Consider the following 115,343-nt stretch of genomic DNA (forward strand, 5'->3'; position numbering starts at 1 on the left):
CGGCCCGCCTTCGTTCTGACTCCAGGTCAGCATCAACAGGAAGGGGCCCGCGTGGGCCCCTTAATTGTTGACGGATTCGCTCAAGCTCCTGTCGTCATTTATGCGCGCTTTTAGACCGCCAACAACAGCGGGTAGTGTCACGTGCGTATTGATGATATCCGCAGTACAAAACCTGCTGAACAAGGTTGGCGATGCTAAACGGCGTTTGAGGGGGATATTCAAAAGATCCTGATTCCGACGTTGACTGTAGGCCGCGGTTTATTTGATGGCACAAATCACTGCTGTCGGCGGTGAAGTGATGGGCTTCAGCGGCTACCGGCGCAGCAACCAGGTCAAGATGCTGGATTCGCGGCTGAATCTGCGTAAGGCGCTTGGTGACGCCCACAACTCCCTTCCAACGTTGCGTGCCGTGATGAACGCCGCTGCTGGGTCTCGCAGAGCTGCCTTAGCTGCAAAAAGACATGGCGGGTAGGCGCGATGGTCGCGTGGAATCAGATGACAGATGGCGACGTGGCAGAAATAGACAAGATCGTTGCATCCATTAGGAGCAATCCTTCCGATCCCGAACTGGTATTCGTCGAGATGATCGATAAAGGCATCATCACACCAGTGCCACCGGCTCACGATCAACCTCGTTCATGGTCTAACCCCGGCCGACCTATATTGAAGCGCGAACGACGGTTAAATCTTAACCGGGGTCGTCAGATTCATGTTGCTCGGAGGGCCGAGAAGGGTCGTGTTATGCCTTTTGTATCGAACGCACGGCCGAGGCGATCGTCGCGCTCGATCGTCGGACTCTGGTCGGCCAGAAGCGGACGTCCAAGTGGCTACCGGTATTCTGCTCCCAACCAAGCCAACCTAGCCGGAGCATAAACCGTTTCGCGGAGAGTGTAATCTGTGCCGTTAGCCGGTGGTCGTAGAGGGTGATCGGAAAGGGTGGTGCAAGACGTTCCCGGCTGCGATGAAAGGCAGTCGTGCGACCGCCGCAACATGCGTCACGGTATCGATAGACGGGAACTAGTCGGAAGTCCAAATCGTCGGGGCGGGCGGGGGCGGAAAGCTAACGTCTTTCAAACAGATGCAGACGAAGATGAATTGCACCGCTAGAGACAAAGAATTAAACACAATCATCGCATGACATTTTAAAGTGACGGTACATGGTTAATTTCAAGAAACACCTCGCCGGCAAGGTCGCGACCAAGCCAGTCGATCCTGTGGCCCTTTATGGCACGCTCGATCGTGCGCATGATAAGGGTCCTTTGCGGCCCGCCCAGGAAGCGATCCTCACGGCCTGGCATCAGACTCAGGCCAAGACGCGCGACGTCATTGTCAAGCTCCACACCGGGCAGGGCAAGACTCTGGTCGGCCTGCTCATGCTGCAGTCGCGTCTGAACGCCGAGAAATCCCCGGTCGTCTATCTCTGCCCAGATCATTTTCTGATCAACCAAACCTGTGAACAGGCCAAACAGTTTGGCATCCGGACCTGCACCAGCGACGGCGATCTGCCCGAAGAATTCCTCAATGGCGATCGCATCCTGGTCACGTCTGCGAGCAAACTTTTCAATGGCATGACGAAATTCGGTTTGCATCGTCAGTCCATCCCGCTTGACACCGTCCTCATGGACGACGCACATGCCTGTGCCGACCGAATCCGCGAACAGTGTCGCATTCGCATCCCGAGGGACGAGCCCGCCTATGCGGGGCTTCTGGCGCTGTTCGGTACCGAACTTGAGCAGCAAGGGACCGGTACCTTTGCCGAGATCGAAAATGAAAAAAGGGACGCCTTTCTTCCGGTGCCCTATTGGAGCTGGCTCGCGCACGAGAGCGAGATCGCCTCCATCCTGGCCCAGAATTCTGATCGCCAGTCGATCAAATTCTCGTGGCCGCTGCTGAAGGACATGCTCAAGCATTGCCAGTGCATCGTCTCCGGTGCGGCGATCGAAATAGAGCCCTATGTCGCGCCGCTCGACGCCTTTGGCTCCTACGCCAAGGCAGCGCACCGCATCTTCATGTCCGCGACGGTGACCGACGATGCTTTTCTGGTGAAGGGTCTTCAGCTATCGCCCGAGACGATTTCGAACCCGCTGACGTATGCCAAGGAAACATGGTCCGGCGAGAAGATGATTCTTCTCCCCTCAGTTATCCATGAAGATCTCGACCGCGACCGCCTAGTTAAGTGGCTGGCGACGCCCGGGGACAAGCGGAAATTTGGCCGGGTCGGGCTGACACCTAGCGTGGCGCGCTCAAAAGACTGGGAATCTTATGGCGCGATCATCACCGACAAGACCAATGTCGGCGAGACTATCGACGGCCTCCGCAAGGGAGATTACGAGAAGACTGTCGTGCTCGTGAACCGTTATGACGGCATTGACCTGCCCGACTCGACCTGCCGCATCCTTATGTTCGATTCCAAGCCTTTCTCAGAAAGCCTGATCGATCTTTATGCTGAGCGAGTACGGCCCAACTCCAAGGCGACGCTCACTAAGGCGATGCGCACGATCGAACAGGGCATGGGACGCAGCGTCCGCGGTGAAAAGGACTACTCCGTCATCATCGTCGTAGGATCGGAGCTTGTGCGCACCCTTCGCGATGCGACCTCCCGCCAATATCTCTCGCCCCAGTTCGCTAAGCAGGTCGAGATTGGGATTGAGCTTGGGAAAATGGCGAAGCAGGAAATTTCCGATGGCGAGGCCCCGCTCGACGCGTTCAACGGACTAATCAGGCAGTGCCTGACCCGCGACGATGACTGGAAGACTTATTATGGCGAACAGATGGCGGATGTCGCACCGGCTGGTGCCAACAATGCCATCCTCAACATCTACGCGGCAGAACTCAAGGCCGAGAAGGCCTATATGGCGGGCGACTACGGCGCGGCGGCTGCAATCCTGCAGAGCCTGCTCGACAGTGGCAGCGTGGATGCCGATGACAAGGGCTGGTATCTGCAGGAGCGAGCCCGCTACTTCCACAGCTCGGCGCGGCTTGACTCCCAAGATCAGCAGAAAGCCGCGCACAAGAGCAACATGCTGCTCCTTAAGCCGCCAACCGGCGTGAAGGTTACCAAGCTGACGGTCCGCAGCCAAGGGCGGGTTGAGAGGGTCCAGAAATGGATCCGTAGCTTCGACAACTATGGCAATCTCGATGTCGCTGTCTCGGATATTTTGGGGCGGCTCGTGTTCGGCGTGAAGGCCGACAAGTTCGAGCATGCGCTCAACGAACTGGCCTTTGCACTCGGATTTGCCGGCGAGCGTCCCGATGCGGAATGGAAGGAGGGTCCCGACAACCTCTGGGCGCTTGATGACGACCATTACCTCCTCATCGAATGCAAAAGCGAAGTCGATGTCACCCGTGCCGAGGTCAACAAGCGCGAAGCTGAGCAGATGAACCGGTCCTGCGCCTGGTTCGACAAGCATTATCCTGGGTTCGACGCCAAGCGGATCATCATTCATCCGTCGGGCAAGATCCAGAGTGCTGCGGCGTTCACCCATGAGGTCGAGGGCATGCGCGAGAACGATCTCAAAAAGCTCGTGAAATCGTGCCGCGCTTTCTTCAAGTCCTTTGAGGGACTGAATTTCAAGGATCTTTCCGACGAGCATACGCAGAAATTGATCGATCTTCACAATCTGTCCGTGTCTGCGATTTTGTCCTCTTACTCGCAAAAGCTAAAGAATCTGAAATAGGAAAGCTAAACGGTTCCCCACCGATTCCAGGGACGATTGCCGAAATCGGTGGGACGCTACCGCGGTTTTTACACAATACAGGACGTTCTCAATCGTGAACGTCTCGCGTGTGTGTTTCGTTGGCACGATCAGAGAATCGGTCGCGCGGAACCAGTCAGATCGCCGCGACGCCGCTTCGATACCCCGGTACACGTCGAGCGCTGGTATTGCGAGACACAAAAGAAGCGAAAGGCAGAGCAGCGCGTAGCGACTTTGCGGGCTGTCGCTACGCGCTAGCCGCAACGACAGTGCCGTTGCCACGCCGATCAAGGCGCCCTTCCACGCGAAGTGAATGAGCGCCCATCCTAATGCCTGAACAGTAAGCGCTCGATTGAGCACACCACTATGGAATGGGCCGTTAAGTGCCAACGTTAACTGCTTGTCAAAAGTTCGCTAGGAATTCCCGTACTTCGTCGGCTAGCCAATCACGCAGGGCACGCACCTTTGGATGATCGCGATTCCCGTTTCGGTAGACGAGGTCGTAGCCACGCTCGGCTTTGAGTCGAATGTCGGGGAACGGTGCGACGAGACGTCCGGCCGCGATATCATCTGCTACCAACGCGCTGCGCCCGAGTACTATTCCTTCTCCACGAATTGCGGCCTCTATGGCCATGCTGCCATGGCTGTAGGCCGGCCCACGACCGCTGCGGACCGTGTCGCCATCCGCCAGCGCAAACCACCGTTCCCAGTTGGCCAGCATCCGGTCTTCGTGTAGCAACGTGCAAGCCGCAACGCTGGCCACCGTAGGCAGTCCGCCCATCTCGGCGCGATACGCCGGGCTGCACACCGGCGTGACGGTTTCTTCGAGAATACGCTCGGCGACGGCGCGCGGATAATGGCCGCTGCCATAGCGGATGGCTGCGTCGACCTGCCCATCGGTGAGATCGACATTGACGTCGGTCACGTCGAGGTGAACGTCGAATTCCGGGTGACGGGCCTTCAGTCGATGCAAACGAGGCGCTAGCCACCTGCTTGCGAACGAGACACTCGTGCTGATCGTCAGGCGCGACACACTTTTTTGGGCGCGAAGGCGTTCGGCCTCCCGCGTGAGTTCGCCCAGTACCCCGGTGACTGTGAGCAGCAATTCGGCTCCCTCGTCAGTCAGGACGATCCGGCGCGTCAGACGGCGAAACAGAATCACGCCGAGGTTGTCCTCCAGCGTCTTGATGTGCCGGCTTATAGCGCCATGAGTGACATGCAGTTCGTCAGCAGCCCGCGTCATGCTCGATAGACGTCCTGCCGCCTCGAAGGCGCGCAGCGTTTGTAGAGGGGGCAGTCGATCGAACATACAGGGGAGCCATACGTGAGTTTGACTCACGCATTATGTGACGATAAATGATTTGTCGGCAAGCCGGGGCGTTGTCATGATTCCGCATCAGGCGCCGGATTGGCGCCCCTCCGCGCCTTGCAGAAACACTATGTCCACCCAGAACGTAACCGATGTTCGTCCTTTTTCCGTCGCCGGTGGCCTTGCCAACGTCACCCGCGTTTCCATTCGCAGCGTTGCAGCATTGCTGTTGCTCGCGGTCATGTGGGGATTGTCGATTCCGGTGACCAAGCTGGGACTTCAGACGCTTCCGCCGTTGACGCTCACCGCGCTGCGGTTCGCCATTGCTGTGCCGTTGTTGCTAGCGTTTGCCGTGGGCCGACATCCGCTTCCCTGGCGTGCGCTACCACGCGTCGCGGCACTCGGTGTTTTAGGTATCGGCGTAGGACAGGTTGCGCAGACTTACGGCGTTTCAGGAACGTCGGCTTCCGTCGGCACGATCATCTCTGCCACCATCCCGGTGTTCATCGTGTTCTTCGCTGCGGTGCGCCTGAAACAGCATGTATCAACCACGCAGAAGTTTGGACTGGTAGCCGCATTCGCGGGCATCGCGCTGGTCGCGCTCGGACATGGACACGGCACGACGGCAATATCACAGACAACTGCGGGCGGTGCTACCTGCGTCCTTCTTTCCGCGCTCGCTATCGCGTTCTACTACGTCTGGAGCGTCGAACTCACTACCGCGTACGGAACTGCAACCGTGGCAGCCTGGAGTACGCTGTTCGGGTTCATTGCGCTGCTACCGTGGGCTTCCTGGGAGATGTTGCATGTTCCCATCCACTTCACCGCTCACGCCGTTGGAGCAGCGGTATATCTCGGCGTCGTCGTGACCGTTGCAGGGCTGTTTTTGTGGTTGAGTCTGCTGCGTATCGTCCCGGCCAGGGTCGCCGCTAGCGTTCAGTATCTTCAGCCGGTGGTCGGCATCGCTGCTGCTTCCACCATGTTTGGCGACAGGCTCGGTCCGTCATTCGTGGCCGGCGTCGCCCTGGTTCTGGCCGGCCTCGCACTTACGATGACTTCTCGCAGTAAGCGCACCTGACGAAGCCTCGTCACGCGACGCGCGCACCAACTGATCGCTTTGCGAAGTTGAATGGCAGGAGATCGATGAGGTCTGCGTCGGGTGGCCGACGCCGATCCGTACCGCGACAAACTCGCCATATAACTGCTGGTATTACGCGCGCCCGTGACAGGGGTAAGCGCACCCGGTTGCCGTGAGTCCTAGAATATGGTTCAAGGGGAGTGTTAGTCTTCTTCCAGCCCTTAAGGATGTAGATTCGGAGGCGCACTGTTCGGCTGGTATGTGAACCGAGTTGGGCGCCGAGTAACCGGGAGGGAGTCAATGGCCACTTTCGCAGCGGCGCACCGAGAGGCGATTAACTTTCGCGACGAACTATTGAGAAATCGCTGGCCGGACGACTGCCGTGTCGCCGGATCTGTCGAAGTTTCACCTTCTGCGGATGCAAGGGCACATTTGGCGCATGCCCGCGCCGCACGCTTGCTCTTGGGGGTTTGGTCTGAGGCTCAGCGCGGGTTCGTCTATCCGGATTTCCAATTTGACCGGTTCGGAAAGCTTCGTCCTGAGGTCTCTAAACTGCTGATGGCGCTGCCCGGTGAAGATGATCGTGGGGGATGGCGTCGAGCATTTTGGTTGTATTCGCCGCACGCGCTGTTAGACGGACTGCCACCGGCCGAGGTCTTTGTGAGCGACCCGCACCGGGTACTTAACGTGGCCGTGCGAGAATTTTCACCCGATTGTGATTCGTCATGGTGAGCGATATACAACTGATCTCGTGGCTGCATATGGTCGCTCATGACGGAGACCATAGGATGTCGTTCGAACGCCAGACTGATATGAGCCTCGGTAGTAAGTCACAAAAAAGCTGGAGTGCGGTTCGCTCTTACCCCGTTGATTGGGCGTTGGCAGTGAGGATCGAGGCAGGTGATGAGATGCCCGCTTTTCGCTTCTTGGCCGTATCTTTACTTCGCAGCTCGATCGTTGTTCGCCAAGTTTCCAGTGCTTCGATGTCCGCGAGGAGTTCGTCGGGCTCAGGGACAGCCACACCAGCGATCATGGCTTTGTCGTGCGCGTAGTTCGAACACTTAGTCATACCGGCATCGACCTGCGCATAGTCGCTATCTTCGACGGACACCTCCACGAGCCTTTGTGTCTCGACCCCCTTTCGGAATCGCATGATGACTTTGCGAAGCAAAACTTCCTCGACTGCCCGCTCCCATGCCATCCGGAGCCGAAAGTAAGCGTCCACGGTCAGTCGTCGATACTCTTGCTCATCACCGATCTTAAAAAGCTTCGCGATGGCTTGATGCTGATTGCGCAAAGCGCCGATACGCGCCGAAGCATTCTTGCCTTCGAACGGCAATTCAGGATCGGCGACACCAAATCCCTCAGGCCGATGAATCAGGCTTTGCGTCATTATCGGCACGTGGGCGCTGTCTGCTTCGTCGGCGAGCACGCCGAGAAAGTAAATGTCGTGCGTGAAAACGATGACCTGTCGTTTTCCTGATTCGGCGGCAAGTCGCCTTGCAACTAGCTCGCGCCGTCGATGATCGAGAGACGAAACAGGATCGTCGAAGACGACACCGCTTTTGTTGCCACTAAGCCCAACCTCAGCGAGGAACGAACCGATTGCTACGGCGCGCTGTTCACCTTCACTGAGAATATCTCCGGGGCTTCTGCTCTGTGGCAATTCAAGCTTCAACTTATGTAGCGCTTTTCCCCTATCGGAACGGCTCTGCAAAGACACGCGCAACGTCCCAACGCCAAGTTGTTTGAATTCCTGATTCAACGCGTCTGCCAACTCTTTCGAAACGACCTTCTCGGCCAGTTCAGAAGCTTTCAATGAAATGGCGTTTGTCTTGACGGAGGAAAGGCATCTGGTAAGCTTGGCTTGATGAATAAGGCGTTCGACCGCCGTCACAACAGCCCCCTTGACTTGGCTCAACTTGATTCGCACGTCCAGTTCGTCGAACTTCGTTTGCAACAAGGCGCGCGCTTTTTCATCGGAAGCTTTTTCGAGCGTCTCGGCTTCGGCGTTCAGATTATCAGCCAGCGCTTTGAGACGCGATGCTGGGTTGTCCAATTCAGCGTCCATGCTGGTCCAATCGTGGGACACCACGGCCGCTTTAATCGATTCATGCCGTGTAGCCAACAGCTTCTCGAACACTCGGGTGTCGGTGGCTAGCTGTTTATCGATGGATTCGATCTCGCCATAGGTCACGTCGTCCAGACTTAGGTTCACATTTTGTGCTGCGAAGGGCTTATATACTGCCCACAACGACGCGCGCCTCGTTTGAGCGTTTTTTTCAGCCTCTTGGTTAATGAATGCCTCGAAGCGGACAAGGCGCGTAGCCCCATCAGATAGCGGTTGCTGGCACAAGGGGCACGGCGAGTCGGAACCCAGCTCTGGAAAGGTTTTGTCAGGGTGAGATTCGAGCGCGAATTTTCTGGCGGCCTCAAACAACTCACGCCACCCTTCGCCTCCAGTGCCAGGCAGAAGCTTTTCTCCTTCTTTGAATTGCTTTGCGGCCAGCGCGGCAGCAGCCTGAGCCGTGCGGTAGTCATCCGCAAGCTTGCGCAGCGAGATAACAACAGACTCGTCCACCGACGCTCCTTTTGTGACCGCGTTATCCGAGATCGTGGCGACGCGGCGTGCCCGCAAGCGCAGCTGATTTGCTTTTTCCTTCGGATTGTTCTCTTTTAGACCTTTGTCTAGTGCGCCATGTTCGGCCAGTTCACTAGGCGTCAAGATGCCGAGCGCGTCAATTTGCGCAATCGTCGTCTTTGCGGACAATCCCGCAATCAACTTACCGACAGGCGTTTCCCCTCGGAGATGCGCAAACGCCGTAAGATCGACAGACGATTGCGCGTGCTCGGATTCGATCATTGCCTTTAGTTGCTTGCACACCTTCGCAAGGCTCTCGAAGACATCCAGCCCATAGGGGACGTACGAAAAATCGTCCTCACTATCAAGGTAGGCGCGCGCACATCGTGAATCGAAAATCGAGAGTGAAGAAAGCTCCGCCGGCGCTGTTGTGCCATTAATCCAATGAAAATTCTCCAATTTTCCGTCGATCGCAATTTCGAAATCCGCTTCAGCATTGCCAGTTGCCCCGGTTGCGAGATTGGCGTTCGGAAGAATAGGCTCCGCCTGATCCCTAGCTCGGCAAGCACGCTTGAGGACGCGAGAGTACCCGGACTTGCTCGAGCCATTATCGCCATAGATCACTGTCAGCCCGTTGGCTCCGAATGAGAGTCGATGGTTCTCAGCGATCGCATTCACCCGCTGCATGTTCTGAATCGCTCGGAGTTCGACGTGCACGGACGTCTTTATAGGCGCGGGAAGTTGGTCGGCGCTAAGCTTATTCGGGGTTCGGCCTTGGGGGTCGGGAATGCCATGTTCTATCTTGAGCAAAGCATAAAGATCGTTAAGATCCTCCGATGTGAGCGTCTGCTTCGCAAGCAGTCGTGCAACGGCGTCGCTTTGCCATGCAGGCAAGCCTTTCGCCCAAGTCAGCAGTTCCTGTAGCAGCAACATAGCGGTCCCTTTCGGTCATGACGGCGCGTCAATCGGTCAGTGCGGTAGAGCGTATTATCAATGCGATCAGAGGGCAATGCGATTCGACGACGCCCTTGCGACAGGAACGCTGAGAATCTAACCGGACCTATTCATTAAGCATAATCTGAGTTGAGGTGGTTATGAAGGATCGCGAGAAGATGGCGATTGCCTGTATTGGATGGGGATCCCTGATTTGGGATCAGCAGGGACTTCCTGTTACAGGGAAGTGGCATAGTGATGGACCGATGCTTCCGGTCGAATTCGCGAGGGAGTCTGAGGCCGGTCATCTCACTCTCGTGATTTGCCCGAATGTGAAACGGGTTCAAACATACTGGAGCATGCTTGACGTTGCTGATATGCAATCCGCGAAGGATCGGCTCGGAATCCGGGAATATTCCCAAGCGAAGGAGAAGTGGATCAGCGATAACATCGGCTTCATCGATCAACACACTGGCGAGAAGTATGGCGCTGAGGGGGACGCAATTGCCTCTTGGGCCAATCAACGTTCGCTTGATGGAGTTGTATGGACCAATCTGCCGTGCGGGTTCAGGCGCAATCGCAATGTGATGCCATCAGGTACAGACGTAATATCGCATCTGCGCGAACTTGATGAGGTAGGCCTAGAAAAGGCGGAGAAGTATGTTCGACAAGCGCCTTTGCAGATTGACACTGAATATCGGCGCTTCATCGAGAAAGAATTTGGTTGGCACCCTAGCTCGGTAATCTAGATGGAGCCAGAGACTTTGGCCGCGCCATGCGCCACCCCCGATTCCAGCGTGCGGCCTACACACAGACGAGAGTCAGAGACTTGGCTCGGTTTTCGGGTCAGCCGCAAGTGCCGAATCTCTGCGCGCCGCTTCCAGTACCCGTCGGCCCATTTCGATGCGATCGGACGCGGCAAGTGTAGCGATGTCGGGAAATGCAAGTTTGGCGCTTTCGAGTTTTGATTGTGCGACTGGCTCGTCTGTAATCTTCTCGGGGAAGACGGCAACAAACCACGCTTGAAAGACCTGCGCCTCTATAGGACCACCCTGCCGAAGTCGTATGTAATCCTCCACTGCCAGAAAAAGGATGGCGGCAACATTTGCCTCACGCAGTTCGACCGAACTATCAGGGTTCGGGTCTTGTTCAGCATGCTTGAAGAAGTTCCGACACGGCTCATTGATGTAGTACTTAAGCGTCTGTCCGGTTGGTAGATTTTCGCGCGCCTGCTTGGAGAAGCTTTCCACGCCCGCGCTCGTGCAGAGCACGTCGACAACCTCCCATGCATTCGATGCCAGCGAGTAGACGGAGACGCGATCGCCTCCGTCGAAGAAAAGGCGAATGGCCGTAATGAGTTGCCTCCGGGCGGCATCGATCTTCGTTACTCGCATGTTCGTCTATCCCTGTTCGCGCAGTTTGAGGAAAAGCTCGGCCATCGCCTGCCAGTAAGACCCGAATCATCTTGTGGCGTTCGGGAGGCCGTGCTGGTTCGCGCATCAAACATCCTCGGCCAACCCCGAAACGACCAGTCTTGCTAGCGCGCAACGCGGAAAATCAGCTACATTCCACCTACCGTATTAGCTCGCAACCGCTCGCGATGAATATCAAGGTGTTGGACTGGAGGAAACGTCGGAATTGGCTGGCCAGCGTTCGCCACTATGCAGGCCACGTGCTCACCACCGAACTGCGGCAGTATCTCTCGCAAGAACGGCCGAAATGCTGGTCAGACGACTTTTCGTGGCTTCCTGATTCAGGGTACATTCTGCCCGAGTTTGTAAGTAGCCTGACCCGCTACTACACGCACTTCAAGGGCTTTCATGGCTGCCGTCCGCTAACACTGTCAAGCTACTATGAGCGCGGTTTGCTTGGTCAGAACAGCGATCTTCTGTGCAGCGTATTCCGCGAGCTTTTTTACGATGTGCCGAAGGAGCACGTGGAAAAGATAATCCAACAGTTCGGCGACCGCGGCAACCGGGAGCGTGGTGCAATATGGCTCGTCGGAAGCGACCAATATCTAGTTGACGAATGCGGGCATTACCTCATCCAAGGTAGTGAGTATCTGATGGCGCTTGCGGCACACCTAGGCTCTTCCCCGGGCGGGGAGGACTATCGCTTCCGACTTCGTGGCCAAGGCGTCCCGACGGTCCTGGAAATCGATGTGCCGATCGGGCTGGTGCCTGCGGAGCAGCACGTTGAAGTAGCGAAGATGATCCTATCTGAGTGGGGACAACTCGCCGCTCGGCGTCCTTTGCCGTTTGGGAAAGAGCCCCCCTGCTATGTCGTGCGCCAAGACATCCCTCCTGAATGCGTCCGCGGACATTGTCATCCCGAGCGGATCGTCGATCCCCATCGAGGGCACCGACTCTACGTCAACCGTCTGCTGACCTGCGACGTGTGCGGCTGATGGCGACCCTAAGTGGCGCGTGAATCATTAAGGGCGTATCGGCCGCGTTGCGCTGAAAGTCTGCAGACGTGACGGCGCGAGTCAGGCCGGTGGCTGATGTCCTCTTGCGACCTAGCGCCAGATTTCGGCAAGCCGGAAAGTCAGGGACTGGGCCGCCGGCCAGCCGGCACTGACGAATAGGTTGAGGCACGCCATGAGTTCGTCCAGTCGCGTATCGTCGCTGAAGACGGCCCGGTAGTCGGCGAGATATTTCTCAACAATGCGAACAATCACGTCGGCGCCCATCGATTCAAACGCATAGCCGAATCTGGAGGACGCCATGACCGACTTGACGATCAATCGAAATACGCCGGCCGGGTCGGCCGGGATGAAGTGTTCTAGAGCCTGGATCAGATAATAAGCCGTGTGTACGACACCGCATTCGGCCAGGCGATCGAGCACCGGCATAAGCTCACGGTAGAGTCGCCTGCGGCGTGCCAACTCCTCCTGCGTGCAGTCCGTGTTGTCGTTGCCGCCGCTCGCAAAATAAGTCCTCATCGCCATGTCGTCGAGGACGCTGTTCAGCGCTTGCACTCGGGAAACCAGCGCCGGCGGCCACTCATGCGATCCGGCGAGATCATACTCGGCGTGGATTTTTTCGATGGCATCAGAGACGGCATTGGCGGTGTCCCGGTAGAACGCGATCGTCTTGGCGCGCTGGCGATCTTGATCCGAGCCGGTGTCGTCGCCGATGGTCAGTTTGTCGGAGTACCGAGCGACCCAGGCATGCAAGTTCTCGGCGTGCAGTGACGGGTCTGCAAGTTGCTCTTTGTAAAATTCGTCGGCTTCGGTATTTGAGAATACGAAGTGAATATCCATGATGTGCGAAGCCGCGGATACGCAGACCTGCCCGATTCCCGGACCCTGTTGCCCCTTGTACCGATCGAGGACGTGTTTTGCGATCCGAATGGCACGCGGAACGTCGAGATACGCGACCTGTGCCAGGGATTGAATGGCGGAATCGATCACCTGACGTGTGTACTCGTGCTCCACCACGTGCTCGATCTCGGCCCATACCCACGCCGGATCGCTGTCTCGAAGCACGTGGAGGTTCTGCACAATCTGGAGACGAACGTCGCAGACGGGATCATGCGCGAGTTCATGGATGGCAGCCAGGACGTCAGGATCGAGCGGATTCTGAGGCCGGGCGAGCGCCATGAGTCCTCCTGCTGCCCCGTTGCGCGCCGATGGGCCACCCCAGCTCGCGTGGTCGTGGAAGCGCTCTTCATGCTCCTGGGAAAACGAAGGGGACGTTGACCCCTTCGCGAACAGAAAGATTCTCTTCAGGCGGTCCCGAACGTCAGCCTCTTCGATTACTTCATAGTGCGTGATTGCCACTCGGTGCGCAGCTTCTGCTGCCCTGCCCGTGGCATGTTCGTAGAGCGTTGGATCAATCTGTCCTTGTGAAAGCGCGACGAGACGATCCACCAGCGGATCAATGAGATCTAACCGTCGACGGACTTCATCAAGGCTCAGGCTGGTGTCCCACGTGTTCGGCAGTGCTTCGACGGGGCGCATGAGTTCCCGGATGGCGACGCTGTGTTCGTCCGTAACATTGACGCCCATTTCCTTCAGGTAGGCGTCCGTGTCGTACGGCCTGCTGCTGAATTCAAGCTGCATGGCCGGACGATTCTCGGGTACCTCTGCGTTTGCGGCGAGCTGGTCCTGAAAGGACTGCATCTCCGGCGTCACGCAGTCGGCGGCGGAGAGACATCCGGCTAGGATTTGCTGACTACGAATGCTTCCTGGTCCGGACAGGTCGAGGATAGCCCCTTCGATGGGAGCTTTTTGTTCGGCGGTCAGCGTCGAAAAGACGGCTGTGAGGTAGTTGCCAACTTGAAAACGTGTTTCGAGCGACGCTAGGACCGGTTGGGCGCTCGCCAGGGGTAGAACGGCCGCGCCAAACATAGCAGGGTGTTTCGCCGCCGCTGCTAGCAGGGTGGACCAGAGGACTGCATTCCCCACTTCGTCGGCTACCGTTTCGACAACCAGTGCGAACACTTCTTGCGAGTCATCGCGGGCCGACAGACGCTCCAGGAACTCATTGAATTTGTTGAGGAGGACAGGAGCGTCTCGATAATGCTGGACACCGTGCCCGTTCCACCCATAGCTTCGATCATGGACATAGTGTGCTGGTCGTTCGCCGATGTAGAACTCTTCTACTTCGTTCGGACTCTCGGGGTCGGTTTCATGGCGACGAATGTAACCGTCGAGGCCGCGCGCGACGGCCTTCGTTCCTTCAGCGGGATGCTCGTCGAGCAACCGCGGGGCAGCTTCTGCAAGCATCCACCACGCCATTTCATAATCCTGGCGTCGCGTGGATGACATGCCCATGATGGCGCTGCTTGAAATGCTGGTTTTCGCATCGCCTGACGGCTCTTCGTATTCAAATATCGAAGCGTACAGGTCGATTACAAAGTCGAGATCGTGGGCCGCGTACGATCGGATGTGGCGGGTGATCCAGTCCAGTTCCTCATAGCCGAATTGGCGAAGGTGTTCAGGTTCCAGCGCACGTCTCAGAAGCCTGATCGTAGCCTGCGGGTCGGACGCCACGGTGTTGGCGACGCCGTTGATCGCGGAGATGACGAACTGCTCGATACGCGGGTCGTGATTCCAGGCAAAGCCGAGCAAGCGACGCGCGGCTGCGCCGGCATGGATCAACTCTTGGGCGGTCAGATCACCTGGCTTTTCGATGCCTGCCTGAACGAGAATTCGAACCGTATTCATGGCAGTGTCGGTTCCGATCTGCGATAGCGTCTCAGCAAGCGCCATCCAGGGGCCGGCGTCAGGCCCGATCAACGGAGCGCCTGCCTTGACGCGAGCAAGTAGTGCGCCGGTCAAGTGCTGAAGGATCAGCTCGGCGGCACCTTGCAGGCTGGAGCCTGGCGTCAGGGCATCAAGAAGCGGCTGCAAATCCGCTAAAGTTTCCACTTGCTCTGCGACCACGATAGGACCGACGAGCTGACCAACGGGCGACACCTGGGGCTCCCGCGCGACTGCGAAGGCGAGATTCCAGAAGCGGCGTCGGCCGGATTGCCTTTCGCTCCACACCTCGCTGAACGTCAGCGAAAGACTGGGCCTGAGCATCAAGGCGAGCGCGGGCTCTCTGATCAACCTGCCGATCAGGTCCGCTGCATCCCGTCCGCGGCGAAAGACGAGGCGCGCCACGGCGTAGTCAAACAGGATATGGTGCGAGAAAAGGAGCGTGTCCTCGTTTTGGCCGTGCTCGTCCTCAGCGCGCAGTATGTCGAACTGTTCAAGCTCGACGATCGCCGCTGGGTCGGCCTGCGCTAGCACGTCAACGCGAGATGCCTGGAGGGATTTGGACGCCAGCATCCGTTCAACAACCGCGCGAAGGGCGAGTTCGCGACGATCGTGATTTCCGTCGGAACGGCGGATGCGGTGGTTCCAGTAGGTGTCAAGCAGTTCAGACTGGGTCGTGATATCTGCAAGGTCGCTTGTCACGATGCCATCTTCGACCAGTTCGGCGAGAAGTCTAAGGTTGAAAATGTTGCATAGCAAGCAGCGTAATGGCGCCGAGGCGCCGTCATAAAGACTCTTCAGTTCTGGTGAAAACGCAGCGATCTGGGCAAGCTCTTGCTCGGTCAGACGCGCCACCAGAATGTGCCGTACGTTTGGAAATCCCGGGTCTGCGTGATCGGGAGTTGGTGGGCGGCCTCTAAAAAGGCGAGCCCACTCGGCCCCCTGGCGCAGGTCATAGCTTCGGACCGAGGCAACGACATTCCACCTGCCTCCGGCTTGCCTTATAACATCCTCGATCGTCACGCGCAGCACGGTTTGGGTTTCGGACTTCCGGGCTGCATCCAGAGCGTCGACAATCAGGAGACCGTGCTGTGCGCCAGGCCAGTTCGCGAGGACTTCCCCCAGGTCGTGTGAAATGCCGAGCTCTGCGCGTAGCGCCGCAAGGCCGTCCACCGTCAATATGTCGACAGGGATAAAAATGACGTCACGACCCGTGGCCCTCTCGGTCTCGGCAAGACGATAGGCGAAACCGGTTTTGCCAGCGCCCGGTTCGCCGACGAGCAACACGGAGTTTTGACGTGCAGCCTCGACGGTGTTCGGCCAGACTGCCCGTTCAATGATCGACGCGGGGTTTCCTTCGATGAGGCGGGTGAAACGGACAGCTGTGGTCAGGCGGCGGGCCGTCCATGCACGGAGGGCAGCGATGTCGGCGCGGTAGTCGGGTGCAGCCTGAAGATTGATTCCGGCTTGAGAGAGCGTACTGAGTAGTGTCGAGGTGTCCGCGCCCGATTGATCGGAACGCAGGCGCGCACAGTGAGTGACCAGATGCGAGAAGGCCGCCTCGGCTTGATCTGGGTCCGTGAGTAGCTGGGAACGCAGGTCGTCCATCGCCGAGAGCCGGTCGCGCTCACCTGGCTCTACGTCGATGAACTGGAGGTGAATCAAACGAAGTAGCGCGCCGATCGCGGGCGGTGTTGGCGCCAATCCATAGGCTACCACCCATGAGCGTCGAACGTGGGTCTCCACAACGCCAGCCACTTCGCGCTCCTCCTCGTTGAGCGCGATGTCCGAAAGCAAGGCCTTATCAGGTTGATCTCGAAGTCCTCGAAGAAGCCGCGTCAGCGCGCCTCTGATCTTGGCCGGCGCGGTGCTCCTGGTCGCGAGGACAAGCCGGTCGCGCGCAGGATCAAGGGGGCGTCCGAGAACCGCGTCGGACAGGTGTTCGGCTGCCGCCTTCTGCTGTCGGACAAACTGGTCCAAGGCCTTCGCCAGTGGCGATGTTTCGCCAGTGGTCAGTCCGACAGTACGCTTCACCTGCACGAGGACAACGCCATCGTCGCTCGTCCGGCAGTTTATGTCGTCGACGTCTTCTCCGCTCTGGGAGCGCAAGATAAGCAGACGGGTGTTCGGAGGTAGGTCAAATAGTGGGTGTGCGAGACGGCCGAGCAGAATGCGAACGCAATACCAAGCGGCAACCAGGGTTTCATAACCTCCGCCTGCCGCCTCTGCTCTACCCCCGGCTGATCCGCTCCTCGATGCCATACCTTGGTCCTTAAATATGTTCCGAATCGTAGCTTCGCCGCAGTTTTATATCCTAAGGTGGGGTGCGTTGCATAGTCATGCTTGCCGAAGCAAGCGCGTGGGGCCTATCCTCCGGATGCTGATTCCCGACGTCAGAGTGCGCTGAAGGTAACGATGAAACCCCCATTCAAAAAGACAATAATTGGTGCAGTGACGGAGTCGCCCGAAGCAGGTTTACCTGGTCCGTCGAAGTCCTCCGTCGTAACCGCGCCCTTCAAGCAAAAAATCAACAAAAGCGGGCCATTTAAGCTTTCGAAAGTGACGGACGAGTACCCGTACTTCTCACATCTCTTGAACCGGATCGTTCAACAATCGATTCGCGAGCTTCCGGACTTCTCCGACGACAGCAAGCTCGCCGTCATGTCCGACTTCGGTGGCGAACATTCGAGCGCGCGGTTTTATACTTACTCCTTTCTTTTCCTCGCGTACAACAAGGTCGGGCCATTCGAAGATAAGGTACGGGAACTACGAAAGAAGTACGGCTTGCTTGAACACTACAGTGAGTTCGCATATAAGAAGCTCGCGTCAGGTGCCAAGGCACGGGCCCTCCAAGAGTATCTGCGGTTGATCGATACTTTCATCCACGGCGCGATAATTACCATCGCGATCGACAAGCGGATCGAAACCCTATTCGGCGCGCAAAAGAAACAAGCTCATCCGATCATGGTTAAGCATCTGCAAGAGGAAGGCCTCGGCGAATGGCATGGTCTGGGGGCGGAGAAGGTTTTTCGCGTAGCCAATATCATCGCGACATTTGCGTCGTTGCTGACGCACGAAAATCAAAGGCTGCTCTGGTACAGCGATAAAGACCTGATCAACGAGGATGGCAAGAAGCGGGACTTCACGCATACGCAGAAGATACTAATGCGCGTGCTTGACATGTACTTGTCACATAGGCTGGACGTCGTTGGGTTTGCGAAATCCTTCGACAAGAAAGGCCACTTGGACGATCTGCTGAGCGTGCCAGATTTGGCTGCAGGCGTTGTACAGGATTTGTTGATGCAGAACGAGACCGGTGAAGATATTCCGGGTGGTGTCGAAAAAGCGATGGTTATGCGATGGATTGCGACGCCGGCGAAATACCTATCGAAGGTAACCGTCCAAATAAAACGGACAGCCGATGGCGAAATCGGTTTCGGGAGCGTCGATATGGTCGTCAAGCGATGACGCTCTCCCGAAAGCGTGCTGACCGTGCACGGAGTACATCTCAATTCGACGTCCCAGCCTCCGACCCGATAACAAACAGTTCCTTGGCTGCGTTGTCCTCCGTTTGGGGGAAATCTGCCGCGCGGACGGCCATGGAACATTGCGGCACACGACCGCTGCAGGCTGAACCCATACGGGCACGCTGATAAAGGTCGTAGCCCATTGGGTCCACCGGCCCAGCCCGTTAGAAAAGGTCCGCTATCCTCACATCGAGCGCGTGCGCCAGCTTTTCGATATTGTCGATTGAGATGTTTCGTGCGCCACGCTCGACGTGTGCGAGGAAGGATCTGTCTAAGGCGCAGCGAGCAGCAAGCTCTTCTTGTGACCAACCGCGCTCGGCGCGAAGGCGGCGCAAGCTGGACGCGAGTTGCTGTCTGGCGGAGATCGATGGTGAACTGGGCGCGGAAACCGACATCCGCGCAATGTTGGGTTTTGGGTGCTTTTCCGTCAGTAGCTTTTAAGTCACAATCGTCAACCTCTTCAGTATTACGACGACTTGGTTGAACGATATGTTTCTTACGCATGAGGATTGGCGGATACAAGACGCCTGCGCCGATCGACTGGCAAGACCCTTCCATCCCTGGAACTGCACGACCGCGACAAGTGCTGAGCCGATATTTCTGATAGCGTTATCGTTGAACCTCTCTTCAGAGGAATATCGATTTGCTTTTGTGGCGGGGGTAGAGAAGTTCTTGGAACTTGCCACTGCGCCGGGCAGTCGCGTGGAATCCGTAAGCCACCTGTCTCTGTTTGGCCATGGCGGAACGCCCCGTCTGGAACAGTTGGTTGAACTTCGTCGGATAACGCCTCGTTGGTTACCGGCCCAGCACCGGTACATGCGCGTAGATGGGCAATGGGATGCGCTTGAGCCTTGGCCGGTGGACGAAATCCTTCCGTTTGACAAGCAAACTGTTGTCTTTAGCTTGCTGAACGAGGCTCGTTACTGAGCTAGCGCCGTGGAAGTTATCCACAGGTTTGGTAGACGACCTCCCCCGGCACCCCCTCCGATCGAAGAGAAATATTTCGAAAGACAGACAAACTGCACCACACCTAAGACGGAACTCATCGAGGAACAGCACTCCCAGATGCGCGAGGGTGATTTCGCCAGGTTGCGGCGGATTGCGTCCACCGACCAGCGCCGCCGCGCTCGACGAATGGTGCGGCGCGCGAAACGGCCGCTGACGCCACTGCGCGGGCGTGAACCCGGCGGCGCTGGCGGACAGCAACGCAGCGGACGTGAGCGCTTCGTCGTCGGTCATCGGCGGCAAGAGGCTCGGCAGGCGCGCGGCGAGCATCGATTTGCCCGCGCCGGGCGGACCGATCATCAGCATGTGATGCCCGCCCGCCGCCGCCACTTCGAGCGCGCGACGGGCGCCGCGCTGGCCGATGACGTCGGCCATGTCGGCGGGCGTTGCGGCTGTGTCGCTGAGTAGTGTGGGCGCCGCGACGGGCGACAGGCGCGCATCGGCTTCACCAGCGAGGTGCGCGCAGAGCGACGGCAAATCTGCCGCGCCATAGACAGCCACGCCGGGCACGAGCGCCGCTTCTTTCGCGCTGGCGAGCGGTAGATACAACTCGGGCGACCGCTCATCCTCACGCCCGGATAGCGCTTCCGAAGAAGCATCCGCCGACGACAGATGACCACGCGCCGTGCCGCAAGCCATCGCGAACGCGCCGCGCATCGGCCGAAGCGCGCCCGTCAGCGACAATTCGCCGGCAAACTCCCGATGCGCGAGCGATTCGGCGGGAATCTGCCCGCTCGCCGCCAGGATGCCGAGCGCGATCGGCAGATCGAAACGTCCGGATTCCTTCGGAAGATCAGCGGGCGCGAGATTGACGGTAGAGGTCAATGCCCCCTGGACTAATGAACTAGGTAGACCTATGCTTCAAATACAACCCTCTTAAGGAAGCTCCTAGCTAGAGCGTGATGAGTAATAAGCCCCTTATGGACGAGCTCGTTGTCACTGTTCGTTGGAAATCATTCGGCAGAGAGTGGTTGAACGAGATTCGGCTCGACGTCAAGGGATTGAAGATCAGGCCGTACTCTTGGATATATGAAGCGCTTACATGCATCAAAGATTCGGCGAAAAATGGCCCGCTGCACGGTGACCTCCGAAAATTCTTTGACATCTTGCCGGCGTGTTGTGCGGACCCCGCGGTTCGCAAATACATAACGAAGCCGATAAATGAAATAGGTAGGAGCGAAGTTCGGAGTTGCTTCTCGAAAATGGAGGATCTGGTTGAAGTCGTAGGAGAGGGCAGATGGTCAAACGCCAGTTTCGCGGCTGTTTCCCGAGAGTTTAGGAAATACATGCTTAACCGAGTCCCGGGACGTCTTTTTCGAGAATCCATTCTGGGTGGTGCAAGGCCGTATCGGACGCGTTTCAACGAGGGCTCGCAGTCGCGCGCGACGCTTAGTGACAAGCCATCCGAAGGAGTGGAAGACCATCAGCGGTACCCACTGGGTGCCATGCCTCATGAAACGATCACCCAGCTTCGTGAACGACAAATCGACCGGATGACTACTGACGTGGTTCGACTTCGCGATGGTTGTCTGGCGGAGATGAGATTTTGGCGAGAGGTACGTCGCAAGCTAAACGCCGCGGCGGCAAGCTACGAACCCACCGAAGAAGAGCGAGAGCTGACCAAAAAGTTTCTCCTTGGCACTTTCAATAGAAAGGATATGTCCAAACTCTTACAGTGCCCGATTCAAAGTATTGTCTCGGCGATTGTAAGATTCGCTAATGAGGTTGGCTTTCCGCGTCATCCTGAGCAACTGGCCCATCACGGTGTTGGCGATGTCGTTAAACGTATTATCGATTTCTTGGGGATTTCAAAAGATCGGCTTGAAGGTGTAAGAAACAAGCAATTATTTTTTCTAACGAGATCGGTGACCACAAAAGAGCTTGTTGCTGCTTTTTTTCCATTGCTTATCCATTCACGGCAAAATACTGACCCCTTGCGTGAATTGACTAGGTCAAGGATAACGTTTGAGAAAGGCATATACACGGTTAGAGGTTTTAAATCGAAAACCGACCAAGAATTGCCCTTGATTGATATAACAGCAGAAAACGTGGCGGCGTTCGAGGCGATGGAGCTGTTGATCTGGAACTTTGAACGCCTGAAGCAATTTAAGCATATAACAGCCTCTGAGGAGCGGCTTTGGTTTAGCTGGGACCATACCTCCAACGAACGTTTGTCGCATCCGATGACAAATTTCTCTTCGCCTAAAGCCCTACTACTTAAACAATTATCGATAGACTGGTTCAGCGAAGAGCAAATTCGAGTCCACATGCTGACTCTAGATCGACTCAAAGATCGCTCCAATATTCACGCGGTACGGGATGAGGCGGGGCATGCAAGTCTGAACACGACGGCTGGATACTTTGAAAACCTCGCGTCACTGCGACAAAGTACGTCAATCAATCTCGAATTTCAAAGACGAATCGACTCGACAATCAAATTTCAAATATCGAAAGAGAATAGGTTCTTTGCTGACAAATTCGATGAACGATACGTCGATCAGAATTTGTTATTCCCAATCGGAGACGGAACCAGTTGTACGAATCCGTTTGAGCCGCCGGATCCGGCGTGGCTTCTGGATGGAGCCTGCGATGCGCGGAATTGTCATGCCGGATCCGGGTGTTTAAAAAATAAGATATTGATCGGGAAGAAGCGTGCCATTGAGGTCTGGGCGACTTCCATATATTACGCTGGAAGATGGAAGCAGTTGATCGCGGAAAATGAGGATGCATTCTTGAAGTGGCATGGTCCTTCCATGTTGTTTAATTTGGTGCTGAAAAATTACATCAGAAATAGCATCCATTGGCTGGACATTGAACCATCGGTGAGAACTTACGATGCCAGTGAAAACCGCTGAAAAGCCAAAAACGCTGGTTGTCGATCCAAGGTCTCGGTATGCACCATCTGCGCTTCGCGCAGTATTAAAGAGCAGCGATCTGACCATAACAGACAATTGGGTCATCCGATTAAAGCGGATTGAAGCCCGGTCTGAAGAGCAGCAATTCCAGGAATTCGACCTGAACCAAATACTCTTACCAGCCAACGGTCTCTATAAAAAGTCTACCGTGCTAGCGAAAAGAGGGGACTTGGCCGCCGCTTTGTTGTGCGGTCTCGACGCCATAGTTTTGCGTGGCGCTCGTTCTGTGAGTCGCACGCGAAGAGTGGGCGGTCACGTGAACAATATCGCGCTTTTTATGGAGGCTCTTTGGCTGGACGATCACACGCGTCTCGACACATATTCGGTCGACGTCTTCATGCAGTTGGCAAGCGATTTATCTTTAAAGGGTTGGCCGGAAGTGCTTCGTCTGAAGAAGCGTGCCGAGGAGGCGGGAATAACTCGCGCTGAATGTGATGGTGCTTTGGCGGGGGCTAATATCAGACGCCGAATTGGTACGAATTACTGGGAGGTCGCCGATTATCTTCGACGCTGTTTCGACGCTACATCAACCGACGAAGTGGCGGAGGAAGTAGCCCTGGAAGAAGTTGGTGGCGGCAGTAGAAAGAAGTCAAAGCGTTCATCAACAAAAAACATCCGGGATGAAGAAGTTTCGTCAGACCTAGGTGAGATCGCCGAGAAACGCCTTTATTCATCAAGCCGGTTTAGTGGATTTTTTCAATCGGTAAATCTGCTCTACGATGCTACCGATGGTTATGGTCTGAGTTTCTGCCCGTTTCCCCACTCGTTTTCGCTTGCTCGTGAGCTTGGTCGTCCTCCTTGCCGGACCAATAATCTAACCATAGGCTTCGCGGGGCGGCTATATCGAGTCTGCATGATTTGGGTATATGAACGGGCGCCAGCCATACTCAACTTACTCGAAAAATTAACCCAAGTGGTCGAGGAAAACCGAGAGTTTTCACGCAAGACGATCGCGCGCAGACTTGCGGCAGCCTTCGCACAATCGGAAGAGCGGTCCACGTTAAACGAGATTCTCCCTTTTCCGCTCGAAAATCTCGACATGACGATGGGCGATAGGAAAGACTTTTCATTCCGAAGCGTCATGGCGTGCCTGCTCGCGTCGTGTTTCGTACTTGTTGCGTTCATGAACGCGCGACGAAAGAGAGAAGTCAGCGACAGAAAAATTGGGCTCATGTGTGGTTGTCTCAACGTGGTGAGCGAAGGACTTGCATTATTCGAAGTAGATTTTTATATCGAAAAAAGCTACATGAAACGCATGCCATATTATGTGAATGATACGACGTGTCTGGTGATTCGCATCCTGGAGGATATTCAGCATTGCTATCGGCGGATCGATGTGGTGCTCGGAGCCCCCACTGCATTTATTCCATTCGAGGAAATCCCGCTGTTTTCTTACCGGAGATACAGTGCTAATGAAGGTATTGGTCCGGAATTAAAATGGTTCGATTTTCAAGACTACTCCCGATCTTATGATGACGTTACCAATTTGATAAGGGAGTCAGGAGGCGGTGAGGAACTGATGTTTGGTGAAACGCAGGTCTTCAGAAGAATGTATTGCCTGATCTCATATTATCGTTACGAGAACAGCGATATCGTGGCTATTAATCATCAGTTAGGACAAAAAGATCTCGAAAGCACAAGGGTCTATGTCACGGATCCAGAATCTCGTCCGGAGATGGAAACGATTTTCGCGAGAATTCCATCTGAAGCAGAAGACCGGCGTCGAGCATTCCTAGCTGAGGACGCTAACCTTGCGAAGGAAATGAGGAATGTTGGTGAGATGAAGTTGGCGGAGGAGGTTTATGAAATACTGGCCGGCGAGACTTTTGCCGGAGGGTTTGCGAAATTTGTACGTCGCCTTTTCGCCAGGCTTTCATCGATGGTTTCATTTAAGCAAGGTGATACAGAGGACGCCGTCGTTCAGATAGTAAAGCGACGGGGGCATTTCCCGCGACCGCTGCGACACGGCGAATGTATGCTCGGCGCGGTTATGAACAGAAAGGCGGGCAACTGCTACTCTGATACCGACCAGAACGTTCATGTCGAACGTGCCTCTGTACAGATGTGTGACGGCTGCGTTTATCATTTATCAAAGGTCGCGTATGTGAATAATTTACGCGCGGATCGAGTGCAAATGAAGGCCGAAATCGCGAGCAGCGGCCTCGAGGGATTTGCGCTTGAGCGTCGTAATCGCGAACTGGTTGCCTTGGATGAAGGTATAGCGCTGTTGTGCGAGCGCTTGGGGATCTCGAATGAAGATGCCTAAGAATGTGAAGAAAAAGGTCGGGCGTAAGCCTGCGTCGGCATACGTGGCGGAGGAGTGTGCGCGGCAAAATATAGTTAGCAAGCTCGAGTTGCTGCAAAAGATCATTGACTATTGCGGAAAAGATGAGAAGGAACTGGGCCGGCTGACTACGCTCGTGTCTTCAGCGCCGACGCTCGTGCTGCCGGTTAGCCTGCGCCAGTTTCATAACTGGTGTGACACACGTGTTGTGAATAGCTTCGTAGATGAAGTGCCCGTCATCAGAAGAATTGGCAATGGGACGCTTTCAAAAAACGCTGAATTGCGAACGAAGGCCGACAAGTTGCTAGCTGTGATTGCCGATATGCTCCGCCGCGCATCATCATCGGAGCAGGCATCTGACGAAGAACGAACGTCACGAGAGTTGAAAAAGGCGCGGAAGCATGTGAAAACTTTAGAAGATGCCTTGATATCGTTGCGGCTGCAGATAAATGGAGTCACCCGCGAGCGAGACACCATTGAGCGTAAATATGAGACTCTAAAGAAAAATTTCAGACGCGAATTGGACCTCGCAATGAAAGAGGAGGTTGGCGCACGTGCCGCAAATATCTCGAATCTCAGACCGAAAAGTCGAAGTCAGTGATGACGAGTCCCCAGCTACCACGGTCGCTTTCAAACGTGTTGATGAACGTACCTACGCTGTAGTGTACGACGAGCGCAACGGCAGTATTGTCTGGAGCATGGTCGACTATTCGATCTTCCTATCCGGGCCGAGGCTGCGTTGTGAACGTTCAACAGTCGAAGGTGCGCTTCTAGCGATAGCTGCCTATCGGAACTTTCTCGACAGGCATGCCAGAATCAACGATCTGGATACCCCATACGATTTTCACGAATCCACGGATGAACTTTTAGCGGAATTTCGAGAGGCTGAGTTTGAGCGAGTTTTTTCTCGAGCGAATTCCAATCACGAAGAATTTGCGGCAAAGAGAACCGTAAACCTTAAACTGGTGCACATCTATCAATTTCTAAACTGGTACAAATATAGTACTGGTCGGCTCGAGTTTTTCGGCGGTGAACATGGGCCCGTTGCAAGCACGCTCTCTGAAAGCGATGTTCAGTCGCGAAAAGCAACCACAGGAGGGGAATCGGGAGATTCGAGGTATCCCCTATTGTACAAACGTGTCGGAGCGGGCTCGAGGCTGGGTCGTGGTTATACGGCAAATGACGACGACAAGGCAGCGTTACGCGATTACTTTCAACGTAACTTTACCTCCTACGTTGGATTGCGCAATATTCTCCTAATGGAGGTTGCAGATCGAGTGGGCTGGCGTCGCGGCTCGATCAACTCATTGAGATGCGATCAATTCAATGAGGACGCCCTCGGAAGGATGTCGAGCCGCGGGCTTTGGTGTGTGCCGGATCGGCAAAAGCGGGGGTATAAGGATGGTTTTTATGTTCCCCCAGACCTTGCAAATCAAATCGCATCGTTCATCCACGATACTCGCGAGACCTTGGTTGATGAGATGGGGTGGAGCGCTCTCAGCAAATCGGGGCCGGTGTTTATGTCTGCGAGAGATGGTGGGGCTCTGACGGACAAAACGTTGTCGAAGATATTTGGCAAAGCGTTTGCCGCTATTGGTGCTCCCAAGCGAGCCGGGTTGCATAGCTTCAGGAGGAAGTTCACCGACGATTCAATTGGAGCTGAGACGCGGGCAAGGATTGCCCTGGGACTGGACACAAGCGCAGAATCAGTCTCCGCTGCTGTATCAGCCGACCTTGGTCAACATAATCCCGAATCAATCAGGCCCTATATCAGTTCCAATCAGACGCGATTGGCCAGTCGCAAGCGAAATCCTTGATGCGAACGCGGCCCAAAGGAACTTACTCCCTGAATCACCGGCGGATCAGAACGGATGTTCGCGTCTCCAGTCGCGCCTAGCGATTCCAGTTAGTCTGCGCGATTCGGTCCACATCCAACGTCGAAGGTCGATGCTTAAACAGCCGTTCCGGAGCGAGTGTCGGCAGGCACCCTAAAGACGCTTTCTGACGCTACGTTATCCCGTGGTTGCGCGCATGCTCCGTTATTCAATCTCCAATCCCGTGCCCGATCGTCATCACTTGCCGGTTGGCCAAGTCAGTCTTCGGCCATGATCTGCACGAGTCGCGCGTGCAATGTCGCTGTGATCCGTTCCGCCTCCTTGGGGGTGAGCCTGTCCATGTAGGCGATGGTTAACAGCGTTAGGGGATGCACGCCGAGCACCTCGGCAAACTGCTCGATCTTTCCGAGCGTTGGGGACTTAAGGTTTCTTTCGACTGTGCTGAGGTAGGTGCGGCTCGAGACCAGCGCGAAGTCTTCCTGTGTAACGTTGTTAATCTCGCGAAGCCGCTTTAGGGCGACGCCGATGCCCGCTTTGGAACGCATGCAAGTCCTCCTGATAAAGGACTTGATGTACTCATTGCGAACACTAAAGGGCTACAATCTATAGTGTTCATTTGTTATGATTCCGCGGAAATGTGCATTGTGCGCGGAGATCACTGTGCCCGTGGCCATCGAAAATCGACACCGCTACGCCGACTTTGCGATAACGCCCAGCAACCGGGCGCGACTTTGTTGTCTAGACTTAAGAAGCGAAGGTTATGTTTTTAACGTGTGAACAGAATCGCATGCCGGCATGGCCGGGAGTGGCGTTGTGGGCCGTTGCCGAGGTGGCGGGTTGTGGAGACGTGCTCATCCTGCAGTTCGCCGCTACAAAACGCGACCTGCCCCGGGTTGCAATGGTGGAATTCGCTTCGGGTGCTGCGGCGACGCTGATGCAGCTTGAGTCAGACGGCCAGATAGTGCGGGGAGCCGCAGTGCTCAGCGCGAAGCCGAACAAGGAGTCCGCACAATGGAGTCTGGAGCCGCTGAGCGAAATTCACATCGGCGCAACCGCGGCCTTCGATGACGAGCATCCGCTGGTGTCATTTGCGCGATTCACGACAGCCGCGGGCGAGGAATTCTCGATGCCCATCGGTGTCGCCGAGAAACACTCCCGTGGCAGGCGCATTTACCCGAGCACCCCGGTGCGTTCGCCGAAGGCTGGCCGCCGGAAACCGGCCGATGTAGCAGACTGACGTATGCGCATCCAGATCGCCTCCGACCTGCACCTTGAAATCGTGCACCAGAGTTTTCCGGGCTACAACCCGGTCGCACCGTCCGATGCGGACGTGCTGGTGCTCGCGGGGGACATTGCGAGGGGAGCTGACGCCATCGAACCGTTTGCACGCTGGCCGGTGCCCGTCATCTACGTGCATGGCAATCATGAAGCGTATGGCGTGGCGTACGGCACGCTCGCTGACACCATCCGCGTGCGCGCGGCCGGCACCGCGGTTCACTACCTTGAGCGCGACGCGCTTGTCGTCGACGACGTGCGGTTTCTTGGCTGCTGCCTGTGGACGGACTACGCGCTCAATGGTACGCGCGACAAGAGTATGACGCTGGCCGGTCGCATGATGAATGACCACCGTGTGATCCGCATCCGTGACGGCGAGCGGTACCGGCCGGAGCACGCGCTGGCCGAACACGAAAAGGCACGGGACTGGCTGCGGCACGAACTGGCGAAACCCTTCGGCGGGCGCACGGTCGTGGTGACCCACCACGGTGTTGCGCCCCCGTCGGTGCATCGGCGCTACGCGGATGACCTGCTCAGCGCGGCGTTCGTGAGTGACCTGCGACCGCTGCTCCAGATGGCCGATGTGTGGATCCATGGCCACGTGCATGATCCGGTCGACTATCGCATCGGCGAGACGCGCGTGATTGCCAATCCGCGCGGCTATGCGACGAACCGTCTGATGGCGGGTGCGCCGGCCGACCTGAAATGGGAAAACCCGGCGTTTGATCCGGCGCTGGTGATTGAGGTCTGATCGCCGGTGCTGCGGCGCCGTGAGTAGCGGGCGACGACGCGCGCGGCCCGGTGGCGACAACGGTATAGGCGCACCGGTGATGCCGGTGCCCGGCAGTAGTCAAACCGGGTGGGCCAGTGCGACCTGCCCGTCACGGACCCCATGAGGAGGAAGAGCATGACCGGGATCGAAACACTGGCTGAAGAGACGTCCGGGCTGTACGCGGGCCTCAGGCAGACCGGTTGCCGGGCGATCGGCGTGCTCCGCGCAAGCGACCCGGAACTGGTTGACGCGCTGCTGGCAACGTTCGAATCCCACGACAAAGCGGCTCGCTGGCTCGTGGGCCGCACACTCGGTTTCGGCGGCTCCAGCGCGATTGAGCTGCTGGCGCAGGGGGAGCGCGAGCGCGTCATGCAGGTCCTCAGTCACCTCCGTTACGGCCTGTGTGCATGACGACGCCGGAGGCCTTCAGTGGCGGTCTGTCAGGAACCCGCATGGCGCATCCCGCTGCGGTTTCGGTCCCCGCTGCCTGGCCCGGGCCGGCCCGCACCGGTGGCCGCGTGCTCTATCTGGATTTTGACGGCGTGCTGCATCCGGAAAACGTCTGGCGGCGCCCGGGCATCGGGCCCTATGTCGCGACACCACCGGGGCATCGCGTGTTCGAGCTGGCGCCGCTGCTCGCCCAGGCGCTTGAGCCGTATCCGGACCTCCAGATTGTGCTGGCAACGAGCTGGGTGCGCGTGCTCAGCTTCACGCGGGCCGCCCGGCGGCTGCCCGCCAGCTTGCGCGCGCGCGTGATCGGTGCGACGTATCACAGCAGGATGGATGCGGCCTCGTTCCTCGAAATGCCGCGTGGTGTTCAGATTCTTGCGGACGTGAGTCGCCGCCGGCCGGCAGCATGGCTTGCGCTCGACGACGATGCCGAAGGCTGGGCACCTGCATGGCGGACACATCTGGTCCGCACGCACGCAGTGCTGGGCATCAGCGCGCCTGAGGTGTTCGCCGAACTCGGCGAAAAGCTCGCCGGCATGTATCGCGAAGGAGGAGCCGGGTGCGAACCGACCAGGCCGCACGTTGCAGGTCACGAGGAGCGGCCTGACCTGGGACGGATGGTCGTGTCAGGTTCGGGTGCATCGCGTACGTGACGGGTACAGAATCTGACGCTGCCGTGAACTTCCTTGCCCGGGCGTCGGGGAGTCGGACCCGTATGCGACAAGACCACGTTCACAGGAAGAGCCGCTGGCAGCGCCGCCGGCAACCGTTCTGGCTAACCCGAAAGACTACAGATATCGGGAAGCCACCTGATATGGAGCGCGCGTGACCAAAGCGAACCGGCGAAAGAGACGGCGACAATCATTGCCGCCCTGTGAGAGCAGCGCACAGTTACGGGCGCGCCTGAAGGCGTTCGCGCTCGCTACGCGCAAAACAGGAACGGTGATGGCCGCAGACCTTTACCCGCTTCAGACGCAGCGGGAGGAAACGATCCAGAAAATACTGGCCGAGGGAGAGTGGATCGGCGCAGACACCGCTCCCGGGGACGTAGCCCGATGGCAGCAACGCGGCTGGATCTTTGGCGTCGAAGCTGGCGGCAGGCTGTACTTTGCCCGATACCAGTTCGATGACCACGATGAACCGCGACCGGTCATCCGGGAGATTCTGGCGGAACTCGGACCCGCTGCAGACCCGTGGACAATTGCCGCCTGGTTTCACTTTCCCAACGGCTGGATTGTGAAGGAAGGGTGTTCCGGTCCGGTCGCGCCGAAAGATGCGCTTGACTGCCCCATCGCGGTCCTCGATGCCGCGCGCCGGTTCCGCGGAACATTCGCGGCGTAACAGCCCGGTGACTTGATCATCTTCTCACCGCGGCAATGTTCCTCTGGACATGTCGACGGATTTCGCAAAGGAAAATCATCATGGGCACGAAAGACACGATCCGGTTTCAGGAGAAGACAGGTGAACTGCCAGGCTGGACGCTCTATACCGAAATGTTCGAGGAGGACGACACCGTCTATCTGGAGCTCGAGGGCGTGCAGGCCGATGTGACCATGATCGGCAGTCTCTGGGGGCATCCGCCCGGCACTGTCGTGCTGCGTCTGCCGACGGTCACGGCGCGGCAGCTGGGGCTGCTCCGCGAGAGTGGACACGGGATGCGTCGCGATTGAAGGAGTAGGGCATGCTCGAATTCCGGAAGAAATCGGTGTACGAGGTCTCAGCGTGCACGTGCGATCGCTGCGGACGGCGCATGACCCCGGATGACACCGACTGGGAGTGGCATGAGCGGGTTTCGATCGCCTGCCACGGGGGATTCCATTCCATTTTTGGCGATGGTTGCACGATCAGTGTCGACCTGTGCCAGCGCTGTGTCCGGGACACGCTGGGTGCGTGGTTGCGGATCTCGTCAACGAGCATCTACGACGATGGATCGGCGTCAGACTCGCTTCCTTTGAGCGCCTTGCGAGGCATCGTCTGGCATGGTGCCGACGATGCCATGTCTGTCGAGGCGATGAACGCCGCAGTTGCGGCCGGCGCGATTGTCTCCGGGACAGGTGACCCGTCGCCCGATACCGGCCCGACGGCCGTCGCTGACATCAGCCGGATCGTGATGGCACTGGGTGCGACGCGTGCCGCAGCGTCGGTGATTCTCAACGGGCTGGAAAACCTCGGGAGTGCAATCACGCAGGACGCCAGGGCAGAGCTGACGCGCCAGGTGTGGCAACACATCAACGAGCAGGAGCATAGCGCCCTGCAAGGCCTCGTCGACGCTTCGCCGGTTAGACTGTTGCCCCTTTCGCGCGCCGGGATGGAGTCGAAGGCGGTTGCCGCCGTGCTCAGCGGAACGACATGGTTGACCGCTCAGACAGATGGCAGGCGGCTGAATCCCGATGCTACGAATCTGCAAGAGGTGACGAGCCGTTGGGAGAAGGAGGGCAAGGTCTTTTCCATCGAGCGGGCCGGACAGACCTTATATCCAACATACATTTTCGACGAACTCGGCAATCCCATCCCCGAAGTCGCAGAGATTCTCAAGGTCTTTGACGATTACACGCCGTTCCGGATTGCGTCCTGGTTCGAGTCGACGAACAGCATGCTCCAAGGCAAGCGTCCTCGTGAGAGCCTCGCAACAGATCCGTCGGCCGTAGTTGAGGCTGCTCGGCGTCATGTGGAGGGAGCGATTCATGGATAGAGCGAGGCCAGTTCTCCTACCGAAAGACGACGGCGTGCAAATGTATCAGGGCGCTCGCAATCGACGCGTGCTCGTTTCGCGCCTATTCATGGAGACCGCAAATGAAAAAAATGGAAATCGCGAGCTTCGCGCGATGGCTATTTTCCTCAGGCGAAGCCGTTGTTTCACCGGTTATCGCGGCGCACGTCTAACGAGCGGCGTCGCGACGATCGGGCTGATCGATTTCGCGAGATAGCGACCCGCGGGATGCAGCATACAAAGGACGTCACCCTACTGGCTGGCCGGTTGTGACCGTACCAATGGCAACGGAAGCGCGTCGCAAACCGGCCCTTAGCCGCGAGATGGCCGATAACCGGGCTGGCGCCGCCCTGGAGTCGACGCGTGCGCCGGCACACCGAGGTGCGATGCGTTCGTTCGGGCGGCGGCGCCCGGGGCCGCGCCGGATGCCGTCGTTACTGCGTAACGACCTTCCGCGTAATCAGCCGCCCGAGAATCGTCACGCTGTCGGCGATCGCCTGAAAAACCGCGCGTTGCTTCGCGGAGAAGGCCGCGTAGTCCGCAGGCGTGTTGCGCTCCAGAATGAGAACAAGCTTCCCGAGCTTGTTCGCTTCCTCGGTCGTGACGCGGAACAATTCCTCGATCTCACGCGCCGCCTGCTTCAGCATGGCGATGCCTTGCTGAATCTCAAGCCGTTTCTCTTTGGCTTCGTCGGCTGTCTTACTGTTGGAGTAGGCCGCGTAGCTCACACCCGCCACCACTGCGAGTCCTGCCAGCCCCCATCCCACTGGGCCCGCGAGGCCGAGCGAGGCGCTGCCTGCCGACATGCCCCCGCCACCGGCCGCAAGCGCACCGCCACCGAGCCAGGCGAGCGCTGCGTTGGTCGCGGCCGCACCCGTCAGAGTGGAAATAGCCACCCCCGTCGATGCCGTGCCGAAGGTCGTCGCAATGGCCATCGCGGCGGTCGGCGCGGCGAACACCGTCGCGGTGCCGGCGGCGGTGCCCAACGCTATGCCTGCGCCGCTTTCGATGTCGGTATCGCGAATCCGCTGGTCGATTTCCGCGACTGCATGTTCGAAGCGCTTCTTGTGAATCCCGAACTCCTGCACAGCAATGCCGAGCGCCTCGGGCTGATTCAGGATACGGGCAATCAACGGTTCGACACGCGCCTTGATGATGTCGCTCGTGGCGCGGCGCAGTTCGAAGAGCTCGACGGCGAGTTTTTGCGTTTGGGCTGCCTGCGCATCGTAGTCACGTGCGGCGCGTTCGAGTTCGTTGCGGGCGGTCTCCGCGGCTTCTCTGTTGAGCATGGTTCTTGTTGTCTCTGGATGGTTGCGCTGAGTGGGTTGTCTGTCCGACTCATCGAGTAATCTCTGTTGATTGTCGGCACGTAACGCATTCTCTTTGATTCGTGTGGCGAATGCATTCGAAACGCCAGTCAGCTGGATAGAGGAAGGCGAAAATCCAGTCAACTGGCGTTATCGGCGAAAAATTGTAAGCAAAAGCTAAAGATGATGTCCTGTTCGCCGATATCCAAGTAACTGGAGACTGGCGCGTCCGTCTCCAGACAGCTGGACTGGCAAATGCCTGAGGGCGCGCGGCCGCGATAGAGTCGCGCTCTCCAAAAAGAACAAACGGGGTGGGCAGCATGGGAAGACCAAAGAGGCTCGCGCGCGACACCGGCCATCCGTCACAGGCGCGTTACGAGCAGATTCGCCGGCGGCTGGCCGCCGCGGTAGATAGTGTCTGCGAGGTCGCCGGAGGCAGCGACGGGCGCGGCAATCCGTTGAAGATGACTCAGGTTCAGCTGGCCGAGCGCGCCGGCATTCCGCGCGCGACACTATGCAATTACCTCAGTTGCCGGCGCGCCGTGAAGGACGTGTCGGGCACGCCCACGCTGCGGGATGTCGTCGGCATCGCGCATGCGCTTAACGTGCCGCCCGCTTTTCTGCTGCTCACGGAAGACGACTGGATTCGTTTGGATCAGGCCATCGGCACCGTTTTTCAGGCCGTGGAGTGGAGCCAGCTCCAGCACCGGCTGCCGAATATCAGCAAGCAACTGAGGAAGGGCGGCACATTCGCTTCGGATCTCGCCATGGAGATGGCGCCGGTCATCAAGGGCGAATACACCGCCGTGCCAGATGCTCAGTCATCCTCAAAAACCGAGAGTAAGCACAGGCTCCTCACGCAAGGCCTGATCAATGCGGCCATGGTGCCGCGTTATGCTCGCTTCGAACCCAACGAACAGATCGAGAAGAGCGCACCGGACTTCAAGGGCGTGCTCGCGTTTCTCTTTTGCCTGGCCATGGCGAGCAGCAACGAAACGCCGTTAGGCATCCATAGTAATCAGGAGCAGTAATGCCGACTACCGATCACGACCTCGATCCCATTCTCAAGCACGCGGACGCCGACGACCTCGGTGTGCTCGTCGACTACATCACCGACAACGGCACCGGCCGTCTCGCGCTGGACAGCGACGTGTGCCGCGTGCTGGACTCGGCCCGCCGCTCGGGCCGCTTCGGCACGCATGAGCGCGCGCTGATCGGGAAGGAAATCCGCCTGTTCGGCGGCAACTCGATCATGAATCTGTTCCGTAGTGACGGCGTACCTTACGCCGAAGTGCTGCGGGACGTGGTCTCGCACATGGGCGTGAAGTTCAGCAAGGCGGACTCAGTCGAGCAGATGGAAGCCGCCTTGCTGGTGGATGTCATGAAGCGCGCGTTCGAAAAGATGAGCGATGCCGAGCGCCGCCAGATTCTCGACGAACTCGGCATAGCTTACAGCGGCATGGGCCCGGCCGCGATGGCCGCCGTCTTCGCGGCGATGAAAATGAGCGGCTTTTCCATCTACAAGATCGCGTTGATCGTGGCGAACGCGCTGGCGCGGTCGCTGGTCGGGCGCGGTCTCACGCTGGGCGCGAATGCCGCCATCACGCGCGGGCTGGGCATTGCGCTCGGCCCGATCGGCTGGGCCGTGACGGGCCTATGGTCGATCGCAGATCTCGCCAGCCCGGCTTATCGCGTGACCGTTCCCTGCGTGATTCAGATCGCCTACATGCGTCAGAAGGCGGCGGCGGGCAGCCAGTGTCCCGCGTGTCACGAACAGGTGGACGCGGACGCCCGGTTCTGCCCGCACTGCGGCCACCGTTTGCAGACGCTGCGCCTGCCGGCGGCATGAGCGCCCGGGATGGCGTTCGCCACGCAGTCCCGCTGGCAGGGCAAGCACGCAGCGTGATCCAGCCAGCGAGACCCACGCATCCTGTGAGCGGCCGGGCATCAATAGACTGGTGTTCGCACAAAATGCACCGCATCGCAGGGGCGCGGACATCCCGTCTGGCACGCGAGGCGCGTTGAGACAAGGAAGAAACCATGTTCACTTCAACCGCACTGACCGTTTTCTGGACCGCCATAACCGCCGTGCTGCATGGCTGCTTCGAGTTGCTGGGCGCCTTGCTCGGAGTGTGCCTGGCGACGAGCTTCGTCGTCCTGCTGATCGTCGCGTTCGGCTACGCGATCTTCAGTGCCGTCTCGGACTTACAGGCAGCCTGAACCCCATGCGCGCCAACCTGCGCGCGAGCCTGTCCCGCGCTTCGTGCGACGTTCGGCAAGCGAAGGCGCGAAGCGCGGACAGCCCTGATGCAACGACGAAAACCATGTTGATACATCGACCCGGCGTGCTCGGAACACCGTCCCGTGAGCCAGTCCGCGATGCCGGATGCGGTGCGCATGCGCACCACGTCGACTGCGGGGAGCCACATTCATGACGCGTGAGTCCTGGCTCGTTTGCTGGATCGGCGAGTCCGACCATAAGTGTGCCGAACGCGTGACCGGCGATCGCGGGCCGATCGCGTCGGCGCTCGCCGGCCCGAAGAAGTACGACCGGATCTATCTGCTCACCAACTATCCTTTCGAGCGCAGCCGCGCGTATTGCGAGTGGCTGGAGCGCGAGACCGGCTGCCGGGAGCCGGACCTTTACGCGGTCGGACTGTCCAGTCCCATCAACTACGCGGAGATTTACGAGAAGGTCAGCGACGAGTTGAAACGGGCTCGCCTGCCGCGCGATGGCGTGGAGCTGACGTTCCATCTCAGTCCGGGCACGCCTGCCATGGCGGCGGTCTGGATCATGCTCGCCAAGACGCGCTTTCCGGCGCGGTTGATCCAGACATCGCGGCAGAACGGGCTGGAGGCAGTCGATTTCTCGTTCGACCTCGCCAGTGACTTTCTGCCCGAATACCTCCGGCGCAGCGACGCGCGCATCGAACGCCTGGCCGATGCGCGCGCGAGCGTCCCCGGCTTCGAAAAGATCATTCGCGCCGACCCGGCGCTGACCACGCAGATCGAGCGCGCGCGGCGCATCGCGGCGTTCGATGTGCCCGTGCTCGTGCTCGGCGAAACGGGCACTGGCAAGGAACTGTTCGCGGAAGCTATCCACGCGTCGAGCCGACGCGCCGGCAAGCCGTTTCTCGCCGTCAACTGCGGCGCGATCTCGAAGGAACTGGTTAACTCCGAACTGTTCGGCCACCGCAAGGGTGCGTTCACCGGCGCGGACCAGAAGCGCGCCGGGCATTTCGTCGAAGCGCATGGCGGCACGCTGTTTCTCGACGAGATCGGCGATCTGCCGCTGGATGCGCAGGTCCGCCTGCTGCGTGCGCTACAGGAAAAGGAGATCACGCCGCTGGGTGAGTCGCGTCCCGTGAAGGTCGATGTGCGGATCATCGCGGCGACGCATCGCGACCTGCAGGCCGACGTCGCGGCGGGGCGTTTTCGCGAAGACCTGTTTCACCGGCTCGCGGTCGGCATCCTCCGCTTGCCGCCGCTGCGCGAGCGCGGCGCCGACATCGCCTTGCTGATGGATCACTTCCTCGCGCTGACCAACGCGGACGCCGGCATCTCGCCTGAGGCATTGCACAAGGAATTCGCGCCGCAGGCACGCGAGGTTCTGCTGAGCCACACGTGGCCGGGCAACGTGCGCGAGCTTTATCACAGCATTGTGCGGGCATCGATCTGGTCGACGGGGCGCGTCATCACCGCGGACGACGCGCGCGCCGCGCTACTCGTCACGACGAAGCAGGATGACCCCGTGATGGGCCGCGTGCTCGGCGGCAGCTTCGATCTGCGCGACCTGCTGGGCGACGTGGCCCGTCACTATCTCGCCCGCTCCATGACGCAGAGTGGCGGGCGCAAGAAGCACGCGGCGGAGCTGCTCGGCTTCTCGAACTATCAGACGCTCGACAACTGGATGCGCAAGTACGGCATTCATCCCAGCTCGGACGGCGCGGCGACATCAAGCGAAGAATAAGAAAGATTATGAAACACCAGAAAATTTATTCGACCGCGCCTGCTCCGTCGCTTCTGTGTTTCGGCAAGTGCTTGTTTATAAAGACTTCGATGAGCGTGCAGCGCTTGGCACGGCTTTCGCACAAGTACGGTCACCCCGACAAGGGTAAAGACGAGGCGACCATGCTGACCGACATCACGCAACAAGATTTCAGAAGTTCCCATCCGCTGACCGCGCACGCCGCAGTGCGCATGCAGCAACGCGGCATTTCCACCGAACTGCTGGAACTCGTCCTCCGTTACGGCCGCACGCTCCATGAACGCGGACTGTCGTTCTGCGTGATCGGTCATAAGGAAGTCGAACGATATGCGCGTGACGGCGTGGACCTGTCGCGCGCGCAAGGCGTCCACGTGCTGGTGCAGTCGGATGGCGCGGTCATCACGACCTACCGCAATCAGAACCTGCGCAAGATCCGGCCGACCCGGCGGCGCCACGCGACGCGTCATTGAGGAGGCGCGCATGGGATTCGCAAAGTATCTGGAAGACAACCACAGCCGCTACTTCGGGACGAGCATCGTCCGGGCGCGCGAGCACGATCCATTTTTCACCGGCGGCACCCCGCCGCATCACGAAAACGAAGGCAAACAAAAGAACATGAATACCAGCAAGCTCAAGGATTTCACCATTGCGCAGGCGCGTCCGCTTCCCGTCATCGTCCTGGCCGATGTCAGCGGCAGCATGCTGGACGACGGCAAGATCGAGGCGCTCAATCAGGCGCTCAGGGAAATGATCGCGGCATTCGCGAAGGAATCGCGGCTGCGCGCGCAGATTCAGGTGGGGCTGATCACCTTCGGCGGCGTGGGCGCGCGGGTCGATCTGCCACTCGTCGCGGCGCAAGACGTCACCTCGATGCAGACGCTGCACGCGGGCGGCGGCACACCGATGGGCGCGGCCTTCGAGGAAGCGCGCCTTCTCATCGAAGATCGCGAGCTCGTGCCGTCGCGCGCATACCGGCCGGTGCTCGTGCTGGTGTCGGACGGCCAGCCCACGGACGACTGGGAACCCTCCTTCGACGCGCTCAGTCGCGCCGAGCGCGCGCAGAAGGCGACGCGCTTCGCCATGGCCATCGGCGCGGATGCGGACACGCAGATGCTCGCGCGCTTCGCCAATGACCGCGAATCGCCGCTCTTCCAGGCGCACGAAGCGCGCGATATCTCGCGTTTCTTCCGTGCGGTCACGATGTCGGTCACGGCGCGCTCGCGCAGCGCGACGCCGAACGCCGCCGCGCCGCTCGCGCTGGACGACATTCCCGACGACGACGGTTTCCGTCTGGACTTCTGATGTTGCGCGCGACGGGCGCCTCGGTCATCGGGCCGGGACATCTCCAGGCCTGCACGCCGAATCAGGATGCGATGCGCGTTGGCGGCGTCCGGGGCGGCTGGTTCGCCGCCGTGGCCGACGGGCTGGGCTCACGCGAGCTGAGCCACATCGGTTCGCGGCTCGCGGTCCAGCAGGTACGGCTCGCATGGAGCGGGCAGCCGGACGCAGGCTATGCAAGGGACGCGGAGGAGACGCGCGCATCGATCCGGCGCTTGTACCAGAGCTGGCTGCGCGCGATTCCGGCCGCGCCTCCCGGCATGTACGCCACCACCTTGCTCGCGGCCTCGTGTGACGCGGACGGCGCGTGCTGTCTGGCGCAACTCGGCGACGGGCTGATCGTGTACCGGACGGCGGGCAAATTCGGTGTGCTGGGCGAAGCGCCGCACGGTCTGCGGAGTGGATTCGGCAACGAGACAGAGGCGCTTGGCGTCACGAAGTCGTTCTCGGCCTGGCGTACGGACCGTGTCGCACTCGTCGAGCCGGGCGACGGCGTCATGCTGATGACCGACGGCATCGCCGACGATGTGAGGCCCGAGCGTCTGGAAGCGTTCTTCACTCACGTGCTCGACCAAGCCGGCAGGCGCAGCCGCCGGGCGGGACGGCGCTGGCTGGAACGGCAGATGAACGCATGGCCCACCGCGCTGCACAGCGATGACAAATCGATAGCACTGATTTTTCTGGATAAGAGATGAAACCCACGGACGACAGCGGCGAGCACAAAAAGCCGCAGGAAAAGAGAGCCGCGCAGGACGAGCACGGGACCGTGTATCAGGTGACGACGAAACTGTCGTCGGGTGGACAGGGCTCCGTCTGGCAGACCGAGTTTCCGAACGTGCTGGTGAAGGTGAGCAGGTTCCGCCGTGATCAGCCTGAATCGGCGAAGTGGTTCGAACAGGTGCAGCGCGTCAAGCGCTTGCCGCTCGACGGACTCAAGGTCGCGCGGCCTCAGGCGATGATCGTGAAGCCGCGCCACGGCTACGTGATGGAGCTGATGGACGGGCTTGAGCCCTTGCAGACGCTGCTCGAAGCACCCATCGCGGACGGCAGGCTGCGCACCTTCATCCGCACGGGCGGGCTGTCGCGGCGTCTGCGTCTGCTGGGCGCGCTGGCCGGCACGCTCGCCGATCTGCATGGCCGTGGCCTCGCATACGGCGATCTGTCGCCGGGCAATATCTTCGTGTCGCGCTCGACGGAGCATTCCGAAGTCTGGCTGATCGACTGCGACAACCTGACGGTCCTGTCGCGAACGGACACCCAGGGCATCTACACGCCCGACTATGGCGCGCCGGAAATCGTCCGGGGCATCTCGGGCATCGACAGCCTGACGGATGCGTGGAGCTTCGCGGTCATCGCATTCCAGTTGCTGACGCTGCAACATCCGCTCAAGGGCGATCTCGTCAACGATGGCGAGGAGGACGAAGAGCGACGCGCCTTGCGCGGCGAGCTGCCGTGGATCGACGATCCGGATGACGAAAGCAACCGCGCATCGTCCGGAATGAATCGCGAATGGGTGCTCACGAGCACGCTCATGGACCTGTTTCAGCGCTGCTTCGGTTCCGGCCGCGACACACCGCAAGAGCGCCCGCCGATGTCTGAATGGCGCGAGGCCTTCGAACTTGCGCTCAGTGCGCTGGTGACCTGCGGCGGCAGCGACTGCGGCAGCGGCTTCTATCTCAACGACGAGCGGCAGTGCAGCTTCTGCGATCACGTCGAATCCGGCGACCGCCATGTGCTGCTGTGGCACTGGATGCACGCGCCCGTCGACGAGGAGGACATGGCGATCGGCGTGAAGCCGTTCTTCAGGACCAGTCGATTCCAGGTACTCAACGAAGATCCGCTCGAATTGCGCGCATCGCCGCCGGGTACGGCGGCCTACGCGCAAAGCGAGCCGATGTGCACGCTGACGCTGACGGAGGACGGCTTGCGCGTCGACCCGGCGCCCGGCATGACCGTGCGTCTGCAGACGGTCGGGGACCGGCGTCTGCGGCAGTTGAAGCGGGGCGAGTGGTTCACGGCGGCGAACCGCAAGGGCGAGGCGTACATGCTGCACCTCGGCAACTCTGATATGCGCCATGTCTGGCACTTCAAATGGTAAGCGCGCATGAGACTCGCTGATTTTCCCATGCTCGCGCCCGACGTTCATTTCGTCCGGCCCGAAGGCCGCCTGCCGCTCGTGCCGTTGAAGCACAACGCCGAAGTGCGCGTGTGGCGCGATGCGCAAGGCACGCTCTGGCTCGCCCAGGACGATACGCTCGTCGAAGTGGACTTTGCGAGCTGCCCGAAGCAATTCATCGTGCTCGTCGAACGCTCCGAACTCGTCTGGCTGCTTCTGCAGCAGACCAGCGGCGGCTTCATGTTGCAGACGGTCGCGCCGTCCGGCTGGACGCCGCTCGACGAGCCGGTGCAGATCGCTGTCGATGAACTGACCATCGACACGCTCGTGTCTCAGGGCGCGATCCCGTCGCCCGACGGCCAGGCCGCGCTTGCGTGGCTCAGGGACGAATTCATCGTCGAAGGAGCCTCGCCGTGGATGGCGGTGCAGCGTGAAGAACGCTCGTCGCCCGGCGACTGGCGCATCATCGGGCAGTCGCGGCGGCTGCATCTGCAGGCGGAGGCGGGCGGGCGCGTGGTCGTCAGACGCATCGAGCGCATGAGCGCGCGCGGGCTTGAATGGACGCGGGTGGACGGCGCGTTCGAATTCGTCGAGGCGACGGTCGCGAGCCAGCTGCTGAGCGCGGCGGCGCGCGCGAGCTTCGATCAGTCGGTGCAGAACAACGGCAGCTATCTGAACCTGTGGGGCAAGTACAGCGAACAGGAGTGGCAGCGCAGTCAGCGTCAGGCCGCCACGCTCGGCGCGCTGCATTACACACGGGTCGAATCGGCGAGCGAGGAGGGCGGCTACTGGCGCTTCCATATGGATCCGGACGACCTGCGCGCGTTCATGAGCAAGTGGCGCGCGCTCGAAAGCGATACGGGGCTGGTGCTGGAAGCCTCGGAGGGCCATCCGGACTGGGCCGTCGGGCTGGACAAGGCCACGCAGTCGCAGCGCTTTCGCGGATCGATCGAAAAGTTCGGTCACGCAAGCGGCTCGCTCGTGATCCGCTCGCAGCGCGCCAAGGCGCCGCCCAAGGCGGGTTATCTGTCGCTTTCGCTGGCTGGCAACCGTACGGTGCAGGATCGCCGGCTGAGCGCGCGCGCGACCATCGACGGCGGCACGCGGCTGCCGCAATTGCGCTATCTGCTGCAAAACCTGCCGTATCCGAGCGTGCGGCGCGAGAAGCATCGGGCGCTGACGCCGGGCGCGCTCGCCGCCTTCAAGCACGGCAAGCCGACCGACCGGCAGGCGGAGGCGATCAAGGCGGCGCTCGAAACGCCGGACATCATGTTGATCATCGGGCCGCCGGGCACGGGCAAGACCGAGGTGATCGCGGCGCTCGAGCGGCGCATCGGCGAACTCGGCGAAGAGCAGAACGTGCAGCATCAGGTGCTCGTCTCGAGTTTCCAGCACGATGCCGTCGAAAACGCCTTGCATCGTACGCTCGTGTTCGGTCTGCCGGGCATCAAGGTGGGCGGGCGCAAGGACGCGGAAACTCACGATCTGGTCGAGCGCTGGTGCACGCAGACGCGCACCGAAGTCGAGCAGAACGTCGCCCGGCACGAGTCCGCCGAACCGCAGCTCGGCGCGCTGAAGCGGGTGCACCTATCCATCGCGACGCTGCGGCTCGCGTCGCTCCCGCCCGATCAGCGGCGCGCCGAACTGGACCGGCTCACTGCCTGTCTCGATGAGCTGATGCAGCAGGGTAGCGGCATCCGCGTGTCGGCCAGCCTGATGTCGCGATGGCGCGAGTATGTGCGCGAGACGCCCGCGCCGGCGCTGCGTGGTTCGCAAGAGCGCTCAATGCTGCTGCGCAAGGTGCGCGGCTTGCGCATCACAGCCGCGGGTCACGCGGATGACGGCCGCGAACGGCGGCTCGAATTGCTGACGGCGTGCGAACTGTACGGCGGCATGCCGGAGCCGCTCGTCGCGCGTCTGCGTGAATTGCGTTGCGACGCGACGTTCACGGACGAGGACGCGGCCACCCTCAGCGCACTCAAGAACGCGATGCTCGATGCGCTGACCGACTACCGCCCGGTGCGTGTGCGGCATCAGCTCGATGCGTGCGGACAGAGCCTGCTGGGGGCGCTGGAGATCGCCATCGAAGATCGTCTGAAGGCGTCGCGGCTCGGCACCACGGGCGTGCTCTCGCGCTACCGCGATGCGCTCGCCCTCGATCCAGTGCGTGCCGCCGAAACCGTGCGCGAGTATGCCATGATCGTCGGCGCGACCTGTCAGCAGGCCGCGAGCATGCCGATGGCGAATCTGAAGAGCCTGAGCGGCATGGTCGAAACGGGGATCGCGTTCAATACCGTGATCGTCGACGAGGCCGCGCGCGCCAATCCGCTCGACCTATTCATTCCGATGTCGATGGCGCAGCGGCGCATCGTGCTGGTCGGCGACCACCGCCAGCTTCCGCACTTGCTGGAACCGAAAGTCGAGGAAGAGGTAGCCAAGGCGCATCAGTTGAGCGAGGACGAGCGCGAGGCGTATCGCGAAAGCCTGTTCGAGCGCTTGTGGAAACAGTTGAAACAGCGTGAACAACAGGACAACGTCAGACGCGTTGTGATGCTCGACGTGCAGTTCCGCATGCATCCCGTACTGGGTGATTTCGTGAGTCGAGAGTTTTACGAGAAGGAAGGGCTCGAGCCCGTCAAGGCGGGACGCCCGGCGTCCGCGTTCATGTCCGACATTCCGGGCCACGAACGACGCGTATGTGGCTGGATCGACGTGCCCAACGGCCGCGACGACGCGCAGGAAGGCAAGCACGGCGTGCCCAGCTGGAGCCGCAGAGCCGAGGCGGCCGCCGTGGCGCGCGAGGCGAAGCGTCTGCTCGACGCGTGCGGCGAGGAAGTCAGCGTCGGCGTGATCACGTTCTATAGCGCGCAGCGCGACGAGATCTTCAGGCAGTTCGAGGAACAGGGGCTCGCGCGTCGCGATCCGGAGACGCTGGACTGGGAGATTGAGGACGACTACCGGAGCACGCCCGGCGGCGACGAGCGGCTGCGCGTCGGCACGGTGGACGCGTTTCAGGGAAAGGAGTTCGATATCGTGCTGTTGTCGGTGGTGCGCTCGAACAGGGACCCGCTGCCGGCGCTCGAGGCGACCGAAGCGGGCGCAGCGGCGTTCGACGCAGCGGCCAGCCGCAAATACGGCCATTTGCGGCTCAGCAACCGCATGAACGTAGCGATGAGCCGGCAGCGCTCGCTGCTGCTCGCGGTTGGCGACCGCGCGATGGCCGAAGGCGAAGCGGCAAAGCAGGCCGTGCCGGCGCTCAGCGGGTTCCTCACGCTTTGCGAGGGGGAGCACGGTCATGTTCTCTGATCGCTACTGCTGGCAGGATTCGGCGCGCAAGCGGCCGTCGCGGGAACGCAAGGATCTGCTGTGGCCGGTGTACGCCTGGAAGGTGCTGTATCCCGACGAGCGTCGCCGTTCCGAGCTCAATCTGTTTCAGGAAACCGTGCTCGGACTGATCCGCTCGGGCATTCGCGATGACCGCGAGCTCGCCGCGCTGATGGCGCTCGACCTGGAACTGATCCGCTTCATCATCGCGGTTCAGCTTCAGCCCAACGGCTGGCTCGATGCCTCGTTCCGCGTCACGCCCGCCGGTACGCGGCTGCTCGACGGCGCCGAGGAAATGCGCAGTTCGCTACAGGTCGGCTATGCCTTTCAGGACGCCGTGAGCGGCGACTGGCTGCCGCGCTTCACGACTCAATTGTCCGAAGTCGTGCCCACGAGCCTCGATGCGAAAAACCGCCCCTGCTTCGTGTTCGACCGCGATTCGGGTTTCGTGCACCGGCCGTTTCTGCTCAGGCACCGTGCCGCGCCGCAACTCGATGCCGACCGGCTGTTGCGCGCGCACTGGTCGTATCGCCGCGATGTGAACGCGGCGGGACGCACAGGGCGCGACACGGAGCTGGACGTGGCGCTGCATGCCATTCAGTGCATCGATGAACGACCGGTCGCGCTCTATCTCGGCTGCGAGTTGTATCGCGACGAAACCGGCATCGATCGCTGGCTCATCAGCGACCCGTTCCGCATCCGCCGTGCGGTGCCGTGGCTCAGAAAGCCGTTCGTCGAACTGGCGCGCGGTGACGAGCACGTCGCCAGACTCATGCAGAGCCTCATGCCGGAAGTGAAGGCGGAGGGCCTCACGGCGGACCAATGGATGGATCTGCTCGAAGAGAGCGTGGATCTCGAACTCGACGCGAGCTACGCCTACGTCCGCCGCGAAGCGCTGATCCGCGATCACCTCGCGCGCGTGCTGCGGCTGATGGAGAGCATCGAGCGCTCGCAACGCGGCCGCCCGGAGGAACTCGGCGCGCTGATGACGGAGTCTGCCAATCTGATCGAGAGCGTGCTGCAGTGGCTGTTGCGCGAGTGGAAAGCGCATCCGCCGGAATGGCCGAAGGATCACGACTGGTCGTTCCTCGAGGCAAAGGCCGAGCTGGGCCTGCTGCGCGTGGCTGGCGCCCCGCTCGATGCGCGGCTGATCGGCATGCTGGCCGGCCAGAAACGGCGATACATCGCCGCCGCCATGAACGAGACGGGCCAGGGTGCGCTCAAGGCGCTGCTCGCCGCGACGCTGTTCGGTGCGCACGAACGCGACGATCACCCTTTCCACGAGATCGGACGCGATGCGCTCGAATTGCATCGCCTGCCCGGTCTCACCGAATACCGCAACAAAGTGGGCGCGCACGCGTCGGGCGAAACGGCCGACCGAGCACGCACCCTCGAAAACGCCAAATTCGCCATTTCCTGGATGGCGCTCTTTTACCGCATGTACTGATATGCCGAAAAAAAACAAATCGACCCATCGCGCGCCCATTCCGGGGAATGGTCCGAACTCACCGCAAGCGCAAAACGGCGCGAAGCCGCGAGCTCCGGTTTCGCTCACGGAATTTCTGGACCGCGCGAATATCGTGCCGGCGCAGCCGTTCGAAGTGGACCAGGTGCTGTCCGGGTTGAATTCCGACGCGCTGTCGCCCGTCGAGCGCCAGAAGAAGGCAGAAGAGGCTCAGGAGGCGCTGAAGACGCAATTCGACGCGGGCCGCGCCGAGCTTGAGGCACGCACAAAGGAGGTCGAAGCAAAAGAAGCTAAGGCAACCGCGAAGGAACTGGAATTGGCCGAGCGTGCGAGAGATCTGGCTACCCGCGAAGAGGCGTGCAGTAAAAAGCACAAGGAGCTGGTGTGCAGGGAGGCCGACCTCGTAGAACGCGAGCTCGACGCGCGCAATGGTTTCGCGATCCAGCACCAAACGGTGCTGGACGGCCTCAAAGAGCAGATCCGGACGCAGGAACTGCGACGGACATCGCTCATTCTGGAAAGCGAAGAGATAGAGATTCAGGCGCACGAGAGGCAGAAGCAGGAAATCGATGCGGTGCGCCAGCGGCTCAACGAGCGTGCTGCGCGGCTTGCCGAGACGGAAATCGCGCTGACCGTGCAGCAGGAAGAACTGGCGCGCGACAAGCTCGCGCTCAGGACGGAAAAGCGCACGCTCGAGGAGATGGAAGCCATGCTGCGCAGGAATCTGGAAAGCGAGTTCGCGGCGGAGCGCAGCGAGCGTGAACGCACCATCGAGAAACTGCGCAGCCGCAGCGAGAGTCTGGCGCACGAGCTGAGTGCGGCCAACGAAGAGCTGGACAGTCAGGCAGGGCTCCTCGATTTGCTGAACGGGCGCGCCCCGTCGGCCTTGCTGGAGGAATTGCAGACGCTGCGGCACGAGAATAAACGGCTGGAGCGCACTGTGAGCGACCTGCAAGCCTTTGAAGCCGCCGATGAACTCGGCGTCGTGCGCAGCGAGCGCGATCAGGCGAGGGAAGAGCTCGAAGCCATGCGCGTCGAAATTCAGGGTTATCGCCAGCAGGCGTTCGTGACGAAAGTCTCCGCGGTTGAGCGCGAGAACACGGCGAAGGAAATGCGGGTTTTGCAGCAGAAGAATCTGGTCCTGAGCGCGCACCTGGATGGACTGGAAACGCGTATCCGCAGCCTGACGGATTCGCGCCGTGCCGAAAGCGCCTTCCCGGAACTCTCGCGCATGGACGATGAACCCGCGTTCCAGCACGAGCGCCCCACGGACAAGGTGGGCGACCTGAAGACGTTCACGGACGAACTGCAGGCGCGGCTTGCCTGGGCGCATCGCGACGAGCCCTTGCACTTCGCCCTGGACGACCTGCGGTTGTTCGTCGGCGGACTCGCGATGAGCCAGCTGCACGTGTTTCAGGGTATCAGCGGCACGGGCAAGACGAGCCTTGCCAAGGCCTTTGCCCAAGTGGTGGGCGGCGAGTGCCAGGATATCGCGGTGCAGGCGGGCTGGCGTGACCGCAGCGATCTGCTGGGCCACTACAACACGTTCGAAAAGCGCTTTGCCGAGAAGGAATGTTTGCAGGCGCTGTACCGGGCCTCGACGCCCAGCGCGCGCGATCGCGTGAACATAATTCTGCTCGACGAAATGAATCTGTCGCGCCCGGAGCAATACTTTGCGGACTTCCTCTCCGTACTCGAAAAGAAGCAGGATCGCACCATCCGGCTGGTCGAGTCGAGCGAGCCGAACCCGCCGCGCGCGCTGATCGGCGGCCGCGATATCGTGTTGCCGGAGAACGTGTGGTTCATCGGCACGGCCAATCAGGACGAAACCACCAACGAACTCGCGGACAAGACGCACGACCGCGCCTTCGTGCTCGAACTTCCGCGCAACGAAGGGCATGTCGAGCGTGGTCCGAAACCGCGCCAGGCCGTCTATTCGTTCGAGTCGCTCATGAGCGCGTTTCGCGCCGCGCAGGACCTGCATCGCGCGGACGTCGATGACATTCTGTCGGCCATCCGCAGCAGCGATTTCACACGCGCGCTCGGCGAACGCTTCGGCATCGGCTGGGGGAACCGGTTCGAGCGGCAGGCGCGTCATTTCCTGCCGGTGGTCGAGGCGTCCGGCGGCAGCTTCGCGCAGGCGCTGGATCATCTGCTCTCCACGCGCGTGTTCCGTAACGGCAAGGTCGTGGGCCGCTATGACATCGGCCGGGAAGATCTCGAACAGGTGCAAGGCGCGGTCGAGGACGTGTTCGCCATGCTCCCGGGCAACGCCGATCCGATCCGCTGCCTGAGCGCGATCGAGCGGGACATCAAACGTCTGGAGCGCGGCGCGTGAAGGTCTTCGACCGTTACCTCGATCGCGAAGTAGCGTTGCCGGAGATCGTCGAGTCCGGGCGCTACCGGCTGCTTGGACGCGCGATGCTCAATGGCGAGCATGCGCTGACCACGGGCGACCTGCTTCTGAGCGATGGCCGCGAACGCTGCATGCTGGACGGCGAAACGCGCCAGTTCAGCGGGCGGGCGCGTCACGGCGACGAGGAATCCGCGGCGGCGCTGGTCCGGCGGGCGGTGCAGGTGCTGGCGCGGCGGTATCGCGCGCATGTGTCCGAGCCGCCTTCGCCGCTCATCCCGTCCGATCTCGCCGAATCCGTCAAACTCAACGAACTGGACGACGAACTCGCGCGCGTGTTCTCGCACGGGCATCTGGACGAAATCGCCCGCAAGCCGCGCTTCGCCATGAAGTACGAAGCCGAGGTCACGCAGATTCACCGCGTGCGCCGCATGGCGCCGCGCGCGGTCGAACGGCTCGCGGCGCATTCGGAAGACTGGTACAGGCGCACGTTTTTCGGCGTCCTGCCCGGCAGGCTGCTCGCCATGCTGAGCGATGACGACTGGTCGATCTACGAAAACAAGGTGTACGCGCGCCTGCTTGACCGGCTGAACGACTACCTGAGCCGGCGTCTGGTCGAAGTCAGAAAGCTTCACGATGCCTACGCTGAAGCCGAGCGCCTGAAAGATGGCGGCGATCTCTATTTCAAGCTCAGCCATCGCCTCTACGAACTCTGGGGCGCGGCGATGGATACGTCCGCCACGGCACGCGGCCTGAAGGAATCCGGCGCCGCCATCGAGTTTCTGGAGAGCGCGAAGCGTCGCATCGGCATGCTGCGGCAGGGGCAGCTTTATGGCAATGTGCCGCGCGCCGCGCACGTGCCCGCGCAGTTGCGCAACACCAATATCCTCATGCACGACCCGCATTACAGGCATCTGCCGACGCTGTGGCGCGAGCATCAGCGATGCTCTATCGACAAGGACGCCAGTGCGCGGGACATCCTCGCCGACAATCGCGAGGCGCTCACCGACTTCGCGTGGTATCTGCGCATGCTGCTGCAGCGTGTGATGGCCTCGATGAAACTCGCCGACGTCTCCTTTGAGTCCGACGCCATGAGCTTCTCGTTCGCCGGGACGCCGGGCCGGTTCACGTTCGCGAACGAGGAGATTCGCATTCGTCAGCGTGATCGGGAGCTGGTTATCGTGCCCGCGCTGACGGAAGGCGCCTGCGCGGCGGGGCAGAAGCCGGACGGGAGCGGGCGCATCGTGATCGCCTGCCTTCCGGCCTTACCCGGCGCGAACGCGCAGACGTCTTCGCACCCTGGCAGCGGCAACATCATCAACCCGTTCGATTTCTACGGCGAGGAACGCCTCAGGCGGATGGTGGAGCGCTTCCTGTGGTCTCCGCTTTTTCATGCCTATGGCCGCGAGATCAGCCGCTTGCCCGGCGACGTGCTCGGCTGGCTCGGCGCCCGCGCTTACGGCGTGGTCCGCGCGGGCAACTGGCGGCTTGCGACGCCACTGGCCGAACACGACAGGCAAGCGTTGCGTGATTGGCTGAAGCTCGCGCAGCTCAACGACGAAAGCAGGCAGAGGATCGCTCAGGCGGCGGCCGCGCTCGATGCGCTCGGCAAATGCCGCCACTGCGGACGGCTTGCCGAATTCACGCCGCGCGAACGCGACTTCGAAGCGCGCTGCAACGACTGCGACACGCGCTGGGGCATCTACAGTCTTGGCGGAAGACGCGTCGCGCGCATGCGGCCCGACGTCGAACAGGACGCGAGCTTCGCCAACATGGGTTCGTGGTTCGATGAATTCGAACTCTTAGCCGATGAGGATGTGAGCGCATCCAAAGCGCAGCGTGCGTGCACCGCCGAACGGCACGCGATGGCTTACTTCAGAAAATGAGGCTAGGCGGATCGGGCCGCGCGGCCGGCGCCTGGCGTGCATCGACGCAAGAACTTGCGAAGCCGCCGTCACTGCGGCATCACGCATCCACAGTACGATGGACCGCCGCTCTTACAACAATCAACTTAGAAACAATGGCCCAAGTATTCCCGGCCTTCGAAAACATCGGCCGCTTGAGGTCCCGCCGACTCCCGGCAAGCGCGCCCTTCTCGAAGTACTCGCCACTCGCCTCGACGACGACAACGAGGTCTACTTCCAGCCATGCTCAATGGCGACATGCCGAACATCATCATGATGAAGAAAGGGCATGGCGTGGCGGTGATCGAGTAAAGGACCGGAATCTCGATGCTTACCGCGTCGACGAGAAAGGCAACTAGTTCGAGCCGTCGCGAAAGAACCGGTGCGGTCGCCGTTCCAGCAGGTGTTCAGATACAAGAAGAATCTGTTCGACGTGGTTGCAGAGGAGATCGTCGAGTCGGTCAAGGAAAGCTGACATGATGTATGTCTGGAATGAGCCGCCTCCAGCCGTCGTTTGGACTGGCGCGGCCCACATTGGCGATTGGGTCATTTGAATAACAGGTGTCGTTCAACCCGCCGGTGGAAACGGTACAACCGCTAAAGTTTCCACAAATTTTTCCGATGTCTCACTTGGGACAGTATCGGAATTTTCCGTTGGCGCTTCGTGCAGTCGCGCTCTAGCAGGCTGTCGATGCGAGTCTCGAACAGGTCCACGTAGCGCTCGTTACGGAGGATGACAATTTTAATCAGCAGAACAAGGGTAATTGTTATGCAATCGACTCATGTTGGTACGCAATCGGTGTCAAGTTCCGATAAATCGCGTGATAACTCGACGCGCCGTGAGATCCTGAAATTGAGCGATCTGGATAGTCAGGCGATGTCCGATCTCACAGGGATGTTCGGTCTCTGGAAGGAGACCGACCATTGCGACAAGGACGATCGCTAGTCGCGCTTTCCGGGCATCATGCTTGAGTCTCTGCAGATAGTATCCGGGTTGCCCCGGGAAACGGCTGGAGAAGCCACGTTGCTCGGCGCCTTAAATCGACAAGGCGTCCGTTTCGTGTTCAGGCGTCTGCTCGAACGGGAGACCGTTTCGCGCGGTCTCCCACATCATCATGTTGTGTTCATACTGCCGCTTCTCGGCGACAACGATCTGACAGAGGAGATATGCGCGCGGCTCCAGCGCTGGCTTTCGACCGAAGATCATGGCAACCGTGCGGTGTACGTCGTTGCGCACGGCGATCGTCACGCATCAGATGAGTTCGTCTCACACGACATGCCGTTCAGCGCCAAAGTACGCAATCTGTTTCATGCTGTTGGCGCCTTCACAATGCACGACGCAAAGCTTGACCGCTACACCGCCGTGCGGCTCTCCGAGGAGATCCTGCGGGGTGTGCGTGCAATGAGCGCTGGCGATATCGAGCAACTGAACGACATCACCCGGCTTACGGTGAAGCCACCGCTTTGGCAGTCCAACAAACGTCTACTCGACTTCTACGACCAGTTGACCGGCTACAGCCTGTTGAGGAATCAGGATCGCGACAACCTGCGCAAGATCGCGGCCTGCGTGAGCGCGCTTGAACCGCGTATCCTGAAAATCAACAATGCGAACCTGGACGACCGGGCATTACCCGACATGGCGTGCGCTTTGCGCGCTCAGGTAGTCGACCTCGGCAGCAACGGGTTCACGCTGGACGGAGCGGCACGCGTGCTCGGCGATTGTCAATGGCTTGGATTCGCGGCCAATGGCCTGACGCGCGCGGATCTGTCCATGCTGCCGCCGAGTATCGAACATCTGTATGTGCAGAAGAACCGGTTGCGTGAGTTCGTACCGGTCTTGGCGCACGCTGCGCGACTCAAGTCCGTCAGTCTTTACAGAAACGATCTCGTTTCGTTCGAGTGGCCAGCCGACCAGACCGCCATTGAGCGCTTGAATGTTGGTGCGAATCCTCTCGCTCGGCTGCCCGAAACGCTTTCGAACTGCCTCTCACTTGAGTCGTTGGGGATTGCCAGGATTGCGATCAAACGGCTTCCCGACTGGATATTTTATCTGCCTAGGCTGCGCGAACTAGATATCAGTTACATCGAAGACGTGCTTCCAGCTTCGCAGCTGGACAAGCTGCGTCAATTGCGCGTTTCGCTGATTACCCGGCCTGGATATATTGTGAGTTGAAACATGGGATCGCTTCTTCAGTTCTTGCTCGGGGACGTGCAAGAGTCGCACTTCTTTTCAGACTTCTACGGGAAGCAGCCGCTACACATCAAAGGCGCCGCGGACAAGTTCTCGGACCTGTTTACGCTTTCCGATCTGAATGCGATTCTCAACTTCTCGTCGTTGCTTTATCCACGGGTCCGGGTGACGGACCATCACAACACGATCCACAAGTACGATCTGATAGACGACAAGGATCGTTATATTAACAACCTCAACAACGAACTCAATCGAAAGAAAGTTCTTCTCGCGATCGCGCGCGGCGGCACGCTCGTCTATGACCGAATCCATGAGTGTCACTCACCGCTCGAGACGTTTGTCGACGAGCTAAGCGAGCAGATTCGCACGCGCGTGAGCGTGAACGGCTACTACACCGCGCGCGGCCAGCAAGGCGTGAATGTCCACTTCGATCGGCACGACGTGTTTGCAGTCCAGATTCATGGAAGCAAGCGCTGGTTTTATCGCGAGGACACGCATGTGCTTGCACGAGCCATTCGACACCAGCCGGTGCCACCAGTAGACGCGCAATGTACGGGATGGAAATCGGTGCTGGTGGAGCAGGGCGACGTTTTTTATTGCCCGCGCGGAATCTGGCACTTTACGCGCACCGAGGAACGGCATTCGGCGCATCTGGCGATGGGATGGTATCCGTTGACGCTTGGCGACTGGATCCGTCAACTGGAGTCGCAGCCTGAAATTGCCGAGATTCTGGAGGCCTATGTGCAGCGTCCTGCTCAGGACACGACGCAGTCGTACGATTTCGCTGCGCTCGAAAAGCTGATTTCCGCTTTGCGTTCGTCGGCGCGTCAGCCCGAGGCATTGAACGCCAAACCACGGCCGCATCTCGAGCTTGAATGATGGAACAGTTCTATTTCGTCATTACCGAGCGATGCAATCTGACCTGCTCGCATTGCATTCGCGATTCGTCGCCCTATCGCGATGAGACGGGCGAGGTCGGGATGATCCAGAATGCACTGGCGGATATCGCGCGCCTTTACCCTGATAGTTTGGTGCTGCTGAGTGGCGGCGAACCGACTTTGCACCGTCATTTCCGTGAGATTCTCGAATTCGGGCTGGCGTGCGGCCTGCATATCAACATCAATACAAACGGCGTGACGTCGTTCTATTCCGACGCGACGCTCAAGATGCTCGCTAGGCATCCGCGCCTTTCCGTTCAGGTTTCGCTGGACGGTGATGAGACAACGCACGATGGCATTCGCGGCGCTGGCTCTTATCGGAAGGCCGCGCGCACCTTGCGGCGTCTTGTCGAATATGGCATTACCTGCAGCGTGTCCACGACGGTCGTCGATGTGGGATTCATGGAGCGCGCGGCGGCATTCATCGCGCAGCTCGACACGCTCGGGCTCGTGCATATCGCCATCAAGCGGGCGACCTATGCTGGCAGGGCGGCGAGCGGGGTCGACATCGACACCGCGCGATGGAACCAGCACGTCTATCGGCTGCGAAACATGCCGGTGAGGACGCGCCTTAAAATCGCGCCCATGTACGACTTCGAGCGTCTCGACGCGCTGTCTGACGAAGTGCTCGCGAAACTCGAGCTTCCGCCGTCTGCGACGAACTGTGGCGCCGGAACCGCCAAGGTTTATGTCTACCCCAATGGCGATATCTGCCCTTGTACATGCTTCAAGGATCGGCCGATGGGAAACCTGTATCGATCAGACCTTAAGGCGATCCTGTCCAGTGCACCGGTATTCGACGTGACGCATCCGGTTTGCAACTCGTGCCGCTATTTCGCGCTGTGTCGGGGTGGATGTCTTGGCAGCGGTTATCAGACAGGAGGAGAGCCCGGCACGCCCGATCCGCGATGCCCCAAAATCGGCGGCGCGGTCGCACCGCACGAGCAAAAGATCCATCTGGTGCGCCATTGAAGGTACGCGGAAGCACTCAGTGGATTTGCAAAAGAGAATGATGAGGGCGACAGTATTGGAGTTGGTTGAGGGGAAATCTTGAATAATGAAGAGTCTTTGCATTGGTGACGAGTCGAATACGACCAGTCTACAAGACGCGCGGGTTGCGGTCCGATCGAGTCTTCGTGAAAGTCGATGCGGTACGAATCGTACGATCATTCTTTGCGTGCAAAATCCTTCGAAAGCATGCGCGATGACATCGAGGCCGTAAGATTCGCGTTATGCCTCAGTTCGCCTGCGATGGCCGCGCCGCGCTTGCGCAAATCTTCGAGTGCTTCATTGAGCGCACAAAGCTCGGGAACGTGAATCTGCAAGCGGAGCGCCGTCCCCGCGATATTGACCGCGAGGCTTTTCTCCACGCCATTTTCGAGCAGCATGCCGCTCGCGCCGCTGCAGATCACGAAGTTCCCACCGCGAGCGCATATCTGGCTCGTCATGAACAAACCGTAGCCCGAGTTGGCCCATTCATCGCGGCGTTGACGCGGCCCTCCACGAAACGCCGCGCCCGATACGCCCGGCAACAGCGCGTAGCGCAACGCGTCCTCATCGTTGCGGATGCTCAAATGAGGATTGCGCGACAGCGATTGCCTGATTCCGACGCCTTCATCCAGAATTGACAGCTCGACGAGTCCCTTGGTCGGCCAGTACTGTGCTGCGTACCAGATGGCGTCGGCCTGGCTGTGTTCGAGCACGTTACGGAAAATCTCGCGCAGCGAGTAGCCGAGTGTGTGCTGCAGAGCGCCGCCTTCGCTATGCGTGAGCACTGTTGCGAGCGATGCGCAGCGCGCTTCGATAGTGTCTCGAACGTCGACATAGTCGCTGGCCGCTTCACGTTCGAGGTCATCGATGCGCATGCTCGTGATAGGTATATAGCGCGTATTTCCAAGCGCCTCGCCGGGATCCTTGCCGAAGTCAAGACCGAACGACTGGAAGAAGCCCATATGAGCCGCATAAGCGTGCTCTTGAAAGTTGATGGCTCGGCACCGGCTCGGCTTTCGGCCGTCAGCAAACTTTCTGAGCTTGCGTGCGAAGAAGAGCAGCCCGAACGGCTCGGTCCATTCGAGTGACCCAAAGTCGATCACGTAGAGCGGTGCTTCCGGAAAGCCTTCCAGTTCACGTGCGGCTGCAATCGCGCCGTTCAGATCCAGCCGCTTTACATGCAAAATAGGTTCTTCCGACGATGCGACTGACATCAGAACTCTCCATGGAGCGGAATCTGCTCGAGCGTCTCGCCAGTTTCCATGCTGTAGTAACCGATCTTACTTTCGCCGTTGAGTGGACGGATGTGATCGACAGGAACCTGCATCGTCGTCGCTGAATGGCGCCGGTTCGCGGCTTCCATTCTCGCCCTTCCGCTCACGGGCCTTCCGCGATACGCTAGGCCCTGCATCTGCGGACTGAAGAACACACCGTCGATCTCGAATTCCTCGTTGTCGCGATGCACGTTGATGCCGACTGATCCCGGCAGCACAATTGCTACGAATTGGTCCATCCGATGCTCGGGAGTCGCGGCGCCGCCGAGTTCCAGCGGCTCCAGTTCGACGCATTCGGCGAGTTCCGTGATGGCATGGATAGTTTCGTCGTTGAGCTCGAAGTTCGTGTCGTGCATGGCGATATCACGCGCCCGCGCGAAGACATCACGCAGCACCTCTTTTTTCATGAGATGACTCGTGAGCCTCAGACTTCCATACGTCTGATCGTAGACGCAGACGAACTTGTCGCCCTCCGTCACCGGATCCCGCGTCGCACGATGCTTGTCCGCGCCCGCGCTGATATCCTGCCGCTCGAAGGGCAGCGACATCAGGAACGCTTCCTCGACGATCTCCGCGAGGACGCTTCGCCTCACGCCTTCCCTGTTCAGCACGGGGTGGGTAAAGATCACGCCAGACGTGAAGGAATAGTTCGGGAACGTCGCCGCGTCCTGGAACAGCCCGTGCATCGGATCGAGCGGGTACTTGAATTCAAGCTTGTTCGCACCTCTGTGCTCGGTGAACCCGCACACTGCTTCGCGAACCTGTAATGCACACTCGATGACGAGTAAGCTTCCATAGCGACGCCCTTGATGCACGCTGTCGCCGCTGAGATTCGGCAGGATCAGGGGCTGAAGCATGAGAGGCGCGGTGAAATAGCGCTTCTCCGGACGCGCCTCCACGATCCTTTGCTGCTTGCGGATGCGGACAATCCGGTACGGCCTCGTCTGGTAGTAGTAGACGGCTCCCGGATAGGCTTCCCGAAGCAGTTGCGACATTGACAAAGAACCCAAGTTAAACACATTTGGGCCTTGCTGGTGCTGCACCTTGAATTGAGCGTCGAGATTGCGAAGCGGGAAAATATGATGCGGGTCGTCTCCGGCCTGCGCCTTCATTGCCTGCAACTCGGTGGAGACTTCACCTACGCGTTCGGCTTCGCACAGCGCCGCGAAATCTTCGGGCAATGTTAGCGGCGACGTGAATTTTCCGTCGTTCTTGGTTTTGTTGGCAGAAGCCGCCTCATCCTCGCCGCCTTGTTGCGCCAGGCACATAGCGTGGATGTATTGGATTCGCTGGTTGTGAAGGTACAGCGCGCTGCGCAACAAGGGCAGGCTCTCTAGTCGCGCGGGATCGCGAAACACGCTCTCGGAAACGACCGACCCATTGTTGACGATGATGACAACGCCCGGCTGCTTGCGTCCTACGCGTCCGATGCGCTGAAACAGGCTCGTCGCCGATCGTGGAATGCCGAACAGAATGCCAAGCGTGAGATACGGCAAATCGATGCCCATCTCCAGCGCACTCGTGCTGACCACGCCCTTGAGCGAGCCCGATGCGAGCTTCATCTGGATCCGGTTCCGGTCTTCCTCCTCATAGCCCGAGCGATACGGATAGACCTGAAGCTCCGCCAATTTCCCGAAGTTGACCTCCTCACCCTCTGCCTCCTCGTTCACGCGGCGCTCGACGATGGACGCAAGGTATTCGGTCTGCTTTCGGCTGTCGACGAAGGTGATCGACTGATGCGACGTTTGCGTCGAGGCGAAGGTAATGAGATCGGACACGGACGATAGCAGATCCTTCGACTTGGGCGCATTTACCATCAAGAGCTTCAGCTCCGAGCGCACGGAGCTGTCCACGTCCGCGCCTATCACCTCGAACTGTTCGCCCGTCAGGCTGTTGAGATGCGCCTGCGGGTTCTCCATAGTGGCGGACGAGGCGATGAAATTGAAATCGCCCCCGAGCTTGCGCGTCGCATGGAGCAGCCGCCTGAACAGGAATGCCGAATTGCTGCCGAACACGCCCGAATAGGTATGCGCTTCGTCCGCAATGAGCAGTGTGAGATTCGCGAGGAAATCGCGAACCGCGGGCGTATCGATCGAAGAGAGCAGCCATGCGTGAATGATATCGGGCGTCATCACGACGATCCGGCTTTCTTTCAGGACGCGAAGTCGTTCATGAGACTGCACACCACCGTCGACCCGGCCCACCTTGACGTTCATGCCACTATCTTCGACGACTTTCTGCCAGCGCGCGGTCTGCTCAGCCGCGAGCGCCTTTAGCGGATACACGGCCGCGATGCGCGCCGTGGGATCGACGGCCAGTTCCTCTAGCGCGCATACGTTGAAGATCAGCGTCTTGCCCGAAGCTGTGGGCGTGGTCACGGCCAAGTTGTGCCCTTGGAGGTAGCGCTCGATTGCCTCTCGCTGATGACGGTAGATACCGTCGTATCCGCGTAAGGCGGCAAGCGACGGCGCCTCGAGTCCTAGGTCGTCAAACCGATAGAACACCCCGTCCCTCGCTTCCCGATGATCCCGATGCGCAACTGTCCAGCCTGCGTCACAGAGATATTGTTCGAGCTTTTCACTTTCCATCAGCTGCCCCCGCACCTTACGCTTTTGTGTGTCCGGTCTCCTGGTGGTATTGCGCTCAGGAACACGAGTCGGCGCATCCCACATATCCAGAAGATAACGGCCTGCCGGGCGCCAACTTGAGAGTTGCAATCAGTGCAAGAGCTGGCCCTGCAAGACGCTTGCATCGAGCGCTATGCGCGTCTCGGGCTGTCAATCGAGACCAATCCCAGTTCAAACATTTATATCTGTCAGTTGCAAACCACAGTGATCACCCGATCTCATGAAGCGCAGGTCATTTGCATCGCTCAGTACCTTGGGGGCTTCCGTCACTGATTACATAGCCGACTAGTCAATCCGAAGCGTCATGTACGGAGGGTGGGCCGAGGGGCTGCCCTATCCTAATAAGCGCACGCTTCCCCTCTATCGCTGGAACCCCCAACGGCGCGGATCTTGATTGCGGCGGCGGGTTCAATCCCTTCAGCCTTCGCAAGCGTTTTAGCCAAGAGACCTCTTCTACTAACTGATTGGCCGGTGCGGTCGACTGAGACTTGGTACCGTCGTACGAAGGAGTAGGCTGGTTCATCGCGCGAAACCAACCGTGGGATCCGGACATGACACAGTTCATTCGGTTTCGAGGGTTGTCTCGATTTCTATTCCAAACTGTGAGCGCAATTTGCTACGCCCGTTTTCATCCCGGGACAGCCACGGCGTCGGTGGCCTGTCTTCGCCGTCTTGTACTGGTGTAGATCTCGGTTCGACACTAGGAAGGGCATTTAGCAGCGACCCGAGAACGCGATCCAATTCTTGGCGGTTGACGATCCCGTTGTCTTGCACGGTTTCAGACAGCGATTCAACAAGCGATGCTGGTGCAGAAAAGGATGACTTGACCTTTCGGATCCGTGCCCTTATGTTAGGTCGCTCTGGATCAAATACTTGAGAATCACGATCGACCACCAATATGTCGGCGTGCCTCTGGAAGCCCAACCTCCGAGCTTCCTCGCTCAATCCGGCATCCGTGCGGACAAGTTCGACCTCACCTTGCTGTGCTTTTCCCGAAAAGAGTATCGAGGCGAGTCGTCGAAGGCCGACTGCGGCTAGCTGCTGGCATAAAGCCGTGAAAACTATTGATTTGCTCACGGCGCGTACACCGCCCGCTCTATCTATTAGGTCTGTTAGAGACGAGAAATCCGGATCCGCAATCTGGAGAAGAGGTCGTGATTTCTTGTTGGCCGTTGGGACGTAGAGACCGGCGACGAGCCAACTATCAAAGCAGGCGTGGAGCGCCGGAGGTAGTGCTCCGTGAGCGCGCATGTTTTCTACTTGCGGGATTCCACGCCGGATGGCAGAGGACAATGCCGTGCGGGACTTCTGAGTCCCTTTGCACTCGATAGCGTGATAGCGTCCAGCCGTATCCAACCCAACGAAGTCAGGGAGCTTTGGCGGCCCTTGCTTTTCCTTCTTAAAAGCAAGCTTGATTCCGGTCGCAAGCTCTATGGATTTAATCCAATATTCAGTCGGTGCAAAATGGACAATTTCGAGTGCTTCCATCAGATAAAGCAAGGGAAACCCCATTCCCCAGTCGTCGGCGAGAATGGTTTTCTGATGCGGATCCAAATCAATCCATTCATGCCGGAGTGACAGATGACTAGCGAGCGGATCCACTGCTGCAAAGTATCTTTGATGAGCCCACGTATCGGCTAGCGAGAAGCCGACATACATCGGCGGTGACGTGACCATTGCCACAAGGCTAAATGCATTGTTCTCGTTCGCATTCCACGTTAATTTTTTGCCTGCCAGCGCTAGCAGTTGCGGCGGTAATCCCATTGTTCCGCATTCCGTGCTGACAAGAACTTCAATTGTTTTCATAGATTTTCTTCTTTTATTTACTTCAGATCTTGTTGCGTACTTGGCCGAGGGTGGCGCCTACCGTCCAACGCCCATGCCCCCCGGTTACAACCCCAAAATCGGTAAAACTTACTCCATCTCGAACTCTTCGGACGAATGATAGGTTCCCACCTTGGCATCATGAAAATTTTGCACTATGCTGCACCAATTTACCAGAACATGGCGCGATTGATGGTGACCAAGGCTGAACTGAGTGAAATTATGACTCTTCCACAAGTCGCGCTTTTTCTAAAAGTGACGGAACGGACGATCTATCGTTTGGCGGCGGCCAAGGAAATTCCTGCTTTCAAGGTAGGTGGGAGTTGGCGTTTCTCTTTGTCTGACATTGAAGTATGGATCAAAGAGCAATCGCAATTATCTTTTGAGCGTTCGGATAAATGATCCCGACTTTTATCAGCGATAACCCACATTTTCCGTAAGTAACTCTGAAGTAATAGCTGGATATCGTAATGACAATACCGGAAACGTTCGATACGAACGCAGAGCAGGACCTTGAATCTCGTGTTGCAGAGATTAAACGCGAAATTAAGGCGGAGTACCGCCAATCTCATTCAAAACCCTGGATTATCGGATTCTCGGGAGGGAAGGATTCCACGTTGGTTCTCCATTTGGTGATCGAGTCGCTGCTCGAGATCCCATGGTCGGAACGCAAGAGAGCAGTGTATATCGTTGCAAACGATACTCTCGTAGAGTCTCCGATTGTTCAAGGTTTTGTCGATGAGACGCTCGAAAAGTTGACAACTGCGCTGGCGGACCTACAACTTCCTTGTGCGGTAAAAAAGACTGTTCCGCGGGTTTCGCATACCTATTGGGTAAACGTGATTGGGCGGGGTTATCCAAGCCCGACGCGGATGTTCAGATGGTGCACCGATCGGCTGAAGATTCGTCCTACAACCGACTTCATTCGCCAAAAAGTTAGTGAATCAGGCGAGGTAATCCTTCTGCTTGGGGTACGTCGAAGCGAGTCAGCCGCACGGGCCGCCACGGCCAAACGGTACGATAACGGGGAGCGCCTTAATTCACACAATGACATACCGGGCTGCCTTGTGTTTCGACCGATCCTCGAGCTCGCTACTGAAGATGTTTGGGAGTATCTGATGACGCGGCAACCGCCGTGGGCTGGGACTCACAACGCACTTGTAAAATTGTACCGAGATGCAATGGGGGGAGAGTGCCCGATTGTTATTGATCCGGATGCGCAGCCCTCGTGCGGAAGCTCTTCAATTCGGTTTGGCTGCTGGACGTGTACGGTGGTTGACAAAGATAAATCCTTTAGAAACCAGGTCGACAAAGGATTCGAGCATCTCATCCCGATGGCGGAATTTCGGGATTGGATGAAGTCATTCTGCTACATCCCGGAAAACAGAATGCAAGAACGTCGTAATGGGCAACAAGGAATCGGACCACTCACGTTTGAGTCACGAAAGATCGTGCTCGATAGATTGCTTGAGTTGCAAGAAGCGGTGGGCCTGCCGCTAATTAGCGATGAAGAAGTGCGAGAAATCCATAAGATTTGGGAAGATGATAAATCGACCGGCGTGATGCGCAGAGCTGACCGCCTTATAACAATGCTTGAGGAGCGCTAGATGGCGAAGAGATCGCTGCCGATTCTATCGGACGGGGCAGCTAGAAAAATTCTGAGAGACCTCTGTAAGCAACATAACGTATCACTTGATCTCGTTACGCAAATGATTGAAATTCAACGGGATAACCTCGGTCGGGGGAAGCAAATTGGCATTAGCCAAGATTTCAGTGCCGCGATTGCTGAGTTTCTTGAAAGCCACGTCGTTGCCGCTCGGGGAGAATGATCGATGCACCTTACTCAAATTCAGCTGCGCAATTGGCGCAGCTATCGCAATGCGACTTTTACACTTCCTGTTCCGGACAAGAACGGGAAGCGCAACGTCATTTTGATTGGTGCACAGAATGGTGTAGGTAAGACGTCGTTCCTGATGGCATTGTATCTAGGGTTGTTTGGCCGTGAGGCGATGCATCTCATCGAAGGATTTCGGAGCCGAACGGGCGCTGACGAGCGGTTTCCGAGCTACCAACGGCTTATCGAAAGCATCCTCCACAGACCTTCTCGTGAAATTGACGAACCGCATTGCTCTGTTACGCTGACGTTCGAGATCGACGACGCGCCTGTTGTTATCAATAGGCGATGGCTGTTTAAGAGAGGTGGTAAGGTCCGCGACCTCGATTCAGCTGATGGCGAAGAAGTACTGATCGAAGCAAACGGACGTAAAAGGTTGTATCCCGATTGGAAAGATGCGAACAGACGTGTCGAAGAGCTGCTGTTTCCGTCAAATGTGATGCCTTGCCTGTTCTTTGATGGCGAGCAAGCGCAGGCACGAGTTGAGGCAGCAGGTGGACGCGCTCTATTTGATGCTGTCAAGGCGCTGTATGGGACCGGGTTGCTGGATCAACTGGGCGACAGCTTGCGAAGTTTCATCGGCAACGAGAAAAATAAACTAACAAAGGATGTTGGATCCGTTCGTGCGCATGAGCTGGACGAGAAGCGCCAAGAACTTGATCGTCACAAAGATCAACTGAAAGAAATTCAAGAGAAGCTAGTCGAGAAACGACGCGAACGTAACAGCTCGGAGCAATCTCGGGAGCAACTCGAGAACGACTTGTACTCAATGGTCGGAGATAAGGCGACAGATATTGAGGAATATTCCGCGAGCATGTCGGCTCTCGGGCAAGAGGAAAATAAGCTCAATCAGGAACTGGTCAATGGTGTGGTGAGCCTTGCAATGCCCTTGGCGCTGAGTCGCAATGCGCGTGGCATTGTCTCCGATCTCGAAGCGGAGATTGTGAGAAATCGTTGGCTGCTATTGAAGGACGAGGCAGCAGATAAAGCCAGCAAGATCGTTGAGAGCGTACTTCCATCGTCGGGCAGTGCTGGAGTAACTCCGCCGCTTTCAGCGTCGCAGTCGAACCAGCTTCGTGGAGCATTGGAAACGGCGCTAGAGAGCCTTTGGAGCCCCCCGCCCGAGGGATGCGCGCCCGACTTCCGCTATGGTTTCTTGACAGATGCCGACCGCTCATCGGTGATCTCCTCGATTCAGAAGGGCGGCTACGGTGCTGCCGCTAATCTCGGAGAAATCGCGGTTGATCTGCACAGGGTTACGACCAAGCTTGAGGATACTCGGCAGCGATTCGAGCGTACTCGCGACATTCAACCGCAGCTTCAGAAATTGAAGGCCGATTTGCAGTTCGCGTTAGATCAGTCCCGTGAGCTTACGAGTGTCGTAAGCGGATTGGAGCATCAGGAGCGCGGATTGCAAAGCAGCATCAACGATCTGAAAGGAGCGATTGGGCAAATGGAGGCTAGGCGCGAGGCAGGGTCGCCTATCGAGGAGAAGCTCGATGTTGCTCAGCGTGTCAGGGCGTTAGTTGATGATGCAAAGGAATGCTTGATACCGCTTTGCAAGGATGCCCTCGAGCAACAGTGTACAGCGCATTTTGCCTCGATGATCTCGGGTGAATATACGAAGTTCAAGACGAAATTTGAACCGGATAATGAACCTTGGCTTGAAGGGCCCAGGGGGCAACAAGTGCTTCTGAGTAGCCTGTCGGGTGCGCAAAAGCGAGCATTCGGATTGGCGTTTACCTTGGCGGTCGCAGGCGTGGCGCAAACGAACGCACCGATCGTGATCGATACGCCGGTAGGTAACATGGATTCTCAATATAGATCAAGGGTTCTTCAGTACGTGTCGGAGGCCGCGCCAGGTCAGGTCATATTCCTGTCTCATGACGAGGAAATCGACGAGCGCTATGCAAGCACCATCAGGGGGCGAATTAGGAAGGAATTCCTTGTGACGTTTGAGCCAATCGAAGATGGTTCAGGCGTCTCGACCGTAAACGAAGATTCCTATTTTTGACCTGAGAAAGTCTCATGACCCAATTCAATATTAAAGATGTGGACCGCATGCGGTACCGCCCCACGAAGGTCGCGGAAGAGTTTCTCGGTGATCTACGTTCTATCTTAGGTTTGAGCGACAAGGCGAGTGCTGCAAGGCTCGCAATTGCTCGAAGTGTTTGTGAGCCGATTCGCAATTTTGATGAAGCGGTATCGAAAGTCAGTGGCGCCGACAAGGGAATGCCTATCGAGGGGGTGCATCTTCTCGGTGACCATTCTGATGTGTGGGCGACGATCATCGCAAGTACCGTTGAAAAACGACTGGACGACGCTACCAACTTCAGAACCCTTGTAGAGTTTCACTGGCAACGAGGGGCGACTCTGTTACAGGATGACTATAACGAGGCCAACAAGAGTACCGTTGATTTCATCGTGTTGCTTGCAAGCAGGCTTCCAAAATTGGATGGCGGTATGGTCGTTGGGCAGAAGACGCGCTCAGTCGGAAGAGCGGTCTCTGATCTTGTGCCAATTCAGTTGCTAACGGATCAAAACCCTTGGGCACTTAATGCTGCCGGCGGGAATGGTCTCATGGTTATTTCTGGTAGACCAGGGACCGGGAAAAGTCAGTTAGGGCTTGACTTGCTTGCGCAGGCTGCAGCGTCAGGGGCTCGGTTTTTGTTTTTTGACTTGAAAGGAGAGCTCCAAGATTCCCCCGACGATCCCCAGCAGCGTGAAAACCGCGACCGCTTTCTCAAACAAACCGGCGCGCGTTACTTCCGACTGATCGATTCTCAGCTTCCCATAAATCCTTTGGTAGCAGGTGGGACGGGAGCGGAGCGCGCGCAAATAGCCTCCGAGATGGCGCACCTCGTCAGGTGCTTCGCGTCTCAATTAGGTGCAAATCAAGAGCGCGTGATCCGGGAAGCTTACGAGGATTCGACTGCCCCGGATATCTCTTCTATCGTGCAAGGGCTTAAAGATAGGGGAGAGGAAGGTGTCGCTCTTTCGGTTTTCGATAAAATTGAGTCGTTCAATATTTTCGCCGGAGCGAAATTTGCGGTACCGATTGAAGACTGGCTGTCGACCTCCACAGTGATTGATTTCAAGGGACTCGGCAACGATAACGAAACGAAGTCTTTGGTCGTTGCACTCATCTTGAACACGATAATGCGCCAACTGAACCGTCAGCTGCAGGTGGTTGATGGAGTTCAGCCGCTGCAGATGATCTTGTTCGTTGACGAAGCCCACCTTCTTTTGCCAAAGGAGGGTAAGGCAGGGTTGCTTGGCTCATTGGCCCGGCAAGGCCGATCGTGGGGTTTCCCGGTATGGCTTGCTTCGCAGGATGCGGATGCATTTATTACGAGAGGACAAAATACTACCGATTTCGCCCAATTGGCTGATTGCGGGATCCACCTTTCGCCTCAGACTCTCACAGAGTCTCAGCAGCGAGTCATCCTAGGGCAAACTATTCACAAGAAATTGGGTCCCGGCGAGGGGGTATTGCGACTTCGCGGCGCAACAACGACGGGGCCGATTCGCCAGTATTGGCGCGATGCTGGACAAAAGGTTTCCGCAGAAACCGTAAAGGATGGTGTCTGAGAGCCGGACTGTGCCTTAGAGGTATTTTGAGCTAAATGAGGCCGATTGATTCCTCAACCGACGGAAGCTCACTGCTCGTAGCGACGAGGAATCAATCGACCGCTAGCGGACAAGGTCATAGAGTAGACCTCTCCTGCGCAGGATGGACCCCAGCTTATGTGAATGGGCTGATCTTTGCCGTAATAGTAGACCCGATCAAAGCTGACGTTTTTAATGATCCAATGAACGACTTCATCCATGTTCTCGTCATCTATGATGAAGTCGCAGGCCGCACCACGTCTCGCGCAAATTGGAGCGCCCCGTGTGTTAACTTCACAGGCGGCGTGTTGGTCAAGCTTGGGGGCTACTCGTCGCGTAATATGTCTGCTGAGTTCAGCTGAGCAAAAGCCATATGTTAATCGTATTGCACCGAAGTACTCGATAATCGGGTCCAAAACGAGCGACGCCAAGTCGAACAATGCGTTATATGTTTCGGCGCTCTGCGGTAAGTTAGGGACTCCAGTTCTTTTTTGAGTTTCGCCGCATTCGATGAAATCGCGAAAGATAAAATTAGCCCCGCAAGGTTGATCCAAATCGGGTAGAGCAGTGCTTCTAACCAACTGCATCCCTTTGATCTCAAGCCGTCGTTGTTCTAGAGTGGCAGCAATCTCCTGCGCTGAGGGTGGTCGAGCCCCTTCGTGTAGCAGTCCTGCTGCCTCGAATGCTTCGTCAAATGCCAGTTGTTCCGCATATCCTGGGTAGTCTTCGTTTAAAAAGCGGCTCTTACCGTACAAATGAGGCTTAGGATATTCTCGACTGCCATATTCATATTCCTCACATGTCTGCGTGCGGATATTGATCTTTAGTCGCCGCCGCAATGTTGGGAGTGGGGACGTATCAAAGTCATCAAACTCGAGTAGCGTCAGCTTTCCTGATGTTATGTGTATCTTGACTAGTTGGACATCGCTAGTGGAATTCCAAATCACCATCGCACATGCGACATAAGCCCGCAAGACAACGGGAAGTCGCTCAACCATCGAAAGGTGGAGCTGTAGGGAGTGTTCACCGTCCAACCATCCGATTCCGTTTGCCTGTGCTTCTTGGCAGGCGGCGGAGATCAGCATTGGGTTGGCTGCTTCATGCAGCAAGTGAACGCCGGCACTCTGGGCGCTAGCATAGTCGCCAAAAAAAGCCTTCACGTCACGCTGGAGCCGGGGTTCGAGACTCCGATATGACTGCCGTTTCTCAAAATGTGCCACTGCGAAAAAGAGACGCAGGTCATCGGTTCGGGCGCGCGCAGCACTTTGCAGTAAGGCTTGATCAAAGGTCTCACGCACGAGCCTTGAGGCGCGTGAATAGCGCCCAACAATCTCGAGCAACGTCTCTAAATATGGCACCTCATTCGGGTCTGGCTCGCGACCGAGATCAAGGGTTAAAGACCAGAGCTGCTCAAGTTGTGGCTGCATCGCAGCGCGCTCCTGCTCGGCTTTCGTTGTTTTCTTGTGCAATACCGGCTGGGAAGGGGTGTCATTCTGTCTGCGTTTGATCTCGCGTCTTTGAAAGCGAGCCTTCGCGGCTTCGGTCGAAAGTAGTCGCTCGGCGACATTGCGCCTTCGATAGCGTCCAGCTACGAAGCCCTGTTCTGCATCGCTATCCGCAAAGACAAAAGCAATTCCCGGGGCAACCATAAATGCTTCACGATGTAGAACCGATTCGATGTAATCCTTTAGCTCGGCCTGCGTGAAATACTTTTGGAATGTGTTCCGCGATGTTAAGAATCCGTCGCGATAGGGGCGCCCCCCGACATCGCTGCCATAAAGCATGACACCAATCGAAAGGACACGGTTTGCGAGATGGAATGCACCTTGTAAAGCTTCAATCCTTTCGGCCGCATCTTCTATCACGTTAATGACGAAGCCGAGGTTGACCACAGTGGCCTGACGTAGGTTAGCTTGAGGTGCATAGTGAGGGTCCCAACCGTTTGCTTCGAATCCGAGTGTGCGAAGCCCGTCGACATCGCCGCCTCGGCCGCACCCGTAGTCGAAGAAATCGGTGCCAGTGGGTAGCAGTCCGTGACGTATCAATAATTGCACTGGAGCCGAGAGTGTACTTCGGTTCAGTGCTGTCAAATGTCGATGGATAGTGTGAATATCGATCGGTAGCTGTGAGGATTCCGTCGAGATGTCATTCCCGAGTGGATGAAACGCTCCGTCTATTAGCTTATAGCCTTTGGCCGCTACCAAGCGTTCCCAATTCAACTTGAAGCCGATTGTTACCGTATCGTCGAACAACCCAAGTTGTTCGGCGGCGGCGGTGATTTCCATCCACTTGTCTCGCCGCGGATAGGACTCTGCTACCAGTCTTTCCTTGCGGTGCAAGATGGGTGGATTGAGTGAGTCTAAATAGGACCGAAATACCGGGTTTGCTGGAAGTTCACTAGGAAAGCGCCAACTCGCCAAGAGGGTAGGGAATGGCTCTTCATCAAAATCGGGGTACGCTAGAAGTGAAAAACTGCCTGTCCGTAAGTTGATCTTGGCGACGTTCGGTACTGGACCATCTGTTTGGTCTATAGTGTCGACCGCTTGCTTAATAGCTGTTTGATGCACAACTTCCTGTAGCTCATCGACAGCAGAAAGATGAATATAGAGCGAGTCATGTACACGTTTTCCGATCATGGTCGATAAGCGAACGGGTTAGCAGGAGGCACACCACGCTGATAGCGGTTATCTATTAATTAAAGTTTTCGATCGCGGCGAATGGTCCGGCATATGTGAGCAGCGGACATGCACATCGGACGCGCAATCCTACGGCTTCACGAGAGTGTGGTCGACCTTTCGGACCACGGCGGGAGACCATGACAGCAACCACGTAGGACGGGCGCGTCGCTAAATCAAAGGTTGCGTACTCATCATCTGTTCGACCAATGAATCATGTCAAGTCGATCGCCTGACGAGTGCCGTTGCGTGGGCTAATTATGGGGGCAACTGCAAGAAGTGGGAAAGCGTGATGCCCGTGGATTGGGGGCTATCAGTTAGTTTTGTAAGAGCTAATTTAGTGGCGTTTTGGATGCCGATAGCCGCGCGGCGCACCTTCGCGAGCCCGCGGAAACGCCTTGTGATTTTGCTAACGAAATCGGGCTGGCACAAGACTCATATAGCTGTTGCCGTGCGTACACGCGGCGACGGCAGCGCTGTCACGGACGCGCGGCGGCCATCGAGGGCATTTTTCGGCCGTCAAGCACCCTCAGGCAGCGGTGTACGAGCGATAGTTGGCAAGATCGATTCCCTCTTTTCCTGCCAGCCCTGCGTCGCGGCAAATCGCGCTTCATGTTGAGCGCTGCAGGGTCCCTTGGATTTGATTAAGGACCGACGCTATCGCGGACACCCTGACATCTAGGTTACGGACGAGGACGGCCGGCGCTGGTTACGCGAACGCAAATTCGTGTGATATGCGTAAATCAAGCATACCGTTTTCGACTGGCGTCAATTTAATGCGCTTGGCATTCGCCGAATCTTTGGCGCGATTCGACTTGAAAAGGTATTATGCGACGCGCTCGCTCTACGCCGAGGGCGCGAGGCGCGTGTTGGTATAAGTGGGCGATGAGCCACAGTGCGCGTCGGAATGGTCACCGCTTTTCCCGCGAAAACAATATCAACGGGCAACTGATAAGGAGATGTTTGAAGATGGCGACAGCCGCGCAAACTCAACAAGCCATCAATGATCTCGCATTCGTGCATAGCCACGTTGTTCCCATGACGTTTTATCCAGCCGCATGGGGCGCCGCGGCGAACTCTTCTCACGTCTGGGCCACCGAGCGTTTCCCTCCCACCCGACGTGGCGACATTCCCAAGGAACCGGGTGTTTATGCTTTTGTTGTGAAGTCAGAGTTATTTGACTTTCCTCTTGCAAGCGGCCTTTTCTATGTTGGGAAGGCGACATGTTTATATGACCGCATAGCCGCTTACATCGGAGAACAAGACAAAGATTTTATGGACTCAAAGCGCCCTCACGTCTGGAGAATGGTGAACCAGTGGAAGGGCCATTTATTATATCTTTACACCAAGACTGCTGATGTGGCAGCTGCGGAAGCACTTGAGGACAAAATGCTCAGCGCATTCCTCCCACATTTCAATCGACAATTCGAAGCGTCTGTAAGCCAGACGATGAGGGCATTTTAATGGCACTTAATCCAACGCTGCTACCCGCCCTCAGATCGCGTGTGGGGGACTGGGTTTTTTATGTGACAACGCTGAGTTTTGGTGATGTCGCCAAGCTGATTAAAGCGCCTGATGAAGTGCACGAGCGTAAAGCGTTGGCCGACTGGATTCAAAGAGAGGCTATTGAATCGCACGCGGAAGGAATCGCAAAATACATAGTCAACACTCCGCAACGATTTCTCGGCTCACTTATCGTTGGTGTTTACGATGGAGCGCCTGATTGGAGACCGCTTGATATAAAAATTCGCGATGACGAGATTACGGCTGATCAACAGCAGAATGTCGAGGGGCGATTGGGGTTTCTTCATCTGAATGGCGAAGAGAAACTTTTTGCGATCGACGGACAGCATCGTGTCGCTGGAATAAAGTTGGCGCTGAAAGCTAACTACGGGAAAGTGGATTTCGCGTCTGATTATGTTAGTGCAATATTTGTAGCGCACAATGCTTCGACTACAGAAGGCAAAGAGCGTACGAGGCGTCTTTTTACCACGGTCAATAAGCGCGCAAAAGTTATTGCAAAGGCAGCTAACATTGCGCTCGATGAAGACAACGGTTTTGCGATCGTCACGCGACGATTGATTGATTCTCATTGGTTATTTGAGGATCAACGGAAGCATATTTTGTATCAAAGCAGCGGGGCCATTCCCGCAGGTGACGAGACGTCCATGACGAGTGTTGTGGGCTTATTCGAGATTGTCAAGGATCTGTACTTCGGGAAGAAGAGTCTAGATCAGGAGCGCCCTGAGGAATCGTTACTCGACCAGCATCTGACGCTTTGCGTAGAGTTCTTTGACAGCATCATTACGCTAGTACCGGAACTGCAGCAGGTGCTCGTTCAAAAACAGGGAAAACCGGGAGACTTTCGAACCCCAGAGCGAAATCACCTCCTTTTCAGACCGGCGGGGCAACGGGTATTCGCGCGCGCGGCACAATTGCTGGTGTCACGGGGGAAGTCAATGCATGAAGCTGTGACAACCTTGTCGACAGCGAATATGTGGCTGCAGGACTCGCACTGGCACTACATCCTATGGGAGCCGGTAACGCAAACGATGATCACCGGTAAGACCGTGATTGCGGAGGCGCAGTTGCTGGCGTTGGCTGGACAAGATCCTCGAAACAAATCTTCTGCGGCAAGGCTGGCATCATTACTTGCATCGAAAACGGCCATTTGACTAGTCGAAGCTAGACCAATGGCAAAGCGTGGCGGGGGCATTGAGTGCCCCCGCAGGAGTGAAAACACCATCGGCGCAATCGGTTCACGATTGCGCCGAACGTTCGACATCGTCACATTAACGCCAACCTGTCTCGGCACGCCGACAGTTAAACTGCTGCTTTATAGCCGGCTGGCGACGAAAGAAATGCTTCAATATCGGCGATTCGCCAACCCACGGAACGTGCTCCAAGCTGCACGGGCATCGGAAAAGTTCCAGCCTTGATGCGCTGATAAATGGTTGACCGGGACAAGCCCGTCTCATTTTCAACCTCTGGGCGACGCATGATTGCGTTAGGCGGTCGTCGAGCAGGTTCCGGCTTTGTATTTGCCGTCACATCGGGTGTTGGCGGCTTGTGCGACGGCTCGGCTGAGGAATACGCCCGGCGTCCGGCCATCAGGCCGAGATCGATCAGCAAAGTGGCAAGCCGGTCACTGGCTGCGCGCCATTGCGCGAACGCTTCGCAGTAGTGGGCTAACGATTCCCCATCGATAAATTCGAGTACCCCTGCGTCAGACAACTGTTTGGCCACTGTGGGCCAATGCGCCAGTGCTGAGGGCGAGAGCTGTGCGAGCCATTTCGCACCACCGGCATGGAAATCAGTGGTCCCTCCTTGCGTTCCGTAAAATCGGGCAGACGCTTGCCCAAGCCTTCGTTCAATCATACCCGGCTCCTTGCGTTCGACCTGCAAAGATACAGTCTAGGTGCGCAGTTGGAGCTACGATCGAACAAGTCCAGAGCTTCGCCCCAAATAAAGTTCATCCCATACACAGCAGATTCACGATGGCGACTATCACCGAACGAGGACCTGATCAGTGGCGTGCCCAGGTGCGGCGACGCGGCCACCCGGCGCAAAGCAAGACTTTTGATACGAAGGCGGAAGCAGAAGCCTGGGCCAGGATGATCGAGTCAGAGTTGGCTTGGGGCGGATGGGTCAACCCCGGCAAGGCGAGGGCCGTGACACTCCATGAGGCTCTGCGGCGCTATGAGATGGAAATCTCGCAAGGAAAAAGCGGTTCGGTCCAGGAGGCGTCCGTCCTCAAGGTATGGACGGGTATCCCCTTGTCCAAGCGATCCGTTGCTTCAATCCGAAGCGTGGACGTTGCCAAGCTCAGAGATGAATGGCTGAAAGATTACAAGCCCGCCACTGTGCTGCGGCGACTGGCCGTGCTGTCACACGTGTTCAGCGTGGCTCGTAAGAAGTGGGGAATGGACAGCCTATCGAACCCCGTGGAACTGTTGCGTAAGCCGCATCCGGATAACGCCCGTGCCCGACGACTGGTTGCGGGCACAGCTCACGACACGACTGAGGAGGAACATAACGCCGATAGAGGTGCATACGATCTTGAACTCGACCGGGTCGTAGCCGCCAGCGAATCCGCACTTCTGCCGTCCATTGTCTGGCTGGCGGTCGAAACCGCGATGCGTCGCGGCGAAATCGTGTCGTTACGATGGGAGCATGTGGACCTGCAACACAGGGTGGTGCATTTACCAGCGACAAAAAACGGCACAGCCCGTGATGTGCCTCTTTCTTCGCGTGCAGTTGCTGTCCTCCAATGCCTGAAAGACAGCGGCAGCGCCAGGAAGTCTGTCAAGGGCTCGGGAGTGGAACGAAACGGCCCCGTGTTTGACATTCGAAGCGATGCTGTAACCCGTGCGTTCGAACGGGCGGTGGCAAGGGCGCGGAAGCTCTACGAAGATGAATGCCGGAAGGCGCAAGGGACGCCAGACACGCGGTTTCTCGTCGATCTTCGATTTCAGGACCTGCGCCACGAGGCGGTTTCACGGCTGGCGTCGATATTTACTCTGCAGGAGTTGATAAGAATCACGGGTCACAAGGACCCGCGCATGTTGATGCGCTACTATAGTGCAAGGGCAGAGGACCTTGCGAAGAGACTTTTATAACGCGGCAAGCAATAAGCCTCGATTAGTCTTCACACTTCCCAAGTTACCGCGCCGAACTCGACAATCCGAGACACGCACAAATCTTCGCAATAAACGAATCCAAAGAAAAAGGGCCTAACCAATGGCTAAGCCCTTGAATCTGTTGGTGGAGAGGAGGAGGATCGAACTCCCGACCTTCGCATTGCGAACGCGACGCTCTCCCAGCTGAGCTACCCCCCCAACAGTGAACAGTTTATCACAGCATTATTCCTGCGTTGACGAAGATCGGTTACGCGCCTCATTGGACAGCGCCTGTTCTGATGGGCCGTCGGGCATATCATCCGTCGGCGTTGCATCCGCCTGCAAGGCTGCCTCGCGGTCCGCGTCCGATGGATCAAGCGATGCAAGCGGATCGAGCCGGTTGGCAACCGTGCGTGCCCAGTGCGCCCATGTGTCGCGCTCGCCGTCAAAGGCACGTCCCGCCACTGCATCCGGTGAAGACAGGACGGCCTCGACATACGCACGGATCTGTTGCGCCTGCTGCCATGCGCTGACCTGACCGAGCAGTCGCGTGACGCGATCACGCTCGGCATGCAGCCGCGCTTCGTGCTCACGCTGCTCGGCTTCTTCCCGGGCCTTGCGCGCCTTCTCAATCTTCTGTTCGAAGCTGTGCCTGGCCCACTCATAGGAGAACTGTCGCGATTTCCGGTACTGCCGCTCGGCGGTCAGCACCAGCGCGACCGCGATTTCGCGCAGTTGGTCTTCCAGACTGTCCGCGTCACTGTCGCTCCAGAACAGCCACTCTTCGCGTTCACCGTGCTCCCAGCGTGCGACCCGAACCTCCACCGCCATCGGCTCACTGCGTTTTCTCTTCGGCAGCGCTTGACGCGGACGCAACGTTGTCAGCATGTCGATCTTGAGATCGACATGCTGACCACCGATATGCAGGCCGAGCTCACGTGCGTCCCGTCCCCGGACCGACGCGCGCACATCGAGTGTCGCGAGCAGCGTAAACAGATTGCTCAGGAACGCGAGCCGGCGCTGCTCGAACGGGCTTTCGAAACGTGGCTTGTCCCATGCGTAACGGTTCTTTGCCATCGTTTCGCGACGCTCGTCGTCTTCTCGCAGCAGCCGCGCAATCTGCGGATGCGCGTTGTCGAGCGAGCGTACAAACCGGAATTTTGGGGGCAGCGCCTGTTGGATCCTCGCTTCGACCGCATCCAGCGTTTCGTCGTAGACCGGGCGTTCGGGCGGCCTGTCTTCCTCCATCACTCGTCCATCATCACCATCCGGCCGGAATATGTGCGCTCTTCCGGATCCCACATCGATGCGATCCGAGGCACCGGGCGCGCGTAACGGTAGCGGCGTGCGGGTGACGTGACGGCCCGCGTTCAGCCTGGCCCAGTAGCCGCGCGGCGGCAACGGTATGTCGCCGCGCCGGCACGCCTTCGCGAGTCCGACATCGGAAATGGCCAGTGATTTCGCCAGCGTGCTGATCGGGGCGGCCCAGACCAGCTCGTACAGCTGCTGCCGCGTGAACATATAACCCATGACCGGCTCCCCTGATGAGCGGTGGTGAGAGCAACTATTTCCTTCTCATCAATCCGGGCGATGTTCGCCCACCATTCGCCCACCCGTCCTCAGACCACCATCTGCACATATGGAGACCCACAGTTGCTAGTAGGGCGCACCCATGGCCGTGTCATGCAGTCGTGCTGGATCGCAGACGTTAAGAAAAAAGAACGGCCTGCCGCTCCACTCGGACGCAGTGGGCCGCGAGTGAAGCCATGCCCGGACAAATGGTGGCTGGTTATCGAGGACGCCATGCGCACGTGAGGATCGATGTAGGCGGTTGCCCGAGACCGCCCAAAAAGGAGGGTGCCGAATAAATTAAGTAAACGCACAATATTTGTAACTGCGCGAGCCGTCGTTGCACATTATGAAATAATGTGCAAAGGCAACGTCAAAACCCGTCCGTCTCTACCTAGTTCACTTCGTCGAAAGGCCGGTTGGCGACATAAGATGCGTCGGACGGGAAAATCCAGCCCGCAATTGAGCAGCGCCGCCCGTACGCGCTCGCGGCTTTCGCGCACTTCGAGATCGGGCAAGCCGACAATGGAAAAAGAAGGAAGCCCGTTGGCGAGATGAACCTCGACGGTAACTTCAGGCGCACGGCCAGCGGCCGGCGCGCGACTGCGCACCACGGCAAGCGACATGTTTTCTCCCGTCCAGACGCGCCCCGCGGGCGCATTCACCTTAAAGCGCTGACGACGTCACGGGCCGCTTGCCTGTGATGTGCAGATCAGGTGGGCGTACTCAGGAAGATTGCGTCACGGGCAGCTTCTGCTCGAGTTCGGCGACGCGCCGCTCGAGTTCTTCGAGACGCGCACGGGTGCGCACGAGCACCTGCGTCTGCGTATCGAATTCCTCGCGGGTGACGAGGTCGAGCTTCGAGAAGCCCTGCGACAGCATCGCGCGCACATTGCGTTCGACATCTTTCGCCGGCGAGTTCTTGAACAGCTCGCTCACGCGCGCCTGAAAGTCGTTGAAGACGTCGTTTGGTTGTTTCATTTCATTCCCCTTGTTGCACAAAAAATGTGCATGTGTCGTTACGTGCGTGCCTCGTAACACTGAATGATCGTTTCTGGTGCAAGCGCCAAGCCACCACGTTTCGGCGTGGACGGCTTTGGTGCGCACGCCCGTGCCCCAAGCCTGCAAACACTCTAGCAACGATCCCGAGGGCGCGCTACCGCTCGCGAACGGAACTGGCCATCCGGACAAGTAAACGCGCAAACCCTTGTGCCATAAGGCCCGGCGGGAGTGTGCCACAAACATGGCATGGACGTTGCTGTTACTGCCGCGCGCACCGGCGGGACGCCGTCTGGAGATGCGTCGCTGCTGCGGTTCCGGGGGCCGAGACCGAAAGCACGGCGCAAGGCAAATGCAAGTCACGCAACGGGTTGAGTCACTACAGCGAGGATTTCATGAAACTCATTACCGCAATCATCAAGCCGTTCAAGCTCGATGAGGCGCGCGAAGCCCTGTCGGCCATCGGCGTCTCGGGCATCACGGTGACGGAAGTGAAAGGGTTCGGACGTCAGAAGGGCCACACGGAGTTGTATCGGGGAGCGGAATACGTCGTCGACTTTCTGCCGAAGGTGAAGATCGAAGCGGCCGTGTCGGACGACATCGTCGACCAGGCGATCGAAGCCATCGAGCGGGCGGCGCGGACGGGCAAGATCGGTGACGGAAAGATCTTCGTCACGCCGATCGAACAGGTAATTCGTATTCGTACCGGCGAGACCGGCGCGGACGCACTGTAAAAAACAGCGACAAGAGGAAACTGAAGATGCGTAAATTATTGATGTCCCTGCTGATGGCCGGCTCGCTGCTGTCGGCCGGCATCGGCGCTGCCCTCGCGGACGACGCGTCGGCGCCTGCCGCGGCTTCCGTCCCGGACACGACGGCGAGCGCGCCGGCTTCGTCGGATGCTGCCGCGCCCGCTGCGAGCGCGCCTGCCGCGGATGCCTCGGCGGCGCCTGCCGCCAGTGCGCCCGCTGACGCATCGGCAGCGGCGGCGGCTTCGGAAGCGGCGCCCGCCGCGCCGACGGCACCGTTCTCGATCGATTCGTCGAAGCTCAATTCCGGCGACACCGCCTGGATGTTGACCTCGACGGCACTCGTGCTGTTCATGACGATCCCCGGTCTCGCGCTCTTCTATGCCGGCATGGTCCGCAAGAAGAACGTGCTCGCGACCGTCATGCAAAGCTTCGCGATCACCTGTCTCGTGACGGTGATCTGGACGGTGATCGGCTACAGCCTCGCGTTCACGCCGGGCGGGTCGTTCCTCGGCGGCTTCTCGCGCGTGATGCTGCACGGCATGGCGTTCATCAAGGGCGACAAGGCAACTACGCTCACCGTCAGTCACCTCGCGCCGACCATCCCGGAATCCGTCTATTTCGTCTACCAGATGACGTTCGCAATCATCACGCCGGCGCTGATCACGGGCGCATTCGCGGACCGCATGAAGTTCTCCGCGATGCTGATCTTCATGACGCTGTGGTCGATCATCGTCTACTCGCCGATCGCGCACATGGTCTGGGAACCGACGGGCTGGCTGGCTAGCGCGGGCATCCTCGACTTCGCGGGCGGCACGGTGGTGCACATCAACGCCGGTGTCGCGGGCCTGATCTGCTGTCTCGTGCTCGGCAAGCGCACGGGCTACGGCAAGGATTCGATGGCGCCGCACAACCTCGTGCTGACGATGATCGGCGGCTCGATGCTGTGGGTGGGCTGGTTCGGCTTCAACGCGGGTTCGGCGGTGGCCGCGGACGGCCGTGCCGGCTTCGCGATGCTGACGACGCAGGTTGCAACGGCGATGGCGGCGCTCGGCTGGATGTTCGCCGAGTGGATCGCGAAGGGTAAGCCGTCGGTGCTCGGCATCGTGTCGGGCGCGGTGGCGGGTCTGGTGGCGATCACGCCGGCGTCGGGGTTCGTCGGCGTAGGCGGCGCGCTCGCCATCGGCCTGATCGCGGGCGTGGTCTGCTTCTGGTCGGCCACATGGCTCAAGCACAAGATGGGTTACGACGATTCTCTCGACGCGTTCGGCGTGCACTGCATCGGCGGTATCGTCGGCGCGATCCTGACGGGCGTGTTCGCCGTCAAGGATATCGGCGGCGCGGACGGCAGCGTCATTCTTCAGTTGAAGGGTGTCCTGACGACGCTCATCTACAGCGGCGTGATCAGCTTCATTCTGCTGAAGATCATCGACGTGACGATCGGCCTGCGGGTGACGGAAGAAGAAGAGCGCGAAGGTCTGGACGTGATCCTGCACGGCGAGCACGTCGAGTAAGGCAGGCGTCTTCCGAGAGGTTCAGGCAGAGCGACTTTGGCCCGCCTTCACGGCGGGCTTTTTTCATGCTGCGGCAGTTCGTCCCAGTCGCACGGCGATTGCCTCGGCGAGTCCCGACATGCCCCGCACACCGCGCCGCAATCTTGTCTCACAAACAGCAGAATTTCCGGCTATCGTTGATATAGGGAGAATGCATCCACCCATAACTTGCGAATGGAGAAAGCGTCCCCAAATGGGCAGGGCAATTGCTCTACAATCTTTTTTCTCCAGTCTGCGAGTGATCAATGGTTCCGCATTTAGTTACGGCGTTAAACGGTCCGCTGCTCGATCTCGAGCGGAAGATCCTCGACGCGACGCCCGCCATCGAACGCTGGTTCCGCCTCGAATGGCAGGAGCACACGCCGCCGTTCTATTGCTCGGTCGATCTGCGTAACGCCGGCTTCAAGCTCGCGCCCGTCGACACGAACCTCTTTCCCGGCGCGTTCAACAACCTGCCGCAGGAGACGCTGCCGCTCGCCGTGCAGGCGGCGATGGCGTCGATCGAAAAGATCTGCCCGGATGCGAAAAATCTGCTCGTCATCCCCGAGCGTCACACGCGCAATGCGTTTTACCTGGAAAACGTCGCGCGGCTCGCGACGATCATGCGTCAGGCGGGGTTGAACGTCCGCTTCGGCACGCTGGACGAGAACATCGTCGGGCCCGTCACCATTTCGCTGTCGGACGGCCAGAAGATCGTGCTGGAGCCGCTGGAGCGCTCGGCGCGCCGGATCGGGCTGAAGAATTTCGATCCGTGCTCGATCCTGCTGAACAATGACCTGTCGGGCGGCATTCCGCCGGTTCTCGAAAACCTGCACGAGCAATATGTGCTGCCGCCGCTGCACGCCGGCTGGGCCGTGCGCCGCAAGTCGACGCACTTTTCGTGCTACGACGACATCGCGAAGAAGTTCGCGAAGATGGTCGAGATCGATCCGTGGATGATCAATCCGTACTTCGCGCATGTCGAAGGCGTCGATTTCGAGGCCCGCACGGGCGAGGAAGCGCTTACCGACGCGATCGACGGCGTGCTCAAGAAGATCGCGAAGAAGTACCGCGAGTACGGTATTTCGGAAAAGCCGTATGTCGTCATCAAGTCGGATGCGGGCACCTACGGCATGGGCGTGATGACCGTGCATGACGCGTCGGAAGTGGCCGCGCTCACGAAACGCGAGCGCACCAAGATGGCGACCACGAAGGAAGGGCTCGAAGTGCATGACATGATCGTGCAGGAAGGCGTCTATACATTCGAGCGCATCGGCGAGGAAGTGGCCGAGCCCGTCGTATATATGATCGACCGGTATGTGGTGGGCGGTTTCTATCGCGTGCACGGCAGCCGCGACCGCGACCAGAACCTGAACGCACCGGGCATGCACTTCGTGCCGCTCGGCTTCGAGCACACGGCGCTCCCCGATGCGCATGCGAAGCCCGGCGCCGCGCCGCCGAACCGTTTCTACATGTATGGCGTGGTGGGGCGGCTAGGGCTGCTGGCCGCGTCGGTGGAACTGGAAAAAACCGATCCCGAGGCGATCCAGGTCTGACATCGGGCGCGCCCGTTGCTTCCGGCAAGCCGCGCGAGTCAGTCGCAAGCCCGTCGCGAGAACCTGACGCGAGCGGACGCGCGGCAAGCGGGTCGGGCGCACTCACGGTAGGCTGTTGCCCCGGCGGAATCGAATGCCGCCGGACGGGCACGCAGCGCACGGCATCGGCGCGTTTGCCGTACGCTATAACGAACAACGCGCGGCCCGCGAGGGCGCATCAGGAACTCCATGGATATTCTCTTCATCGCCGACCCGCTTTCCCGCTTCAAGATCTACAAGGACTCGACCTACGCGATGATGGCCGAGGCCGCGAAGCGCGGCCACACGCTCTATGCGTGCGAGCCGCAGCATCTGGCGTGGACGGGCTCCGGCGTCGAGGCGAACGTGTACCGCTTTGAGATCGTCGGCGATCAATCGGACGGCCATCGCGACGTGTGGTACGAGGCGCAGCCCGTCGAGGCGCGCGCGCTGACGCGCTTCGGCGCGGTGCTGATGCGCAAGGACCCGCCGTTCGACATGGAATACGTGACGTCGACGTGGCTGCTCGAACTCGCGGAACGCGCGGGCGCGCGCATCTTCAACAAGCCGCAGGCGATTCGCGACCATTCGGAAAAGATGGCGATCGGCGAGTTTCCGCAGTTCGTCGCGCCGACGCTCGTCACGCGCGATCCGGCCCGTCTGCGCGCGTTCCATGCGGAGCACGGCGACGTGATCCTGAAGCCGCTCGACGGAATGGGCGGCATGGGCGTGTTCCGCGTGAAGGCGGACGGGATGAACCTCGGCTCGATCGTCGAGATGCTGAGCCACGACGGCGCGCGTTCGGTGATGGCGCAGAAGTTCATCCCCGAGATCAAGACGGGCGACAAGCGCATTCTGCTGATCGGCGGCGAGCCGGTGCCTTATTCGCTTGCGCGCATTCCGCAGGGCAGCGAGGTGCGCGGTAATCTCGCGGCTGGCGGTCTGGGCGTCGCGCAGCCGCTGACGGCGCGCGACCGGGAGATCGCCGAAGCGCTCGGGCCGGTGCTGAACTCGCGCGGATTGTTGCTCGTCGGGCTGGACGCGATCGGCGACTGGCTGACGGAAGTGAATGTCACCAGTCCGACGTGCTTCCGCGAGATCATGGATCAGACGGGGTTCGACGTCGCGGCAATGTTCATCGATGCGCTAGAGAAAGCCGTCGGTTGAAGCGGCGCGCGTGCGCCGCCATGTTTTGCAATGAAGGCAATGAAGGTTCGCGCTGTCGGCCAGCCAGGCGTGAAAAGGGCGAAAGCGCGAAAATGAGGCTGTTACAATGCCCGCTCGCCTGATAGCGGCCCGTGAATGGCAGCGTGATCCGGCCCCTTGGCGGCCGATCTCAGGCGAGTTCGATGGGCCTCGTTTCCCGCTCGCCGCGTCCGGCTTTCCATCTGACGCGCAGTGCGCGGGAAGCAGGGCAGCGATTTCCGGGCGGTTTTCTGCAGCAAGGCTGACATGGCAGGCATTCTGATCATTGCGCACGCTCCCTTCGCCACGGCGCTACGCGAGTGTGTCGCGCACATTTACGGCGGCTTGCCCGCCCGCATTGGCGTCATCGACGTGTCGCCGGATTGCGATCCCGTACAGGTCGTTTCATCCGCGTATGCGGAGATCGACAGGCTCAAGGAAGAAAACGGCACGCTTGTGTTGACCGACATGTTCGGCGCGACGCCTGCGAACATTGCAGGCCGGCTCGCCTCCCTTCCAGATGTGCGCGTGCTGGCGGGCGTGAATCTGCCGATGCTGGTGCGCGCCGTCTGCTACCGCGCGACGCCGCTCGACGTGCTCGTCGACAAGGCACTGGCGGGCGCGACCAAAGGCATTCAAGCCGTCGGACCAGCGACGCCGCCGCCTGCCGTTCCCGTCGCGAGCACCGCCGATTGCATTCCCGCGCTGCCGCCCGACAAGGCGCTTGCCGAAACCTGCAAGGCCGGCAGCGGGTCCGGCTGCAATTCAAACGACGCGTGAGCGCCGCATCATCTGCGACACGGCAAGCGCGCCGCGTGCGGCGTGTTTCCACGCTTACGTCGATAACTTCAACACAGCGCATCGGAACAACACATGCTGCAACAGGAAACGACCATCGTGAACAAGCTGGGGCTGCACGCTCGCGCGTCGGCGAAGCTCACGCAACTCGCCGCCAACTTCCAGTCGGAAATCTGGATGAGCCGCAACGGCCGGCGCATCAACGCGAAGAGCATCATGGGCGTGATGATGCTGGCGGCGGGCATCGGCAGCACGGTGTTGATCGAGACGGAAGGCGAGGACGAGAAAGAAGCGATGGACGCGCTGCTTCAACTGATCGCCAATAAATTCGGCGAAGGCCAATAAGAACTCTGCCGTTAAAAATCCGCTCCCGCTTTCGTTCTGCAAGAGACGCCGCGCGATGTCGCGGCGTTTTCTTTTTGACGGGCGCGTTTTGTCCATCGAGTGCGGCTTGCTGCTGGCCGCTGCACCTTCGGCCGCCGCGTGTTCTCCGAAGATCGATGTTCCGCCGATGTATTCCCAACGCAAGCGCATGGCAAACCGCGCGAAAGCATAGCGCTCGAACTACGCGCCGCGCGATGCTGCGCTGCACAGCACTGTGGGGCGTTTCGGAATTTATAATGATCGGCGGGGTCTGAGAGCACTGCAGCGGTTTGCCGCGGCATTACACAACTAGAGGAGGTGCGCGTGTCATTCACGCTGCATGGAATTCCCGTGTCACGCGGTATCGCCATCGGGCGCGCATATCTGATCGCCCCGGCTGCACTGGACGTCGACCACTATCTGATCGAGCCCACCCAGATCGAGGACGAGGTGGAGCGCTTTCGCGCGGCCCAGCAGGTCGTGCATCAGGAACTCGACGAACTGCGCGCCGATCTGTCCGCCGACGCGCCCACCGAAATGGGCGCGTTTCTCGACGTACATTCAATGATCCTGAACGATGCGATGCTCGTTCAGGAAACCATCGACCTCATCCGCACCCGCCGCTACAACGTCGAATGGGCGCTGACGGAACAGCTCGAACGCCTGACGCGCCACTTCGACGAAGTGGAGGACGAGTATCTGCGCGAGCGCAAAGCCGATATCGAACAGGTGGTCGAGCGCGTGCTGAAGGCGCTCGCGGGCGCGACGGGCTCGCTCGTCAGCATCCACGGGCGCTGCGACGAAATGATCGTGGTCGCGCACGACATCGCGCCCGCCGACATGATGCAGTTCAAGACACAGACCTTCCAGGGCTTCGTCACGGACCTGGGCGGCCGGACGTCGCATACGGCGATCGTCGCGCGCAGCCTCGGCATTCCCGCGACGGTCGGCGTGCAGCACGCGAGCGCGCTGATCCGCCAGGACGATCTGATCATCGTCGACGGCGATCATGGCATCGTGATCGTCGATCCGGCGCCAATCGTGCTCGAAGAATATTCGTACCGGCAGAGCGAGAAGGCGCTCGAGGCGCGCAAGCTGCAGCGCCTGAAATTTTCGCCGACGCAGACGGTCTGCGGCACGCGTATCGAACTGTGCGCGAACATCGAACTGCCTGAGGACGCGCAGTCGGCGCTCGACGCGGGCGCGACGGGCATCGGCCTGTTCCGTACCGAGTTCCTCTTCATGAACCAGAAGCATGGGATGCCGGAAGAGGAAGAGCAGTTCACCGCCTACAGGCGCGCGGTCGAGTTGATGAACGGCATGCCTGTGACGATCCGCACGATCGATGTCGGCGCGGACAAGCCGCTCGATTCGATCGGCGAAGAGTACGAAACGGCGCCCAACCCGGCGCTCGGCCTTCGCGCGATCCGCTGGAGCCTGTCCGAGCCGCACATGTTCCTCACGCAGTTGCGCGCAATCCTGCGCGCGTCGGCGTTCGGTTCCGTGAAGATTCTGATTCCGATGCTCGCGCATGCGCGCGAGATCGACCAGACGCTCGATCTGATCCAGGAAGCCAAGCGCCAGCTCGACGATGCAGGCCTCGCCTACGACCCCAACGTGCGCGTCGGCGCGATGATCGAGATTCCGGCGGCGGCTATTGCGTTGCCGCTGTTCCTGAAGCGGCTTGATTTCCTGTCGATCGGCACGAACGATCTGATCCAGTACACGCTCGCGATCGATCGCGCCGACAACGCGGTCGCGCACCTGTATGACCCGCTGCATCCCGCCGTGCTGCATCTGATCGCGTTCACGCTGCGCGAGGCGAAGCGGGTGGGCGTGCCGGTATCGATCTGCGGGGAAATGGCAGGCGATCCGTCGCTGACACGTCTGTTGCTCGGCATGGGGCTGACGGAGTTCTCGATGCATCCGAGCCAGTTGCTGCTCGTGAAACAGGAGATTCTGCGCTCGCATCTGAAGACGCTGGAAAAGCCCGTCGCCGACGTGCTCGCGGCGTTCGAGCCGGAGGAGGTGCAGTCGGCGCTGGAACGGGTCGCGCGAGCCTGATGCGTCATTGTTGTCCGTTCGGGCGCTTCGGCTTGATCGAGCGCCCGAGACGAAACGGGTCGTCGAAGCGGTTCTTTCTTATGATTGATGGGATCGATGGCGCTCGCCGCACACGGCGCAATCCCGCTGCCGCGCGATGCGCATCGTGTTCCACTCCATCCGCAGCGAATCGAGCATCATCAGGCGGCCGACCAGCGGCTCGCCGACGCCCGCGATCACGCGCAGCGCTTCCGCCGCCTGCATCGCGCCGATGATGCCGACAGTAGGCGCAAACACGCCCATCGTCGAGCACGCGACTTCCTCGAAAGGCTGATCCTCAGGAAACACGCACGCGTAGCACGGCGAGTCGTCGCTGCGGAAATCGAATGTGCTGATCTGGCCGTCGAAACGCAGCGCCGCGCCCGATACGAGCGGCACGCCGTGCGAGACGCACGCGCGATTGATCGCGTGGCGCGTCGCGAAGTTGTCCGTGCAGTCGAGTACGACAGTCGCTTGCGGCACGGTGCGATCGAGCCACGCATCGTCGACGCGTTCGGCCACCGCATTCACTTCGACATCAGGATTCAGTCGCGCGATCGCGTCGCGTCCCGACTCGACCTTCAGCCGTCCCACCGACTTTGTGACGTGCAGGATCTGCCGCTGCAGATTGGTGAGATCGACGGTATCGGCATCGACGAGCGTCAGCTTGCCGACACCCGACGCCGCCAGATACATCGCCGCCGGCGAACCCAGGCCGCCTGCGCCGACCACGATCGCGTGCGCGTCGAGAAAACGCTGCTGAGCCTCGATGCCGAGTTCGTCGACGAGGATGTGACGGGAATAACGCAGAAGTTGATCGTCGTTCATGGCGGGGGCGCGGCGTGTGTCGTATGTGTCGCGCTGGCTCGAGACGGGAGGCGGCGCGGTTCTCGTTATTTTAATCGCGCGGAGGAAGGTGTCTTCGCGGCGCGGGCCGCGAAGACACCGGGGATGCCGTAGCGCTTACTTGTTCGGCGTGGCAGGCTGCGAAGCCGGCGCCGTTGCCGAAGCGGGCGCTGCCGGGGTCGTCGCCGTCGGCGTGGCGGGCAGCGCGGGCTTCACGGCGACGGGCGCCGATGCCGATTGCGCGGGCTTGTTCTGCGCGAGACGCCGCTCCATCAGCGACTTCGATTCGACCACCTGCTTGCCTTCGAGCTTGTTCAGGCCTTGCTGCAGCATGAAGTCGTCAGCGGAGCCGAACTCGACCGGCTTGCGGTCACGATCCTTCGCGCGCTGTTCCGGCGTCTTCTTGTCGTTCTGCTCTTCGAGCTGACGCAGCTGGTCCATGCGCTCCTGCTCGCGCTGTTCCTGTTCCTTCTTCTCGTTCGGGTCCTGCGTGTTCGCAAGGTGATTCGAATAGTCGACTTCGCGCGTGACGAGCGCGTCGTCGGGATCGCCGTCCGCGTACTGGTCGACGGCGATGTCAGGTCGGATGCCCTTGTTCTGGATCGAGCGGCCGCTCGGCGTGTAGTAGTACGCCGTGGTCAGGCGCAGTGCCGTATCCGCCGTCATCGGACGCACGGTCTGCACCGAGCCCTTGCCGAACGTCGTCTTGCCGACGATCAGCGCGCGATGCTGATCCTGCAGCGCCCCCGCGACGATTTCCGACGCCGACGCCGAGTAGGCGTTGGTCAGCACGATCATCGGCACGGTCTTGAAGATGGGCGGCAGATTCTTCAGCGGATCGCCGTCGAAGGAAGGCAGCCGATAGTTGTCGAACGTGTCGCGGTAGACCTGCTTCGAATCCGGAATCTGGCCGTTCGTCGACACGACGACGGAATCTGGCGGCAGGAACGCGCCCGCGACGCCGACGGCACTTTGCAGCAGGCCGCCGCCGTTGTTGCGCAGATCGAGGATCAGGCCCTTCAGGTTCGGCTGCTGGCGCGCGATGTCCTGCAGTTTCGCGGCGAGGTCAGGCGTCGTGCGTTCCTGGAAGCTGGTGATGCGCACGTACGCGTAGCCCGGCGCGAGAATCTTCGACTTCACGCTTTGGACGCGGATGACCGCGCGCGTGACCGTGAGCGGGAACGTGCGGTCGTCAGTCTTGCGGAAGATGGTAAGCGTGACCTTGGTGCCCGGCTCGCCGCGCATCTGCTTGACGGCTTTATCCAGCGTCATGCCGCGCACGGGCTTGTCGTTGATGCGGGTGATCAGGTCGCCCGGACGGATGCCGGCGCGGAACGCGGGCGTGTCCTCGATCGGCGAGATGACCTTGATCAGGCCGTCTTCCTGCGAGATCTCAATGCCGAGGCCCGCGAAGCGGCCTTTTGTCTGCTCCTGAAGCTCTTCGTAGTCGGTCTTGTCGAGATACGACGAGTGCGGATCGAGGCTCGACACCATGCCCTTGATCGCGGACGTCAGCAGCTTCTTGTCGTCGACCGGCTCCACGTACTCATGCTTGATCTGCCCAAAGACTTCGGCGAAGAGCCTCAACTGGTCGAGCGGCAACGGCGCGGACGCGGGTTGCTGGGCCGAGGCGCTCAGTTGCAGGGTTGCAAAAACGCCGGTAGCGAGGCCCGCGGCGATAAGGCCGATGTTTTTCAGGTTCTTTCGCATAGAGTATGTTGCGGTCGGATGCGGGTAGCAGCGTCAAAGGAAAAGGACGGACAAGTATAACGTGACGCTCGCACGGCCTGTACCTGACGGTTGATGGGGATTCGACAGCGATTGCTCAGCCAGGTTCTAAGGATCGCTGGCATGGGCGGGATGCAATGTGCGCTGGCGGACGTCCGCGGAGCCAAAAGCGGCCTGACTCGGGCCACATTTTGTCGATACCGTTGCGTGCGCACCGGTATCGATTGCCGGGGCGCTGTCTGTGACGGCCTCATCATGCGGCATCGAGATGGCGGGAACATGGCCCGCACGTGGCAATGCCGTCAGGAAAGAGCGGCCGCGAATCATGGAGTGCGCGAGCGCGGGAGCGAGCTGCAACAACGCGAAAGCGCTGAAAGTCATGAAAAACCACGGCCTGCCGCAAGCCGCGGCGAGCCGTGGCGATGGCCGTATCAGCCCGCCTTGCCCTGCTTGGCGACAGCGGCTTGCGCCTTCGCGATCGCTTCCTGATCGCCGAGGTAGTAGTGCTTGATCGGCTTCAGGTCTTCGTCCAGTTCATAGACGAGGGGCACGCCGTTCGGAATGTTCAGGCCGACGATGTCCGAATCGGAAATGTTGTCCAGATACTTGACCAGCGCGCGGATCGAGTTGCCGTGCGCGGCGATCAGCACCTTGCGGCCCGACTTGATCGCGGGCGCGATCGATTCGTTCCAGATGGGCATCACGCGCGCCACCGTGTCCTTCAGGCACTCGGTGAGCGGCAGCTCTTCGCGCGGGACCTTCGCGTAGCGCGGATCGTCGTACGACGTGCGCTCGTCGGTCGGCTCGAGCGCGGGTGGCGGCGTGTCGTAGCTGCGGCGCCAGACCAGCACCTGGTCATCGCCGAACTTCGCCGCCGTTTCGGCCTTGTTCAGACCCGACAGCGCGCCATAGTGGCGTTCGTTGAGGCGCCACGAGTGCACGACGGGCAGGTACATCAGGTCCATCTTGTCCTGCACGTGCCACAGCGTGCGGATCGCGCGCTTGAGCACCGATGTGTACGCAATGTCGAACGTGTAGCCCGAGTCCTTGAGCAGCGTGCCAGCCTGCTGCGCTTCGAGGTTGCCCTGTTCGGTCAGGTCGACGTCGACCCAGCCGGTGAAGCGGTTTTCCTTGTTCCACGTCGATTCGCCGTGGCGGATGAGAACGAGTTTGTACATGTCGTGCCGGTCGGTAGTAAGGAAGCGGTAATCGGGGCGGTACCGCAGCCAGCGGCTGGCGGTCGCCATCGCGTCAGATGGTTATTTTATAATGGTCGGATTGCCCTTTCCGATTTAACCCGATTTCTTCCTTTTTTCCGGCGGATCTTCCGTGAAGTTTTTCACCGATTACACGAACCTTGTACTGATCGCAGTCGCCCTCATCTCCGGGGCGTTGCTCCTGTGGCCGACGATCGCGCGCCGTGGACGCGGCGGCCTCTCGGCGGCTGCCGCCACGCAGCTGATCAACCGGCGTAACGCCGTCGTCGTCGACCTGCGTCCCTCGGCGGATTACGCGAAGGGACACCTGCCGTCGGCGCGTCACGTCGAGTTCGGCGAGCTGCAAGCGAAAGTCGGCCAGCTCGTGAAGAATAAGAGCAACCCGGTGCTGCTGGTCTGCCAGAACGGACAGCAGTCGAACAAGGCGGCACGCATCGTGCGCGACGCAGGCTATGCGGAGGTGCACGTGCTGGAAGGCGGCGTGGACGCCTGGCAGCAGGCGGGCATGCCCGTCGTCAAACAAGGAGTTGCGAAGTGAACAAAGTGATCATGTATAGCACGCAGGTGTGCCCGTATTGCCAGATGGCCGAACGTCTACTAAAGTCGCGCGGCGTCGAGCACATCGAAAAGGTGCTGATCGACAAGGATCCGGCGCGTCGCCAGGAAATGATGACGCGCACGGGCCGTCGGACGGTGCCGCAGGTTTATATCGGCGAGACGCATGTCGGCGGTTATGACGATCTGTCCGCGCTCGATCGCGCGGGCGGTCTGACGCCGCTGCTCGAAACTGCCGCATAGCGAGGCAGTTGCAAGGAGGCGGCTTCGAGCCGCCAATCGCATGTCTCGCGTTGCCGCATCTATCGCGGCACGCGGTCGCGAAAAACAGAAGGCCGGGCACACGGCGGCAATGTCTGCACCGGCTGGTTTGAGGCCGTCCCTCGGGGCGGCCCGCAGCACAACGAGATCTGGCGGCAACCGTCCGCCGCAACGAAATTTAGGGAGTAGAGAACCATGTCCGACGAGAACAACCAGCCGTTCTTCAATATCCAGCGCATCTACCTGAAAGACATGTCGCTCGAACAGCCGAACTCGCCGGCTATTTTCCTCGAGCAGGAAATGCCGTCGGTCGAAGTCGAAGTCGACGTGAAGGCCGAGCGTCTCGCGGACACGGTGTTCGAAATTCTCGTCACGGGCACGGTGACGGCGAAGGTCAGCGACAAGGTCGCGTTCCTGATCGAAGCGAAGCAGGCTGGCATTTTTGACATCCGCAACATCCCGACCGAACAGATCGATCCCCTCGTCGGCATCGCATGCCCGACCATTCTGTTCCCGTATCTGCGCTCGAACATCGCTGACGCGATCACCCGCGCAGGCTTCCCGCCGATCCATCTCGCCGAAATCAACTTCCAGGCGCTGTACGAGCAGCGCATCGCGCAGATCGCTGCGCAGGAAGGCGGCGCGCAGAGCACCGCCAAGCACTGACGCATGCAGGCGGTGCCGGGTATGAAGGTCGCCGTTCTCGGCGCCGGTGCATGGGGCACCGCACTCGCCGGCCATCTGGCCGCGCGGCACGACACGGTGCTCTGGGCGCGCGATGCCGCGCTCATCGCCGAACTCTCCACATCGCACGAAAACGCCCGCTATCTGGCGGGCGTCAAATTGACGCCTACGCTTCGCTTCGAAGCGAACCTCGATGTCGCACTGGCTCACGCGCTCGCCGATGACGCGCTGTGCGTGATCGCGACGCCCGTCGCCGGCTTGCGCGCGATGCTGCGCACGATGCGCGACTCGGGCAAGGTGCCGGCGCATATCGTATGGCTCTGCAAGGGCTTCGAAGCGGATACGCAACTGCTGCCGCATCAGGTTGTCGCGCAGGAGTTGAGCGGGCACACGAGCAATGGCACGCTGTCCGGCCCGAGCTTCGCACGTGAGGTCGGGAAGGGGCTGCCCGTCGCATTGACGGTGGCGAGCCCGTCGGCGGCGTGTCGCGAGCGGACCGTCGCGGCGTTTCATCACGGCGCGATGCGCATCTATAGCGGCGATGACGTGATCGGCGTCGAAGTCGGCGGCGCGGTGAAGAATGTGCTCGCGATCGCGACGGGCATCGGCGATGGCCTCGGGCTCGGTCTGAATGCGCGCGCGGCCCTGATCACGCGCGGTCTCGCCGAAATGTCGCGTCTGGGCACGGCGCTTGGTGGCCGCGCCGAGACGTTCACGGGTCTCACCGGCCTCGGCGACCTGATCCTGACAGCGACGGGCGATCTGTCGCGCAACCGCACGGTCGGCATGCAGCTAGCAAGCGGCCGCTCGCTCGACGATATTCTGAACGCGCTCGGGCATGTCGCCGAGGGCGTGCGCTGCGCCCGCAGCGTGCTCGCGATCGCGCAGGCCCACGGTATCGACATGCCGATCACGTCGGCTGTCTGCGATGTGCTGTTCAACGGCGTGGCGCCACGCGATGCCGTCAGCGCGCTTCTGCGTCGAGACGCCAAGGCCGAGTAGAAACTTCAGCGCCCGTTGCCGGTCGCGTGCAGAAGCCACATCGCTACAAAACGCCTGAAAGTGTTTTACGCAGCCGGTAACGCTTCGCGCCGAACGGCCCGCTTCTTTTGCTGTCCACCTCCTATCGATGCTGTATCGAATCTGGAGGTTTTCCCATGCTCACCATTGGCAGTTGCACGCTTGAGACGCGCGTCGTCGATATCACGACGCTCGACGTCGACGCGATCGTCAACGCGGCGAACACGTCATTGCTGGGCGGCGGTGGCGTGGATGGCGCGATCCACCGCGCGGCGGGCCCCGATCTGCTGCGCGAATGCGAGCGGCTAGGCGGCTGCGCGACGGGCGACGCCAAGATAACGGGTGGCTACCGGTTGAAGGCGCGTCATGTGATTCACGCTGTCGGTCCTGTGTGGCACGGTGGCGAGCGCGGCGAGGCGGAACTGCTGGCTTCGTGCTACCGGCGCTCGCTCGAACTCGCGCGCGACGCGAGCGCGAAGAGCATCGCGTTTCCCGCGATCAGCTGCGGCGTCTATCGCTTCCCCGCCGACGCCGCCGTGCGCATCGCCGTTCAAGCCACGATCGACATGTTGCCGCAGGCGCCTCTCGTCGAATGCATCGTCTTTGCGTGTTTCGACGAAACGATGTTCTCGCGCTACCGGACGGAATTCGAACGACGCCTTCAGGCGCCGCCCTCGAACCCCGCCTGACGCCACGCCTCGAACACGACGACGGCCACCGTATTCGACAGATTCAGGCTGCGATTGCCAGGACGCATCGGCAGGCGCACGCGCTGTCCATTCGGAAAGCGGTTCAGTACGGAGTCGGGCAGGCCGCGCGTTTCCGCGCCGAACACGAACCAGTCTCCCGGCTTGAACGCGTGCGAATGAAATGGACTCGAGCCGCGCGTCGTGAACGCGAACATGCGCGCAAGGTCAGGTGACTCGCTTTCGATCAGCGCATCCCAATTGCGATGCACATGCATCTGCGCGTATTCGTGATAGTCGAGACCGGCGCGGCGCATCTTCGCGTCATCGAGCGGAAAGCCGAGCGGCTCGATCAGATGCAGGCGCGCGCCCGTATTCGCGCACAGGCGGATCACGTTGCCGGTGTTCGGCGGAATTTCAGGCTCGACGAGAACGACGTTGAACATAAGCGGGTGAATTGAAAACTAGTTTTTCGGCGTCCGAAGCGCGACCAGGTTGGTCACGCGGCGCGCGCCTGCTGCCTTCAGTGTGCGGGCCAGCGCGTCGAGCGTGGCGCCCGTCGTCATCACATCGTCGACGATGGCAACGTGCAGGCCCTCAACCGGATTCACGACCTCGAACGCGCGGCCGACATTCTGCCTGCGCGCGTCGCGATCGAGCTTCGATTGCGGCGCCGTATCGATCACGCGACGCACGAGTGCCGCATCGCTGCGAATGCCCATCGCTTTCGCACACGGCCGCGCGATTTCCCACGCCTGGTTGTAGCCGCGCTCGATAAGCCGGCGCGCCGAAAGCGGAACGGGCGCGACGACGTCGGGGCGGTCGCATTCGTCGAGCGAGTCAGCAGCGGACCATGCGAGGCGCCGCGCGAACTCGTGCGCGAGCGCAAGCCGCGCGCGAAACTTCAACCCGACCGCGAGCGCATCCAGCGGCGCGCGATAGTCGGCGACGGCCAGCGTCGCGTCGAACGCAGGCGGTGTCGCGATGCAGTTGCCGCAGCGATATCGCGTGACGCTCGCGCGGCGAAAGCCACTTAGCGGGACTGCACACACCGCGCAGCGCAGTCGCGCTTCGTTCCACCATGATTCGTCGCAAAAGCCGCACAGTGTTCGATGCGACATATTGCCGCATAACGCGCAGAGATTCGGTAACGCGAGCCGCGCGAGCGCCGGCAATGTCGAGATCAAGCGTTGCGCGACGCGCACGGATCGTTCGCAAAAGCCATGGCGTGAACGGCTGGAGCGCGACAACCGGAAAGCCCGATTCGGCATATCGACACGCCTCCGAAGGCCGCTGACACTGAAGGGACGGAATCGAGCGAGTATACTTCGCACTCTTCGTCCGTACGACTCCCATGACCGTGTCTGTCACCGAAACTGGCCGTCCGGCCTATGATCTGCGCCGCATCCGGAAGATTTTCGACCGCCGGGCCGCCACGTTCGACGACGTTGCGTTCCTGCCGCGCGAGATTGCGCAGCGCATGCGCGAACGGCTCGATTACATCAAGGTGAATCCGGCACAGGTGCTCGATGCGGGCTGCGGTGCCGGCGACGATCTCCCTGCGCTGCGCGAGCGCTTTCCCGAAGCGCCCGTGTTCGGCACCGATCTCTCGCAAGCGATGCTCGCGCGCGCCGTCGCGCACGACGCCACCGATACCAGCTGGCGTCGCTTTCTGCCCGCATCGCTCGGCAAGGCGCTCGGCTCACGCGGTCCGCGTTTCGCTCAAGCCGATTTCTCCGCGCTGCCTTTCGCATCGGGCGCATTCGAATTCATCTGGTCGAACCTCGCGCTGCATTGGCACTCGCGGCCCGATCTCGTTTTTCCTGAATGGCAGCGCGTGCTGAAGGTCAACGGCCTGTTGATGTTCAGCACGCTCGGACCCGACACGCTGAAAGAACTGCGCGGCGCCTATGCAGAGATCGAAGCGGCGCACGGCGTCAATACGCACAAACATGTAATCGACTTCGTAGACATGCACGATCTGGGCGATATGCTTGTCGAAAGTGGCTTCGAAATTCCCGTGATGGACCAAGAGACGCTGACCATCACTTACAAGTCGCCGGAGTCGCTGCTCGCCGATGTGCGCCGTTGGGGCGCTTATCCGTTGCAGCGCGAAGGGTTGCCGGGCGTCGCGTCGAGGCGCATGCACAAGGCGCTGCTTGCCGCGCTCGAGGCGCGTCGGCGCGCCGATGGCACGATCCCTCTGACCTTCGAGGTGATCTACGGACACGCATGGAAGGCCGTGCCCCGGACCACTCCCGAAGGGCATGGAATCGTGCGAATCGAAGACATAGGGCGAGGACGGCAGAAGAATCGTTGAGGCGGTAAAGACGACATCTGTTATGTCTGGGATTACCGCCTCAAAAACTGCGTCAAAACGGCGCAGAGGCTTGTGCAGCTTGGCTTGGCGGCCGATAGAGCGTTGCTTGTGGATGCCCTGGATCGGCCCTATAATGCGTCAGTTTGTCGCTCAATGTTCCCACAATTGGAGCGACAGGCCCGGGGGCGTTTGCGGTTCGGGTAGCCGTAGTTGCTGGGCGTGAATGGCATGGGCGGTATGCGATGACTGGCGGTTCGCGGGAGGCAGCGATGAATGCAACCGATCTGCTTGCTGAGTCGGAACCCGTCCTCAAGGACTGGACGATGAAGCGCAATTGTTCGGTGTCGCCGCGGCAATTCGTGTTCTTCTATGTCTCGCTCGCGGCATTCTCGCTGTTGATAGCATTCCTGCTGGTCCTGTACGGCGTGTGGCTGGTGTTGCCGTTCACGGGTATCGAGTTGCTCGCTGTCGGCGCCGCATTTGCGGTCTATGCGCGCCATGCCGTCGATTACGAACGCATCCGGCTGTTTCCAAACCGGCTCGTGATCGAACAAGTCAGCGCCGAGCATCTCACGCAGTTCGAATTCAATCCGCGCTGGGTGCGGATCGAACCGGCAGCGACGCCGCGCGATTACATCAAGCTGGTGTCGCGGGGTGAGACGGTCACGGTCGGGCAGCATCTTGCGCAATATCGGCGCGCGCAATTCGCCGACGAACTGCGTCTGTGGCTCAGGCGGTGTTAGGCGTCAAAAGTTGCGCATTGAATCACGCGCCATTCCAGAGGACGAGGGGCAGCCTTCCAGCGGGGTCGAGGGTTTGAATGGAAATTTTGGGTAAGGAAGCTATGAAAACAATCAAGCGAGCCCTCACGGGCGTGCTGGCGTGTAGCGGGCTGCTCTTCGCCGGCGCCGCCCTTGCAGTCGGCGACAGTCCAGGCGGCCCCCGCGTCAACGAGATCAATCTCCAGCCGCCAGTGACCAAAATCGCTGAGGAGCTCTACAGCCTCCATACGCTGATGCTGATCCTCTGTACGATCATCTTCGTCGGCGTGTTCGGCGTGATGTTCTATTCGATCTTCGCGCACCGCAAGTCGAAGGGCCACAAGGCCGCCAATTTCCACGAAAGCACCACCGTCGAAATCATCTGGACGATCGTCCCGTTCATCATCGTCGTCCTGATGGCGTTGCCTGCCACGCGGACCGTCGTCGCGATGAAGGACACTTCCAATGCCGACCTGACCGTCAAGGTCACCGGCTATCAGTGGAAGTGGGGCTACGACTACGTGAAGGGTCCTGGCGAAGGCATCAGCTTCCTGTCCACGCTGACCACGCCGCGTAGCGAAGTCAACGGCCAGCAGCCGATCACGGATACCTATCTGCAGGAAGTCGACAACCCGCTAGTCGTGCCTGTGAACAAGAAGATTCGCATCATCACCACGGCGAACGACGTCGTTCACTCGTGGTACGTGCCTGCGTTCGGCGTGAAGCAGGACGCGATTCCCGGCTTCGTGCGCGACACGTGGTTCAAGGCGGAGAAGGTCGGCACGTATCGAGGCTTCTGTACGGAACTCTGCGGCAAGGAGCACGCGTACATGCCCGTCGTCGTGAACGTGCTGTCCGATGACGACTACGCGAAGTGGGTCGACGACGAGAAGAAGAAAATGGCCGCTGGCCAGGACGATCCAAACAAGACCTATACGCTCGCCGAGCTGACGGAACGCGGCGGCAAGGTGTACGCGTCGAACTGCGCTGTCTGCCACCAGCCGACGGGCAAGGGCGGCGGCGCGTTCCCGGCGCTCGACGGCAGCAAGGTCGTGAACGGGCCGCTCGCCGATCACGTGAGCATCGTGCTGAAGGGCAAGAACGCGATGCCGTCGTGGGCGCCGACGCTGAACGATGTCGAGATCGCCTCCGTCATCACGTTCGAGCGCAATTCGTGGGGCAACCACACGGGCGACATCCTGCAGCCGAAGCAGGTCGCCGATGCGCGCAACGGCCGTCTGCCGTCGGGTGGCGATCACCTGGCGGGCGCGGCGGCGGCAGCCGCGTCGGATGCAACGGCTGCGAGCGGCGCGGAAGGCGCAAGCGGCGCGGCAGCGGCAAGTGGCGAAGCGGGCGCATCGGCTCCCGCGGCAGCGTCAGGTTCAACCGGCGCTTCGGACAATGCAGCGGCATCGGCGCCGCAATCGTCCCTGCCCGCCACGATCTACTTCGAAACGAACAAGAGCACGCTGCCCGCCGACGCGAAGGCGGCTGTCGATGCGGCCGCAGCGTACGCGAAGGCCCATCCCGATGCGAAGTTCACGCTGTCGGGCTACACGGACTCAACGGGTTCGGCCGACAAGAACGCGAAGCTCGCGAAGGCGCGTGCCGAAGCCGTGCGCGATGCGCTCAAGGCAGCAGGCATAGCCGAAGACCACATTATTTTGAAGAAGCCGGAGACGATCACGGGCGGTGCGGAAGCGAAGGAAGCGCGCCGGGTCGAGATCAGCCCAGCGGCCTGACGTGTCACAGTCAGAGAAAAGCAGCATTCGATTTAGGAGATTGTCATGTCTAGCATCGGACACGATGTAACCGCGGGGCACGAGCACGTCCACGGCGATCACGCGCATGCGACGCCGCACGGCTGGCGTCGCTGGTTGTTCGCGACCAACCACAAGGACATCGGTACGCTGTATCTGATTTTCTCGTTCATCATGTTCCTGTCAGGGGGCGTGATGGCGCTGGGAATCCGTGCCGAACTGTTCGAGCCGGGGTTGCAGATCATGCGTCCCGAGTTCTTCAACCAGCTGACCACCATGCATGGCCTGATCATGGTGTTCGGCGCGATCATGCCGGCCTTCGTCGGCTTCGCAAACTGGATGGTTCCGCTGCAGATCGGCGCATCGGACATGGCCTTCGCGCGGATGAACAACTTCAGCTTCTGGCTGCTGCCCGTCGCTGCCGTGCTGCTGGTCGGTTCGTTCTTCACGCCGGGCGGCGCGACGGCCGCCGGCTGGACGCTGTACGCGCCGCTGTCCACGCAGATGGGCCCGGGCATGGACTTCGCAATCTTCGCGGTCCACATCATGGGCGCCTCGTCGATCATGGGCGGCATCAACATCGTCGTCACGATCCTGAACATGCGCGCACCCGGCCTCACGCTGATGAAGATGCCGATGTTCGTGTGGACGTGGCTGATCACCGCGTACCTGCTGATCGCCGTGATGCCGGTGCTCGCGGGCGCGATCACGATGGTGCTGTTCGACCGCCACTTCGGCACGTCGTTTTTCAACGCGGCAGGCGGCGGCGACCCGGTGATGTACCAGCACATCTTCTGGTTCTTCGGGCACCCCGAGGTGTACATCATGATCTTGCCGGCGTTCGGCATCGTGTCGCAGGTGATCCCTGCGTTCGCGCGCAAGCCGCTGTTCGGCTATAGCTCGATGGTGTACGCGACGGCTTCGATCGCGATCCTGTCGTTCATGGTCTGGGCGCACCACATGTTCGCGACGGGCATGCCCGTCACGGGCCAACTGTTCTTCATGTACGCGACGATGCTGATCGCGGTGCCGACGGGCGTGAAGGTGTTCAACTGGGTCGCGACGATGTGGCGCGGTTCGCTGACGTTCGAAACCCCGATGCTGTTCGCGGTGGGCTTTCTGTTCGTGTTCACGTTCGGCGGCCTGACGGGGCTGATGCTCGCGATGGCGCCGCTCGACATCCAGTATCACGGCACGTACTTCGTGGTCGCGCACTTCCACTACGTGCTGGTGGCGGGGTCGCTGTTCGGTCTCTTTGCCGGCTGGTACTACTGGTCGCCGAAGTGGACGGGCTGGATGTACAACGAGACGCGCGGCAAGATCCATTTCTGGGCATCGCTGATCTTCTTCAACCTCGCATTCCTGCCGATGCACTTCGTCGGTCTCGCCGGCATGCCGCGTCGCTACGCTGACTATCCGGCGCAGTTCGCCGACTGGAACCAGGTCATCACGATCGGCGCGTTCGGCTTCGGTCTCGCGCAAGTGTACTTCCTGTTCGCGGTCGCGCTGCCCGCTTACCGTGGCGGCGGCGAACTCGAAAAGGCATCGGACAAGCCGTGGGACGGCGCAACGGGTCTCGAGTGGACCGTGCCGAGCCCGGCTCCGTTCCACACGTTCGAAAACCCGCCGACGGTCGAATAAGCGATCAGGCAGTCTTCGAGGTTCCGCTTCGGCAAACGCAGCGCCGGAGCGGAACGCTGAACCGAAACACTGCGCAGCAACGAAGGTTCGAGAAGTCCAGCATGACCCGGAATCCACAAAAAAGACGTACGCCCGAAGAAATTCGCGCTGGCAATCTGCGACTCGGTCTGATTCTGCTTGTTATCGTCGCCGTCTTTTTTCTGGGTGCCATTGTCAAGCAGGTCTGGTTTTCCTGACCTGTCATGACAGTCGATCACCCGTGCACGTGATCTGTTGAGGAAGTTCGATGTCGACGCAACCGCCCGCTGGGGCCGATCGTTCTTTTAACCGTTCGATGCTGTTCAAGCTCGTCGTCGTCGCGTTTCTGATGTTCGGCTTCGGCTTTGCGCTGATACCGATGTATCGCGCGATCTGCGAGGTCACGGGCATCAACAATCTGGTGCAGCGCGACGCAACGGCGCGCGAGGCGAAGAATACGCAGGTCGACATGAGCCGTACGGTTTCGATCGAGTTCGATGCGAACGCGCGCGGGCTGCTCGGTTTCAAGCCGGAGCAGAACAGCATCGACGTGCATCCGGGCGAAGTGACGACGGTGATCTACGACGTGACGAACCAGCAGGGGCGCACGATTCAGGCTCAGGCCATCCCGAGCTATGCGCCGAAACAGGCCACCGAGTACTTCAGGAAGATCGAGTGCTTTTGCTTTACGCAGCAGACCTTGAAGGCGAACGAATCGAAACGGATGCCGGTGGTATTCCTCGTCGATCCGAAATTGCCGAAGGACGTGAGGACGATCACGCTGTCGTACACGTTCTTCGAATTGAATACGCCGGCGGCGGCGCCGCGCGGCACGGAAGGGCAGGCGGCTGACAACGCGAAGGCGTCGAACCCCGCCTGACGGGTAACAGAAACGCTTGCCCAAAGAAGGCGAGGATATGAGCGATAGCGGTGGCGGCGGCAGGAAGAGCAGTTTCGGCCAGTCGATGAAAGCCGTGATGTGGTCGTTTTTCGGCGTGCGCAAACGGCGCGACCTGGAAGCGGACGCAACGCAGCTCAACCCGCTGCATGTGATCATCGCGGCGCTGATCGGCGCGGCGGTCTTTATCGGGGTGTTGATCCTGATCGTGCGCGCGGTGGTCGGCTAGACGATGCGGTGAACAAGGGCGGTCGTTTCGACGCCCGGACGGAATGGAGAGGGTGGCGCAAAGCTGCGCGCCGCTGGATGTTGCAGAGAGAGCCGGAGAGCGGCGCGGGCGGCTGCGGAGCCAACCGGACCAAGCGGAACAACTGGACTGAAGTGGAGAATCAAGAATGAGCGGTCAAAACGATAGCCCGTACTATTTCATACCGCATCCGTCGCGGCATCCGATCAGCGCGGCGATTGGGCTGCTGATCCTGCTCGGATCGTTTGCGTCGTGGGTGAACGGCGAGCCCTGGGCGCCCATCACGGCGCTGATTGGTCTGCTGTGGCTGCTCTTCGTGCTGTATCACTGGTTCGGCGACGCCATCTCCGAATCGGAAGGCGGGATGTACGGCAAGCGCGTCGACACGTCGTTCCGATGGAGCATGAGCTGGTTCATCTTCTCCGAAGTCATGTTCTTCGGCGCGTTCTTCGGTGCGCTTTTCTATGCGCGCGCGATCGCGATGCATCAGCTCGGCAGCCTCGACTACAAGCTGATCTGGCCGGACTTCTCGGCGGTATGGCCGAACATCGGCCCGGCCGATCTGGTGTCGCACTTCAAGTCGATGACCCCGTGGCCCGTGCCGACCATCAACACCGCGCTGCTGCTGTCGTCGGGCGCGACGCTGACGGTCTCGCACCACGCGCTGCGCGAGAACCATCGCACGAAGGCCATCGCGTGGCTCGCCGCGACAGTCGTGCTGGGGATCACGTTCCTGTTCATGCAGGGCTTCGAGTACTTCCACGCGTACAACGAACTGAACCTGACGCTCGCGTCGGGCGTGTACGGCTCGACGTTCTTCCTGCTGACGGGCTTCCACGGCTTCCACGTGTTCCTCGGCGGCACGATGCTGACGGTGGTGATGATCCGGTTGATCCGCGGCCACTTCACCGCGGACCATCACTTCGCGTTCGAAGGCGCGGCGTGGTACTGGCACTTCGTCGACGTCGTATGGCTGGGTCTGTACGTCGTCGTGTACTGGCTGTAAGCGTTGTTTTCCGAGCTTCGGAGGCCTGCGCGCCGTGCGTCATATCGACGCAAGAAAGCATCGCAGGCATCCCCGCAGGTGTCCCCGAGGTGTCCCATAACTGACGCGGCTCGTGCGTCGAGCGCGCTGCGGTGAAGGCAGTGGTGCAGAGGTGTCAGCAGCGCCGCCCTCGACTTTCGTCGGGCGGCGTTTTGTTTGCTAAAGTGGGAATTTCGCCGATCGCGAAAGGCTGTATTGCCGGATCGTCGCGAAAATAAGTGGCATACTTCGCCGTCAAATTGAGACGGCGCACGTCGACGAGTGGTAGCGCAAGCGACGTGAACCGCATGTCACGACCGTTTGCGAAAAGCGCATCGTCGATGGACGGCGGGGCGCGTCAGCGGCCGTACGGAATGCCAGTCGATTGAATCCAGCCCATCCAGTGCGCGAACAGGATGAACAGGAACAGCGAAATCGACAGACCGACACGCGTCGCCAGCGACCACACCATGCGCTTCGTCCTGCCGCGGTCGTGCATCATGAAGTACAGCGCAGATACCATGCTGGCGATGATCAGAGCGAAAGCGATGGGAACGAGAATGTGCATGGAAGCAACTGAAATTCAGGAAAGCGAAGGCAACGAACTCATTATCGCACCGCGAGCAATGATTCGTCTGTCCGCCGAAATTGCACGATGAAGATTCGTCTGATCCCCACGCTGCTGATTCTGATCGTTGTCGCTGTGACCGTGAGGCTCGGCTTCTGGCAGCGTGATCGCGCGCATCAGAAGGAAGCGCTGGAGGCGCAAATCACGCAGTTCGGGAACGCGCCCGCGCAGAATATCGGCGCCGCGCCAATTGCGTTGAAGCAAATCCAATTCCATCGCGTGCGGGCCGTCGGACAGTTTATGCCGCAGCAAGTGGTGTACCTCGATAATCGCCCGTATAACGACCAGCCGGGCTTTTACGTCGTGATGCCCTTTAAACTGCGCGACGGCGGTTATGTGCTCGTCAACCGCGGCTGGCTGCCACGCAACATGAACGAGCGCACGACGATCGCGCCGTATGGCACGCCGAATGGCGAGGTTCAAATCGAAGGAATCGCGCGCGCTGACGCGACCCGCGCATTCGAACTCGGCGAGGGCGGCTCGGCCGCGCATCAGACGATTCGTCAGAACCTCGACGTCGCATCGTATGCGTCTGAAACCGGTCTGTCGCTCCAGCCTTTCGTGATCCAGCAGCTCAGCGACGATGGCGACGGCCTGGTGCGCGACTGGCCCGCGCCGACTTCCGGCGTCGATCGCAACTACGGCTATATGTTCCAGTGGTGGACCATGGCCGCAGCCGCCGTCGCGTTCGGGCTATACGCGGCCCGACGCGCCGCGAAGCATGAAAAGCTCGCGCAAAACGCGAGCCCCGAGGGCAGCGCCAGCAACGAAAAGGCGCCGCACGCCTGACGCTCGACGGGCGCTTCGGACGACATCCGAAGGCGCCGCCAACAGCACCATCATTGAAAGAGGATCAGTAGTGTCGACGCAGAACCCCCGCTCCCAGCAAGCAGGACAGAAGCCATCGCAGGGCGCGACGCGTCGCCAGCCGGCCGGCAAGGGCTCATGGCAGCGCGGCCGCTGGATGATGCTGCTGATCGCCATCGTCTGCGCGGCGCCTGCAATCGGCGCCTACATTGCCTACTACGTCATCAAGCCCGCGGGCGGCTCGACGAGCTACGGCAAGCTCGTCGAGCCGCAGCGTCCCATCCCCGAATCGCTGGTCGTGACAGCCGAAGACGGCAAGCCGATGAAACTCGCGTCGCTGCGCGGCCACTGGCTGATGGTTTCCGTCGACAGCAGCGCGTGCGACAAGGCTTGCGTGACGAAGCTGTACTTCATGCGCCAGGTGCGCGCGACGCAGGGGGCCGAGCGCGAGCGCATCGTCAACGTGTTTCTGCGCACCGATGCCGGAAAGGTGCCCGACGTCGTCGATAACGCATACAAGGACACCGAGATGCTGATCGCCGATCCGAAGGATGTGACCGCCTGGCTGCCCGCCGACGACGGCACGCGGATCAACGACCACATCTATATAGTCGATCCGAACGGCAATCTGATGATGCGTTTCCCGAAAGACCCCGACCCGAGCAAGATCAAGGGCGACGTCACGAAACTGCTGAAGTATTCGGGTATCGGCTAAAGTGCGCCGGAGCACATTGAATCGCGTTGTTTGGCGGAAGAAGGAAAGATAGATGTTCGTATTGCAACTGGGACTGATCGGGCTGTGCATTGCGCTGCTGCCGTTGTCGTACGTGTGGGTGAAAGTCGACGACAACAAGTTCCGCAAGCTGGTCTGGATCACGACGTTCCTGACGCTCGATCTCGTGATGTTCGGCGGCTTCACGCGCCTGACCGATTCGGGCCTTGGGTGTCCCGACTGGCCGGGCTGCTACGGCACATCGTCGCCGTTCATCGCGCACGCGGCCATCAGCGCCGCGTTTCAGGCCATGCCGTCGGGCCCCGTCAGCATGACGAAAGCGTGGATCGAGATGATCCACCGCTACTTCGCGATGGCGATCGGCGTGCTGATCGTCGCGCAGACGATCATCGCCTGGGTTGCAAGTATCCGGCGCCGTCCGCTGCATGTGTCGCCGTGGTGGCCGACGTCGCTGCTGCTGCTGATCTGCGTGCAAGGCGCGTTCGGCGCGTGGACCGTCACGATGAAGCTGCAACCGGTGATCGTGACCACGCACCTGCTGCTCGGGCTTGCGCTGCTCGGCACGCTCGGGTGGTTCGCCGCGCGTCAGACGCCGCTGCCCGCCTACGAGCCGGAAACCGCGCGCTGGCGCACGGCGGCGCTGTTCGGCCTTGCGCTGCTGATCGTGCAGATCGCGCTCGGCGGTTGGGTCAGCACGAATTACGCGGTGCTCGCCTGCACCGACTTCCCGACCTGCAACGGCCAATGGATTCCGCCGATGGACTTCGGACACGGCTTCCATCTGTGGCGCGCGCTCGGCATGACGGGCGACGGCGACGTGATCACGCAGGATGCGCTCGTCGCGATCCACTGGACGCACCGCACGTTCGCATTTGTCGTCGTCGCGTATCTGCTGTGGTTCGCGCTGAGAATGCGCCGTTTCGAGTCGCTGCGGCGGCCCGCGAACGGCGTGCTGTTCGTGATCGTGATTCAGTTCGTCACGGGCCTGTCGAATATCGTTTTGCAATGGCCGTTGCCCGTTGCCGTCGCCCATAACGGCGGGGCCGCGATCCTGCTGCTCCTGCTCGTTATGCTAAACTTTCGAATCGCTTATAGCCGTCCCGGCCGCGCCGTTTTTCCCGCGCGCGATGCCGCGCCAGCGTGATCTTCATGGACAGCACAACTCTCCCCCATTCGCCCGGTAGCCGGATTTCCCAATACATTGCGCTGACGAAGCCGCGTGTGACGCAGCTCGCCGTCTTCTGCGCGGTAATCGGCATGTTCCTGTCGACGCCCGGCATGGTGCCGTGGACGGTGCTGATCGGCGGGGCCGTCGGCATCTGGTTGCTCGCGGGCGCCGCGTTTGCGATCAACTGTCTCGTCGAACAGAAAGTCGACGCGAAGATGCGCCGCACCGCGTGGCGTCCGTCGGCGCGCGGCGAAATCACCACCGCGCAAATTCTGGTGTTCTCCGCGATCCTTGGCGGCCTCGGCATGTGGACGCTCTACACGTTCACCAATGCGCTCACGATGTGGCTGACCATCGCCACCTTCGTCGGCTACGCGATCATCTACACGCTGCTGCTGAAGCCCGCCACGCCGCAGAACATCGTGATCGGCGGCGCTTCGGGCGCTATGCCGCCGGCGCTCGGCTGGGCAGCCGTGACAGGTCACGTGCCCGGCGACGCATGGATCCTGGTGCTGATCATCTTCGTGTGGACGCCGCCGCATTTCTGGTCGCTCGCGCTGTATCGCCGCAAGGACTATGAGAACGCCGGTCTGCCGATGCTGCCGAACACCCACGGCGAAAAGTACACACGTCTGCATATCTTCCTGTACACGGTCATTCTGTTCGCCGTCACGCTGATGCCGTTTATCTCGGGCATGAGCGGAATCGTGTATCTCGCATCGGCGGTTCTGCTGGGCGCGGTGTTCCTCGCGTATGCGTGGAAGATTTATCGGGAATATTCCGACGTCCTCGCGCGTAAGACCTTCCGTTATTCGATCGTTTATTTGTCGCTGCTCTTCGCGGCGCTGTTGATCGACCACTATGCGCGCGCCTTGATCGGCGCGTAACACCATGCTCACCAAACGGTTCGCGCGCGTGGCGCGCGTTGCACTCGTCGCGTGCGCGCTCGGCGGCGCGGCGCTGATTTCGGGATGCGGGAAAGAACAGCCCGCGTTCACGAACGTCGACATCACGGGCAACAAGCAGTTCGGCGCCGATTTTTCGCTGCCCGACGCGAGCGGCAAGATGCGCTCGCTTGCCGACTACAAGGGCAAGGTCGTCGTGCTGTTCTTCGGCTACACGCACTGCCCGGACGTCTGCCCGACGACGATGGCCGAACTCTCGCAGGCGCTTCAGCAGTTGGGCCCCGAAGACGCGAAGCGCGTGCAGGTGCTGTTCGTCACCGTCGATCCAGAGCGCGACACGCCGGAACTGATGGCGCAATACGTGCCCGCGTTCAATCCGACGTTCGTCGGCCTGCGTCCCGCCAATCAGCAGCAACTGGAGAAGGTGACGAAGGATTTCCGCGTGTATTACGCGAAAGTGCCGGGCAAGACGCCCGACAGCTATACGATGGACCATACGGCCGCCAGCTACGTATTCGATACCGACGGCAAGCTGCGCCTCTTTGCGCGGGACGGCCAAGGCGCGTCGCCGTGGGTTCACGATCTCAAGCTGCTGCTGGGCTGAGGCGGGACTAACCCGCGGCGCGAAAACCGCATTCCGCGTTTCGGCGATGAAAGGGCTGCACGGTGACGTGCGGCCCTTTTTTCATTCTGCGCCGCACCTGTCTGCTGACGCGCCTCGTTGTGTCCCTCACAAGCCATCTCAAGTCGGCGCGCCAGGCTGCCGTTATCCAGAAAGGCAATCGTTTGCGATCGTGGCGCGTCAACGCCGCGCGCCGGCGATCCGCCGAAGAAGTAACCACACCAAAGAGACCAACACAATGAGCAGGATGAGTCTGAACCGCAAGCTGTGGCTGTCGCTTGCGCTCGTATGGCTGGGTTTGCTGGGCGTCGGATTGTGGAGCGCGGTCGAAACGCGCTCGACGATGCTCTCCGAGCGCAAGGCCGGCATGGTGAACCTCGTCGAAGCGGCGCAAGGCGTCGTCAACGGTTATTACGCACTCGCGCAGGCCGGCAAGATGAGCGAGGCCGACGCGCAGCGCGATGCGCTCGCGCGTCTCGCGACGATGCGCTACGGGGAATCCGGCTACCTCTTCGTGATGGATTCGAAGCCCGTCGTGCTGATGCATCCGACCTTGCCGCAGATGGTCGGCAAACAGGTCGGCGACTTCAAGGACCCCGACGGCAAGCTGCTGTACGTGACGATCGTCGATGCAGCGAAGGCGACGGGCAACGGCTTCGCCGCGTATCGCGGACGTCTGCCGCACAGCGAAGAGGCCGTGCCGAAGATCAGCTATGTCGTGCATTTCACGCCGTGGGACTGGAACATCACGAGCGGCGTGTTCGTGCGCGACATCGACACTGCTTACTACGCGAACCTGGTCGAGCACTTCATCGTCGTGCTGGTGATCGGCGCGGTGATTTCGCTCGCGATGCTGCTCATCATCCGCAACGTGCGCGCGAGCCTCGGCGGCGAACCGCAGGATGCGGCGCGGCTCGCGTCGCGCATCGCGACGGGCGATCTCACGCAGCTCGTGCCCGTACGTACCGACGATTCGTCGAGCATGATGGCCGCGATGAACGAGATGCAAAGCCGCTTGCAGCGCGCAATCGGCGAGATCCGGCAGTCGGCGGAGTCGATAGCCACCGCGACGCAGCAGATCGCGGCCGGCAACGGCGATCTGTCGCAGCGCACTGAGCAGCAGGCGGCCTCGCTGCAGGAAACGGCAGCGAGCATGGAAGAGCTGACGGCGACCGTCAAGCAGAACGCCGACAACGCGCGCCAGGCGAGCGGACTCGCGAACAACGCATCGGAGATCGCGACGAAGGGCAACGAGGTCGTGAATCGCGTGATCAGCACGATGACGGAGATCAACGACAGCTCGCGTCAGATTTCGGAAATCATCGGCGTGATCGAGGGCATCGCCTTCCAGACGAACATTCTCGCGCTGAACGCGGCCGTCGAAGCGGCGCGCGCGGGCGAGCAGGGGCGCGGCTTTGCGGTCGTCGCGGGCGAGGTGCGCAGCCTCGCGCAACGTTCGGCGACGGCCGCGAAGGAAATCAAGCAATTGATCGGCGCATCCGTCGAGCGCGTCAACAACGGCTACACGCTCGTCGAACAGGCGGGCACGACGATGGGCGACATCGTGCAGGCCGTGCGTCGCGTGACGGACATCATGGGCGAAATCGCAGCGGCATCGGAAGAGCAGAGCAGCGGTATTTCGCAAGTGGGCCGCGCGGTGACGCAAATGGATGAAGTGACGCAGCAGAACGCCGCGCTCGTCGAGCAGGCTGCCGCCGCGGCCTCGTCGTTGCAGGATCAGGCGGTGCGCCTGCGACAGGCGATCGGCATGTTCCGGGTGAACGGCAGCGAAGCAGCCGTTGCGTCGAAGACGGTTGCGTCGGCGGCGCAGAAGTCAGCGCCTGCCGTCGCGAAGGCGCCGTCCGCGCCCGCCGCTGCCGTGACGAAAGCCGCACCGGATGCGGCGCCGCGCGTCGCGACGAAGCCCGTTGCGAAGCCCGCTGCAAAGTCCGCCGAGCCGCCGCGTCCGGCAAAGATCCAGTCTTCCGACGACGACTGGACGACGTTCTGACCAGTTGCGCATCCGTCGATCGCAATCATCGTTGCCGGACTGAAGGCGGCTGTGGTTGCGATCGACGATCGCGCTGCTGTGGTTCTTCGCGAACACGCCTTTGCGAGCGCTCGTCACGTAGCGGAACCTTCGCGCGCGGCAGGGCGCGCTGCATGCGCATACCCGTGCGCATACCCATATGCGATCCCTGTATTTCACATCGCTGCTCGCCTGTGAGACCATTTCAGGCTCGACGGATCGTGAGCAACACCCGGTCGCCCGCCGTCGGATGCGAGTCTGAAACAAGGCAGTCAAGAGAGAATCACATGCAGCGCAGAACACTCATCAAGGTTTTTTCCGCGGCGCTCGCTTCGGCGGCACTCGTCACCAGCTTCGGCGCGCGCGCCGACGACAAGGTCATCAAGGTCGGCACGATCAGCGGTCCCGACGCGCAAATCTGGTCGGTTGTGCAGAAGGTCGCGAAGCGCGAAGGCCTGAACGTCAAGGTCATCGAGTTCAACGATTACGTGCAGCCGAATGCCGCGCTCGACGCCGGCGATCTCGACGCGAACAGCTTCCAGCATCAGCCGTATCTCGACAGCCAGATCAAGCAGCGCGGCTACAAGATCGTCAACGTCGGCCTGACGTACATCTCGCCGCTCGGCATCTATTCGAAGAAGCTGAAGTCGGTGAAGGATCTGCCGCAAGGCGCGAAGGTCGCGGTGCCAAACGATCCGTCGAATGAAAACCGTGCGCTGCTGCTGTTGCAATCGCAAGGCGTGATCAAGCTGAAGGCGGGCGCGGGCACGAACGGCAGCAACGCGACGCCGCTCGATGTTGCCGACAATCCGAAGAAGGTGAAGCTCATCGAACTCGATGCCGCGCAACTGCCGCGCTCGCTCGCCGACGTCGACGCCGCCGCCATCAACACGAACTTTGCGCTGGCCGCGGGCCTGCAGCCGACGAAGGACGCGATTGCGCTCGAAGACGTGCACAGCCCGTACGCGAACCTGATCGCCGTGCGCACGAAGGACAAGGATCAACCGTGGGTGAAGAAGCTGGTCGCCGCTTACCAGTCGGAAGACGTGCGCCAGTTCATCAAGACCGAGTTCAAGGGATCGGTCGTGCCGTCGTTCTAAGCGGGGCAGTCGACCTGTCGATGTGTAAAACGCCACGGGAAACCGTGGCGTTTTTTTATGCTCAGGAAAGGCCAGCAAGCGTGCGCTTACAGCGCGCGTTCCCATCGCTCGATCACGAGATCGCGCCCGAAGCGCCGCTCGGGCGTCGCCGACGCCAGCGAGAAACCCGTCTGAATGAAGAGGCGCCGTGCATCGTCGAGCGTGCTTTCGCTTTCGATGCCTAGCGCGCGATAACCGGCGCGCTTCGCAAAGCGCAAAGACTCGTCGATCAGCTGCGTGCCGACGCCGAGTCGCCGCACGTCCGGCTCGACATACAGCGCGCGCACCTGTGCCTGATCATCCGACGCAGCCGCGACCAGCGCCGAGCCGACGATCAGGCCGTCCTGTTCGGCGATCCAGCAGTTCTCGCGCCGTGCATCGTGGCGCTGCGCGAATTGCCCGATCTGCTGCGCGATCAGCGCCTCGAACGTGTGATCCCAGCCGTGGCTGGCCGCGAACAGCTGCGCCTGTCGCGAGATCAGCAAGCCGTAATCGCCCGCTCGCGGCGCGCGCAGCGTGACGATGCTGCGCCGTGGCCGCTCGTCGAGCAGCCGCTCGATCAGCTTCATCGCGCCGACCAGTTGATCTTGCGATTGCGGCGCAATGCGGGACAGCACGGCGGAGACTTCGTCGACGGCGGCGGCATCGAGCGGCCGCCAGGCGGCGAGTCCTTCGTCGGTGAGCGAGACGAGCGACTGGCGTGCGTCGACTTCCGACGGGCGGCGCGAAATGAAGTTGCGCCGCTCGAAGCTCGAGAGCAGACGGCTCAGATAGCCGCTATCGATGCCGAGGTTGCGCGCGAGCGCGGCAGCCGTCTGATGCTGGCCGCGCGAAAGCTCGTGCATCACGCGCACTTCCGTCAGCGAAAACGGGCTTTTCTGCAAATGCTCGTGCAACACGCCGATGTGCTGCGTGTAAAAGCGATTGAAATGGCGGACGGCTTCCGCCCGGACTGTAGCGGGATCATTCACCGTGTCCGTTCCCCGTAGTTGCTTGTCATTCGTTCACCGCGCTTATGTGTCTGTCGATCGGTTGATAGCGCCCGAATTCCGGAGTTTGCACCAGATTGTTAATTAAGAGGTATGACATTTGCGGCTTAACGCACGCAACTTGACAGACGATTGGCGGACACCAATCGCGCAACTGGTCTCATATACGGGTATGCCCTAATGCCAGATCGGTGTCAGTTGGAATCCGCTTAATTCGCACAGTGCCTTTTGCGACAAGGGTTTAGTCGAGACAGACCAGCTAGATACCAGCTCGTTGACTGGTATTATGGTGGTTATATAATGGGCTCCGATTTCGTAGGCCATCTTCCTCACGATCCTCGACCGAGCCCTATGGAAACCCGTTGGTCCGCCCTGACACCCGACGCCCACAACGTCACCCCGCTGTACCTGCAACTCGCCCGCAATCTGGCGACGGCGATCCATTGCGGCGTATGGTCGGCGGGGGAAGCGCTGCCGTCGGAGCGCACGTTGTCGGATGCGATCGGCGTGTCGCGCATCACCGCGCGCAAGGCGATTGCGCTGCTGGTCGAGCAGGGTTTGATCCGGCGGGCGCGCGGCGCAGGTAGCTTTATCACGCCGCGCGTCGAAGATCCGCTGTCGCGTCTCACGGGCTTCACGAAGAAGATGGAGCAGCGCGGCTTCCGGCCAGATTCCGTTTGGCTCGAGCGCGAAATCCGCGCCGCGACTCGCGAAGAGATCGTGCATCTGGGCCTGTCGCCCGGCGCGTCCGTCGCGAGCCTGCGCCGTCTGCGGCGCGCCGACGGCATCGTGATGGCCGTCGAGCATTCGTCGCTGCCCATTTCGATCGTGCCCGAGCCACAGGGGATTGGCGGCTCGCTCTACAGCTATCTCGAGCGGCGCGGCGCGCCCGTCGTGCGCGCGCTGCAACACTTTCGCGCCGTCAACGCATCGAGCGAAATCGCGTCGCTGATGGATATCGATCCGGGCAGCGCACTTCTGCTGATTACGCGCGTCGGCTACAGCGCCGACCAGCGCGCCATCGAACTCACGGACACCTATTGCCTGGACGACTACTACGATTTCGTCGCCGAACTGCGGCTGTGATCTGCGCGCATGCACGGCGACGAAAGCGCGAATGAAAGCGGGCTCGATGCACGACGTGCAAAACAGCAGGACGCACGAAACCCACGCGGCACGAATCAGTCACGCACTGGATAACGCAACATCAGAGAGACTCATGCTGACCGGAAACATACTCACCCCCGAAGGCTGGATCCACGGCACGATCGAATTCGAGAACGGCCGCATCACGGCTATCAAGGGCGACGCCGTCGATCCGTCGACGAACGACGCGCCGTACATCCTGCCCGGCTTCATCGATCTGCACGTGCATGGCGGCGGCGGCGCCGACGTGATGGAAGCGGGCAACGCGATCGAGGCGATCACCCGCACGCACGCGCGCTACGGCACGACGAGCCTGCTCGCGACGACGATGACCGCGCCGCGCGACGAACTGATGAGCGTCGTGGCGGACTTGGGCGACGTCGCTCGCAACCGCGTGCCCGGCGGCTCGCGCGTGCTCGGCGTGCATCTCGAAGGGCCGTACATCAACCCCGGCAAGCTCGGCGCGCAGCCTGACGCGGCCGTGTCGGCGGTGCTCGACGAAGTGCTGAAGTATCTGTCGATCGCACCGATTCGCGTCGTCACGATCGCGCCGGAAATCTCCGGCCACATGGACATCATCTCGGAGATCGCCGCGCGCGGCGTGCGCGTGCAGCTCGGCCACTCGCTCGGCACCTACGACGACGCCGTCGCCGCGATGAAGCACGGCGCGCGCAGCTTCACGCACCTGTTCAACGCGATGTCGCCGCTGCATCACCGCAATCCGGGCATGGTCGGCGCGGCGCTCGCGCATGCCGAGTACGCGGAAATCATCCCCGATCTGCTGCACGTCCATCCGGGCGCGATCCGCGCCGCGATGCGCGCGATTCCGCGTCTCTACGTGGTCACGGACAGCACGTCGGCGACGGGCATGCCCGACGGCGAATACCGCCTCGGCAGCCAGCACGTCACGAAGTGTCTCGGCGGCGTTCGCCTGGCCGACGGCACGCTTGCAGGCAGCACGCTGACGATGGATCAGGCGCTGCGCAACCTCGTATCGCTCGGCCTGCCGATGGCCGACGTTTCAAACCGTATGTCGCGTTACGCCGCCGACTATCTGGGCCTCGAAGACCGCGGCCGTCTCACACGTGGAGCGTGGGCCGATGTCGTCGTGTTCGACCGTGAGCTGGCGCTGACGGCGACCTTCGTCGAAGGAGAATCGATTGTCGAATATGCTTAAGGAAGCGCTGGCGTCCGCCGACGTGGTCGCCGCGCAACTCAACGATACGTCGCGCGTCGAAGCGCTCGCCGCACGGCTCGCGCAAGAGCCGCGCCATGTCGCGCTGACGGTCGCGCGCGGCAGCTCGGATCACGCGGCGAGTTACTTCGCATCGCTGACGATGAGCCGCATCGGACTGCCCGTCGCGTCGCTGCCGATGTCGGTCGCGACGCTCCAGCAGGCGCCGCTGAAAGTGCGCGGCCAGCTTGCGCTCGGCTTTTCGCAATCGGGCAAGAGCCCCGATCTGGTCGGCACGATGCAGGCGCTGCGCGACGCGGGCGCGCTGACCGTGGCTGCCGTCAACGTGCCCGGCTCGCCGCTCGAAGCGGCATGCGAGTTCTATCTGCCCCTTGTCGCCGGTCCCGAGCTGAGCGTGGCGGCCACGAAAAGCTACATCGCGATGCTGTCGGTCTCTGCGCAACTCGTCGCGCATTGGCAAAACGACGAAGCGCTGCTCGGCGCGCTGAAGTCGCTGCCCGATGCGCTCGCGCGTGCGGGCGCGCTCGACTGGTCGAAGGCTGTCGACGAACTGCGCGACGTCGAACGGATGATCGTGATCGGTCGCGGCCTCGGTCTCGCAATCGCGCAGGAAGCGGCGTTGAAGCTGAAGGAAACGTCGGGCATTCAGGCCGAGGCGTTTTCGAGCGCCGAAGTGCGTCACGGTCCGATGGAACTGATCGACCGCGACTATCCGCTGCTCGTGTTCGCGCCGCGCGGGCCGGAGCAGGCGGGCCTGCTGCAACTCGCGCGCGACATGCAGGCGCGCGGCGCGCGCGTGCTGCTCGCCGCGCCCGGCGACGTGCCCGAAGCCGCATTGCCGCTCGTATCGACGGAGCATGCCGCGCTCGATCCGATTGCCGCAATCCTTTCTTTCTACGTGATGGCTGCCGGCCTTGCCGCCGCCCGCGGACGCAATCCCGATGCGCCGCGCCATCTGATGAAAGTCACCGAAACTCATTGATCGAGAGATGCAGATGCGACGTGTCGAGGAGTCCGTTTTGAAGAGCCATTCCGAAGGCCAAATTGTTCTGCTGGCGCCGATGACGGGGCCCGTCGTCCCGCTCGCGAGCGTGCCCGATCCTGTGTTTTCAGGCGGCATGTTCGGCGATGGAATCGGCATTGATCCACTGGAAGGCAAGCTCGTCGCGCCGTGCGACGGCGTTGTGATGCATCTGGCGCGCACGGGCCATGCGGTCACGATCACGACGGAAGAAGGCGCCGAAGTGCTGCTGCATATCGGTATCGATACCGTCGAGCTGAACGGCAAGGGTTTCGCGCCGATGGTCGAACAGGGCGCGAAGGTGCGCAAGGGCGACGTGCTCATCGAGTTCGATCAGGATACGGTCGCGCGCAACGCGCCGAGCCTCGTGTCGGTGATCGCGATTGCGAATTCCGATGCGTTCGAAATCGTCGAGCGCGCCGAAAGCGGCACGTTGAAGGCAGGCGAATCGCCGCTGCTGACGCTGCGTGCGCGAGACGGTCATGCCGTCGCGGCGTCGCGCGCGGCATCGAGCGTCAGCGAAGAAGCGCGTCAATCGATCGTGCTCACGCATGCGGGCGGCCTGCATGCGCGTCCGGCGGCGCGTGCGCGCGAAGCGGCGCGCGGTCTCGATGCGCGCGTCGAAGTCCGCTTCGAGGGCAAGAAGGCGGCGATCGAAAGCGTCGTCGGTTTGCTGGGGCTGGGCGCGGGGCAGGGCGCGGCGGTCGAGATCGTCGGCATCGGCGCGCAGGCTGCGGCGGCCGTCGAGGCCGTCGCGCGCGAACTGACGCGCGAGGCGCACGGCGAAGCGGAAGAAAAGCCGGCGCGCGAGATATCGCCCGTGCCCGTTGCGGCTGCGCCCGTGCCGTCAGCCGGCGGCGCGCCGATTGCGCCGAACACGCTCGCGGGCGTGTGCGCGGCGCCCGGCATTGCCGTGGGCAAGCTGTTGCGCTGGGATGACGCCGACATCGATCCGCCGGAGACGACGGCCAACACGCCCGCCGCCGAAAGCCGCCAACTCGACAAGGCGCTCGCCGCCGTCGATGCCGAACTGAACACGACCGTGCGCGACGCTTCGCAACGCGGCGCGCATGGCGAAGCGGGCATTTTCGCGGTGCATCGCGTGCTGCTCGAAGACCCGACGCTGATCGACGCGGCGCGCGACCTGATCAGCCTCGGAAAGAGCGCGGGCTTCGCGTGGCGCGAGACCATTCGCGCGCAGATCGACGTGCTGTCGAAAGTCGACGATGCGCTGCTCGCCGAACGTGCCGCCGACTTGCGCGACATCGAAAAGCGTGTGCTTCGCGCGCTCGGCTACTCGAACGTGGCTGCGCGCTCGCTGCCCGACGAAGCCGTGCTGAGCGCGGATGAATTCACGCCGTCGGACCTGTCGTCGCTGGATCGCACGCGTGTCACGGCGCTCGTGATGGCGCGCGGCGGCGCGACGTCGCACGCGGCGATCATCGCGCGCCAGGCGGGCATTCCCGCAGTCGTCGCGCTGGGCGACGCGCTGCATTCGATCGCCGACGGCACGCAGGTCGTGGTCGATGCGACGGCGGGCCGTATCGAGTACGCGCCGAGCGCGCTCGATATCGAACGCGCTCGCGCCGAACGTCAGCGCCTTGCCGGCGTGCGCGAAGCGAATCGCCGCACGTCGCAGCAAGCGGCCGCGACGAACGACGGTCGCGCGATCGAAGTGGCCGCCAACATCGCGACCCTCGACGACGCGACAGCCGCTGTCGAAAACGGCGCGGATGCCGTCGGCCTGCTGCGAACGGAACTGCTGTTCATCCATCGCCAGGCGGCGCCGACCGTCGACGAGCATCGTCAGAGCTATCAATCGATCGTCGACGCGCTGCAAGGCCGCACGGCCATCATCCGCACGCTCGACGTCGGCGCTGACAAAGAGGTCGACTATCTGACGCTGCCGCCCGAACCGAATCCGGCGCTCGGCCTGCGCGGCATCCGTCTCGCGCAGGTGCGCCCCGATCTCCTCGAAGACCAGCTGCGCGCCCTGCTCGCCGTTCAGCCGGCGGGGAAGGTGCGCATCATGTTTCCGATGGTGACGGACGTGGGTGAACTCGTGCGTCTGCGCAAGCGGATCGACGAGCTCGCCGCCGAAAGCGGCCGCACCGATAAGATCGAAGTCGGCGTGATGATCGAAGTGCCGTCGGCTGCGCTGCTGTCCGATCAGTTGTCGAAGCACGCGGATTTCCTGTCGATCGGCACGAACGATCTGACGCAATACACGCTCGCGATGGACCGCTGCCAGGCCGATCTCGCCGCGCAGGCGGACGGTCTGCACCCCGCCGTGCTGCGCCTCATTTCGGTCGCGGTGCAGGGCGCGGAGAAGCAGGGCAAGTGGGTCGGCGTATGCGGCGCGCTCGCCGGCGATCCGCTCGCGGTGCCGCTGCTCGTCGGACTCGGCGTGAGCGAACTGTCCGTCGATCCCGTGTCCGTGCCGGGCATCAAGGCGCGTGTGCGCAAACTCGATTATCAGTTGTGCCGTCAGCGCGCCCAGGACGCTCTGTCGCTCGAATCGGCACAAGCGGTAAGAGCCCTGAGCCGCGAACTCTGGCCGCAAGACTGATTGCGCTTGCGTCGCAACCGGTCTGAAAGGGCGGAACTCGTCGGCTCGACATTTTCAACCTGCAAATAAAGCAACGACTCACATACGAGACAAAGGAGTGGAGGTATCAATGGATGGAAATCCGTTTCTGAAGATTCAGCGCCTTGGCCGCGCACTGATGCTGCCGATCGCGGTACTGCCCGTGGCTGGCCTGCTGCTGCGCCTGGGTCAACCCGATGTGTTCAACATCAAGATGATCGCCGACGCCGGCGGCGCGATCTTCGACAACCTGCCGCTTCTGTTCGCGATCGGCGTCGCTGTCGGCTTCGCGAAGGACAATAACGGCGTTGCGGCACTGGCGGGCGCGATCGGCTATCTGATCGAAGTTGCCGTGATGAAGGACATCAACGACAAGCTCAACATGGGCGTGCTGTCGGGGATCATCGCCGGCATCGTCGCGGGGATGCTGTACAACCGGTACAAGGACATCAAGCTGCCCGACTACCTCGCGTTTTTCGGCGGCAAGCGCTTCGTGCCAATCGTCACCGGGGTGGCGTGTCTGGTGCTCGGCATAGTCTTCGGCTACGCGTGGGCGCCCGTGCAGGGCGCAATCGACGCCGCCGGCCACTGGCTGACGACGGCAGGCGCGATCGGCGCATTCGTGTTCGGTCTGCTGAACCGTCTGCTGCTCGTGACGGGCCTGCATCACATCCTGAACTCGCTCGCATGGTTCGTGTTCGGCACGTTCACGCCGCCGGGCGGCGCGGCCGTGACGGGCGACCTGCACCGCTTCTTCGCGGGCGACCCGACGGCGGGCACGTTCATGACGGGCTTCTTTCCGATCATGATGTTCGGTCTCCCCGCCGCGTGTCTCGCGATGTTCCATGAAGCGCCGAAGGAGCGCCGCGCGGTGGTCGGCGGCCTGCTCTTCTCGATGGCGCTGACGTCGTTCCTGACGGGCGTGACCGAGCCGATCGAGTTCAGCTTCATGTTCCTCGCTCCCGTGCTCTACGCGATCCACGCGGTGCTGACGGGCCTGTCGCTCGCGATCTGCTCGGCGCTCGGCATCAAGCTCGGCTTCACGTTTTCGGCGGGCGCGATCGACTACGTGCTGAACTACGGCCTGTCGACGAAGGGCTGGGAAGCGATCCCCATCGGCCTCGCCTATGCCGTCGTCTACTACGGCCTGTTCCGCTTCTTCATCCGCAAGTTCAACATGGCGACGCCGGGCCGCGAGCCGGACACGGCTGATGCTGCCACCGATTCCTACGCGTCGGCCGGTTATGTAGCGCCCGTCGAAGGCGCGGCGGCGAAATCGTCGACGCGCGCGCAGCGCTATATCGCGGCGTTGGGCGGCGCGGCGAATCTGTCGGTGGTCGATGCATGCACGACGCGCCTGCGTCTGTCGGTCGTCGATTCGGACAAGGTGTCGGAGAACGAACTGAAGTCGATCGGCGCGCGCGGCGTGCTGAAGCGCGGCGCGGGCGCTGTGCAGGTCATCATCGGACCGGAAGCGGACATCATCGCCGATGAAATCCGCGAGACGATTGCGAGCGGCGATGCGACGGCGGCTGTCGTTTCGGCTGCTTCGTCGGCTGCGTCGTTAGTGGCTTCGTCAGTGGCTTCGGTGAGCAACACGGCTATGGCTGACGATGCTTCTGCTGCGGCGGGCAATGGTCCGCTCGATCCGGACCCGCTGCGCTGGCTTGCCGTGTTCGGCGGCGCGACGAATATCGCCTCGCTCGAAGCGGTGGCGGCGACGCGCCTGCGCATCGTCGTGCGCGATCCGTCGGCTGTCGATCGCCAGCGACTCGACACGCTGAACGTCGCGTGGGTGTCGACGGATACATTCCATATCGTCGTCGGCGATTCGGCGCAGCGT

94 protein-coding genes, 1 tRNA gene and 2 pseudogenes (1 of these 97 running past the window's edge) are annotated in these 115,343 nt (G+C 60.3%); 73 read left to right on the top strand and 24 right to left on the bottom strand.

The annotated features are described in order from the left end of the window. The first annotated feature begins 265 nt into the window (after positions 1 to 265). On the top strand, positions 266 to 472 hold the full coding sequence (locus tag AABE10_RS05340) for a hypothetical protein (protein ID WP_342932276.1): 207 nt from the start codon (positions 266 to 268) through the stop codon (positions 470 to 472). Between the two features lie 685 nt (positions 473 to 1,157). Further along, positions 1,158 to 3,677, top strand: coding sequence for a DEAD/DEAH box helicase (locus AABE10_RS05345; RefSeq protein ID WP_342932277.1), 2,520 nt, complete (start codon positions 1,158 to 1,160; stop codon positions 3,675 to 3,677). Positions 3,678 to 4,098: 421 nt separating this feature from the next. Here AABE10_RS05345 and gcvA read toward each other — a convergent pair whose 3' ends face one another. After that, complete coding sequence (gcvA, locus tag AABE10_RS05350) at positions 4,099 to 5,004, bottom strand: transcriptional regulator GcvA (protein WP_342932278.1); 906 nt, start codon at positions 5,002 to 5,004, stop codon at positions 4,099 to 4,101. A gap of 130 nt (positions 5,005 to 5,134) precedes the next feature. On the opposite strand from gcvA, the gene AABE10_RS05355 reads away from it, so the two are divergent. Next, positions 5,135 to 6,082, top strand: a complete 948-nt coding sequence (locus AABE10_RS05355; RefSeq protein ID WP_342932279.1) for a DMT family transporter — start codon at positions 5,135 to 5,137, stop codon at positions 6,080 to 6,082. Between the two features lie 300 nt (positions 6,083 to 6,382). Continuing rightward, complete coding sequence (locus AABE10_RS05360; protein ID WP_342932280.1) at positions 6,383 to 6,814, top strand: hypothetical protein; 432 nt, start codon at positions 6,383 to 6,385, stop codon at positions 6,812 to 6,814. 127 nt (positions 6,815 to 6,941) lie between these two features. On the opposite strand, the gene AABE10_RS05365 is transcribed toward AABE10_RS05360, so the two are convergent. Beyond that, a complete protein-coding gene (locus AABE10_RS05365) occupies positions 6,942 to 9,596 on the bottom strand; it encodes an AAA family ATPase (RefSeq protein WP_342932281.1) in 2,655 nt (884 codons plus the stop codon). A 161-nt stretch (positions 9,597 to 9,757) separates the two neighbouring features. Between AABE10_RS05365 and AABE10_RS05370 the strand changes: the two genes are divergently transcribed. Further along, positions 9,758 to 10,345, top strand: coding sequence for a hypothetical protein (locus AABE10_RS05370; protein WP_342932282.1), 588 nt, complete (start codon positions 9,758 to 9,760; stop codon positions 10,343 to 10,345). Positions 10,346 to 10,417: 72 nt separating this feature from the next. Here AABE10_RS05370 and AABE10_RS05375 read toward each other — a convergent pair whose 3' ends face one another. Continuing rightward, positions 10,418 to 10,990, bottom strand: coding sequence for a hypothetical protein (locus tag AABE10_RS05375; protein ID WP_342932283.1), 573 nt, complete (start codon positions 10,988 to 10,990; stop codon positions 10,418 to 10,420). 206 nt (positions 10,991 to 11,196) lie between these two features. Between AABE10_RS05375 and AABE10_RS05380 the strand changes: the two genes are divergently transcribed. Further along, complete coding sequence (locus AABE10_RS05380) at positions 11,197 to 12,003, top strand: hypothetical protein (protein WP_342932284.1); 807 nt, start codon at positions 11,197 to 11,199, stop codon at positions 12,001 to 12,003. Positions 12,004 to 12,114: 111 nt separating this feature from the next. Here the strand turns inward: AABE10_RS05380 and AABE10_RS05385 are convergent, their stop codons facing one another. Then, a complete protein-coding gene (locus tag AABE10_RS05385; RefSeq protein ID WP_342932285.1) occupies positions 12,115 to 16,845 on the bottom strand; it encodes an ATP-binding protein in 4,731 nt (1,576 codons plus the stop codon). A 375-nt stretch (positions 16,846 to 17,220) separates the two neighbouring features. On the opposite strand from AABE10_RS05385, the gene AABE10_RS05390 reads away from it, so the two are divergent. After that, a complete protein-coding gene (locus tag AABE10_RS05390; RefSeq protein ID WP_342932286.1) occupies positions 17,221 to 18,273 on the top strand; it encodes a hypothetical protein in 1,053 nt (350 codons plus the stop codon). Positions 18,274 to 18,496: 223 nt separating this feature from the next. On the opposite strand, the gene AABE10_RS05395 is transcribed toward AABE10_RS05390, so the two are convergent. Beyond that, positions 18,497 to 18,727, bottom strand: a complete 231-nt coding sequence (locus AABE10_RS05395) for a helix-turn-helix domain-containing protein (RefSeq protein WP_084168629.1) — start codon at positions 18,725 to 18,727, stop codon at positions 18,497 to 18,499. Between the two features lie 646 nt (positions 18,728 to 19,373). Beyond that, positions 19,374 to 20,153, bottom strand: a pseudogene (locus AABE10_RS05400) (ATP-binding protein); the annotation flags it as partial. A gap of 386 nt (positions 20,154 to 20,539) precedes the next feature. Between AABE10_RS05400 and AABE10_RS05405 the strand changes: the two are divergent. Genes AABE10_RS05405 through AABE10_RS05420 form a run of 4 tightly spaced genes read left to right on the top strand, consistent with a single transcriptional unit; the run spans position 20,540 to position 26,353 of the window. Next, a complete protein-coding gene (locus tag AABE10_RS05405; RefSeq protein WP_342932287.1) occupies positions 20,540 to 22,192 on the top strand; it encodes a hypothetical protein in 1,653 nt (550 codons plus the stop codon). Continuing rightward, entirely contained in the window at positions 22,173 to 24,518 is a 2,346-nt protein-coding gene (locus tag AABE10_RS05410; RefSeq protein WP_342932288.1) for a hypothetical protein, read from the top strand. The genes AABE10_RS05405 and AABE10_RS05410 overlap by 20 nt, the downstream gene beginning before the upstream one ends. Then, the gene (locus AABE10_RS05415; protein WP_342932289.1) at positions 24,505 to 25,137 is read left to right on the top strand and encodes a hypothetical protein; all 633 of its coding nucleotides are present in this window, start codon (positions 24,505 to 24,507) and stop codon (positions 25,135 to 25,137) included. The genes AABE10_RS05410 and AABE10_RS05415 overlap by 14 nt, the downstream gene beginning before the upstream one ends. Next, complete coding sequence (locus AABE10_RS05420) at positions 25,091 to 26,353, top strand: hypothetical protein (RefSeq protein WP_342932290.1); 1,263 nt, start codon at positions 25,091 to 25,093, stop codon at positions 26,351 to 26,353. Before AABE10_RS05415 ends, AABE10_RS05420 begins: the two co-directional genes overlap by 47 nt. 275 nt (positions 26,354 to 26,628) lie before the next feature. Here the strand turns inward: AABE10_RS05420 and AABE10_RS05425 are convergent, their stop codons facing one another. Further along, complete coding sequence (locus AABE10_RS05425) at positions 26,629 to 26,916, bottom strand: helix-turn-helix transcriptional regulator (protein WP_342932291.1); 288 nt, start codon at positions 26,914 to 26,916, stop codon at positions 26,629 to 26,631. Between the two features lie 242 nt (positions 26,917 to 27,158). On the opposite strand from AABE10_RS05425, the gene AABE10_RS05430 reads away from it, so the two are divergent. The 7 genes from AABE10_RS05430 (at position 27,159) to AABE10_RS05460 (ending at position 31,560) form a co-directional block, all read left to right on the top strand. After that, the gene (locus AABE10_RS05430; RefSeq protein ID WP_342932292.1) at positions 27,159 to 27,608 is read left to right on the top strand and encodes a hypothetical protein; all 450 of its coding nucleotides are present in this window, start codon (positions 27,159 to 27,161) and stop codon (positions 27,606 to 27,608) included. A gap of 3 nt (positions 27,609 to 27,611) precedes the next feature. Continuing rightward, entirely contained in the window at positions 27,612 to 28,397 is a 786-nt protein-coding gene (locus AABE10_RS05435) for a metallophosphoesterase (protein WP_342932293.1), read from the top strand. Between the two features lie 156 nt (positions 28,398 to 28,553). After that, on the top strand, positions 28,554 to 28,829 hold the full coding sequence (locus tag AABE10_RS05440; protein WP_342932294.1) for an antitoxin Xre/MbcA/ParS toxin-binding domain-containing protein: 276 nt from the start codon (positions 28,554 to 28,556) through the stop codon (positions 28,827 to 28,829). After that, positions 28,826 to 29,521 carry an HAD domain-containing protein gene (locus tag AABE10_RS05445; RefSeq protein WP_342932295.1) on the top strand — a complete coding sequence of 232 codons (696 nt, stop codon included), beginning with the start codon at positions 28,826 to 28,828 and terminating at the stop codon, positions 29,519 to 29,521. The genes AABE10_RS05440 and AABE10_RS05445 overlap by 4 nt, the downstream gene beginning before the upstream one ends. A gap of 172 nt (positions 29,522 to 29,693) precedes the next feature. Beyond that, on the top strand, positions 29,694 to 30,209 hold the full coding sequence (locus tag AABE10_RS05450; protein ID WP_342932296.1) for a hypothetical protein: 516 nt from the start codon (positions 29,694 to 29,696) through the stop codon (positions 30,207 to 30,209). A gap of 80 nt (positions 30,210 to 30,289) precedes the next feature. After that, on the top strand, positions 30,290 to 30,538 hold the full coding sequence (locus tag AABE10_RS05455) for a hypothetical protein (RefSeq protein WP_342932297.1): 249 nt from the start codon (positions 30,290 to 30,292) through the stop codon (positions 30,536 to 30,538). An 11-nt stretch (positions 30,539 to 30,549) separates the two neighbouring features. Beyond that, positions 30,550 to 31,560: a hypothetical protein gene (locus AABE10_RS05460; protein ID WP_342932298.1), complete on the top strand. Its 1,011-nt coding sequence runs from the start codon at positions 30,550 to 30,552 to the stop codon at positions 31,558 to 31,560. A gap of 452 nt (positions 31,561 to 32,012) precedes the next feature. Here the strand turns inward: AABE10_RS05460 and AABE10_RS05465 are convergent, their stop codons facing one another. Then, the gene (locus tag AABE10_RS05465; protein WP_342932299.1) at positions 32,013 to 33,029 is read right to left on the bottom strand and encodes a hypothetical protein; all 1,017 of its coding nucleotides are present in this window, start codon (positions 33,027 to 33,029) and stop codon (positions 32,013 to 32,015) included. A 176-nt stretch (positions 33,030 to 33,205) separates the two neighbouring features. On the opposite strand from AABE10_RS05465, the gene AABE10_RS05470 reads away from it, so the two are divergent. From AABE10_RS05470 to AABE10_RS05540, 15 genes are all read left to right on the top strand, one after another. Next, a complete protein-coding gene (locus AABE10_RS05470) occupies positions 33,206 to 33,916 on the top strand; it encodes a helix-turn-helix transcriptional regulator (protein WP_342932300.1) in 711 nt (236 codons plus the stop codon). Further along, positions 33,916 to 34,734: a zinc-ribbon domain-containing protein gene (locus AABE10_RS05475; protein WP_342932301.1), complete on the top strand. Its 819-nt coding sequence runs from the start codon at positions 33,916 to 33,918 to the stop codon at positions 34,732 to 34,734. Before AABE10_RS05470 ends, AABE10_RS05475 begins: the two co-directional genes overlap by 1 nt. Before the next feature lie 191 nt (positions 34,735 to 34,925). Next, positions 34,926 to 35,105, top strand: coding sequence for a hypothetical protein (locus AABE10_RS05480; RefSeq protein ID WP_342932302.1), 180 nt, complete (start codon positions 34,926 to 34,928; stop codon positions 35,103 to 35,105). A gap of 211 nt (positions 35,106 to 35,316) precedes the next feature. Then, on the top strand, positions 35,317 to 36,855 hold the full coding sequence (locus AABE10_RS05485) for a sigma-54 dependent transcriptional regulator (protein ID WP_342932303.1): 1,539 nt from the start codon (positions 35,317 to 35,319) through the stop codon (positions 36,853 to 36,855). An 89-nt stretch (positions 36,856 to 36,944) separates the two neighbouring features. After that, positions 36,945 to 37,343 carry a DUF4258 domain-containing protein gene (locus AABE10_RS05490; RefSeq protein ID WP_342932304.1) on the top strand — a complete coding sequence of 133 codons (399 nt, stop codon included), beginning with the start codon at positions 36,945 to 36,947 and terminating at the stop codon, positions 37,341 to 37,343. Positions 37,344 to 37,488: 145 nt separating this feature from the next. After that, complete coding sequence (locus AABE10_RS05495; RefSeq protein ID WP_342933069.1) at positions 37,489 to 38,175, top strand: vWA domain-containing protein; 687 nt, start codon at positions 37,489 to 37,491, stop codon at positions 38,173 to 38,175. Continuing rightward, on the top strand, positions 38,175 to 38,906 hold the full coding sequence (locus AABE10_RS05500; RefSeq protein WP_342932305.1) for a PP2C family serine/threonine-protein phosphatase: 732 nt from the start codon (positions 38,175 to 38,177) through the stop codon (positions 38,904 to 38,906). Before AABE10_RS05495 ends, AABE10_RS05500 begins: the two co-directional genes overlap by 1 nt. Then, positions 38,903 to 40,309, top strand: a complete 1,407-nt coding sequence (locus tag AABE10_RS05505; RefSeq protein ID WP_342932306.1) for a protein kinase domain-containing protein — start codon at positions 38,903 to 38,905, stop codon at positions 40,307 to 40,309. The genes AABE10_RS05500 and AABE10_RS05505 overlap by 4 nt, the downstream gene beginning before the upstream one ends. 6 nt (positions 40,310 to 40,315) lie before the next feature. Beyond that, complete coding sequence (locus AABE10_RS05510; protein ID WP_342932307.1) at positions 40,316 to 43,633, top strand: DEAD/DEAH box helicase; 3,318 nt, start codon at positions 40,316 to 40,318, stop codon at positions 43,631 to 43,633. Further along, complete coding sequence (locus AABE10_RS05515) at positions 43,623 to 45,098, top strand: hypothetical protein (RefSeq protein WP_342932308.1); 1,476 nt, start codon at positions 43,623 to 43,625, stop codon at positions 45,096 to 45,098. Before AABE10_RS05510 ends, AABE10_RS05515 begins: the two co-directional genes overlap by 11 nt. Positions 45,099 to 45,252: 154 nt before the next feature. Next, positions 45,253 to 47,454 carry an AAA family ATPase gene (locus AABE10_RS05520; protein WP_342932309.1) on the top strand — a complete coding sequence of 734 codons (2,202 nt, stop codon included), beginning with the start codon at positions 45,253 to 45,255 and terminating at the stop codon, positions 47,452 to 47,454. After that, positions 47,451 to 49,355, top strand: coding sequence for a hypothetical protein (locus tag AABE10_RS05525; RefSeq protein ID WP_342932310.1), 1,905 nt, complete (start codon positions 47,451 to 47,453; stop codon positions 49,353 to 49,355). The genes AABE10_RS05520 and AABE10_RS05525 overlap by 4 nt, the downstream gene beginning before the upstream one ends. A 1,078-nt stretch (positions 49,356 to 50,433) precedes the next feature. Continuing rightward, entirely contained in the window at positions 50,434 to 51,546 is a 1,113-nt protein-coding gene (locus tag AABE10_RS05530; protein WP_342932311.1) for a leucine-rich repeat domain-containing protein, read from the top strand. Positions 51,547 to 51,549: 3 nt separating this feature from the next. Then, positions 51,550 to 52,443: a JmjC domain-containing protein gene (locus AABE10_RS05535; RefSeq protein ID WP_342932312.1), complete on the top strand. Its 894-nt coding sequence runs from the start codon at positions 51,550 to 51,552 to the stop codon at positions 52,441 to 52,443. Beyond that, positions 52,440 to 53,474 carry a radical SAM/SPASM domain-containing protein gene (locus AABE10_RS05540; RefSeq protein WP_342932313.1) on the top strand — a complete coding sequence of 345 codons (1,035 nt, stop codon included), beginning with the start codon at positions 52,440 to 52,442 and terminating at the stop codon, positions 53,472 to 53,474. The genes AABE10_RS05535 and AABE10_RS05540 overlap by 4 nt, the downstream gene beginning before the upstream one ends. A gap of 194 nt (positions 53,475 to 53,668) precedes the next feature. On the opposite strand, the gene AABE10_RS05545 is transcribed toward AABE10_RS05540, so the two are convergent. From AABE10_RS05545 to AABE10_RS05555, 3 genes are all read right to left on the bottom strand, one after another. After that, a complete protein-coding gene (locus tag AABE10_RS05545) occupies positions 53,669 to 54,706 on the bottom strand; it encodes a hypothetical protein (protein WP_342932314.1) in 1,038 nt (345 codons plus the stop codon). Further along, a complete protein-coding gene (locus tag AABE10_RS05550) occupies positions 54,706 to 57,354 on the bottom strand; it encodes a DEAD/DEAH box helicase (RefSeq protein WP_342932315.1) in 2,649 nt (882 codons plus the stop codon). Before AABE10_RS05550 ends, AABE10_RS05545 begins: the two co-directional genes overlap by 1 nt. Before the next feature lie 600 nt (positions 57,355 to 57,954). After that, positions 57,955 to 59,199, bottom strand: coding sequence for a hypothetical protein (locus tag AABE10_RS05555; protein WP_342932316.1), 1,245 nt, complete (start codon positions 59,197 to 59,199; stop codon positions 57,955 to 57,957). A gap of 159 nt (positions 59,200 to 59,358) precedes the next feature. Between AABE10_RS05555 and AABE10_RS05560 the strand changes: the two genes are divergently transcribed. From AABE10_RS05560 to AABE10_RS05580, 5 genes are all read left to right on the top strand, one after another. Beyond that, positions 59,359 to 59,619, top strand: a complete 261-nt coding sequence (locus tag AABE10_RS05560) for a helix-turn-helix domain-containing protein (protein WP_342932317.1) — start codon at positions 59,359 to 59,361, stop codon at positions 59,617 to 59,619. 68 nt (positions 59,620 to 59,687) lie between these two features. Continuing rightward, complete coding sequence (gene dndC / locus AABE10_RS05565) at positions 59,688 to 60,824, top strand: DNA phosphorothioation system sulfurtransferase DndC (RefSeq protein ID WP_342932318.1); 1,137 nt, start codon at positions 59,688 to 59,690, stop codon at positions 60,822 to 60,824. Beyond that, positions 60,825 to 61,046 (top strand): DNA modification system-associated small protein, encoded by a 222-nt coding sequence (locus tag AABE10_RS05570; protein WP_342932319.1) that lies wholly within the window; start codon positions 60,825 to 60,827, stop codon positions 61,044 to 61,046. 3 nt (positions 61,047 to 61,049) lie between these two features. Continuing rightward, positions 61,050 to 63,125, top strand: a complete 2,076-nt coding sequence (locus AABE10_RS05575; protein ID WP_342932320.1) for an AAA family ATPase — start codon at positions 61,050 to 61,052, stop codon at positions 63,123 to 63,125. A 14-nt stretch (positions 63,126 to 63,139) separates the two neighbouring features. After that, positions 63,140 to 64,702, top strand: a complete 1,563-nt coding sequence (locus tag AABE10_RS05580; protein WP_342932321.1) for a DndE family protein — start codon at positions 63,140 to 63,142, stop codon at positions 64,700 to 64,702. A gap of 68 nt (positions 64,703 to 64,770) precedes the next feature. Here AABE10_RS05580 and AABE10_RS05585 read toward each other — a convergent pair whose 3' ends face one another. Then, on the bottom strand, positions 64,771 to 67,356 hold the full coding sequence (locus tag AABE10_RS05585; protein ID WP_342932322.1) for a DNA phosphorothioation-associated putative methyltransferase: 2,586 nt from the start codon (positions 67,354 to 67,356) through the stop codon (positions 64,771 to 64,773). Positions 67,357 to 68,358: 1,002 nt separating this feature from the next. Between AABE10_RS05585 and AABE10_RS05590 the strand changes: the two genes are divergently transcribed. Further along, positions 68,359 to 68,859 carry a hypothetical protein gene (locus AABE10_RS05590; protein WP_342932323.1) on the top strand — a complete coding sequence of 167 codons (501 nt, stop codon included), beginning with the start codon at positions 68,359 to 68,361 and terminating at the stop codon, positions 68,857 to 68,859. Continuing rightward, positions 68,859 to 70,070 (top strand): DNA sulfur modification protein DndB, encoded by a 1,212-nt coding sequence (locus tag AABE10_RS05595; RefSeq protein WP_342932324.1) that lies wholly within the window; start codon positions 68,859 to 68,861, stop codon positions 70,068 to 70,070. The genes AABE10_RS05590 and AABE10_RS05595 overlap by 1 nt, the downstream gene beginning before the upstream one ends. A 148-nt stretch (positions 70,071 to 70,218) precedes the next feature. Here AABE10_RS05595 and AABE10_RS36370 read toward each other — a convergent pair whose 3' ends face one another. Next, entirely contained in the window at positions 70,219 to 70,773 is a 555-nt protein-coding gene (locus AABE10_RS36370; RefSeq protein ID WP_428983266.1) for an AlpA family phage regulatory protein, read from the bottom strand. A 119-nt stretch (positions 70,774 to 70,892) separates the two neighbouring features. On the opposite strand from AABE10_RS36370, the gene AABE10_RS05610 reads away from it, so the two are divergent. Continuing rightward, positions 70,893 to 72,014, top strand: coding sequence for a site-specific integrase (locus AABE10_RS05610; protein WP_342932325.1), 1,122 nt, complete (start codon positions 70,893 to 70,895; stop codon positions 72,012 to 72,014). A gap of 143 nt (positions 72,015 to 72,157) precedes the next feature. Here the strand turns inward: AABE10_RS05610 and AABE10_RS05615 are convergent. From AABE10_RS05615 to AABE10_RS05630, 4 genes and pseudogenes are all read right to left on the bottom strand, one after another. Next, positions 72,158 to 72,233: transfer RNA gene (locus tag AABE10_RS05615), tRNA-Ala, on the bottom strand. A gap of 24 nt (positions 72,234 to 72,257) precedes the next feature. After that, on the bottom strand, positions 72,258 to 73,544 hold the full coding sequence (locus tag AABE10_RS05620) for a hypothetical protein (protein ID WP_342932326.1): 1,287 nt from the start codon (positions 73,542 to 73,544) through the stop codon (positions 72,258 to 72,260). 428 nt (positions 73,545 to 73,972) lie between these two features. Continuing rightward, positions 73,973 to 74,209 (bottom strand): annotated as a pseudogene (locus tag AABE10_RS05625) (magnesium chelatase domain-containing protein); the annotation flags it as partial. Between the two features lie 100 nt (positions 74,210 to 74,309). After that, positions 74,310 to 74,564 (bottom strand): accessory factor UbiK family protein, encoded by a 255-nt coding sequence (locus AABE10_RS05630; RefSeq protein ID WP_087734194.1) that lies wholly within the window; start codon positions 74,562 to 74,564, stop codon positions 74,310 to 74,312. Positions 74,565 to 74,977: 413 nt separating this feature from the next. On the opposite strand from AABE10_RS05630, the gene AABE10_RS05635 reads away from it, so the two are divergent. From AABE10_RS05635 to ptsP (AABE10_RS05665), 7 genes are all read left to right on the top strand, one after another. Then, on the top strand, positions 74,978 to 75,316 hold the full coding sequence (locus AABE10_RS05635; protein WP_020566534.1) for a P-II family nitrogen regulator: 339 nt from the start codon (positions 74,978 to 74,980) through the stop codon (positions 75,314 to 75,316). 26 nt (positions 75,317 to 75,342) lie between these two features. Further along, the gene (locus tag AABE10_RS05640) at positions 75,343 to 76,845 is read left to right on the top strand and encodes an ammonium transporter (RefSeq protein ID WP_342932327.1); all 1,503 of its coding nucleotides are present in this window, start codon (positions 75,343 to 75,345) and stop codon (positions 76,843 to 76,845) included. Between the two features lie 284 nt (positions 76,846 to 77,129). Then, positions 77,130 to 78,419 carry a glutamate--cysteine ligase gene (gene gshA / locus AABE10_RS05645; RefSeq protein WP_342932328.1) on the top strand — a complete coding sequence of 430 codons (1,290 nt, stop codon included), beginning with the start codon at positions 77,130 to 77,132 and terminating at the stop codon, positions 78,417 to 78,419. A 228-nt stretch (positions 78,420 to 78,647) separates the two neighbouring features. Then, entirely contained in the window at positions 78,648 to 79,604 is a 957-nt protein-coding gene (gshB, locus tag AABE10_RS05650) for a glutathione synthase (RefSeq protein WP_342932329.1), read from the top strand. Positions 79,605 to 79,889: 285 nt separating this feature from the next. After that, on the top strand, positions 79,890 to 80,402 hold the full coding sequence (locus AABE10_RS05655; protein WP_342932330.1) for a PTS sugar transporter subunit IIA: 513 nt from the start codon (positions 79,890 to 79,892) through the stop codon (positions 80,400 to 80,402). Between the two features lie 93 nt (positions 80,403 to 80,495). After that, on the top strand, positions 80,496 to 80,765 hold the full coding sequence (locus AABE10_RS05660; RefSeq protein ID WP_342932331.1) for an HPr family phosphocarrier protein: 270 nt from the start codon (positions 80,496 to 80,498) through the stop codon (positions 80,763 to 80,765). Between the two features lie 342 nt (positions 80,766 to 81,107). Beyond that, positions 81,108 to 82,847 (top strand): phosphoenolpyruvate--protein phosphotransferase, encoded by a 1,740-nt coding sequence (ptsP, locus tag AABE10_RS05665; protein ID WP_342932332.1) that lies wholly within the window; start codon positions 81,108 to 81,110, stop codon positions 82,845 to 82,847. A 78-nt stretch (positions 82,848 to 82,925) separates the two neighbouring features. Here ptsP (AABE10_RS05665) and AABE10_RS05670 read toward each other — a convergent pair whose 3' ends face one another. The 3 genes from AABE10_RS05670 to gpmA all read right to left on the bottom strand — a co-directional run bounded on the left by AABE10_RS05670 (position 82,926) and on the right by gpmA (position 86,617). Continuing rightward, positions 82,926 to 83,693, bottom strand: coding sequence for a HesA/MoeB/ThiF family protein (locus tag AABE10_RS05670; RefSeq protein WP_342932333.1), 768 nt, complete (start codon positions 83,691 to 83,693; stop codon positions 82,926 to 82,928). Positions 83,694 to 83,828: 135 nt separating this feature from the next. Further along, on the bottom strand, positions 83,829 to 85,421 hold the full coding sequence (locus AABE10_RS05675; RefSeq protein WP_342932334.1) for a S41 family peptidase: 1,593 nt from the start codon (positions 85,419 to 85,421) through the stop codon (positions 83,829 to 83,831). A 449-nt stretch (positions 85,422 to 85,870) separates the two neighbouring features. Beyond that, a complete protein-coding gene (gene gpmA, locus AABE10_RS05680; RefSeq protein ID WP_342932335.1) occupies positions 85,871 to 86,617 on the bottom strand; it encodes a 2,3-diphosphoglycerate-dependent phosphoglycerate mutase in 747 nt (248 codons plus the stop codon). Positions 86,618 to 86,768: 151 nt separating this feature from the next. Here gpmA and AABE10_RS05685 point away from each other — a divergent pair, with 151 nt between their 5' ends. The 5 genes from AABE10_RS05685 to AABE10_RS05705 all read left to right on the top strand — a co-directional run bounded on the left by AABE10_RS05685 (position 86,769) and on the right by AABE10_RS05705 (position 89,865). After that, positions 86,769 to 87,194 carry a rhodanese-like domain-containing protein gene (locus tag AABE10_RS05685; protein ID WP_342932336.1) on the top strand — a complete coding sequence of 142 codons (426 nt, stop codon included), beginning with the start codon at positions 86,769 to 86,771 and terminating at the stop codon, positions 87,192 to 87,194. Further along, positions 87,191 to 87,454, top strand: a complete 264-nt coding sequence (grxC, locus tag AABE10_RS05690) for a glutaredoxin 3 (protein ID WP_321574522.1) — start codon at positions 87,191 to 87,193, stop codon at positions 87,452 to 87,454. Before AABE10_RS05685 ends, grxC begins: the two co-directional genes overlap by 4 nt. A gap of 213 nt (positions 87,455 to 87,667) precedes the next feature. Continuing rightward, positions 87,668 to 88,138: a protein-export chaperone SecB gene (secB, locus tag AABE10_RS05695; RefSeq protein WP_342932337.1), complete on the top strand. Its 471-nt coding sequence runs from the start codon at positions 87,668 to 87,670 to the stop codon at positions 88,136 to 88,138. A gap of 21 nt (positions 88,139 to 88,159) precedes the next feature. Continuing rightward, entirely contained in the window at positions 88,160 to 89,158 is a 999-nt protein-coding gene (locus AABE10_RS05700) for an NAD(P)H-dependent glycerol-3-phosphate dehydrogenase (RefSeq protein ID WP_342932338.1), read from the top strand. Between the two features lie 155 nt (positions 89,159 to 89,313). Then, positions 89,314 to 89,865, top strand: coding sequence for an O-acetyl-ADP-ribose deacetylase (locus AABE10_RS05705; RefSeq protein ID WP_342932339.1), 552 nt, complete (start codon positions 89,314 to 89,316; stop codon positions 89,863 to 89,865). On the opposite strand, the gene trmL is transcribed toward AABE10_RS05705, so the two are convergent. Together trmL and AABE10_RS05715 are read right to left on the bottom strand one after the other, a co-directional pair. Beyond that, positions 89,838 to 90,308, bottom strand: coding sequence for a tRNA (uridine(34)/cytosine(34)/5-carboxymethylaminomethyluridine(34)-2'-O)-methyltransferase TrmL (gene trmL, locus AABE10_RS05710; protein WP_342932340.1), 471 nt, complete (start codon positions 90,306 to 90,308; stop codon positions 89,838 to 89,840). The genes AABE10_RS05705 and trmL overlap by 28 nt on opposite strands. An 18-nt stretch (positions 90,309 to 90,326) precedes the next feature. Next, complete coding sequence (locus AABE10_RS05715) at positions 90,327 to 91,133, bottom strand: ComF family protein (protein WP_342932341.1); 807 nt, start codon at positions 91,131 to 91,133, stop codon at positions 90,327 to 90,329. Between the two features lie 83 nt (positions 91,134 to 91,216). On the opposite strand from AABE10_RS05715, the gene AABE10_RS05720 reads away from it, so the two are divergent. From AABE10_RS05720 to AABE10_RS05755, 8 genes are all read left to right on the top strand, one after another. After that, complete coding sequence (locus AABE10_RS05720; RefSeq protein WP_342932342.1) at positions 91,217 to 92,182, top strand: methyltransferase domain-containing protein; 966 nt, start codon at positions 91,217 to 91,219, stop codon at positions 92,180 to 92,182. A gap of 269 nt (positions 92,183 to 92,451) precedes the next feature. After that, a complete protein-coding gene (locus AABE10_RS05725) occupies positions 92,452 to 92,925 on the top strand; it encodes a DUF2244 domain-containing protein (RefSeq protein WP_342932343.1) in 474 nt (157 codons plus the stop codon). Between the two features lie 77 nt (positions 92,926 to 93,002). Further along, a complete protein-coding gene (coxB, locus tag AABE10_RS05730; RefSeq protein ID WP_342932344.1) occupies positions 93,003 to 94,685 on the top strand; it encodes a cytochrome c oxidase subunit II in 1,683 nt (560 codons plus the stop codon). 45 nt (positions 94,686 to 94,730) lie between these two features. Further along, positions 94,731 to 96,344: a cytochrome c oxidase subunit I gene (ctaD, locus tag AABE10_RS05735; RefSeq protein WP_342932345.1), complete on the top strand. Its 1,614-nt coding sequence runs from the start codon at positions 94,731 to 94,733 to the stop codon at positions 96,342 to 96,344. Positions 96,345 to 96,445: 101 nt separating this feature from the next. Then, positions 96,446 to 96,580, top strand: coding sequence for a cytochrome oxidase small assembly protein (locus AABE10_RS05740; RefSeq protein ID WP_342932346.1), 135 nt, complete (start codon positions 96,446 to 96,448; stop codon positions 96,578 to 96,580). A gap of 50 nt (positions 96,581 to 96,630) precedes the next feature. Next, positions 96,631 to 97,242: a cytochrome c oxidase assembly protein gene (locus AABE10_RS05745; RefSeq protein WP_342932347.1), complete on the top strand. Its 612-nt coding sequence runs from the start codon at positions 96,631 to 96,633 to the stop codon at positions 97,240 to 97,242. 37 nt (positions 97,243 to 97,279) lie between these two features. Further along, complete coding sequence (locus AABE10_RS05750) at positions 97,280 to 97,489, top strand: DUF2970 domain-containing protein (protein ID WP_342933071.1); 210 nt, start codon at positions 97,280 to 97,282, stop codon at positions 97,487 to 97,489. 166 nt (positions 97,490 to 97,655) lie between these two features. Further along, positions 97,656 to 98,513, top strand: a complete 858-nt coding sequence (locus AABE10_RS05755; RefSeq protein ID WP_342932348.1) for a cytochrome c oxidase subunit 3 — start codon at positions 97,656 to 97,658, stop codon at positions 98,511 to 98,513. 376 nt (positions 98,514 to 98,889) lie between these two features. Here AABE10_RS05755 and AABE10_RS05760 read toward each other — a convergent pair whose 3' ends face one another. After that, on the bottom strand, positions 98,890 to 99,099 hold the full coding sequence (locus AABE10_RS05760; protein ID WP_087734172.1) for a twin transmembrane helix small protein: 210 nt from the start codon (positions 99,097 to 99,099) through the stop codon (positions 98,890 to 98,892). 87 nt (positions 99,100 to 99,186) lie between these two features. On the opposite strand from AABE10_RS05760, the gene AABE10_RS05765 reads away from it, so the two are divergent. From AABE10_RS05765 to AABE10_RS05795, 7 genes are all read left to right on the top strand, one after another. Further along, entirely contained in the window at positions 99,187 to 99,948 is a 762-nt protein-coding gene (locus tag AABE10_RS05765; protein WP_342932349.1) for an SURF1 family protein, read from the top strand. 70 nt (positions 99,949 to 100,018) lie between these two features. Beyond that, positions 100,019 to 100,681: a cytochrome C oxidase subunit I gene (locus AABE10_RS05770; RefSeq protein ID WP_342932350.1), complete on the top strand. Its 663-nt coding sequence runs from the start codon at positions 100,019 to 100,021 to the stop codon at positions 100,679 to 100,681. A 52-nt stretch (positions 100,682 to 100,733) separates the two neighbouring features. Beyond that, the gene (locus AABE10_RS05775) at positions 100,734 to 101,843 is read left to right on the top strand and encodes a COX15/CtaA family protein (protein ID WP_342932351.1); all 1,110 of its coding nucleotides are present in this window, start codon (positions 100,734 to 100,736) and stop codon (positions 101,841 to 101,843) included. A 5-nt stretch (positions 101,844 to 101,848) separates the two neighbouring features. Continuing rightward, a complete protein-coding gene (gene cyoE / locus AABE10_RS05780; protein WP_342932352.1) occupies positions 101,849 to 102,754 on the top strand; it encodes a heme o synthase in 906 nt (301 codons plus the stop codon). A 4-nt stretch (positions 102,755 to 102,758) separates the two neighbouring features. Further along, positions 102,759 to 103,376, top strand: a complete 618-nt coding sequence (locus tag AABE10_RS05785) for an SCO family protein (RefSeq protein ID WP_342932353.1) — start codon at positions 102,759 to 102,761, stop codon at positions 103,374 to 103,376. A gap of 256 nt (positions 103,377 to 103,632) precedes the next feature. Continuing rightward, a complete protein-coding gene (locus tag AABE10_RS05790; protein WP_342932354.1) occupies positions 103,633 to 105,405 on the top strand; it encodes a methyl-accepting chemotaxis protein in 1,773 nt (590 codons plus the stop codon). A 305-nt stretch (positions 105,406 to 105,710) separates the two neighbouring features. Next, positions 105,711 to 106,523, top strand: coding sequence for a MetQ/NlpA family ABC transporter substrate-binding protein (locus AABE10_RS05795; RefSeq protein ID WP_342932355.1), 813 nt, complete (start codon positions 105,711 to 105,713; stop codon positions 106,521 to 106,523). 86 nt (positions 106,524 to 106,609) lie between these two features. On the opposite strand, the gene AABE10_RS05800 is transcribed toward AABE10_RS05795, so the two are convergent. Then, positions 106,610 to 107,533 carry a bifunctional helix-turn-helix transcriptional regulator/GNAT family N-acetyltransferase gene (locus AABE10_RS05800; protein WP_342932356.1) on the bottom strand — a complete coding sequence of 308 codons (924 nt, stop codon included), beginning with the start codon at positions 107,531 to 107,533 and terminating at the stop codon, positions 106,610 to 106,612. A gap of 369 nt (positions 107,534 to 107,902) precedes the next feature. Here AABE10_RS05800 and AABE10_RS05805 point away from each other — a divergent pair, with 369 nt between their 5' ends. The 5 genes from AABE10_RS05805 to nagE form a co-directional block, all read left to right on the top strand. Then, complete coding sequence (locus AABE10_RS05805) at positions 107,903 to 108,637, top strand: GntR family transcriptional regulator (protein ID WP_342932357.1); 735 nt, start codon at positions 107,903 to 107,905, stop codon at positions 108,635 to 108,637. A gap of 133 nt (positions 108,638 to 108,770) precedes the next feature. Next, positions 108,771 to 109,874 (top strand): N-acetylglucosamine-6-phosphate deacetylase, encoded by a 1,104-nt coding sequence (gene nagA / locus AABE10_RS05810; protein WP_342932358.1) that lies wholly within the window; start codon positions 108,771 to 108,773, stop codon positions 109,872 to 109,874. After that, positions 109,867 to 110,874, top strand: coding sequence for an SIS domain-containing protein (locus AABE10_RS05815; RefSeq protein WP_342933072.1), 1,008 nt, complete (start codon positions 109,867 to 109,869; stop codon positions 110,872 to 110,874). Before nagA ends, AABE10_RS05815 begins: the two co-directional genes overlap by 8 nt. A gap of 13 nt (positions 110,875 to 110,887) precedes the next feature. Continuing rightward, the gene (gene ptsP, locus AABE10_RS05820) at positions 110,888 to 113,482 is read left to right on the top strand and encodes a phosphoenolpyruvate--protein phosphotransferase (RefSeq protein WP_342932359.1); all 2,595 of its coding nucleotides are present in this window, start codon (positions 110,888 to 110,890) and stop codon (positions 113,480 to 113,482) included. Between the two features lie 109 nt (positions 113,483 to 113,591). Beyond that, a protein-coding gene (gene nagE, locus AABE10_RS05825; RefSeq protein WP_342932360.1) for an N-acetylglucosamine-specific PTS transporter subunit IIBC crosses the window boundary here: on the top strand, positions 113,592 to 115,343 show its 5' portion. Its footprint extends 42 nt past the window's final position; the window shows 1,752 of its 1,794 coding nt (coding positions 1-1,752); it begins with the start codon at positions 113,592 to 113,594; the stop codon falls past the right edge of the window.

It is taken from the genome of Paraburkholderia diazotrophica, assembly GCF_038900755.1.
Taxonomy (GTDB): domain Bacteria; phylum Pseudomonadota; class Gammaproteobacteria; order Burkholderiales; family Burkholderiaceae; genus Paraburkholderia; species Paraburkholderia diazotrophica_A.

Bases quoted from the DNA above. Each gene is read 5' to 3' on its own strand.
- AABE10_RS05340 (WP_342932276.1), top strand. From the start codon at position 266: ATGGCACAAATCACTGCTGTCGGCGGTGAAGTGATGGGCTTCAGCGGC.
- AABE10_RS05345 (WP_342932277.1), top strand. From the start codon at position 1,158: ATGGTTAATTTCAAGAAACACCTCGCCGGCAAGGTCGCGACCAAGCCA.
- gcvA (WP_342932278.1), bottom strand. From the start codon at position 5,004: ATGTTCGATCGACTGCCCCCTCTACAAACGCTGCGCGCCTTCGAGGCG.
- AABE10_RS05355 (WP_342932279.1), top strand. From the start codon at position 5,135: ATGTCCACCCAGAACGTAACCGATGTTCGTCCTTTTTCCGTCGCCGGT.
- AABE10_RS05360 (WP_342932280.1), top strand. From the start codon at position 6,383: ATGGCCACTTTCGCAGCGGCGCACCGAGAGGCGATTAACTTTCGCGAC.
- AABE10_RS05365 (WP_342932281.1), bottom strand. From the start codon at position 9,596: ATGTTGCTGCTACAGGAACTGCTGACTTGGGCGAAAGGCTTGCCTGCA.
- AABE10_RS05370 (WP_342932282.1), top strand. From the start codon at position 9,758: ATGAAGGATCGCGAGAAGATGGCGATTGCCTGTATTGGATGGGGATCC.
- AABE10_RS05375 (WP_342932283.1), bottom strand. From the start codon at position 10,990: ATGCGAGTAACGAAGATCGATGCCGCCCGGAGGCAACTCATTACGGCC.
- AABE10_RS05380 (WP_342932284.1), top strand. From the start codon at position 11,197: ATGAATATCAAGGTGTTGGACTGGAGGAAACGTCGGAATTGGCTGGCC.
- AABE10_RS05390 (WP_342932286.1), top strand. From the start codon at position 17,221: ATGAAACCCCCATTCAAAAAGACAATAATTGGTGCAGTGACGGAGTCG.
- AABE10_RS05395 (WP_084168629.1), bottom strand. From the start codon at position 18,727: ATGTCGGTTTCCGCGCCCAGTTCACCATCGATCTCCGCCAGACAGCAA.
- AABE10_RS05405 (WP_342932287.1), top strand. From the start codon at position 20,540: ATGGAGGATCTGGTTGAAGTCGTAGGAGAGGGCAGATGGTCAAACGCC.
- AABE10_RS05410 (WP_342932288.1), top strand. From the start codon at position 22,173: ATGCCAGTGAAAACCGCTGAAAAGCCAAAAACGCTGGTTGTCGATCCA.
- AABE10_RS05415 (WP_342932289.1), top strand. From the start codon at position 24,505: ATGAAGATGCCTAAGAATGTGAAGAAAAAGGTCGGGCGTAAGCCTGCG.
- AABE10_RS05425 (WP_342932291.1), bottom strand. From the start codon at position 26,916: ATGCGTTCCAAAGCGGGCATCGGCGTCGCCCTAAAGCGGCTTCGCGAG.
- AABE10_RS05430 (WP_342932292.1), top strand. From the start codon at position 27,159: ATGCCGGCATGGCCGGGAGTGGCGTTGTGGGCCGTTGCCGAGGTGGCG.
- AABE10_RS05435 (WP_342932293.1), top strand. From the start codon at position 27,612: ATGCGCATCCAGATCGCCTCCGACCTGCACCTTGAAATCGTGCACCAG.
- AABE10_RS05440 (WP_342932294.1), top strand. From the start codon at position 28,554: ATGACCGGGATCGAAACACTGGCTGAAGAGACGTCCGGGCTGTACGCG.
- AABE10_RS05445 (WP_342932295.1), top strand. From the start codon at position 28,826: ATGACGACGCCGGAGGCCTTCAGTGGCGGTCTGTCAGGAACCCGCATG.
- AABE10_RS05455 (WP_342932297.1), top strand. From the start codon at position 30,290: ATGGGCACGAAAGACACGATCCGGTTTCAGGAGAAGACAGGTGAACTG.
- AABE10_RS05460 (WP_342932298.1), top strand. From the start codon at position 30,550: ATGCTCGAATTCCGGAAGAAATCGGTGTACGAGGTCTCAGCGTGCACG.
- AABE10_RS05470 (WP_342932300.1), top strand. From the start codon at position 33,206: ATGGGAAGACCAAAGAGGCTCGCGCGCGACACCGGCCATCCGTCACAG.
- AABE10_RS05475 (WP_342932301.1), top strand. From the start codon at position 33,916: ATGCCGACTACCGATCACGACCTCGATCCCATTCTCAAGCACGCGGAC.
- AABE10_RS05480 (WP_342932302.1), top strand. From the start codon at position 34,926: ATGTTCACTTCAACCGCACTGACCGTTTTCTGGACCGCCATAACCGCC.
- AABE10_RS05485 (WP_342932303.1), top strand. From the start codon at position 35,317: ATGACGCGTGAGTCCTGGCTCGTTTGCTGGATCGGCGAGTCCGACCAT.
- AABE10_RS05490 (WP_342932304.1), top strand. From the start codon at position 36,945: ATGAGCGTGCAGCGCTTGGCACGGCTTTCGCACAAGTACGGTCACCCC.
- AABE10_RS05495 (WP_342933069.1), top strand. From the start codon at position 37,489: ATGAATACCAGCAAGCTCAAGGATTTCACCATTGCGCAGGCGCGTCCG.
- AABE10_RS05500 (WP_342932305.1), top strand. From the start codon at position 38,175: ATGTTGCGCGCGACGGGCGCCTCGGTCATCGGGCCGGGACATCTCCAG.
- AABE10_RS05505 (WP_342932306.1), top strand. From the start codon at position 38,903: ATGAAACCCACGGACGACAGCGGCGAGCACAAAAAGCCGCAGGAAAAG.
- AABE10_RS05510 (WP_342932307.1), top strand. From the start codon at position 40,316: ATGAGACTCGCTGATTTTCCCATGCTCGCGCCCGACGTTCATTTCGTC.
- AABE10_RS05515 (WP_342932308.1), top strand. From the start codon at position 43,623: ATGTTCTCTGATCGCTACTGCTGGCAGGATTCGGCGCGCAAGCGGCCG.
- AABE10_RS05535 (WP_342932312.1), top strand. From the start codon at position 51,550: ATGGGATCGCTTCTTCAGTTCTTGCTCGGGGACGTGCAAGAGTCGCAC.
- AABE10_RS05540 (WP_342932313.1), top strand. From the start codon at position 52,440: ATGATGGAACAGTTCTATTTCGTCATTACCGAGCGATGCAATCTGACC.
- AABE10_RS05545 (WP_342932314.1), bottom strand. From the start codon at position 54,706: ATGTCAGTCGCATCGTCGGAAGAACCTATTTTGCATGTAAAGCGGCTG.
- AABE10_RS05550 (WP_342932315.1), bottom strand. From the start codon at position 57,354: ATGGAAAGTGAAAAGCTCGAACAATATCTCTGTGACGCAGGCTGGACA.
- AABE10_RS05555 (WP_342932316.1), bottom strand. From the start codon at position 59,199: ATGAAAACAATTGAAGTTCTTGTCAGCACGGAATGCGGAACAATGGGA.
- AABE10_RS05560 (WP_342932317.1), top strand. From the start codon at position 59,359: ATGAAAATTTTGCACTATGCTGCACCAATTTACCAGAACATGGCGCGA.
- dndC (WP_342932318.1), top strand. From the start codon at position 59,688: ATGACAATACCGGAAACGTTCGATACGAACGCAGAGCAGGACCTTGAA.
- AABE10_RS05570 (WP_342932319.1), top strand. From the start codon at position 60,825: ATGGCGAAGAGATCGCTGCCGATTCTATCGGACGGGGCAGCTAGAAAA.
- AABE10_RS05575 (WP_342932320.1), top strand. From the start codon at position 61,050: ATGCACCTTACTCAAATTCAGCTGCGCAATTGGCGCAGCTATCGCAAT.
- AABE10_RS05580 (WP_342932321.1), top strand. From the start codon at position 63,140: ATGACCCAATTCAATATTAAAGATGTGGACCGCATGCGGTACCGCCCC.
- AABE10_RS05585 (WP_342932322.1), bottom strand. From the start codon at position 67,356: ATGATCGGAAAACGTGTACATGACTCGCTCTATATTCATCTTTCTGCT.
- AABE10_RS05595 (WP_342932324.1), top strand. From the start codon at position 68,859: ATGGCACTTAATCCAACGCTGCTACCCGCCCTCAGATCGCGTGTGGGG.
- AABE10_RS36370 (WP_428983266.1), bottom strand. From the start codon at position 70,773: ATGATTGAACGAAGGCTTGGGCAAGCGTCTGCCCGATTTTACGGAACG.
- AABE10_RS05610 (WP_342932325.1), top strand. From the start codon at position 70,893: ATGGCGACTATCACCGAACGAGGACCTGATCAGTGGCGTGCCCAGGTG.
- AABE10_RS05620 (WP_342932326.1), bottom strand. From the start codon at position 73,544: ATGGGTTATATGTTCACGCGGCAGCAGCTGTACGAGCTGGTCTGGGCC.
- AABE10_RS05630 (WP_087734194.1), bottom strand. From the start codon at position 74,564: ATGAAACAACCAAACGACGTCTTCAACGACTTTCAGGCGCGCGTGAGC.
- AABE10_RS05635 (WP_020566534.1), top strand. From the start codon at position 74,978: ATGAAACTCATTACCGCAATCATCAAGCCGTTCAAGCTCGATGAGGCG.
- AABE10_RS05640 (WP_342932327.1), top strand. From the start codon at position 75,343: ATGCGTAAATTATTGATGTCCCTGCTGATGGCCGGCTCGCTGCTGTCG.
- gshA (WP_342932328.1), top strand. From the start codon at position 77,130: ATGGTTCCGCATTTAGTTACGGCGTTAAACGGTCCGCTGCTCGATCTC.
- gshB (WP_342932329.1), top strand. From the start codon at position 78,648: ATGGATATTCTCTTCATCGCCGACCCGCTTTCCCGCTTCAAGATCTAC.
- AABE10_RS05655 (WP_342932330.1), top strand. From the start codon at position 79,890: ATGGCAGGCATTCTGATCATTGCGCACGCTCCCTTCGCCACGGCGCTA.
- AABE10_RS05660 (WP_342932331.1), top strand. From the start codon at position 80,496: ATGCTGCAACAGGAAACGACCATCGTGAACAAGCTGGGGCTGCACGCT.
- AABE10_RS05670 (WP_342932333.1), bottom strand. From the start codon at position 83,693: ATGAACGACGATCAACTTCTGCGTTATTCCCGTCACATCCTCGTCGAC.
- AABE10_RS05675 (WP_342932334.1), bottom strand. From the start codon at position 85,421: ATGCGAAAGAACCTGAAAAACATCGGCCTTATCGCCGCGGGCCTCGCT.
- gpmA (WP_342932335.1), bottom strand. From the start codon at position 86,617: ATGTACAAACTCGTTCTCATCCGCCACGGCGAATCGACGTGGAACAAG.
- secB (WP_342932337.1), top strand. From the start codon at position 87,668: ATGTCCGACGAGAACAACCAGCCGTTCTTCAATATCCAGCGCATCTAC.
- AABE10_RS05700 (WP_342932338.1), top strand. From the start codon at position 88,160: ATGAAGGTCGCCGTTCTCGGCGCCGGTGCATGGGGCACCGCACTCGCC.
- AABE10_RS05705 (WP_342932339.1), top strand. From the start codon at position 89,314: ATGCTCACCATTGGCAGTTGCACGCTTGAGACGCGCGTCGTCGATATC.
- trmL (WP_342932340.1), bottom strand. From the start codon at position 90,308: ATGTTCAACGTCGTTCTCGTCGAGCCTGAAATTCCGCCGAACACCGGC.
- AABE10_RS05715 (WP_342932341.1), bottom strand. From the start codon at position 91,133: ATGCCGAATCGGGCTTTCCGGTTGTCGCGCTCCAGCCGTTCACGCCAT.
- AABE10_RS05720 (WP_342932342.1), top strand. From the start codon at position 91,217: ATGACCGTGTCTGTCACCGAAACTGGCCGTCCGGCCTATGATCTGCGC.
- AABE10_RS05725 (WP_342932343.1), top strand. From the start codon at position 92,452: ATGAATGCAACCGATCTGCTTGCTGAGTCGGAACCCGTCCTCAAGGAC.
- coxB (WP_342932344.1), top strand. From the start codon at position 93,003: ATGGAAATTTTGGGTAAGGAAGCTATGAAAACAATCAAGCGAGCCCTC.
- ctaD (WP_342932345.1), top strand. From the start codon at position 94,731: ATGTCTAGCATCGGACACGATGTAACCGCGGGGCACGAGCACGTCCAC.
- AABE10_RS05740 (WP_342932346.1), top strand. From the start codon at position 96,446: ATGACCCGGAATCCACAAAAAAGACGTACGCCCGAAGAAATTCGCGCT.
- AABE10_RS05745 (WP_342932347.1), top strand. From the start codon at position 96,631: ATGTCGACGCAACCGCCCGCTGGGGCCGATCGTTCTTTTAACCGTTCG.
- AABE10_RS05750 (WP_342933071.1), top strand. From the start codon at position 97,280: ATGAGCGATAGCGGTGGCGGCGGCAGGAAGAGCAGTTTCGGCCAGTCG.
- AABE10_RS05755 (WP_342932348.1), top strand. From the start codon at position 97,656: ATGAGCGGTCAAAACGATAGCCCGTACTATTTCATACCGCATCCGTCG.
- AABE10_RS05760 (WP_087734172.1), bottom strand. From the start codon at position 99,099: ATGCACATTCTCGTTCCCATCGCTTTCGCTCTGATCATCGCCAGCATG.
- AABE10_RS05765 (WP_342932349.1), top strand. From the start codon at position 99,187: ATGAAGATTCGTCTGATCCCCACGCTGCTGATTCTGATCGTTGTCGCT.
- AABE10_RS05775 (WP_342932351.1), top strand. From the start codon at position 100,734: ATGTTCGTATTGCAACTGGGACTGATCGGGCTGTGCATTGCGCTGCTG.
- cyoE (WP_342932352.1), top strand. From the start codon at position 101,849: ATGGACAGCACAACTCTCCCCCATTCGCCCGGTAGCCGGATTTCCCAA.
- AABE10_RS05785 (WP_342932353.1), top strand. From the start codon at position 102,759: ATGCTCACCAAACGGTTCGCGCGCGTGGCGCGCGTTGCACTCGTCGCG.
- AABE10_RS05790 (WP_342932354.1), top strand. From the start codon at position 103,633: ATGAGCAGGATGAGTCTGAACCGCAAGCTGTGGCTGTCGCTTGCGCTC.
- AABE10_RS05795 (WP_342932355.1), top strand. From the start codon at position 105,711: ATGCAGCGCAGAACACTCATCAAGGTTTTTTCCGCGGCGCTCGCTTCG.
- AABE10_RS05805 (WP_342932357.1), top strand. From the start codon at position 107,903: ATGGAAACCCGTTGGTCCGCCCTGACACCCGACGCCCACAACGTCACC.
- nagA (WP_342932358.1), top strand. From the start codon at position 108,771: ATGCTGACCGGAAACATACTCACCCCCGAAGGCTGGATCCACGGCACG.
- AABE10_RS05815 (WP_342933072.1), top strand. From the start codon at position 109,867: ATGCTTAAGGAAGCGCTGGCGTCCGCCGACGTGGTCGCCGCGCAACTC.
- ptsP (WP_342932359.1), top strand. From the start codon at position 110,888: ATGCGACGTGTCGAGGAGTCCGTTTTGAAGAGCCATTCCGAAGGCCAA.